This is a genomic window from Leptospira selangorensis (assembly GCF_004769405.1).
Taxonomy (GTDB): Bacteria; Spirochaetota; Leptospiria; order Leptospirales; family Leptospiraceae; genus Leptospira_B; species Leptospira_B selangorensis.
Genome location: NZ_RQES01000024.1, coordinates 1 through 115,343 on the forward strand (window position 1 = coordinate 1; position 115,343 = coordinate 115,343).

Genomic DNA, 115,343 nt, shown 5'->3' on the forward strand with positions numbered 1-115,343 from the left:
AAGGAGATCAAAATCTAAGCTTGCTTAGAACGACGAAAACCCAGTCCTTGCTTGCAAGGGCTGGGGGTGTAACAATTCGGTGAGTCACGCTACTCTATATGTTTTCGAAGAAACTTTCTTCTTCTTCAATTTCCTAACATTCAAATCAAACTTTCTAATCTAAGACACAACTCTTAGCAGGATTTCTGATATTCAAAACTTCACACTCATGTTGGAACTCCTACATGGGAGTGAGGATCGCCCCCACCGACCCATAGGGAGCGAGAAGACGACCGCAAATGCGAGTCGGTGACGAAAGTTAAACGAGTCTAAGTGCAAATTGTTAAGCTGAAATAGATCGAAAGTGGATTTGTAAAAACGGCCCCCGCCCTGGTTCGGGTGGAGGAGGTGGGCTTGTGGGAGAAGCCTTTCCCCCTATATACTATAATTCCTTAAACATCAACCTCAATTTCCACAAGCAATTCATGTTGGAATTCCTACAAAACTACTCTAATAATTTCTCGCTTAATAACTCATGAACTATACCTGCGCCTGCCATTCCGCCGGAAGCCGCAGCTAATAAAACGGAATGTGCACCATTTGAGTTATCTCCACAAGCATAGACTCCATCTACACTAGTCTTTCCTCTTTCACTAACTTTGTAGAAGCCGAATTGGTCTTTTTCACAGCCAAGCGCTTCTCCGATTGTGGATTTTAAGTTAAATGGAAAGGTTGGAAGTGCGTAAAGACCGTCTCTTTCTACACTCTCTGTATTTTCTAAATTAACACTTTTAAGTTTTTCTCCTTCATATACAAAACCCGTGATCTTATCCTCTATAAAGCGGATCTTCTTTTTATCCAATAAGGTTCTCTGCTCTTTTTTGAATTCAGCCTTTCCATTGGTAAAAACTACTAAGTCGGATGCGAGATCGTATATAAGAGGAAGCATATAAAATAAAGTATCTCCGTTCCCGATCAAACCCAGTTTGGAACCTCTCACTTCGAAGCCATGGCAATAGGGACAATGGAAGATTGATTTACCCCATAGTTCCTTATATCCCGGGACCTGTAAATATTTGTCTTCTACTCCGTATGCAAGAATGACTTTTTTGAAATGAAGAAGTTTGTCTGAGGATAACTTGGCAACAAAGCCTGATCCTGATTTTTCTACAGAAAGAACACTTCCTTCGAAAAAGCCGATAGTATTATATTTTTCTAAATCTTTTCTTACTAATTTTCTCCATTCTGCTGGATGGATCCCATCCCGAGTCGGAAAATTATTTAGATGAGAAGATGCCGCGTTTCTAGGACGACTATCGTCACAAACTAGGGCGGTTCTGCTCATTCTTCCTAAAGCTAACGCGGCACTGAGTCCTGCAGGACCTCCGCCTATAATTAATACTTCATGATCGAATTCCATTTTTGTCCTCCTTGAAGAACTGTTGATGATAATAATTATTGAAATTTTACCATGCTATAAACTGTAAATACATTTGGTAGAAATTTGGAATTTTTTGATTTTATTCCGAATTTAGTTGATTTATTGATACCAATTAGGTATCAATGTTGTATGGATTTATCTAAATTAAGATCTTTCATAGTCGTTGCAGAAGAATTGAATTTTAGGAAGAGCGCGGAAATTTTGGGAATGTCCCAACCTCCTCTGACTAGATTGATCTCTTCTTTTGAGGAAGAACTTTCCACTAAATTATTCGAAAGATCTACAAGGCATGTAAAACTTACTGGAGCTGGAGTCCATCTCCTAAAGGAAGGTAGGGAGATCATTGCGAAAGCGGAAAAAATAGAAAAAGAAGTTCGCTCTATTGGTAAACTCAAAGCTGGGGGCTTAAGTATCGGTTTTTCAACAACTAGTTTTATGGCGAGCCTACCTCAGATCATCAACGAATTTCAGGATCGATTTCCACGAATCAAGCTGCAACTTCAGCAGGAAACTCGAAATAGGATCATCAAAGGTTTAAAATCAGCCCAATTCGATATTTGCTTTTTAGAAGGAGAAGTTGCCGATCCTCGTTTGGAAAAACATCCTGTTCATGACGAAGTACTTGGTATCCTTGTTCCGAAAAAACATCCTCTTGCTAAAAGGGAGGAAATCGAATTTAAAGAATTAAAAGACGAAACTATTATATTACATCCTAAAAAAGACTCAGGAAGTTTTTATGATACGATCTCTTCTCTATTTAAACAAAGCGGTATTAAGCCCAAGGTTTATATAAAGAATGAAAGGGAAAGTTGTCCTATCTTGGTGGCTACTGGTAAAGGAGTGTCTTTAACGATCTTAGGTGCACAGAATTTTGCACCTGCGGATACCAAATTTGTCCCGATCAGACAATTATATTTACCGGTTTCTGTTTTTTATGTTCCGGAAAATCAAAATCCTTCCTTAAAAACTTTTTTAAGTTTTGTATCTGAAAGTAGCTTTATCAAAAACAAACACGCGGAATGCCTCATGGATGTAATGAGGCTCTGATATTATTCAGTCCAGGCAACTTGGATTTCTCTTGGTCCAACAAAGGGAAGTCTTCCGTGAGAAACGGAATAATTATCTAAATAAAGAATATCATCTTTCTGCCAGGAGAAAATTTGAATATTCTTCCAGAAGACGCCTATGATTGTTTTGATATCTTTATTAGAAATTTCTGATCCATCTCCGTAAGTTGCATGAACATCCAGATCTTCGGATTTACTGAATAGTTTTTTGATACCGGTTAATAAATTTAGGATCAAATAAACCCCGAGTCCTCTTAAGGTTTTTTGTCTTTTGAAAACATATTTATATTCTAATCTAGGAGAATCTATATGAAATGTTTGGCTATGATTATGCCAAGCTTTTGAACCTGCGATCGGATGTTTTCTGACACCTACTTGAGAATTAATTAATCTTAATTTATTTCCGGGTAACCATTCATGAACGAAATCCTGTTTTTTTATCTCCTTCTCAGCCTCTTTTTTATCTACAGTCTTGAACATTTCATTCCAAGGTTTTGTTTTCCAAAGACTATAACGAGAAGCGCCCGGACCGTCATAATGGCGAATGTACTTGATACCTTGTTTCTCCACCTTGTCGGAAATATGAGAAGGCATTTCTCTCAAAACCGTTCTTAGATCAGTGATAGGTGTTTCTCCGTTTTTAGAAGGAGCTACCTTCGCATAAAAGAAAAGTTTTTTAGGGGGTTTATTTAAGAAGCTCATCTCCGCATGTTGCATGATAGGATAAGCGGAAGGAAGTTCACTCGCAGTATGAACAAACTTAGTCTTTTTATCTCTGGGAGAAGTTCCTAAATATGCTTCCGAAAGATTGGAATCTAAACCTAAAGCGACCTTTTCAAAATTTTCGGAAGAACCTACATTAAAACCTCTGAATAGGATCGCGCCATAGATCAATAGATCTCTTTGGATTTCTTTTTGGTTCTTCTTGATCCAATTCGTTAGATGTTTTAGATCCGCTTTCTCCGGAGAAGAAGGAGAGTATACGATAGGAAGGTTCAGGCCCTTTATTAGATTTTTGGATATTTCTTCCGAAGTTTTAGCTGGCATATAGATTCCCCTTAAAAACCAGTTCAGCGAAACCACAGATCTGCTTCGATTTGTATATCTAATATATTGGAATAAAAATCGTTATTATGGATAATGATTTATACAAATGCGCAGTATATTATACATTTGTTCAAAATTTAGAGGTGGCTTGGAAACAGGATCGACTTAGGGACTTTTCTCACAAAACTTCCTCCAACTTATGAAATTATCCAAATTATTAATAGCAAATCGGGGAGAAGTTTCCATTCGAATTGCAAGAGCCGCCGGAGCCTTAGGAGTTCCTACCGTTTCTATCTATTCAGAAGACGACGTAAATTCCAGACATAGATTGGCGACTGATAGTTCTATTCCTCTAAAAGGGAGCGGGGTGAAATCTTATTTAAATCAGGAAGAGATACTCTCTATCGCAGTACGAGAAGGTTGTGATTCCATCCATCCAGGGTATGGATTTTTAAGCGAGAACCCGGGCTTTGCAAAAAGATGCGAAGATTCAAAAATTAAATTTGTAGGTCCGGATTCCAAGACACTTGAGATCTTGGGAGATAAATTAAAAGCGGTCTTACTCGCAGAATCTTTAGGAGTTCCTACCTTGCCGGGACTTCGCAAGATAATCGATCTGAAAGAAGCAAAAGAATTCCATTCTAAAAATGGAATATTCTTATTGAAGGCGATCGCCGGAGGTGGTGGAAGAGGGATCCGGATCATAAACAGTGTCGAGGAATTAGAAACAAAGTTTAAAAGTTGTTCAGAAGAAGCCTTACATTCATTCGGAAATTCCAATTTATACGCCGAAAAATATCTATCTATAGCTAGACATGTAGAAGTCCAGATTTTGGGAGATGGTTCCGGTAAGATCATCCATTTTTGGGACAGGGATTGTTCTCTACAAAGAAAAAACCAGAAGTTACTTGAGATTGCACCTTCTCCTTTTTTAGATCCTAAGATCAGGGAAAAGATCATCTCTTATTCATTGCAGATGTCTTCTCATCTTTTGTATAGAAGTTTAGGCACTTTTGAATTTTTGATCAGCCCAGAATCAAAGATTTATTTTATAGAATCCAATCCTAGATTACAGGTAGAACATACGATCACTGAGGAAATCACCGGAGTAGATCTTGTAGAAGCACAATTGGAAATTGCTTCCGGAAAGTCCTTACAGGAAATAGGTTTGGAACAAAAGAATCTGGAATTTCCTAAAGGTTATGCAATCCAGATCCGGATCAATTCGGAGACGTGGGACCAAAAAGGAGAGATCATTCCTTCTTCCGGGAAAATAAAAGTATTCGAGCCGAGTTCCGGTCCTGGGATCAGAGTGGATAGCTCCGCTTATTCAGGTTATGAGGTCGGTCCTAATTTTGATTCCTTACTTGCAAAATTAATCGTTCATTCTAAACATTCCGAATTTTCCAAACTAATTCATTCTGCGTATCGTGCATTATCCGAATTTAGGATAGAAGGTATCAAAACGAACCTTCCTCTTCTTTTAAATGTGTTTAAAAGAAAAGAATTGGGAACATATTCTATTTGGACAAAGTTTATAGAAGAGAGAATTTCTGAACTTCTCACTTCTTCACAAACAGAACATAAAAAGTATAATTTCGATACAGCTGCGGAAGATAAATTAGAAAATTATAAAATGAAAGAAGACATTCCGGAAGGAATGATTTCTTTCCATTCTCCAATGGCTGGAAGTCTTATGGAAATTTATTCTAAAGAAGGAGAGCCTATTCGTAAAGGAGAGAAAATTGCACTTCTTTCTTCCATGAAGATGGAACATCTTCTACACTCCGAAATTACTGGAATTATAGAAAGAATTTTGATCGAGCCCGGAAAGGTTGTTTCGGAAGGAGAAACACTTGTTTGGATCCGACCGGAAGATTTAGAACATTCTTCTTTATCTCATTTTGAAGAGATAGATCCGAACAAAATTCGTCCGGACTTAAAAGAAGTTTTAGATCGTTTACTTTTGAATGAAGATGTATCTAGATCACAAGCAGTTTCCAAACGGCATAAAAGAGGCCAAAGGACAGCGAGAGAGAATGTGGCGGATCTTTGTGATCCGGGAAGTTTTGTGGAATACGGAAGCCTTGCAATTGCTGCCCAGAGAAGAAGAAGGTCCTTAGAAGAATTGATCAAACTTAGTCCTGCAGATGGGCTTATCGCAGGTCTTGGCACTGTGAATGGTGAGTTATTCGATGCTCATCTCGCAAGAGTTTCAGTACTCGCTTATGATTATACGGTTTTTATGGGAACCCAAGGTGCGATGAATCATAAAAAGACGGATCGGTTTTTGGAAATGGTGGAAAGCCAAAAACTTCCACTCGTGTTTTTTACGGAAGGAGGGGGAGGTCGCCCCGGAGAAGTGGATGTTCCTGCAGTCGCAGGTTTGGATCTACATACTTTTCGTAAATATGCGGGCTTAAAAGGAAAAAGTCTTAGGATAGCAATTGCTGCAGGTAGATGTTTTGCGGGGAACGCAGCGTTATTTGGCGCAAGCGATATTAGGATCGCAACAGAAGATTCTAATATCGGAATGGGAGGTCCCGTGATGGTAAAAGGTGGAGGCCTCGGGAATTTTTCCGCGGAGGAAATCGGTCCTGCGGAAGTCCAAACCAAAAACGGAGTCATTGATATATTGGTAAAAAATGAAGAAGAGGCCGTCTTCACCGCAAAAAAGGCTCTTTCTTATTTCCAGGGGAATATCAAAAAAATTGAATATAAGGATCAGAAAATCCTAAGGACTTTAATTCCGGAAAATCGTCTCAGGTCGTATGAGATTCGTTCTATTATTTCTTCTTTGGCAGATACCGATTCGGTTTTGGAATTCAGAAAGGATTTTGCGAAAGGGATCGTAACTTCTCTGATCCGTATAGAAGGACGCGCACTGGGGCTGATCGCGAATAATCCCGCTCATTTAGGTGGAGCAATCGATGCAGAAGGAGCAGAGAAGGCTTCCGAGTTCGCTGAATTTTGCGATCTGAACAAACTTCCTATATTATTTCTTTGTGATACGCCCGGTTTTATGGTAGGGCCTGAAGTGGAAAAGAAAGGACTAGTTCGTAAAGCTGCAAAACTTTTCGAAGCAGGAGCTTCTTTACAAGTCCCTGTGTTTACTATCGTTCTCAGGAAAGGATACGGTTTGGGAGCAATGGCTATGGCCGCAGGTAGTTTTCATTCTCCTGTATTCACAATCTCTTGGCCGACCGGAGAATTCGGCGCAATGGGAATAGAAGGAGAAATTAGGACAGGATACCAAAAGGAACTCGCAGAAATAAAAGATTGGAAAGAAAGACAAATTTTATTCGAACGATTGGTCTCTGAGGCTTATGAAAGAGGTAAAGCGATCAATATGGCTTCCTATTTGGAAATAGATGCTGTAATAGACCCTGCGGAATCCAGAAAATGGATCTTGAGGGGTTATGATTCTTGCATTTAGAGAGATTCCAGTTGGAAATAAATGTTTTCTGAGCTCCCATAAAGATCTTGATTAGATCCTGATCTGTGTTTTTATTTTGCCCTCACCGGAGGTATTCATGTTTAGAAGTCCTAAAGCTAAAATTATAGCTTTATTTACCGTGATCGCTTTGACCGTTTCTTTCTCATATTTGAGCGCTCAATCTTTGAACGTTTATGGAACCTATAAAGTGACAGGCACAAATCCAGATGGAAGTAAATATAGAGGAAGTGTTACAGTCACTTTAAACGAGGATGGGTCTTACAATTTCCAATGGTCCGTGGGAAATAGTTTCTCCGGAACAGGGTCTTTGAGTGGAAATACTTTAACTGTGGATTGGGGCGATACTTATCCAGTGATCTATACGGTTAAAAGTGGTGGAAGTAGATTAGAAGGTACTTGGGGGAATGGAACAGGCACTGAGATCCTAACCAAATAAGATCTATTGATACAAAAAATCCCCGTGAATGCGGGGATTTTCTTTATTACTCTTTTCTAATCCTTCCAGATTAGATCGAAAAATCTTCCATATATTCCACATATACTTTTGCTTTTTTGATCCTAAGATAAACCGTTTCACCGGGAAGTAGATTTAATTCCTTAAAACTAGATTGGTCTAATAAGGATTCGATCAAAGTTCCGGAATCCAAACGTTTTAATTCAATCCTTACATTTCTACCCGTAGAATGAATGTATTGGATCTCTGCAGGTATTCCCTGGGTAGAAGTTCTGGAAATTTCCACATCATAAGGTCTAACGTAGGCAACTCCTTCTTTGTCCACCACGTCCGAATGTTCAGGTGTTGCGACATCTATATCGCCTATTTTTGCGGTTCCTTCGTGGATCCTTCCGTGGAAAAGGTTTACATCTCCTAAGAAATGGAAAACGAAAGGTGTTTTAGGTTTATTATATACTTCGTCGGGAGTGCCGATCTGTTCTATTTTACCGGATCTTAAAATGACTATGGAATCACTTACTTCTAATGCTTCTTCTTGATCATGAGTTACGAATACACTTGTGATATGGATCTCGTCATGAAGTCTTCTGAGCCAGGTGCGTAATTCTTTTCGTACTTTTGCATCCAATGCTCCAAAAGGTTCATCTAAAAGTAAAAACTTAGGTTCTATTGCCAAAGCCCTTGCCAATGCTACCCTTTGTCTTTGTCCTCCCGATAGTTCGAAAGGAAATCTTGCGTGGAAATTTTCCAACTGAACTAATTTCAAAAGTTGGAATACTTTCTCCTGAATTTCTTCTTTAGAAGGCCTTGTGGATCTTGGACGGACTTTCAGACCGAATGCGATATTTTCAAAAATCGTCATATGGCGGAAAAGTGCATAATGTTGGAATACGAATCCTACTCCTCTGTCCTTAGAACTTTTGGATTTGGATCTTTCTCCATTGAATAATACTTCTCCTTCATCCGGAGTGTCTAACCCTGCGATGATCCTAAGAAGTGTTGTTTTTCCACTTCCGGAAGGTCCTAATAGTGCGACTAGATTTCCATCCGGGATTGTCAGGTCCACTTGGTCCAAGGCCTGGAATTTTCCGAATCGTTTGCTTACATTTCGAATTTCAATAGACATTCTATTCTCCTAGGATTTGGAAACCTGAACATTTGTATTTTTTTCTTTTCCGAGACCGGTTGTTTCTGGGATCTCTATTTCTTCTCTGCGATGAAGATTTCTTTCTAAGATTGTTTTTAGAAGAAGGGTGAGTAGAGAAAGAAATACGAGTACGGATGCAGCGGAAAATGCCCCTACCGAGTTGTACTCATTATATAACATTTCTATCTGTAAGGGGAGTGTATTCGTCTTTCCTCGGATATGCCCGGATAATACTGAAACCGCTCCGAATTCTCCCATAGCTCTCGCATTACAAAGTATAAGTCCGTATAAAAGTCCCCATTTGATATTCGGGATAATAATTTTGATAAATGTTTGGTAGAGGGAAGCACCTAATAAAATACCCGCTTCCTCTTCTTCTTTTCCCTGGCTTTGCATAAGTGGAATTAGTTCTCTTGCAACAAATGGAAGTGTGATAAATACGGTGGCGATCACAAGTCCAGGAGTATTGAATACGATCTTAATATTCCATTCTTCTAATATGTCTCCCATCCATCCCTGTTTTCCGAATAACAATAGGAAGATCAAACCGGAGATTACCGGCGAAACCGCGAAAGGAGAATCTATGATCGTAAGCAGAATATTTTTGCCGGGAAATTCAAATCTGGTCAAAAGAAATGCAGCTGTTAATCCGAATGCCGTGTTCAAAGGAACTGCGATTCCCGCTACCTTCAATGTCATTAACATCGCAGCGATTGTATCACTGTCTTGTAATCCTTGTAGATAGGCTTCCCAACCTTGGGCGAATGCTTCTAAAAAAACTACAGTGATCGGTAAGATTAGAATGATAAATGCGAGGACTAGAACGGAAAAGATCAAAGCCAAGCGGATCCAAACGGATTCTGTTTCTTTCATCCAAGTCTCCTAGAGGCTCTGTTTTGCAGATAGTTTATTCCGAACATAATCGTAAATGAAAGGACCAACATCAAAACCGCAATTCCGGTCGCCTTTGCATATTCGTACTGTTCTAATTTGGTAACTATGAGTAATGGAAGAATTTCAGTTTTACCGGGAAGGTTTCCTGAGATAAAAACAACCGATCCGTATTCTCCAATCCCTCTCGCAAATGCCATACTGGTTCCTGCAAGTAGAGAAGGAATTAACTCAGGCAAGATCACTTTAGTAAATGTTTGGAACCTACTTGCTCCTAAACAATAAGCGCTTTCTTCCAATTCTTTAGGAAGATCTTCTAAGATAGGTTGGACAGTTCTAACTACGAAAGGGAATCCAATAAAGACTAAAGCGATCACAATCCCGATCGGAGTGTATGCTATTTTGATCCCATAAGGTGTTAGATATTTTCCGATAAAACCATTTGGTGCATAGATCGTGGTTAGCGCAATTCCTGCAACAGCTGTAGGAAGGGTAAATGGAAGATCTACCAATGAATCTAAGATCTTTTTACCTGGAAAATCGTAACGAACCAAAACCCAGGCGAATAAAAATCCTACGAATAAATTGATGATAGCTGCAACTCCGCCGGCTCCAAAGCTTAAATACAGAGCCTGCTTGATCCTCTCCTCTGAAAAAACTTCCCAGAGTCCGGAAACACCTAAGGTCGCAGATTTAAAAAATAATGCGGATAATGGAATAATAACAAGAAGGCTAAGGTAGAAGACTGTAAGTCCTAAGGACAGACCAAAGCTTGTTTTAGAATAAGGACGAAAAATTAGCTTCAAACAGGAAACCCTTTCAGTCGATTCTTGAGAAACGCCCTATTTCGTCAAACCAAGAGCCGCGCCTTGTGCGGCTCTCTTTTAGTAAGTGTACAATTCGAGTTTCTACTTACTTCTTCGCTTCGCCGTAGATGGAGTCAAAAAGACCACCGTCAGCAAAATGTTTTTTATGTGCAGCCGCCCAAGAACCTTCAATAGATCTTACATCGAATAATTGAAGTTTAGGGAATTTTGCAACATTCGCTTTTAGGATAGCCGCATCGTTCGGACGGAAAAAATGTTTCGCGATGATCTCTTGGCCTTCTTTTGTGTATAAAAATTCCAAGTAAGCTTTTGCTATATCAGTAGTTCCTTTTTTAGCAGCCACTTTTTCAACGATTGCTACAGGAGTTTCAGCAAGAATACTGGTGCTTGGATAAACCACTTCGAATTGAGCCACTCCTCCGTTTGCTTTTCTGGACTCGGATAGAGCAAGTTCTGCCTCATTTTCCCAAGCAAGAAGAACATCACCGATTCCTCTTTGAACGAAAGTAGTAGTGGATCCTCTGGCACCCGTATCTAGAACGGAAGTGTTCTTGTAGAGATTTCTAACGAACTCGATCGCCTTTTCTTCCGTTTTGTATTGTTTTTTAGCGAATCCCCAAGCTGCCAAATAATTCCAACGAGCTCCGCCGGAAGTTTTAGGATTTGGTGTGATCACTCCGATCCCCGGTTTTACAACATCATCCCAATCTTTGATTGCTTTAGGATTTCCTTTTCTAACTAAGAAAACGATGGTAGAGTAGTATGGAGTAGAATGATTCGGGAATGCTTTCTCCCAATCTTTAGAAACGGATCCACCGTTTGTAACGATACTATCGATATCATAAGCAAGTGCAAGAGTTACTACATCTGCTTCTAATCCGTCGATAACCGCTCTCGCTTGTTTTCCGGATCCACCATGGGATTGTTGGATAGTAAGGTCTTTGCCGGACTTCTTCTTCCAAGAATCAACGAACTTCTTATTAATTTCTTCGTAAAGCTCCCGAGTTGGGTCAAAAGAAACGTTTAATAGGGTGTCATTCGCATAAGCGGAGAAGGAGAAGATACCGGTTAAGGCCAGAGCGCCGATTCCTTTGGCGATTGACCTGAGTATAGTATTATTAGATTTTGCTTTCATAAGGTTCACTTTTACGTCCCTTCCGACGATAACTCGGAATTTTTATCCAATAAATTGGATATTTATCTGTTATAGTCGGAATGCCTTTCTTTTTGTCAAGAAGGGTTTTATATTTTAGAACATTTTTTTCCTATTTTGAACGCTTTTTTGATTCGATCCCTCAGACTTCGGTTTAAAGCGGATTTCTCCAAAAATGAAAAAGGCCCTGTATCTCTTAATTCTGGTATTTCTCCCATTATTCTTTTCCGGATGTTCTGAATCTTTTACGAACCAAGAACATCCTGCAATTGTTCAGGGAACACTCGAGTTAAAGGATTATGATCTCGAAGAACAAGGTCCCATTCTACTTTCCGGGCTCTGGAAATTCAGGTGGTTGTATTGGAAAAGTTCCGGATTAGAAAGCCAAAACTCCTACGAAGTAGTCAGTGTACCTTCTTCCTGGAATGGAAAGAACGGATCTAGATTGGGAGAAGGTTACGGAACCTACGAACTTAACCTAAAATTAAATCGAAATTACGGAGAACTTGCATTTATCTTACAAGAGCAAAGTTCTTCCTACTTTTTATATGTGAACGGCAAACTTTTAGCCTCTTGCGGAGAAGTGGAATTTCCTTCTTCTTCGGATATCACCATTTTCGAAGTTAAACCTGCCTGGTGTAATAAACTTGTGAAGTTCACTCCGGATGCAGAAGAGCTGAAGATCGATATGCAGATCGCAAATCGGGATCATAGGTTGGGAGGTTTTTGGGCGCCCATCAGATTCGGAACCGCCTCTACTGTGGAAAAGACCTGGAATGCGGAAAGATTTTTGGATCTATTCTTAGCGGGTGGGCTTTTCTGCATTGGACTACTTCATCTAATCTATGCGGTTGTCAGAAGGGGAGAAGCCGCCTCCATGTATTTCGGCACCTACTGTGTGATCATGGCAGCGAGAGGTCTATTTTCAGGCACGAGGATTATTTCAGAATATCTTGATTTTCTAAAATACAATCACTATGTTAGGATAGAATACGTTACATTCTACCTTGCAATCCCCGTTTTTTTAAGTTATATACTTTCCGTTTTCCCAAGAGAATTAAAACGAATTCTGGTGGATCTGGTATGGTGGATCGCAATTGGGGCGTGTATCGTGGTTCTTGTATTCCCTGTCCGAATATTCACATTCACAATTACGATCTATTATCTGGTCGCGTTTCTTGCAGGAACACTGGGATTATTTTCTCTCACTAAGGCAGCCTTAAGAAGAAGAAAAGGTGCACTCATTATCCTTGCCGGTTTCGTATTCGTATATGCCGCAATGATCCACGATATCTTATACGCGACTTTCTATTTGGATACCGGATATTTTACCAATATCGGAGCATTCGTATTTATAGTGGCTCAGTCCGTATTCTTATCCATTAGAAGTTCCGAAAGTTTAGATAGACTTTTGGATCTTTCCAGAAATTTGGAAAGAAGGGTGGAAGAAAGGACCAAACAGCTCAGGAATGCACTTCGTCTTATCCAAAACGATCTGAATATCGCAAGAGAGATCCAAAAGGGACTCTTAAATTTGGAAGATGCGGCCGAAAAGAAGATAGGACAAATCAAATTCGGGATCCTCCATAAACCTCTAGCGGAAGTAGGCGGCGATCTTTACGATATCGCTGAACTTCCAAGCGGAAAGATCCGCATCTTTTTAGCGGATGCAACCGGTCATGGGATACAAGCGGCACTCATTACTATCCTGATCCGAAGTGTTTACGAAGACTTAAGATTAAAGGAAGATAGTCCTGGAAAATTACTCTCGGCGATAGGCTCTCAGTTCCATGGCAAGTATGGGAATGTGTCTACATTCTTCTCCGCATCCATTTTAGAAATTTCTCCCGACGGAAAAACCCTTACTCTCTCTTTGGCGGGATCTCCTCCAGTTTTAGTTCAGACAAAAGACGAAGAACATATAATAGAATGTGAAAACCCGTTAGTGGGTCTTTTAGAAAATTTCCATTTCGAGGATAAGGAGATCCAACTCACTCCAGGATTTAGGATACTTTGTTTTACGGACGGACTTACTGAATCTGCAAGGTTGCCTGGAGACTTTTACGGAATAGAAAGAGTATTGGCCTCTCTCCGAACTGGAGACACTCAAAGTTTAGAGGAATTATTAAGCGGCATCCAAGAGGATCTATTCAGATTTTTAGGAACTTCTGAACCAAAGGACGATATACTAGTCTTGGGAATAGAAGACCAACGTTCCTAAACTAGTAAAACATTTATTCTTTCCGGAATATTGGATCGTTTTCTAGTTTTATTGTATTGAACCCCGAAAATCATGGTTAGAGAGAAGGTGAACGGGTCCATACTTTTAAGAGTGGATCCCGAAATCGTTACCTTGTAGAGGACCCTATGGCATTCAAGCTCGACGGGGCAAAATTCCCCACCTTGGAAGAGTTAATTACGGCTCTGTATCCATTGTATGCGGATAAGATGAGCGAAGCTGAATTTAGAAAGTACGTTCAGGAGAATGTAAAAGAGGAATAGTCTTCCTCTTTTTGCCCCGAGCTCTCGGGGCGAATCCTTCCCGTAATATCCTCTTTTGCTTGTCAATTCCAGGGGTTTTCCTTACCCTCTCGGCATGCCTTTTTTTCAGAAAAAATGGAGACTTGCTCCGGCTTGGCGAAGGCCCTTATTACTTCTCGCCTCATTCCTAGTTCTTATTATCAAATTTAGATTTTTATTTAGTGAGGATACTCTTTCAGGTTGGAGCCTTCATGCGCAAACCCATCTGGCGGAGATCTACGATTCATTTTTGAATAATGGCCAGTCTTTGGGTTACGATAGCCGCTGGTTTTCCGGAATGCCTGTCTTCTACTTTCAGCCTCCATTCTTTTATTTTCTGGTAGCCGTCCTTCATAAAACTGTCTTCTTCTGGTCTTCACTTTCACTTTCTTTTAATATAGGGATACTTCTTTCTATATTACTTTTTACGTATGCATTTATTAAATTCAGTCTTTTGCTCTTAAGCGAGACGAATCATAGAGCGAATACCGTAATGCTCGCAATGTCGGGACTTTTGTTCTTCTTCTTATGCGCCGGAGAAGAGCCGTTCGGACTTTCTCTAGTTGGGTTATTCAGCGGTTCAGTGACCGGATTTTTCGGACTCAGTTGGAGTTTATTAGGTTTTTATTATTTAGAAAAATATAGGACCACCGGGAAATTATCCTCACTTTCTAAATATTTGGTAGTAAGCGCCTGCGTTTATTATTCCGATCTTGCTTCTTCCTTATTCTATTTAGTTTCTCTTTTGATCTATTTCTTATTTTTGGGAGAAGAGCTCGGAAAGAGGGCATTCTCCATTGCATTCTTTATTCCACTGATCGTAGCGACGCCTGTTTGGTGGAATTTTTTGAAATATTCTTCGTACCGTGCGGAAACTTTCCCGATGGATACTACTCCGGGACTCATTTCTATTTTGGGTTCGGAGGCTTTGAGACCGATTTGGGAAGGAAGCGGAGTCATCGCTTTTTTATGGAATTTTATCATAGGGCTTCATTGGACACAGGTGGTATTCCCTGCTTTGTTTTTATTAGGAATTCGTTCTATTCTAAAGCGTAAAATTTTTCCTCCTGCATCCAGATTCGTATTCTTCGCAAGTTTGATCTTTTATTGGATCGGGGTGGATACTTCTCTTTCTAAGTTTTTTCCAGGTTTGGGATTTCCTTGGTATAGAGCATTGGATCTTTCCCTTCTATTCTTAACTTTATCCGGTTTGGAAACTGCGGTTCATTTATTAAAAAATAAAACTTCTTCCTTAACCGCACAATATTCGGTCGGGGCACTTTTATTCTTCGCATTAGTAAGATTTTTCTTATGGCATCCTGAGTTGGAATGGAAGGAGAATACTACATTCTTAAAAGACAGTTTTTCCGCCATGGAAATGAAAGATGTAGAAGTTGCACTTTCGGAACTTCCTAAAGATTCCAAAATTTTTCCGGAAATTGACTCTCATAGAAAATGGGGAGACAGCCCTTTTACTTTAGGACTATTGATCAGAAGAGCAGGTCATAGGAATCTGCTTGGAATGGAAGCGGATGCTTCTTTGACTTCTCTTGCGCTTCAACCTTATTTGAGTCGTTATCTTCCTTGGACTGCTTGGAAAAAAAATCCAGGCTACGAAGAGGAGCTTTCTTTAGAAGATGCAGGTATAGGATTACATCGTTTTCTACAAGCGAACGGAACTTCTTATATTATCGGTTCTACCGAAAAACTTTATAAAATCCTAAAATTGAACCCGACTCGTTTTGAATTATTAAAAGGTTGGGTAAATAGGGAAGGCCTACGCACGAATGATTCTCCTTCCGAAACGTACGAAAAAGAATTGGAGAATAAATCTTTCTTATTCCTATTCAAGGTAAAAAATCCTGGATCGGATATTGCGGTCCTGACGGAAAAACCTTGGGGAGTCGCCGATTATAAGGAGCTAAGCGGAGGAAAATCACTTCGCCCTAAAAGATTCTTATATAATACGAACGAAGCTATCTTGCATGAAGGATTAGATGCAGGGATTGCATTTGCTCGTGTCGGCAGAAAAGAAATAGAGGTGATCGGTCCAAATTATAATAAATGGTTCCAAGGTTTACTGGTTTTAAATGTTCCGAAAGAAGATAATACTTGGAAGGACGAATTCAGATCCAAATACGGAGACCTGTCCTTCTCTGATAGAAACGAATTTTTAGGCAGGTTTTTTCCCGTAAAAGAAAAACCTAAGGAGCCAGTATTACTTCCCGAACTTCCGATCCTACCTCGTATTTTTTCGGATGAAGAAGTTTTTGCTGGTCCTGAAATTTCTTCCATGGAAAAACCGGAACAATCTGCATTAGAAAATCATAATTGTAAATTGATCCGAAGATCCTTTTTTCCTAGTTGGGAAGATGCAGAAGGAGGAATATTATTCCAAACCCAGAGGAATGAAATTTTGGTCTGTTCGGGGAAGCAGACTTCCGATCTGAAATTTTCAAAAGGGAATTCAGTCTTCTTGACCATCATTCTTTTCCTTCTGCCGATCTTTTTCATATTCTCCTCCTTTGTGAAAGGAAGGTGGTTTTTCCGTTGAGGAATCCGTACGGCAATAAACCGTACTCTAAACTTCAATTCGTTTCGAATTCACTTTTGGTGTTATTCGGAAGTATTCTTCTTATTGGGCTCTGGCAAAAATGGAGTCTTTTTATTTGGGGAAATATTTTCATTCATGGTTTAGAGGGTGGACTGGTCGGAGCGATTTGTGATTGGTTTGCAGTCTGGAAAACGTATAAGGCAGTAGAATCGGAAAGTGAAACAATCGCAGAAGAAATCGGCAGTTGGGTATCTTCGGACCTGATCAGCGAACATAAATTAAAATCCTATTTAGACGGTATCTTGGATGAACCTGAAAATATACAGGCGATCCGAGAACTTTTGGATACACATCTAAAAGGAGAAAAAGAAGTTCGAGAATTCCTGAATCTGATCTGGGATAAGATAGAAGAAGATGTAGTATTATATGTTTCTAATTTTAAATTTTCGGGTGCAGATAAACAGATATTACATGAATTGAATAGTCGCAAGGAAATACTCTCTACTGTTCGATTCTTAGTGGGAGAAACCTTGATGAAGGTTTCCGATCACCAGGACTTTGGAGAAAGGGTCCAAAGGATCACTAAGGGGCTTTCATTTCTTGCAAAACCTTTGATCTGGCTTATCGATCCTCAAAAAAGGATCAAAGAATTCGGAGAAGGCCTGAAAGAAGGAAAAGATTTCGAAACAGAAGAGGAAGAAGTTCTATTCGAATTATATTCCATATTCTCGGAATGTGTGGAATTATATATAGGCTCCTGGAACGAATTACCGGTTGAAAGAAGGGAAGAAGCGGTCCGTGCCTTAGCGGATTTCGGAAGAGAACAATTGAATCGATTGATCAGCGAAGTCGTTCTAACACATAAGGAAGAAATTTCCAGATTGGAAAATCTGAGAGAATACGGACCGATCCGCTCCTTCTTGGAATTTTTAAGTTCTAAAACGAATGAATCCGTTTCGGAATATGTGGGAGAACAGATCTCTAAAGGGCTGAAATTATTGGAGCCCAAACAATTCAGGGAAAATTTAGAACTCAAAACTAGAAGGGTCCTGGAGAAGATCAGGATCAACGGAAGTTTATTAGGTTTTTTAGTTGGATCTGCAATAGGATGTATCGTCTTATTATTCGAAGGGAAATTAGGATTATAATCTCTTGCATAATTTGCAGGTTATTGTTTAGTATTCAAGATCATGGAACTGAAGCGGATTTATATTTTTCTACTCTGTGTAGTATTTAGCGGATGTTATTCGAAGACAATCTTCTTCTTCCAAAATATCCGAATGAGACCTCTTCCTCCTCAGGTGGAGCAAAGTTTATATAAACAGAATGAAAAGGGATGTAACGAGAATATCCGAAATATCCTAAAAAGAATTCCTGAAAAAAATCCTACTGCCACTCATATCAGAGATCTGGAGATCTTCCAATATGACCAAGGAATGTTCGATACATGTTATCGACTCTATTACGGTTTGGAGATCTCTCAATGAAAGTTTTACATGGGGTCTTCTTCCTTTTCTTATTTATATTCTCCTCTTATTGTAGTGGCGCTGAAACACTGATCTATCGTGTGGAAAGAGTTGTGCCGGCAAAAGAAAGACCGGTCTTCTCTCCTAAAAGAGTAGAAGGAGAAGATTGTGTAGTACAAATTTTTCCTTTCATGTTCGCTAGATACGTTCCGGATCTACAAAGTGCATACAACCATGCGATGGACAAGTCTCCTCCGGGAACCCAATCAATTGCGAACGGAGAAGTTTATACAAAAGGTTTGTATCTTCCTCCTATCTTTTTATTTCGCTGTATCGTAGTCTCAGGGACTCCTAGTTTCGATTAAGGTTCGAAAATTATTTCTATCCATCTTGGTTTTAAATTTTCCTAAATACTTTAAATTTGAACTATCTAGGATGTGCTCGGTCTAAAAGGTATTCGCCCCGAAAGAGGGGAAAGGAGATAAAAATGGAAGCGGTAGTTCATAAGGCAAACACGAGAGGAAAAGTGGATTTCGGTTGGTTGAAATCAAATCACACATTTTCCTTCGGAAGCTATATGAATCCGGAAAGGATCAGATTTGGTTCTTTGCGTGTATTGAACGACGATATCGTTGCCCCGGGCAGAGGTTTCGATCCGCATCCTCACCAAGATATGGAAATCATCTCTATACCGATCAAAGGTGCTTTGGAACATCAAGACAGTATCGGAACTTCTGGAGTTATCACATCCGGAGAAGTCCAGGTGATGTCTGCTGGAACAGGGATCGTTCACTCGGAGTATAATCATTCTGAAACGGATCCTGTGAACTTTTTGCAGATTTGGGTGATACCTGATAAAAGGGGAGCCCAACCTAGATACGACCAGAAAAAATTTCTTCCGGAAGATAGGAAGAATAGGTTCCAACTGGTTGTGTCTCCTAAAGAATCTGCAGAAGGTCTTTGGATCAATCAAAATGCATGGTTCTCTTTGGGGAATGCGGAAGCAGGAAAAGAGCTGCAATACGAATCTCGAAATAAGAGCGGTGGAGTTTATGCTTTTCTAATATCTGGAAAAGTGAATATTAACGGTACCGAGCTTTCGACTCGAGACGGTGCAGGTTTTCCAAGAACGGACCTTCTGAAGGTAAACGCTTTGGAAGATTCCGAACTTCTTCTGATGGATGTTCCTGAGATCCAATAAAATGTCCACGGCGCAGTGTGAGATCGACGCTGCGTCTTTTACTTCAGTTCGCCTGGTTCGATGAAAAAACTTCTGATAGAACCGTCTCTCAATAATCGAATTCCCAATTTTCTTCCAATCGAAGTCTCATCCAATATTTTATGAAGATCATCTATAGTGTGGATCTCTTTATCATCCAGATTTATGATCAGATCTCCATTTCGTATCCCTGCTCGATCCGCAGGAGAGCCGGGTTCTAACGATAAAACCAAGATCCCTGAATCGGAACCTAACTTATTTAGAGTTTTGGTGAATGTAGGGATCTTTTGGTTTTGGCCAGCGATCCCTAAATATCCTCTTTTGACTGCACCGTTTGTGATTAAACGAGTGATCACATATTCTGCGGTGTTTGAGGCTACTGCGAAACAGATACCTTGGGCAGGTAAAATGATCGCGGTGTTAATTCCTACTACTCTTCCCTGAAAGTCTACTAATGGTCCTCCGGAATTTCCAGGGTTTAGGGCGGCGTCCGTTTGGATCACATTATCTATCAAACGTCCATTACGAGATCTTAATGTTCTTCCAAGTGCGCTCACAACTCCTGCAGTAACGGTAGATTCGAAACCGTAAGGATTTCCGATAGCGACTACCAATTGTCCAACCTTTAGTTTTTTCGAGTCTGTAAAGCCGGAATGAGGAAATAATCCTCCATGCACTTTAAGGACTGCAACGTCAGTATGAGGATCGTTTCCTACCAGTTCCGCTTCTTTGCTGGAGCCGTCCGAAAGGTTGGCCTTAATTTTAACCGCACCATCAACCACATGGCTATTAGTTGCTATAAATCCGTCGGGTGTAAGAAAGAATCCGGAACCGCTTCCACCTTCTCCTTTTTTGTTAGTAACTTGTAGGTGAACTACACTCGGGCCTACCGAGTCCACTGCTTGTATTACGGATTTGGAGTAGGCGTCTAAAATTTCCGCCTCGTCCAATTCTTCATTCGAATTTATATCGTTCTTCTTTTCGAAAGAAGAGAGAAAGTCCGCACTTGTATTCGTAAATAATACCATAATCTTTTTGACTCCGGCTTCTATTAGAAAGTCCCTAAAAGATAGACATCGCTCATTTCAAAATCGGAAAATACTTCTGTTTTGCACTTGCAGTTGGACTCGATTCTTGTAAAAACATGGTCTTTTTGAATCAGGAGATATATGTGAGTAAGGAAAAATTCGAAGTTTAGAAAAAAATAATGGTTCAATCGACAAACAAATTATTGTACACCGAGTCCAAATTTAATCTTATATTCTAATTATTTTTTCCAATCTTCAGGCTTTGGAGACACTGGTTTATAATAAACAGTAGTAGTTCCTTGGGAGAACATCTCAGGCACGGTCCTTCTCCAATTCACGAAATGAGGGGTTTCCAGATGAGACTTACGTTTGGATTCGCTTTCGTAAGCTTCTATGATCAAAAATCTGCCTTCGTCTCCATCGTTTTGAAGCAAATCGAATCTAAGAACACCGTTCTCTTTGAGAGATTCTTTGGATAGTTCACTGCTAATTTCCTGAAATTCTTGGATCCTTTCCGGAAGTATTTTGTAAGAAGAGACTGTAACGATCATAGTCCCCAGTTTCAATATCCGATTTTCTTCTGCCAGAAAAAAAAGATAGATGGAATCCGATTAGAATGAAAGCTTTCCTCTTATGAAAATAAAAACTCCCGTAACGGAGATGCTTGGAATCGATCTGCCCATTATCGGGGCTCCCATGTTTCTCGTTTCATACCCTGATCTAGTTGTTGCAGTTTCCGAAGCCGGAGGCCTTGGAACATTCCCCTCTCAGAACTACCGGACCATAGAAGAATTAAGAAGAGGTTTGGAAGATATCCGATCCAGGACTAAAAAACCGATCGGCGTTAACTTAATTTTACATAAAGCTCATAACCCTAACTGGGCAAAACACTTAGAAATACTTTTAGAATTCAAAGTAGAGTTGATCATCACTAGCTTAGGAAGTCCTCGTTCTATTATCAATGAGGCAAAATCAGTGGGCACAAAAGTTTTCTGCGACGTAACTACATTAAGACATGCGAATTTAGTTGCTAAGTCTGGAGCGGACGCTTTGGTCGCAGTTGCTCAAGGTGCCGGTGGACATGCCGGAAATATTTCTCCTTTCAGTTTATTCCCTTATCTGAAAAAAGAGATCGGTCTTCCTGTTCTTGCAGCCGGTGCGATCAGTGGTGGAGCACAAATGGCCGCTGCAATGTCTTTAGGAGCAGATGCAGTTTATATCGGAACAAGATTAATCGCTACCAAAGAGGCTGCTGCTTCTCAAGAATATAAAGAGATGATCGTTGAGTCCGCGCCGGAAGAGATCGTTTATACCGAAAAAATTTCAGGAATCCCTGCAAACTGGTTAAAACGTTCCGTAGAAAAAGCGGGAGATAATTTCCATAACGAAGGTAGTACGGATATCGACCAGGAATTCAAACGTTGGAGAGATATTTGGTCTGCAGGTCACGGAGTGGCTCAGATCGATTCCATTATTCCTGCGGGAGATGTTATAAAAGGAATGGCTGCGGAGTACGCTGATATCGTAAATAAGCTGCCTAAACTAGTTTGATATTTTAGAATATTCTAAACCCCCGGTTCCGGGGGTTTTTTGTAACTTATTTCTTATCTGAAAAGCTTACAGGAATTAGGTGGAATACACCGAATACAAAAACCTGAGCTGCATCTGCGATTTTAAATCCGCCTCTATCTCCTGCACGAAAGGTATAGATCCCAACTTCCAAAACGTGGATACCTAAGATCACCCAACCTAGAGTGAGAACGATTCCGTCTAAACTTGGATGTAAATTTGTGAGTTGTACGATTCCACTCAATACTCCCAACCATAAAAGCCAAAATGCGGCAGTGGAAGCCTTGGATATATTATTTACTAAATTCATTCTTTTCCTCTCGAAAAATCGATTCCGAGTATAGCAATCGATACAGAGGATTTGGTCAAGAAGAAGTTTATCTCACGCATAGACGCAAAGTCGCGGAGTTTGGGTTTCAGTATTTAAAAGACTCTGTGTCTTCGCGCCTCTATTAGCTCTGCGGCTAAGAACCGGATTCTACTTCTATCTTTTCGTCTTGTTCCGATTCGTTTAAGACCGGGCTTGCGATCTTATCCAAAAGAGACTTTAGGATATCGTAATATGGAAGCACTTTAGGTCCGACTGATTTTCCGAATTTGTTCTCGTAACTTGTCCTAAGTGTAGCCTCTTCATCTCCTCCCATAAAGTAAGAAGAAGAAGCATTTCCTTCCCAAAGAATCTCTTTCGTATCACATTTTTGGATCTGCGCTTGGATAGAAATTTTGATCCCATCTGAAGAAGGTCCGAATGTTGCTGGGCTTAACCAAACTAAAAAGGATGGTGTGGATCCTTTCAGAATTTCTTCCAATTTAAGAGTGAGAACTCCTTGGGATTTCCCCACAGGAGATTTGCAGTTTTGGTTTTTGCTCGAAGGGTCGGGATAAACTATAAATTCCTTATGATGGGCAAGTTCTTGTTCCGCCATGGATTTTACGAGTGTCGCCTCTACTTGATTCACTTTGGAACTGGAATCGATTGCTACAGTTAATCTTTTAAATCTGTCCAGAGAGGATTCGAAATTGGGCGCGATCCTGATCTGTTTTACCGCACAATTTGTAAATGAAGTAGAAATTAAAAATAGAAGTATTAGTTTAGATCTCATTTTTTCTTTCCAGTCTTCTTTTTAGGAGCTGCCTTTTTTTTGACGGCTTTTTTGGCCTTTGGTTTTGGAGAAGTTTCTTCTATTACAAATTTGGAAACTGGTTCAGGAGCTTCTTCATCCTCGGGGCCTAAGCCTAAAGGTACTGCTTCGTCTTCTTCTTGTTTGCGACTTCTGTATGCTAACTCCAAAATCGCAGGGAGTAGGGTAAGGGCGATCAACAAACAAGCCGCAATACCGATAGTTGCTATTTTCCCGATAGAATGTAGGCCTCTTTGGTTTGCAAGAAGTAACGCGCTCCATCCTACTAAAGTGGTCAATGTGGATGCGATTACCGCAGGGCCGACCATAGCCATTGCTTTTACTATATCATGATCTTCTCTAAATCTATAATAGATATAGATACCGTTCTGTATTCCGTATCCTATGATGACCGGGAATACTAAAACATTCATAAAATTTAATTTAAGATCTATTATTGCCATAACTCCTACGGTTACCAATAGCCCCAATAAAAGTGGGATCAAGGAAAGTAGTGCAGGCAAAAACGCTCGATAGAATAGTATCAGAACTATGATCACAAGGCCCAAAGTGATAAAGAATGCGGCAACTCCTTCTCTTTTTACGATCATGATGAGCTGTGCAAAGAGCATCAAACTTCCTGCAGTATCCGTTTGGAATGTGTAAGATCTTGCTTGGGCAATATCCTTATAAGGCCTATGCTCCAAGATCGTATCTACCGTCCCTGGGAGGATTTTTATGGAGAGAAGTTTTTCTTTAGAGTAAGTATTCAGTGCGTTTAATAGAATTTTATTTTCCGCAGCAGAATAATTTTCTTTAACCGGATCTATTTCGGATTCTTTTTGAGTTCCTGTGGAATATAGGATCGCATTTAGGGTCCTTCTGGAAATTTTAGGAACTTCTAATCTACCGATTGCAGCAAAGAACTCTAATAATTTTCCTCCATGCCATAAGGCTACCTTAGGATACAGGAATAATAGATGTCCTTTTTCTTTGGAACTTGCAACTTCCTTGAACTGAGAGGAAAAATAATCCGGAACCGCTGTGTAATCGTAAGGTTTAATGGATAAGAATAATTTTGCCTTAGGCAGATATTTTCTCTGCTCTGGTTTTAAGAAGGAAGCTTTTACCGGCTTCATATCTTTCGCAAGTTGATCTAAAACTTTACGGTTTTCTAATTGTTGAGAATAAGGAGGAACAAAGTTCCAAAGAGAAACGACTTGGTCCACGGAACCGGCAATCGATTCAGGAACCGGATTCAAATAATCGAATACTGCTTCGGATTCTTCTAAACTTTTTACTACGATTGCTTGAGGATCCGAAGAAATATCAAAACGATCCGCAATCTCGTCGTATAAGTTTACGGATTCCAAATTTTCAACCAATAGGTTTCTTCCGTTTACGTCGAATTGGACCTTTGGAGCGAATACCCCAAAGAGCAGTACAAGAACTAAGACGCTTGCAGATAGAATTCCTGGTCTAGAATAAAATTTTCTTAATAAACCGGAAGGTGTTTGTTGTTCCTCGTTTAATAGGAAAGCTTTAGAAAGGGAAGGGAACCATTTCAAAAGAAGAGCTATCTGTAATGCAGTTACACCATACATTGCAATTGCGATCAGAATGATTCCGTAAGTTGCGATAATTCCGAACTCGCTGAATCCTCTAAATTCAGAGAAAGATAGAACTACGAATGCGGAAGTAGTAGTTAATGCTGAACTAAAAGAAGCAATTCCTGTATGATAGATCGTATCCTTGATGGCTCTTACGATATCTTGTTTTTTGGTGAATTCTTCCCTGAATCTATATAAAAATTGGATCCCATAGTCTATACCGAGACCCATTAGAATGGAGCCGATAATACTTGTGATACTATTCAATTGTCCTATGACGAGCCCGGTTAAACCGAATGTCATGAGTAGTCCACTGAGTAGAGAGAACAGTAGGATGATTATAAAAAGTGGATTACGGAAAAATAATAAAAGTAGAAGTCCTATTCCTAAAAAAGAGGCAATTCCGATCGGCTTTAATGCTTTGACCAAGGTTTCATAATCGTCTTGGTTAAGCTTATAAGCTCCGGTGTAACCTGCGTAAATTCCGTCTTCTTCTATCCCTAAACTTTTTACTATACCTTGGACTTTCGTGTCTATTTTTTCCAAGAACTCAATGTCCACAAAAGAGCCGGTCGGTTTGATCAGGACGATAAGCATTCCTTTTTCAGGAGAAATATTATATTCGTCGAATATATCTCTTTTGGCGAGTTTTTGGTATTTGGAAATAATATCCGTGAAGTCGGGATTATATTCTTCGTTAGTAAGTTTGATGAAGAATGGATTTGCTTTTTCTATTTCATCATCTATCTTACGTTTTACTCTTTTTCGGATCTCTTTTAGATCTTCCGTTTTTAAGAATAAAGGAAGTCTATCCTGTAAAAAGGAAACATTATATCTATAAGAAACATAACGAACTAATTCTTTGTCTTTTAAAACTTCCGTAGCAAGTTTGTCGGAGGCCTTCTTGAGTGCGATCTCTCTAGCTTTATAATAAGCGATATTCTTACGTTTTGCTTCGTCGGCTAATTCTAATTCTTTCTTTTGGGTTTCAGGATCACCGTTACGTTTGGCTTGGAATGCCTTAGTAAGATGTTCCGTCATTCCCTTGTCATCTTGGAATTTGAGAGCTACAGTGTAGAATCCACTACCGCCGATCATTTCAATCACGCGTTTTGTTTGAACAACGGATGGGTTATCGGAAGGAAGAAGTTGTAGGTTATCGCTGTTAATGGAAAGTCTGGTGGCTAAAAGCGCGGAGATCACCAGGAAGATAAATAGGATTGCGGAAGAAGCGGCCGGTTTGGTTAACACCAACTCGGTCGCTTTAGAAAGAAGTTTTCTCATCAGTTCTTAGCTGCTTTTTGTATTAGGGAGATTGTCCCCTTGATTCCGTTTTTCTTAATAGACGGCTCTATGTTTTTAGTGCGGTTGATCTCTGTAGCGAGTTTACCTTCTGTTTCGAAATCGCTGATGTACCAAGCTCCATCTGATTCGGAAAGTATCCAAGCAAACTTGATCTGATCGGAACCCTTATAAAGAATAGAAGAACCGATCCTGGCTTGTTTACCATTTACGCTAGGTTTATCGTAAGTGATGTCGATTTTATCAAAATATTTGAATGCGATTGGAAATGCTTTGTTTATAATATATTCGGAGATCGCTTCTTCGAATTCTTTTCTTTCCGCAGCGGAAATTTTATGATCTCCAATGAGTTTTTCGGAGAATTTTCCCACATGGATCAAAGCTATGGCCTTGTCGTTTTTCTTATAACGGATAAAGCCGATCAATTTTTTAACGGCGGATAACGTCTGCTCTTCTGCCGAAACTTCGGGAGAAGTGGTTTGGGTTTCGTTGGTAGTTTGGGAATCCTGGGCGAAAAGAAAACCCGAGGAAAGTAAACAAAACAATAAAATTTGAAATAGTTTCACAGATATTACCTAAGGAAGGATCGATCCGGAAATTTTACAATCAGGTAAAAACAGACTGCATACTGGCCGGACAAATTTACAGTAATGTACGGGGAAGGCTTAAGTCAACGGAAATTAGACTTAATTCGGGCGTAGAAAATCATAGGCTTGGCTTCCACAAGAAAATGATAAAGCTTTCGGTGTTAGGCAAGTTAAGATAAGAGGATGTTTCGCCTTGTACTGCTCCACTAAAATTTGAACGGTATGTTCCTTTGCCAGGTCTGCAGCCCAATCATGATAACTGATCGGTATCCCTGGATGAACAGTTTTGAGACTTCTATGACTGTCGGCGCCATCCTTGTTCAGACATGCATGGGTTGCAAAGGTATAATTACCATGTAGACCTTCTTCTGCATCGAAACAATTTCCAACTTCTTCCGTATGTTCTAAGATCGGAAGAAGATTAAAATAACCTGTTTGGATCTCTTTCATACTTAAAAAAATCCAAGGATGTTCAATCGGAGCGAGAATGCTCACCATAGGATAATTCTCCGCCCAATTCGAATGAGAATAAAAATCCTGAGCGATATGTAGAGCCATTCCTAATTTCATTAGCCCGGTAAGATGATTTGTTTCTCTGTAAGAATCATCCTTTAAGGTCCTGAAACGATCCGCACATCCCAGAATATTATCATTATCGCAATGATATGCGTCATTATTCATGAAGGCTGCATCCGCTCTCAGATTACCTTGGACGATCAACTCCATACAGTCGATTTTCAGATCCCAACCGGTTTTATCAGCAAATTCGAGAAACGCTTCTTTTGTGACACTCGTATGAGTATGTGGGCCCTTCTTCCCGAAAGCTCTTAAAGGAGAAAGGGAAGCCAGAAAATAAACGAAAAATACAAACACCAAAAATTTAAGAAAAATAAAGTTAGTTTTACTGCTCATATATGTAATCAAGCAATTACATATATGAGACCCGGAATTTTTCCTAAGTAATCAAATAATTACATAATGAAGAAGAAAAAATGATATTCTTCTTCGGACATGAGTCGAGACCGAAGTTTATAGACTATATTCTATTTTTATAATATTAAGGGGATGCGGTGTTTCGTGTGACTTGAGGATCAGGAGCCGTTCTTTTTCCAGTCCAGGATCCCTTTGGATTCGAAATATTCCAAATCTTGGACATCATCTAAATCGGATAATACGGGAAGAAGTCCTACTTGTTTTCTGGCCCATTGTAGTTTTTCCAAACTTCTGGCAAAAACGGTTTCAGTGCTCCATTCTATTCCATGAAAAAGTTCAGGAGTGTCCGACTTGAGTCCTACCAGATAATAACCCCCGTCTTTCGCAGGCCCTAAGACCACATCCTTATGATCCAAAATATGAAATGCTTCTTTCAGATGTAGCAGGTCCAACTCAGGACAATCACTTCCGATTAATATCGCAGGGCCGGAACCGTTCTGGAAACAATACAAGAATGCGTTTCTCATCTTCTCTCCTAGATCCTTTCCTTCTTGTTTGCGAATGAGTAATGGAGAATGTCCCCAACTTCCAAGATCGGATGGATTCGGAAGATATGAATCGAACCAAAGTACCTTAGGAACATCTAAGTCTTTGCAGGCATCTCTGGTTTTCTCGACCAGTGCCTGATATACTTCCAGTGCAGCTTCTTCTCCTACGTCCTTGGCTAAACGTGTCTTCACTTTTCCCGGGACTGGATTTTTCAGAAATATATTCAAGATTGGACCTTTCATTTTTGTCTCCGGGATGTTATGATCTTAAGGCATCTATTCCTTGGGGGACGTTTTTTCCAAGGATTTAGCGAAATAAAGCTATCTTTTGATACGATGGATTAATATTTAGAACAAGCTCTTTAATTTCAAAGCAATATGAAAAAAATAAAGTCCCAATTGTTCATTATTCTATAAGAGCCTGTCCCAAAAGGTCCAGGCTCTTGAAGCCCGAGATTGATACTTGTCCATAACCTAAGTTTTGGGACGGACTATAAGGAGATACTTATGATCTTAAATCTAAAAAGAGGAATCCTACTTATTAGCTTAGGGATCATCCTGACTGGGTTAGTCGGGACTGCCTGTTCACCGGGAGGAAAGGATCCATTCATTCCTCTATTCAACCTAGGTTACCAATTGGAAAAAAGTAAAACGGGATTTTTTATCATCGTTCCAAAAGGAATTGCACAGTGAAGCATGTATTTAAAAAGATTGGGCTGATCTTAGTTATATTTTTCGGGTTAAGCATAGGCTTTCGTTCCGATCGAGGACGAACTAGCAGCTTTCCTATATCATTAAAATTTAAACTTCTTCAAGAACCGCTGCATGCAACTGCAGACGACTGGGGATTTGTTCGTCAATCCGCCACTTGGGCGAGAGGGAATTCCCTCTTTATGGATGATATCATAGCCGGTATCCAAGCAAATCAACTGCTTACCGCTCTTGCCCATACTCAAATTGTGTCGGCAACTAATATTCCGATGGGTGATGAGGGCGGAGTTTTTGATATTAAATTACGTTTGAAAGATAATACGAGCCCTGCTCCTTTTACTGTCCTTTCCTCTTCGGTTTTTGCCTCACCAAAAGATTTTGATAATTGTTTTCAGCTGAAAGTAGCAGGAACAAACACTATAGCGCTTCAATTTTTCTGGGATAATGATCCAAGAGATCCCAATCAAGACGGAGCTATCTTGTTTTATAATTTAAGCCTTCTTGCTCCAAATAAATGGACTGCTACTGCTATAATCGAAAGTTATGTGTATAGTCCGGATACTACAGATCCAAAATACGATCCAAACATTATTCTTGTAGATCAAGGGTTAGTGCAAACTTACTCTTGGGCAGGGCCTTTGGGTACCGACACATTAGCCCAATCAGTAAAGTCAGGAAGAGTAATTTTAGAAGAAATGGATGGAGGCGCAGTATTTTGCTTTAAAACTGTTGTAAGCGTTAACGGAACCGCAGACTTTTCTTCCTTAAGTCCTCTGTTGCCAGCAAATAAAGCTTTCTGTAATACGGGAAATGCGGACGAGTATTATAAGCTGGCGTATAGTCAGGAACTCACAGGTAATTTAGAAGTAATCGCTAAATCGGGTTGGGAAGAAGGAGGAGTTACTTCAGTTGCCCCAGCCGCAGATGATCAGATATGTAGTTACGGATCTATAAATTACGGAATCTTTGATGTGAATGGATTTGTGAAAGATAAGATCGCATTAGTAAGTGTTCCTTCTTACGATCATATTAATGCTACACGAGTTTCCAAATTATACCAAAGGATCGGGACAACCGGAAAATCCGGAAGTGGTGATTTGCAAGGGGTAAAATGGGATGATTTAACGCAAGCGACGATCCAAGGATTGACCTCATCTGTCACTTTTAAAGATCTTTCAGGTTACGGATTTTAATTTATTTTATCGTTTCAATCACTTTCAAAAACCCCCGATTTTCGGGGGTTTTTTATTGCCTAGGGACAATTTATATCTTATCTTACTTTTATAAACTTCGCCTAACTTAATTGAGGGGGCGTGAGAGGATTTGAAAAATGAAACAGGGATCCGATATCAAATTTATTTATACTACATATATAGCAGCGAGTCCTGAAAAAGTTTGGGAGGCATTGACCAGCTCAGAATATTCCCAAAAGTATTGGTTCGGAAGTAAGATTGAAGGGGATTGGAAGGTAGGAGGAGGGTTCCGATTTCTCGACCCTAACGGTGAACTTTTAGTAGTAGGTAAGATCCTAAAATGTGAAAGACCGTTTTTACTTTCTTATACCTGGGAACTTCCTCCAGGTTTTAAATCCTTTCCGCCTGAAATAAAGGCAAGGTTGGAAAAATCAAAAGAGCCGACTCGTGTGACTTATTCTTTAAAACAAATGAAAGATCTTACAAGGCTTACACTTTTACATGAAGATCTTTTGCCGGAAGATTTTATAGAAAATCCGGACACCTTTGTGGGATTGAATAATGGTTGGCCCGCTATTCTTTCCTCACTCAAAAGTTTACTTGAGACTGGAAAGGCACTGCAGTTTTAAAAATTTCAATCTTCTGATTGTTCGAAAATTTCAGGGTTTTCCAATTTGGAAAGAATAGACTCATCCGGAAATTGCCGGAACATTTTTGAATTGGATTTTTTGTCCGGAAAATTCGTATAAAGAATATCTAATGAATGTCTGTTTTGACCGTAGATTCCTCTATGAATCAGATGAGCGGAGAATACTAACAGATCTCCCGGATTCTGAGAAACTAAAACCGAGCCGGGTAGGTCTTCGTAATTTTTATGACCGTTTTTTTCTAAGCGGACATCGTATTCTTCTTCGCTGTCCCATCTTGTATGAGAACCTGGGATAAATTCTAAGCCTGGATCGGAATAGAATGGGATCCTAAAATGGAATACTTTTGTGGACTTCAGGATATTTTTCTGCTCTTCTTCCGGAACTCCTAAGTATTGAAGATCCCTATGCCAATAGTTCCTTTTGTCGGGCGACTTTGGATTAAAGAATAACTGAGTGTTTAGAAAATAAGTCCTTTCTTGTATTATACTTTTTGCAAATTCTACAAGTTTACCTTCTGAAATGAAGCGGAAAAGTGAAAGTCTATCCGAATTGTCCGTGCAGAACTCGGGACTAGTCAAGTAGGCGCTGTTAACGGAGGATTCGTCGGGGAATCTGGTCTTCCATTTTGAATTTGCATCCAGCAGAATTTTCCGGACGTTCTCCAGTTCTTCTGGGCTAAAAAAATTCGGATAAAGAAAATAACCGTTTTCTGTGAGAGATTCGTTTCCGAAGGAAACGGTTTTGTTGGGATCCATATTCGCAAAACTTCTCCGCTAGAAATGATTTATATCCAAGCGGAGAAGTGGAAGATATGCCGATTAAGCGGCTTTGCTACGGATTTCTTTTACCGGATCTATATCCTTCCATTCTGCAAATAAATGTCTCTGAGACAAGAACCATGCGAGAGAAAGTGCTCCGAATCCAGCTGCGATAAATGCAGTCCCTGAGGAAACTCCCAAAAGGAAAGCAGTTCCTACCAAGAAAGCGATGCGGATCGGTTCCAGGTATAATGTCCAACGTTTCAGATCTAAAATACCTCCTACAGTTGTTAAGGAGAATATACTGAAGAAGAAGATCAGATAGAGTAATCCTGTCGGAATAGAATTCACTTTTACGAGCATTGAGAATGTTCCGACCAATGTAAGAACAAACCAGGTTACTGCGTATGCGGTTAAACTTTTAGAAAGAGATACATCATATTTTTTGAATGTTTTCTCATCCACTTCGGGAATAGGATATTGTCCTCCTAATTCCTGAGGTCTCCATCCTGGCATTGCTAAGAATGCTTTTATCTTATCAATAAAACGAGGGCTTTGTTTTGCTTGTTCCCACATTTCTATCCAATAATGAATATTTGCCCATAATGGATTAAAACTGCGGAGAGGTTTGACTGTTCCATAAACAGGAGTTTCTTCTTCTGCTTGGAAAGTTCCGAACCATCTGTCAAAAACGATCAGTGTTCCACCATGGTTTCTGTCGATATATTTAGGATTGATACCGTGGTGAACTCTATGGTGAGAAGGCGTATTGAATATTGCCTCGAACCATTTAGGGAATTTATCTATCGCTTTTGTATGGATCCAGAATTGATAGATCAAATTTAATTGTCCGTTCAGCACCATTACGATAGGAGAAAATCCTAATATTGCCAAAGGAATATAGAAGATCCAAGTGAATAATCCATGAAAGCTTGCCTGACGTAATGCAACAGTGAGATTATATTCTTCACTTTGGTGATGAACCACATGTCCAGCCCAAAGAAAATTAACCTCATGACTCAATCTATGCAACCAATAGTAAGCTAGATCATAAAGTACGAAACAACTGATCCAAACCGCTATTACGATTGTCCAAGCCCAAGTAGAAGCGGAAAGTCCTAATACTTCGGAAGAAGGCATCCAAGAAACTGGTTCACTTGGCCAAGAAGGAAGATTGAATATTCTCCAATTCTCATATACCCAAAGATATGCGAAGAATGTGATCGTCTTAAAAATGATCCCGAAAATTTGACTGGAAATACCAGTACTCAGATCGTTGATGGAATCGTTCAGACGATAAAGTTTTCTTTTATGATACCAGGAGAATGCGAGCTCTAACCCGATCAGCAAAAAGAAGAATGGAATTGCGATTGTGATAAGATTTATTTTTTCCATAATACAAGCCGGTAACCTCTATCATTCCTCGTTGAGTAACTAGGTCAATCCAAAACTAAAGCAGACTCCAAATCGAAAATTCTTTACCTATCAATTGTGTGAAAAAAACTAACTCGTTCGTGGTATGCAGGTTGACTAAATCGGAATCGATGTCGTAGTTCCTACCTTATGGCAGTTTCAAAATGGATGATTTATGGAGCGAACGGTTACACAGGAGAACTCATCGCAAGAAGAGCAGTGTCTCGAGGATTAAAACCTGTACTCGCAGGAAGAAGTAGAGACAAAATAGAAGAGCTCGCAAACGAACTGCGTTTAGAATATAAAATTTTCGACTTAAACAATCCGAACGAGGTCGGTTCGAATATCCAAGGATTCCAACTCGTACTTCATTGCGCAGGACCGTTCATCCAAACTTCTGTGCCAATGGCAAAGGCATGTATTTCTAAAAAGGTCCATTATCTGGATATCACCGGAGAAATTCCAGTGTATGAATCTTTACAATCTTTAGGAGAAGAAGCGGAGAAGGCAGGAGTTCTTCTTTTGCCCGGGGTCGGTTTTGATATTGTTCCAACCGATTGTTTAGCCGCTTCTTTGAAAGAGTCACTTTCTAAACCTAAGTTTTTGGAACTTGCATTTGTGGGATTGAGTGAAGTTTCACCAGGTACTATGAAAAGTGCACTCGCTCAATTGCCTTACGGCTCCAAGATTAGAAGGGACGGTGAGATGGTTGGAGTTCCACATCTGAGTAGATCAAGGGAAGTTGCTGCCGGTGGGAAAACATATAAGGTATATGGAATTCCTTGGGGAGATGTATTTACCGCTTATATTTCTACCGGTATTCCAAATATAGATGTGTATACCGATATTCCTTCGGGACAAGTAAACGCGTTACGCTATTTTAAACCGATCATTTCTTTATTAAAAATTCCTTTTGTATTAAAAGGAGTCCAGGCATTGGTAGGAAAAACGATCAAAGGCCCGGGAGAAAGAACGAGAACCTTAGTCAAAACAACCGTATGGGGAGAAGTTCGATCGGAAGAAGGAAAAAGATCCACCAAAGTTTTAGAATGTAAAGAAGGTTATGAATTCACGGTGGAGTCATCTCTCGCCGCAGTTGCTAAGGTGCTTTCAGGAAAAGGGGGAAAAGGATTTAAGACCCCGAGCCTTGCATTTGGTTCCGAATTCGTTTTAGAAATTCCGGGATCTAAATGGAAAGATATTTCAAATTGAATAGAAGTCTTCATATTTCGATTTAGAATTTATTCTTTACAATCTTCTTCCTACTTTTAGGTTATAAAGCTGCCGATCATGTCTTATTTTCGTTCGTCCGTATTTTCGTTTTTTATAATATTTCTTTCTACTTGCACTTCTATCAAGGTGCATATTCCCAAAACTCTTTCAGGTGCTCACGAGATCCAAGAACATTGGATGGAGGTGAGGTCTGGGGCTCCGGATTACGATTCCAAGGATCCGGATTTCGAGGTCGAATTTCCGGACGAAGATCCTTCTTGTTTTGTATATTATCAGGATGGATTCACTTCTTGGACAGGATGGGGAAAAAATTACGAGAATTTATACGGACCAATTTCCAAACTGATCCGAAAGGAATTGAGCGATCATAAAGAAGAATATCCGGGAAAACATAAAATCATAATCCAAAAGTTCAGATTAGAATCGATAGATTATTGGGCTTACAATCAAGTGAATGTGGAAATGGAGGCTGATATTATTTCTTCCGGAAAAAGTTGGCATTACCAATTCAAAGACGGGATAGAATCCAGCGCCACAGATATGATGGCGGCCATTGCAACGGCTCCTCTTTTACTTGGATGGATCATTCATCTTCCTTACTTAGGACATAGAGGAAATAGAGAAGATCAACTAAACCAAATGGGCAGAGTGGCTCTTTTGGATTTTATGGATGAGATCAAAAAACATTCTATTACTGCTAAGCGGCTCCCGAACAAAAAAGGAAACAAGTAAGATGAAACAGAAAATTCTAATATTCTTACTTGCTTGTTCGACTTTTCAATCCTGTTATTATTCTACTGAAAAAAGATACACTGTTGCCCAGCCGTTTCAACCGAATGATGAAATGTATTTTGATGAGGAAAATCCTCAGTTCGAAGAGGGAAAACCTTATTCAGTTATAGATTTTATAGGAAGTTGGATCTGGATCGAAAGTTTAATCGGAAAAGTGATGATCTGGGACCGAAGGATGCAAAATCACCAGCTATCTTTCGAAACCAAAAAGTATCTGATGGATTATATCCGAGATAATAATCTGAAAGATGTTAAAGTCCGTTTTAATCAGTATTCTCCTGGAAATGATTTCAGAAGACTTTGGGATTCTAAAACGGTAAATCCGATTCTAAAATGGACCATAGGCTTGTTCGCCTACGTGATGAATGATGTACTTTTAGTGGGTCGTATTTTCGGTGGGGACCATTATAATCCATATTCAAATACAATCCATGTGTATTCGGATATTCCTGCAGTCGTAATACATGAAGGCGGACACTCCAAAGACTTTGCTCAAAGAGAATATCGTTCTTTGTATGCGTTAGGATATGCGGTTCCTATACTTGGGGCCTTCTACCCTGAGGCTAGAGCCTCGGATGATGCGATTAGATACTTCAGATATCGTTGTGACAAAACGGAAGAAATGACAGCATATCGCACATTATATCCGGCTTACGGCTCTTATGTGGGGGGCGGGATCTCCGACTTACTTCCAACTTCTCCTTATACAGTTTTATTTACTTACTCACTTATTGCAACCGCGGCCGCCACGGGTCATGTGGTAGGTTATGTTCGACAAAAACAAGTGGAGAAGGAATGGATTCCGAAAGAATGCCAGATCGCGGCAGAGTTAGAGAAGAAGAAGTAGGGGATGGCGCGGAGATTATCATGCAACCGCGCAATCGAAAACTGCTAATACGTTAAATTGAATAATTTTGCACTTTCTAATTTAAAATTTCCCAGAAGCTCTCGCCCGGATTCCTCTAATTCAAAATATAAAACTCCATTATCACCGATTAACTTAAGTTGAAGTGAGTGGGAATTATAAATTAAGCTGAATAAGTCTTTGTCTGCTTTCAATGACATTCGCTCGGTAATTCTACCGGATCTTGCGTAGCCATGATACCTTGTGCTTTTATCCAAAACTAGTAATTCCTTTTCAACTCCGTCTATGAGAATGACCAATCTTTTGCCAATGATTAAGTTTTGACCTTCATAGAGGAAATTAAATTTAAACATATGGTCTTGATCTTTTTTAAGGATCGCTAAATTTAGTTCTGCTCCATCTGTTAAGTTAATATCAACATCCAATTTATTTGACTGAGGGAAATACTCGATTTTATTAATATATTTATTCTGGATTGCTAAACAATTTAGCAATGGAAGGATGAGGAGGATTAGGAGTTTTATTTTGACAGGTTTCATATGTTAGTAACACCCTAGCGATTATATATTGCTAGCCAATCTGCTTGATCATCCGATTTGAACGGTAATTCGTCACCATGATATAATGATGGGAAAGTAAATGCGATTTTTGGTATACATTTTATCAATCCGCTAAATATCCAACCATCGGAAACTTTTACCCAGTTTCCTGAGATTAAATTGTTTCTTATTTCTACCTTAGATATTTCAGACGTATTGTAATCCTCTATGTAAATTAAAGAGGACTGTTCTATTTTGCGAACTATCTTTCCATTTTGACTCGGAATAGATCTGACTAATACATTTGGATAAATAGTAAAACAAGAATCTTTTGTTTCTAAACTTAGAAGATCTTCAGTAAATAAGAATGTTAGGCAAAATAGAAGGAAGAGATTCTTCATTTTTTGAATTTTCATAAGTCTTTTTATCTTATTTCTTGGTGAAAGCCGAGAGCTTTAAGCTCGCTATTAAAGCCTTACATAGTATATCGAATAAAAGCGTATGGCAGACAAATTTTTGGAAACTGGGGGGTTGAGCGCGGGTGGGGAAATCTCAGAGCGACGTGGAGGCTCCGATAGTTTGGCGCAGTAACAACATAGTACATTTAAAGCTTTGATACTACAAAGACGCCAGAAATGAATTTATTTCGCGTGTGAGAATCAATTTGAATTAAACTTGATAAATCATAAGGATTCGGATCGAATAAGGCTTCTTTTGTTAGTAGAAATACAGGAATATTTAATGAAATTGAATTCAATTCCTCGACAAATTTTACTAACTCATTATTATCATCCGATAATAATGAAGCAAAGACAATAAACCGGACTCCCAATTTAGAACTTAGACTAATAAGTTTTTTTGCTTGCTTATAATCAAATATCCTATCAGATTTTATTTCGCAAATGCCTAGATTTTTTCCTAAGAAGACTAATAAGTCAATATCCGTCATTTCTGCGTTGCTGCCATTTTCATATACATTCAATGCAAAACCAAATCTAGAAATATAATACTTTTGTCTTTTAAGAAAGGCAACAACCAATGCTGTTGTAAATTGGCCTTGATCGATCGATACTGCCACCAACTCGTTCAACTTAAATGAATCGGAAACAGGACGACCATCAGAAAAGATTGGCAATTGCACAGGCGACTTGCAGCAATAACAGTTTAAATTATTATTCAACTCGGAGATTAAGAACCAAATATTCCTATTACAAGTAGGGCAGTTGAAATTTCGTCCTCTTAACAAAATACCTTTTTGCCATAATAGTTCTATATATGAACTGAATAGGCTTCTCTCTTCAGCTTTTACATTGCAAATTTCGAACATCCTATCTAGTGTCGCATAAATATCAGAAGTAAGAGTTACAAGCGAATTCAGTGATTCCTGAATTGATGCAATTATATTTTCAGTTTTGCCTACTTCAGCTATATTCCTATATAATTCGGATATCAAACGGCTCAGACGCTTCGGGGTAAGCTTCACTAGCAAATTAAAAGTTTTATAGTTTCGGATTAACTCTAACCCGCTTGAGTCAGCAACAAGTTCTAAGAGCCTTTCAATAATAATTGACTTTTCTGATTTTTTTATAATTAGATCTGGAGTAAATTGCTCTAAAAAAGAGTCCATCTGTGCTGACTCAGTGGGGATATTGATTACAATTTCAATTCCATAATCTCTTTCTGGTTCAAATTGTGTGTGATAAGTCACTAATCCCACTTTAGAGATTCTCGAAAATGATTCCGGGTAAAAATCGGAATGGGTAATAAACAAATTACCCATATTAGAATTAGCAGGATAAATAAAATGAGGAAGCCCTCTAATCTCTAAAGCAATGGCGACATTGTACCCTTTTGCAGAGAATAGTTTTTCGTTTGGGTGAGAAATCGCAAGGCTCAAATCTTCTGTGAAAATAGTTTGGAAACTGAAAAAGTCTTCCCATTCGCTTATGTAATCATCGAAATAATATTTACTAGAGTTTATTATGACCGAATTGTCTAAGTACTCAGAATAATCCAAAATTTCATTATCTCCGACATTTACATAGTGAGTCCAATTATTAAGGATTGATTTATCAGTTTCAATAAATAATTCAGGAATCCACATACATTGATGCATTGGATATAAGGCCCGTGTGTTCCAAAAATAAAGTATCCCTTCAAAATTCGAAAATGAGCCAACGAATAAAGTGCTGTTTTTTTTTCCTGATCTAAAATAAGCCTGTTCGTTGTAATTTATTTCCCAAATGTTAAAGCCTCGCCCATGCGAGCGATAAATAGCGCATGCGTTCAGGAAATTTTGGCTAGGCTGTTTAGCAATCTTCAAAAGGTCTTCAATAGAAGAAATGGAGGACTGATAATAAAGGTTTAAGATCGGAGTTTTTAATTCTTCGTTTGTCGCTATTCCTACATTAATTGAGAAGGAACGAGATAAGTCTGAATTGACCGGATTGCTATTGAAATAGATTGGCCTTGGAGATTGCAATATAGTATGCTTATTTATAAATGGCTCCAGATTATCAAATAAATCTAATGTAGTAGAGATATGATTTAGGTTATATGTAGAGCTATTATCAATAACCTTAAGTTTTAACAATTTTTGGAAACTTGAATTCGAACGTCCAGTAAGGTTAATTGCGATGTCTGGATCAGACGTCTTTATCATTTCCATGGTGTTATTTAACATCAAAGAGTTCTCAGTCAAAATTATATTTTCAATCCCCATAATCTCTCGCGAACACATTTGTATAACCTTCCAAAGCTGTTCGTAATTGTGACTCTCTATAATGAAAATCTTCTTAATCGGTCTGACTTTTGTTGTTACTGAGTAATTTGGCATATTTTGTTGTTATTTCGTCTGACGATCCAAGCGAGGGTTTCGAAGCAATCCCGAAGCGCAGCACGAGAGCAGATAGTTAGACGCTGTGAGAAAAACTCATCTTTCCTTTAATATTTTTGCCTGAATTTTTAAAATTCGGTTTTGGCCTCTCGGTTCAATTGAAGCTAATCTTTTGGTTAGAAGTAATTCTTGAGGAATAGTTACGACTATACCTTCTTCTAATATAAATTTTCGAATGCCTGACTTCTTTTGCATCAAAGGACTAAATTCTTTCTTTATTGGAAATTCCGGAACTTTATTCTTTTGTGCTTCGTTATTAAAATGTTCAAGTAAAGTTGGAGGAACATATTCAGATGCAAAATCTATGAGTTTAATTGTCCTTCGATTGCTAATCAATTCTGCATGCAATCCGGTTAACAAATCTATTGATTCGCCTATCGACAACCTACTTTGGGCAGCAAATTTTCTGACAAAACTAATAAATTGTTTTGTTAATTCCACAGGAGATTCCAAATTCTTTGCTTGGAGAAAGTTAGTTAGCCAAAAAGTTGCAATTTCATCAGAATTAATCTGATCATCCATAGCATAAGATTCTAAAAAGGAATGACCATCAAAAACAAACATGGCAAGCTTAAAGACTTTGGTTTTTTGAGTTAATAGAATATTTTCTAAATCATTCAAATTATATGATTTTCTTTTATCATCAAATTTAGCTTCTGAACCCCTCATTGCTTCTAACTTTAGCAAACAAACATATTCATTTTCATAATCATTCTTTCCCTTAATAATAATTAGAAATCCATCAGATATGTTTTTTCTATTTTGCTTTGAATGCAAAAATTTAGCTATTTCGTGTGAAATTTTTATTATTTGATCAGGCCTTTTCTCACCCTTTAGAAATCTTGCTTTCTCTCCAATAAATCCGGGTTTTCCTCCGATAAATTCAATTGGGGAGAAATTTTTCTTTTCTTGTGCTTCTTCAATCTTCTGTTTCCAGAAATCAGGGTTTATTACTTCAGAAAAACTTTCAGAAAGTTTTATTTCCTGTTTCGAGTCACTCTGTGGAACCCAATGAATTATTACTTTATCAATTAGCATATTTTTTCTTTATGGCGCCTAACGTTACGCATGGGCGCACGTTCGTCAAGCCAGGCGCAACCAATTGCATGTGCGCACATTCGCAAAACCGCCCAGATCCCAAAGCATCGCCGCAATTGCGCCAATCCACAGCCCGAGCTCCCAAAATCCCCTCGCTCTCCCAAAATCCAATTTCCCCCTCTTTCCCCGAAAAATCAGATTCCTTTCCCTACACTTAGATTAATATCTTAATAAAATGCTTAATATTTGAACATTGATAAATAATCGGTATAAAAAATAAGCGCGTAATTTAATTTCTGCTTGTTTATTGAGAGCGAAATTAGTCTCCTTCAGATAGATGGGAGGAGGATTCTATGCTCCTGACTAATTACCAAACGGATTCCTTTTACGACGAAATGTTCTCTGAAGAGGGAGGGATTCGCCAGAGTTATCATATCTTAAAATCCAGGATCGAAGGCATGGATGATAAGGAGCTTTTGAAGCGGAAGGCATCTGCTGAGAAGGCACTTCTTTCCTTGGGCATCACCTTTAATGTGTATGGGGATGAGGAAGAAGAGGAGAGGATCATGCCTTTCGATATCATTCCTCGGATCGTAACTTCTTTCGAATGGAAAAAAATGGAAGAAGGTCTCAAACAAAGGATCCGTGCATTAAATCTTTTCATCCAAGACATTTACGGAGATGAGAAGATCATCAAAGACGGAGTGATCCCTGCTGAGATCGTTTATAGTAGTTCCGGTTATTTAAAAGAATGTAAAGGGATCAAACCTCCTAAAGGAATTTGGATCCATATTACTGGAACGGATCTTGTGCGTGACGGTGACGGTCAGATGTTGGTCTTAGAGGATAATTTGCGTTGTCCTTCCGGCGTTTCTTACGTATTAGAAAATCGTGAAGTAATGAAAAAGACTTTTCCGGAACTTTTTGCAAGCCTGTCTGTTAGGCCTATTTATGATTATCCGATCAGGCTTCGTGGAATGTTGGAACATCTTTCCGACAAGCCGAATCCGAATATCGGAGTCTTAACTCCCGGTATCTATAACTCGGCATATTACGAACATAGTTTTCTTGCATCTCGTATGGGAGTTCCTTTGGTAGAAGGTACGGACCTTACGGTTAGAGATGATAAACTTTATATGAGAACCACCAAAGGTTTGAAACAGGTGGATGTTTTGTATAGAAGGATCGACGATACATTCATGGATCCTAAGGCTTTCCGTAAAGATTCCCTTTTGGGTGTTCCTGGTATTTTCGAGGTATTTAAAAAAGGAAATGTTGCACTTGCGAATGCTCCCGGCACCGGAGTAGCCGATGATAAGGTGATCTATTCTTATGTTCCTGATTTTATTAAGTATTATCTGGGAGAAGATCCGATTATTCCGAATGTTCCCACTTATCTATGTTCCAGGGAGAAGGACCTGAAATATGTTTGTGAGAATATCGGGAACCTGGTTGTAAAAGCGGCTAACGGAGCCGGTGGATATGGAATGATCATCGGCCCTGTTGCGAGTGAAAAAGAAAAAGAGGAATTCGTAGAAAAAGTAAAAGCCGATCCTCGAAATTATATAGCTCAACCTGTTTTGAGTTTATCCAGGATCCCGACGTTGATAGAGGATAAGTTGGAAGGAAGACATGTGGATCTAAGACCTTTTATCTTATATGGAGAAGAGATCTACGTTATGCCAGGTGGTTTAACTCGGGTCGCATTGAGAAGAGGTTCCTTGGTTGTGAATTCTTCCCAAGGTGGTGGCTCTAAAGATACTTGGGTGATGGGTTAATATCAAAAAAAGATCAAGAACTGGCAATCAGGGGAATATCCCAAGCGGAACCGAAAAACATCACAAAACTAGAGAGGTTTCCTAATGCTAAGCCGAGTCGCTGAATCCGTATACTGGATGAATCGTTATATGGAAAGGGCCGAGAATTATTCACGTTTTTTGGATGTGAATTTTCAACTTTCCTTAGATCTAAACGAGGACTCCAACAGACAATGGATGCCTTTGGTGTATACCACCGGAGACAATGAATTATTTTCCAGGAAGTATAATTCTCCAAGCAAAGAGAATGTGATCCATTTTATGAGTTTGGATACTGAAAATCCGAACTCTATCATGAATTGTTTGATTCGTGCCAGAGAAAATGCAAGGACCATCCGAGAAAATATTTCCACTCCGATGTGGGAAGTGATCAACGAATTCTATCTTACGATCAAATCCAAAAAGAAATTTGAAGAATCGGATATGCCCGGAATTGCAGAATTTTTCAAAGCGATCCGGAACCAATGTTTATTATTCTACGGTTGCCAAGAGGCCACCATATCTCATGACGAAGTTTGGCATTTTGCATTACTCGGGAGATTATTGGAAAGAGCAGATAAGACCACTCGTATCCTGGACATGAAATATTTTATACTTCTTCCTGCCAGAGAAGAAGTTGGATCCACATTGGACTTGATCCAATGGCTTTCTCTTCTGAAATCCGCAAGTGCTCATGAGATGTTTAACCGTTTTTATACAAGGATCACTCCTAAGAATATTGCTGAATTTCTTATCTTGGATAAAATTTTTCCAAGAGCGATACGTTCATGTTTGTCCAAGGCATTTGATAGTCTGAAAATTTTAAGCGGAAGCGAGAAGGACAGCTATGGAGATGAAACGGAAAAGAGGGTAGGTGTCCTTCTTTCCGAAATGAACTATGCCTCCATAGATGAGATTTTTTCTTCAGGTATGCATGAATATTTGGACCAATTGCAAGTGAGATTGAATGGGATCGCTGCTCAATTGGACGAAACCTATTTTAGGAATTGATCATGTCCTTACTCGTCTCCCTCACTCACGAAACTTCTTATGAATATGATAGACCTGTTGCATTATCGCCTCATATCATTCGATTGAGACCTGCTCCTCATTCTAGGACCAGAATTGTTTCTTATTCACTTCTCGTAGAACCTTCCGAACAATTTTTAAATTGGCAGCAGGATCCTTTCGGAAATTACCAAGCAAGATTGGTATTTCCTAAGAAGACCGAGAAATTAAAAATACTCGTGGATCTGGTGGCAGAAATCCAAGTCATCAATCCATTCGATTTTTTCTTAGAGCCTGATGCAGAAGAGACCCCATTTATTTATTCGGATGCTTTGAGAAAGGAACTTCTTCCTTACTTGAGTGCTACCGATGGGAGTAACGCACTCGCCAATTATATTTCAGGTTTAAGAAAAGACGGGATCTTAAAATCAAAACGTACCGTAGATTTTTTGGTTGGACTCAATCAAAGAGTATACCAGGACATTTCTTATGTAATCCGAATGGAACCAGGTGTGCAAACCTGCACGCAAACATTGGAAAGAAGATCCGGTTCTTGTAGGGACTCCGCATTTTTACTCGTTCAGATCTTAAGACATATCGGTCTTGCGTCCAGATTTGTTTCCGGATATTTGATCCAGCTGAAACCGGATGAGGTGTCTATTCATGGACCTTCCGGAGCGAAAGAGGATTTTACCGATCTACATGCCTGGGCGGAGGTGTTCCTACCAGGTGCAGGTTGGGTTGGTCTTGATCCTACTTCCGGTTTGTTTGCTGGAGAAGGTCATATTCCTTTAGCGGCTGTTCCAGAACCCGGAAGTGCTTCTCCAGTATTCGGATATTCGGATCCTGCCGAGTCCAAGTTCGGATTCAGGATGGAGGTCAAACGTTTCCAAGAATCTCCTAGAGTTACTAAACCTTATACGGATCTTACTTGGGATAGAGTTTTAAAACTAGGTAAAGATCTAGATACTAGATGCAAAAAAAATGATATTCGAGTTTCTATAGGAGGAGAGCCTACTTTTATTTCGGATACTTCCAGGCAGGATCCTGAGTGGAATACTCTCGCACTCGGAAAAGAAAAGTTAGAGTTAGGAGAAACTCTTCTCACAAAACTTCGTAAAAAGTTTTCACCCGGTTCTTTGGTCCAAGTTACTCAAGGAAAATGGTATCCTGGTGAACCTTTGCCTCGCTGGTCCTTGAATGTTTTTTGGAGAAAGGACGGAGAGTCTTTATGGAAAAACGAAGGATTACTATCTTCTTCCTCTGAAAAAGAAAATGAGGATTTAGATAAGGAATTAATATCATCCGAAAAATTCGGGGAAGAAGTTTGTAGGACTTTAGGAATTTCTCCCAAACATATAGTTCCTTTATATGAGGACGGTTTTTATTATTTATGGAAAGAAGGTCAACTTCCTGAATGGAAAGACCCTAAAAGTGAAGATTTTAACTCAGAAGATTTTTCATTCGAGGCCTTGGAAAGGAAGAAGGTCCTCTCACTCGTAGATAGAGATTTTAAACTTAAAAAAGCGATCGCTATTCCATTACAATTTAATTATGCGAAATCCGAATGGGAAAGTTCCGAGTGGAAATATAAAAGGGAAAGATTATATCTAATCCCTGGAGATAGCCCTGCAGGTTTCAGGCTTCCTTTTTCTTCTATTTCCGAAAATTTCAGACCGAATGCAGTACTTACGGATCTATCTAAGAGCAAAAAATTAAGCTCTCGGAAAGATCTGGATTCAATTTTAGAAAAAAGATCTTCTAAAGAACCTAAGTTTTTTTCAGCTGGAAAAGATCTCCCTATCAGAACTACTTTAGTCATCGAACCGAGACTTGGCTCTATCCATGTGTTTTTACCTCCGGTAGAAGGTTTGGAGCCTTGGTTGGATCTGATCTCCTCTTTGGAATTTGCGGCTGCAAAATCAGGAATACAGATCGTATTAGAAGGTTATGAACCTCCTTCGGATGCGAGGCTCGGCCTATTTCGGATAACTCCGGACCCTGGTGTCTTAGAAGTAAATTTACATCCTTCTTCTAATTTTAAAGAACTGGAAGAAAAGACCCGTATCTTATACGAAGAAGCAAAGGAACTAGGCTTAAGTGCGGAAAAATTCCTAATAGATGGAAGACATACCGGAACAGGAGGTGGAAACCATATCACTGTAGGTGCCATGTCTCCGGAAGACAGTCCATTTTTAAGAAGACCGGACCTTCTACGCAGTTTAGTAAGTTATTGGCAGCATCATCCTTCTCTTTCTTATCTTTTTTCGGGTTTGTTTATAGGCCCAACTTCTCAGGCTCCTCGTTTAGATGAGGGCAGAGACGAAATATTATACGAATATGAATTAGCTTCTTCTCAATTAGATAAAATTAAAGAACCAAATCCATGGTTGGTAGACCGCCTTTTTCGGAATCTACTTGTGGATCTAACTGGGAATACTCATAGAGCCGAAATTTCTATAGATAAACTTTATCCTCCTATGGGTTCTCGATTGGGTCTTGTGGAGCTGAGAGGATTCGAAATGCCTCCTCATTATAAGATGAGTGTGGTACAACAACTTTTAGTTTTATCTTTGATTTGTAGATTTTGGGAAAAACCTTATGTAAAATCTCCGATCCATTGGGGAACAGAACTGCATGATCGGTTTCTTCTTCCTCATTTTGTTTGGACCGATTTTAAAGATGTTCTGAAAGATCTGAAAGAGCACGGGTTTACATTTGGAGAAGAGGAGTTTCTTCCATTTTTCGAATTTCGTTTTCCTGTATATGGCAAGACCCAAAGAGAAGAAGTATTCTTGGAACTTAGAATGGCCTTAGAACCTTGGAATGTCTTAGGAGAAGAGTCTTCTTCTTTCGGAACTTCAAGATCTGTGGATTCTGCATTAGAAAGATTGCAAGTAAAGGTAGAAGGTTGGAGTGATCGTTATCTTCTTAGTTGTAATGGTTACGAAGTTCCACTTCGAGGCACTGGCAGAAAGGGAGAAGCAGTTTCCGGAATTAGATTCAAGGCTTGGAATCCAGTATTTACCTTACATCCGAATCTTCCGGTTCATACTCCTTTGGTGTTTGATGTTTGGGATACTTGGTCTTCTCGTCCTTTAGGCGGTTGTCGTTATTATGTTTCTCATCCTGGTGGAAGAGCTTACGATACATTCCCGGTGAATTCGTATGAGGCTGAGTCTCGTAGGATCTCCAGATTTTTAGCGGATGGTCATTCAGCATTAGATGGTTCCGAGCCTAAACGATTGAAACATACAAATGGTTATACGATGGACCTTCGTTGGATTGAATAATTAGTATTTATCAAACTAAGTTTGTGAGAACAAATCTCAAAAACAGTTGCAACCAGTTCTAGAAAAATAATTCTGATTCTCAAGATAAAGAGCCCAGTTTCGAGGGAACTATGCGACAAAACAATTCTGTTAGAAGCGGACGATTCGGCAGGTTTTTCCGGATTAAAAAGCCGATCCTTACCGCTTGGATCATTCTAAGTATCTTATTACTTTCTATTTTTATTTCTTGTTCTCATAAAAACTCCGCCTCAGGTGCTGCGAATACGAATGGATATCTCTACCAGATGTTCAATTCGTTCGATCCTAGATCCCTTTTACAGAATTTAGGAAATAATATAATTCCTCCTCTTTTTGCGAATTTAGAAACGAGCAGATCCGCGCTTGTAACTGCAACGAACACATTTGCGTCGACTTCTTGTTCGAGTGGAAATCTGAATGCAGCGCAAGCGGCATGGATTGCCCATATCAGAGATCTTAAAAAAGTGGAACCTTTTAGATTTGGAACTACTCTTTCTTCTTTTTCAAAAATGGATCCTTTCCTGATCGATTATCTTGCGGAGGCTCCGCCAAGTTCAGGTGATTTGGATGACTTGGATGCTTTTGATCCTTCCGGAGATTTTTTGGATGCTCAAACGTATATAGTCGGATTTGATAATGATGCCAAAGGAATCGGCGCGATAGAATATCTTCTTTTTAGCCGAGCGGGTGCGAATCGTGGAACTGCTCCCACCTGTTCCGATTTTACAAATGCTCCTAACGGAAGGTCCGCTCTTCTTAGAGCTTTAGTAGCTAATTACAGTGTGCATGCGAAGAATGTTACTGATGCATGGAAAGTGAGTGGAACAAATCCTTTGGGTACACAGCTCGCAACTGCAGGTGATGGAACATCTGCTACATTTCCGACTTCAGGCTCCGCATTAGATGCAGTTTTTACTGGAGCTGTCCAACTACTAACTATCATGAAAGATGGGAAATTGGAAATTCCTGCAGGACTTTCCGGAGGAGGGAATGGTTCTTCTCCTAATACGGATCGTGCAGAGTTCAGATTTTCAGGCCAATCTTTCCAGAGTTTGATTGATAATTTAAGTACTTTTAAAGCGATTTATACAGGCAATGGAACGGGTGTAGGACTTAAGGATTATGTAAAATTCTATAGCCCTACTTTGGCTGGAGAAATAGACGCCGAGATTGCGGAATTGGAAATACATTTAGGAAATATTACTCCTTCAGTTTCACCTTCCGATCCTTCTACCGCGTGGGGAAGTTCCAATACTGCGAATTTTACCGCGATCAAATCGAGTATAACCGACTTAAGTGAATTATTAAAAATTCTGAATACTGAACTCGCTGCTCTTACAGGTTCGAGTCCGATTTCAGGCGGACCAGGAGGGGACGGAGATTGATGTTCCAAAAACGATTCCGTTCTTCTCTTATTTTAAGTATTTTATTTTTTTCTAATTCTTTTCTCTTCTCCCAGCCAAACGGAGCCTCTTCCGAAAACGAGCAAGAAGATGTTTCTAAAAAGGAAACTTCCAAACAAGAGGAAACTCTTGCGGAAAAGAAAAGAAGATTTTTAGAAAGCGGTCAGATCAATGTGATCGGTGCCAAGGATGAAGATATTAAAAAGATCCCCGGTTCTGCGAATGTGATCGGTAAAAAGATCTTAAAAGAAACAAATCCAATCGATTCTATGGAAGCTCTTCGCAGGGTTCCAGGTGCCACAATTCGTTATCAAGATGCAGTGGGTCTTACTCCGAATATCGCATTCAGGGGTGTGAGTAACGAAGAATCTAGGAAAACTTTGATCTTAGAAGATGGTGTTTTCACTTCTTTAAGTCCTTACGGACAACCTGAAAGTTATTTTGTGCCTCATATAGATAGAATGGAAAGAGTAGAGGTCGTAAAAGGTTCAGGCTCTATTCTTTTTGGACCAACCACTCTTGGCGGTATTGTCAACTATGTGACTAGGAAACCTCCTGAAAAACCTACGTTTAGTGCGAAGGTAATCGGAGGAATGAACGGTTATGCTTCCAGTCTGATGCAGTATGGAGGGACCAACCAAACTACGAATACCGGTTATGATATTTCTTATATGCATAACCAAGGAAACGGTTTTAGGGATTACCAAGGTTTTAGAGTAAACGATCTGAACCTGAAGTTGATCCAGAAGCTAGGGGAGAAGGATTCAGTTTTTCTAAAATACCAGTCTTATCAACAAGAGGCGCAATCTACTTATTTGGGATTGACCCAAGGTTTGTATTGGAAAAACCCAAAGATCAATCCTGCCAGATACGACCAAAAGTCCATTGATAGACAGGCTGCGGTGATCGGTCATGATCATACTTTTAATGAAAATTGGAAGATGATCACAAGGGCTTATTGGACCAATGTAGGCTTTTTATTTCGCCAAGAATCTTATTCTCATAATAATCTGACTGAATTTGGTTTTCCTGCAAGACCTCCTGAGAATGCTTTTGGTGTTTATGCTCCGGATGTAATCGGTAACCAGCCGGGAGATGTGATTTATATGTTAAATTCCACTCCGAACAGACATTCTTTCTTTAAGACCGGAGGCCTGGAAACTAAGGTAGAAGGTAAATTTAATACGTTCGGCTTTGATCATGAGATCGCTTTCGGTGCGAGAATGCATTATGAATCGGTAAACGCTGCGAATAATGTATTTCCTTATCCTACTCTTACAAAAGGTATTACAACCCAACAACAGAATCGTAATGCAAGAGCATATGCGCTTTATGTTCAAGATTCAATTAAGTTGACGGATAAGTTCAAGGTAATCCCAGGAGTTCGTTATGAACATATCTTCCAAGGAGTATATACTCATAGAAGACTTGCGACTGCGGACGATGTTAACAAGGGATATGCGAATTCTGTAGGGCAGTCGATGTTGGTAAATGATGCGAATGAAACTTATACAAAAGTAGTTCTACCTGGGATCGGTCTTACTTTTGATATTACTGAGAAGTTTATTTGGTTTGCGGGTGCACATACTGCATTCTCTCCTCCCACATTCTCCACCGTTCAAAACCCTGCATTAGGTTTAGGTTATAAACTCAGCGCAGAAAGATCCAATAATTACGAGACAGGTTTTAGGGGAAATATTACCCGATACTTCTACACTCAGGTCAGTACATACGCATTATACTTTTCGAATCAAATCGTAAATACGAATGAAGCAGGTTCCGGACTCGGAGCGGTTCCGATCAACGCAGGAAGATCCGTGAACAGAGGTGTGGAAAGTAATTTTGTTTTCGACTTCGGAAAATTTGCGGAATCCAGATGGGAAATTCCTTTGGAATTCACTTATTCATATACGAAAGCAATTTCTACCACTTACGTTCCTGTAGGCACAATACAAAATGCCGATGGTACTGTGAGTATCACAAACCAACCTTTATACGCGGTGAATTCCGCCGGAAACCTGATCAAGGTAAACACAAACGGAAATTATCTGCCTTACGTTCCTATGAATGTTTTTATAGGCGCGATCGGAGTTAAAAGCCCGTCCGGATTTTATGCGAGAGTGGAATACCAGTATTTCGATAAACAGTATTCCGATTTGCAGAATACCAAAAACCAAAGTACAGACGGAAGCCAAGGTGTTGTTCCTGCATATGGAATTTGGAATGCCGACTTTGGATACGAGGCTCCAGGCGGAAGATGGTCCATTTTCGTGAACGGAAAAAATTTGGAGGATAGAGTGTATATCTCGGGAAGACTTCCTATAGGGATCCAACAAGGACCATACAGACAAATCAATATCGGGGCTACTTTAAAGCTGGATTAAAATCGGACGGGAGATGAAAATGTCTCTCGGAAGATGAATCAGAGAACTTCCCAAGCAGCAAATCTTCTCTCCGGATATAAACCTGCGCAAGGAGTCTATGACGAGCTATGCCTCCCTGACGGGAAGTCCAGGGATAAATACGAATTTTTACTTCGTTCTTTAAATAATCTTGGCGGAGCCGAATTAAGAAGGCGCAAAGAAGATAGTCTCCGTATCTTAAAAGAAAGCGGAGTAACTTATAATGTTTACGGGGACGAGAGAGAAAGGGCCTGGGGACTGGATCTTTTTCCTCTTCTCATGGACAGCAAAGAATGGGATGGGATCGAAAGAGGTCTCTCTCAAAGATCCGAACTACTTAACGAAATTCTAAAAGACGTTTACGGTCCTAAAAGGTCTTTATACGAAAAAAAGATCCCTCACGAAGTGTTATTCCAGTCCGGCGGATTTTTAAGAGCCTGCGCTCCGGTTTATGATTTTACGAATTTCCGTTTAGCATTCTTAGCAACGGATATCAGCAGGGATAGCCAGGGAAATTTTTATGTGATAGGAGATCGTATTCAGGCGCCTTCCGGTTCCGGATATGCTCTTGAAAATCGGATCGTTCTCTCTCGTATTTTTCCTTCTCTTTACCGAGACTCTCAGGTTCATAGAGTCGCTCTATACTTCAGAGCATTAAGAAGAACATTAAATTCATTTTCTTCTAATAAAGATAGAGAACCCCTTACTATTCTTCTTACTCCCGGACCAGGCAATGAAACTTATTTCGAGCATGCCTATCTTGCGGGATATCTGGGATATATTTTAGCCCAAGCAGAGGACTTGACCGTTAGAGATAATAAGGTCTTTCTAAAAACGATAGAAGGCCTACAACAAGTAGATGTGATCTTTCGTCGGGTGGACGATTGGTACATGGATCCTCTTGAATTAAAGGGAGATTCTCTTTTAGGAGTTCCGGGTATCTTGGGCGCTGTGAGAGCTGGCACGGTAACTGTTGCAAATCCTATAGGTTCCGGATTTTTAGAAAATCGAGCAATTCACACATATCTTCCTAGTTTATGTAAATTTTATTTGGGCGAGGATCTGATCCTTCCGAACGTTCCAACTCTTTGGATGGGGGACGAAAATTCACGCAAAGAAGTATTCTCTAATCCTCATAAATATACGATCAAGCCGGCAATTCGCTCTCCTTTAGATCCTTCCGTATTTCTTTCTACTTTGAAAGAAAATGAAATGTTAGAGTTAAGAGCCAAGGTGGAAACAAGGCCGGAACGTTATGTTGCACAGGAAATACTCGCAGGTTCCACATCTCCTATTTTTTCAGGAGATTCGGAAGAGCTTCTAATCGGTAAGTCGGTCTTAAGAACTTTTACCTGTCTTTCTGAAAACGGATATACCTGTATGCCTGGAGGACTCGTGAGGGTTTCTCCTAAGCAGGATGAACTTATCATTACCAACCAAAGAGGAGCTATTTCCAAAGATCTTTGGATCTTAGCTTCTGAAGAGAAGAAGGAATTCAGTCTTCTCCCCGGCCAGATAGGAAGGATGCCTATCAAAAGAAAAGGTTCAGGTATTCCGAGTAGGGTCGCTGATAATATGTTCTGGATGGGACGTTATGCGGAACGTGCAGAAAATATGTCCAGACTTCTCAGAGAGACCGTGCACAAAATATTAGAAGCGGAAGAGTCCTACGAGAAGGAACAATTCTCTATATTACTTGGGATCTTGGATCAACTTTCAGGATACAGCCTAGGATTTTTCGAAACAAATGGATTAGATTCGTTGGATTCTATCCGGGAGAAGATATTCCAATTAGCGACTTCTCCTTATTCTTCCGGAAGTATCCGCCACGATCTGAATTTTTTTGTGGGAAGTACAAAGGCGGTTCGAGATAGGATCTCAGACGATACACGTTATTTGATCTCCAGATTAGAATCGGAAGCTCCTCGAAATTCAAGTTATGACGAAGTCTTGGAATACCTACAAAAATTGGTGAATCTGTTTGCTTCTCTCTCCGGTCTTGCGAATGAGAGTATGAGCCGTGAGACCGGATACTTCTTCCTGGACATGGGAAAAAGATTAGAGAGAGCGCAATTCATAGCTAGGCTCTTGCTCTCCACAATCGAAAGAACTTCCGTATATAATAAAAGTATGTTCGAAAGTCTTTTGAACGTGAACGATATTCGGATTACTTACAGAAGACGTTATAAATATAGAGTAGAAGCTGAATCAGTCGTGGATATTCTCATCTTCGACGAAAGTAATCCTCGCTCGCTTGCTTTCCAATTAGAAAGATTAAGGGAGAATACTTTATTCTCTTCTTCCGGAAAAGACGAAGAAATTTCGGAAGAGATCCAAAGGCTCACCGATGTTTTAGTTCGATTCAGTGAAGAAGATGCAAAACGACTTTTTGAATATGCGGATCCCGCCGGAGGGCTTCGTAGATGGTTGGAAGATATTCTCTCGCAATTAAAATCCGTTTCCGATGCGGTCGCCACCAAATACTTCCGCTATGTGGAAAACCAAGTTAGATTGGGAGGACCTTATGGCTGAATATTCGGTTCGTCACCTGACCCATTATACTTACGAAAAAGAAGTTTCTCATTGTTTGAATCTGGCTCATCTTTGTCCTACATCTAACGAAAGACAAATTTGTAGAGAGTTCAGGATAGAAATTTTTCCTAAACCTAAATATACTGAATTCAGAACGGATTATTTCGGAAATACAGTATATTCTTTCGCAGTGGAAACTCCTCATAATATTCTTTCTGTTACTGCGGAAGCAAAAGTTTTCACTTCTGAACCGGAGAGAAAAAAGGATCAGACTGAGATCTCTACCTCCGAAATATTAAAAAAACTGAAAACGGTTACGGAAAAAGAAGATCTGGAAGCAATGGAATTCGTAGGAGATTCTTCTTTTGTGACTCGTTCCCTTTCTTATAAGAACTTTTTAGAAAAATATCTGCCAATGGATCGTCCATATCTGGAATCCGTTTTGGAATATGTAAAAAGATTCAGAGAAGATTTTAAGTTCAAGGCTGGAAGCACAAATATCTACACACCTTTGGACGAGGTCCTTGAAAAAAAAGAAGGAGTCTGTCAGGACTTCACTCATCTTTCCTTGGCTGCATTTCGCTCTATGGGTTTGCCTTGCAAATATGTTTCAGGTTATATAGAAACATATCCTCCTCCTGGAAAACCTAAGTTAAGAGGAAGTGATGCAACTCATGCTTGGATTTCCGTTTATTGTCCCGGTCAAGGTTGGTTCGACTTTGATCCTACAAATGGGAAAGCGATCACAGACGAATACATTCATACTTCTGTGGGAAGGGACTTTTCGGATGTTTCTCCTTTGAAAGGAATCCTATTCGGTGGCGGGAAACATAAATTGAAGGTAGAAGTGGATGTTTCTCAGTTAGGGGACCCTAACTCGATTGGAAATCATATTTAAAGTTTTCAGTAATTTGAGATTTGCGATGTAGGAGTTCCAACAGCCGGATGGCGGTGGAATGAAAAAGGCCCTCCCGAAGGAGGGCAATGGATCAGGTACTGGGAATAATATCAGACCGGCGCAAGATCTCCAGAAACGAATCTTTTCCAAGTGTTCAATGCCACTTTGTATTCTGACTCAGCTTCTTTAACTGCTTTTTTGCCTGCTTCTTCTTTCACAGATTTCAAATTGATCATTCTGGCTTGGCTTTCCTGAACGGAATTACGCAAAGCTTCTAATCTTTCTTCAAATCCTTGGTTTAAGGTTTGAGATTTAGATTCTAATTTTTCACGTAGAGCCTTCTCTTCCATTACCATTTTTTTACGCAGGATCTGTTCTTCGGAGATAGTCTTTCTATCACTTGCTAAACCGAAAAATGCGAAAGTATTGATCAACCATTTGGTAGGATCGTAATCGAACCAACGGATACCGTTTCTGTAATCTGCTTGGAACTCATGGTGGAAGTTATGATATCCTTCTCCGAATGTAAACAATGCGATAAGCCAATTATCCTTAGCAGTATGTTTATCGGAGAAAGGTTGATCTCCTTTATAATGAGCCAAAGAATTAATGAAGAATGTCATGTGGTGATTCACAGCAATTCTTAAAGAACCTGCAAGTAACAATCCACCTAAAGCATCTCCCCAAAAAGCACAAAGAAGAGTAGGGAACAAAAATCCCATGAAGATAGCGATCGGATAATAATGATCGTCTTGGAATTTTACCCATTTGTCTTCGTAAAGATCGTTCACGTTAACTGGAGTTCTATGATCTCTATTCTCGAATAACCAAAGAATATGAGCATACCAGAATCCTTTTGTGATCGCATAAGGATCTTCTTCCTTATCTACGAATCTGTGGTGGATCCTATGATCAGAACTCCATTCAATCACTGATTGTTGGAACGCAGCCGCTCCGAAAAGAATATAAAAAAGTTTTACCGGCAAAGACGCTTTATAAGCTCGATGCGAAAACAGACGGTGGTATCCCCCGGTGATCGCAAGCCCGGTTGCTGCGGTCATAAATAGATACACAAGCCATGTGTTTAATGGAATACCTCTGGTAAATAATAAGGCACCCGTCCCGATGACCCCGATGATCGGAGTCGCTATTAAGAAGATTGTGGTCTTCAACGCTAATTTCTTTTTCGTTTGTTCCATGTCGGTTTTTCCCGTCTTGGTTTTTCTGATAAGAGCGGAATCGGGCACCCAGGTTGCGAAAAAATTCGGAAATTTAGAATTTTTCCCCCAAGCTGTAATCCGGCTCAAAAATCTGTTTTTTCCTGGGGAGTTCCTACCATCATGGAATTCCGGGCGATGCCCGAGGGAGATCCGCTTTGAGGGAAGAATTATTTCAACTCATTCAAACCCACGCCTATCGTTTCCGAGAGGAACCGTTCACCCTGGCCAGTGGTAGAAAATCCAGGCATTATTTCAATTGTAAGGAAATCACTCTCCATCCCCAAAGATTAGAATTACTTTGTAAGTATATTGTGGAAAAACATCTCCCGGAATCCGGTCTGGACGGGGAAGAGGCATTCGGTGGTCTCACAATGGGGGCGGATCCTATCTGTTTTGGGATTTCTTTAGAATATAGAAAACATTCCAAGAACGTATTTCCATTGATCGTGAGAAAACAAGCCAAGGACCATGGCACCAAAAATTTGGTAGAAGGTGGAGTAAATGCGGTCAAATCCTGTGTGGTCGTGGATGACGTGATCACTACTGGAGGTTCTACCTTGCAAGCAATCAAAAGTTTGAGAGACGCCGGATTGGAAGTCACTGCCTGTATCTGTATTTTGGATAGAGAAGAAGGCGGAAGAAAAGCGATAGAAGAAGAAGGGATCAAAGTTTTCCCTTTATTTAAAAAATCAGAATTCGGAAGTTTAGACTAATGTCCGTATTCAATTATGATTCTCCGGTTTTCAAAAAAAAGTTACTGGTCCGCACAGGACTTGTGCTTTCAGTTTTCGTAATATTCATAGGTGTCAGTTTTGTTCAGGTAGAATTGGACAAAAGATCCGCATTTCTTTCCATGTATTTGCTCTTGAGCGGGGTTCTGATACTTCTACTTTTAAAAAATTACAGAAGACAGTTAAAAGTATTAGAAGGTGCTAAGGTAGAATTGGACTCTTCTTCTTTAAAACAATGGAACGCGAAAGGCCAATGTATGGAGTTCGAATTCCTTGATCTGGAAAGTATCGAGAAGGATAGATTTCGCGGTTACGAAAGAATTATACTCATCTCCAAACAAGGAACTTATATCCCGATCTTAAATCTGGAAAATATGGATCAGTTCTTAAGCGAGCTGGAGAAGAAGTCCGGTAAAAAGGCGAAAATTTTCGAAGAAGATACAAAAGTACTAAGCTGGAAAACTCTAATCGCGTTTTTACCTTCTCTAGGAGCTGCAATCGCTTTCGGAAGCGGATACTGGAGAGAAAAACAAGACGCACTCTTTATAGTATTCGTGGCGAATGCACTTTTATTCCTGATCTATTTTCCTAAAGATAGAATGGACACCGGGTATTCCGCGAGAAGGCGTTATATCTATATATTAGTGGTTCTTTTGATCGTTTTAGTCGCTCGATATTTCGAGTGGATTAACTTTGGATAGATCCTGAATTGGTGATACCTTTCAGGATATTCATTTTTTTCTGAGCGAGTCTTCTTAACTCGGTCATCTCTTCCGTAAAATTTTGTAAGATGGGATCCAGATGTATATGGTTCTCCATGGTCTGGACACTATCTCTTACATATTTTAGATCATCAAAATTAACTAACTTTCCACCCAGTATAAGTTTCCGCACAGTATCGAATTCATATTTTCTCAAATGGATACGAATTAAAAACTCAGCGGAAAATTTAGAAGTAAGTCTGGACCAAGGACTTTTTGGATTAAAAGAAACTTCATTTGACGCAACTGCATCGGCCGCTCTTTTAAAACCTAAAGGAGAACCTCCTCCTCCGCCCAAAGAAGTGATCTCGTAATCCGGAATGTCTCTTGCAACTGCAACAGGAGTCCCATTTCTTTCCAATAACTCGGATAATAAATTCCTACGTCTATTATCATCGTAATCATTTGGGGCAGAGGTCAGAACTCTTTGGTATTCTTCCAACATCACTGCGATATTGATAAACCTTCCCAAAGGAGTATTATTATGTTCTTTTATCTTAGGAAATAACTCTCTAGTGATCTGGAAGGGAGATTTTCTTTTGTAATAGGTGGACTCGTAGGCCTTCTCCAATTTTTTTTCCGCAAAACCTTTCAGTTCGTTCACGATCTTTAGGTCGGCGTAAATATAAGCGTCCACTCCCTGGTCTTGGTCCCTGGAACTTTTGGACTGTTCCGGAAGAACGATCTTGATGATAAAAATATACTTAGCTTCCCGGAGCATTTCCAGGACTTGGCGGATCTCATGCATGTCCCTGGAAAAGAATGCGATCATATCTTTCAAAAAAGAATCGGAAGAAGGGATCCGATTGTCTTCTTGCTGGTTGATCTTTTTGATCTCTTCCGCAAGTTCCAGGGCGATTTCCAGCTGAGTAGCCATTGAAGGAATAAGATACTTCCGGGCTAGTTAGGAATCAAGATAGTTTTCCTCATTCCGGACTGAGCTGGAAGCTCATTTTTCTCAATAAACGCAAAGGGTATACCGCGGAAATCCAGCCCAAGATAGGTGCAAAAATTAAAATTAGAATCGGGGTTTCCGGCAAAAAGGAGAAGGTGAGTGTCCAGCCGAACGCGTTCTTATTCACTACATAAAGAATAATGGGAGACATTATGAGAGAAGAGATGATCCCGAAGAATGCTCCGAATCCGGTCAGATAAACAGACTCGGTTTTCAGAATAATCCCAAGCTGGTCCTGGGAGGCGCCTAAATATTTGAGAAGTCCCAAGATCCTGCGCTTATCGTATAATGTGTGAACCAGAGAAGAAAGTAGAGAAATAACGGAGATCAGAATTGCAGTTGCTTTGAGAGAATCTAAAACTCTGAATACTTTATTGATCTCATACAGATAAATTTCCCTAAGTTGAGCGGAATCGAGTAGGATCAAGTCTTTGTATTCAGGATCGGACTTCAGAAAATCCATAATTTTCTTTTTAGAATATTCTATTCCGGAAACATCTGAGTATTCTTTTTTTAAGAAAAGTTTAATAGAGTTCAAAGTTTTAAATTCGAAATTTTTTTCATAGGAACGTACATCCATCATCACTGTTCCCTTTTCGGAGAAAAAATGTTCTTTGATTCCTTTGATATGAAAATTCTTTTTGCCGAAAGGAGTTTGAGCGACCAGAATATCTCCCACTTTCAGCTTTTTCAGATGGGCCATATTGGAAGAAATTAAAACATCCGTTTCTTCTTTGACTTCATTTTCTATTCTTTCCGGTTTGTCCCGATATACTGAAAAATCATACGCGTGAATGATAAAATTTCCTTTATCGGTATCGAAGGAAGTATTCACTAAAAATCCGTCCAGATAAGAACTTAGGCCCAATTCTCTGATCTTTTCAGGAAGATCTTTAGGAACTCCACCGTGGATCCCGGAATGGAAAAATCGATCATTGATGATCGTAAAATCGGAAGGATATTCCGAATCCACCCAGTCGTTCAGGGATTTTTTGTAACTATCGGTAAGAATTGTCAAACATAGGACGAGTGAAACCGCAAGCATCACGGTTGCCGCAGTTAAAGTATTCCTTCCCGGATTTTCTTTTAATTCTTCCAAACCAATTCTGAAAAAAGGAAAACTTTTATCACTTCTATCCAGGATTTTAGAAACACCGGAACTGAATAAGGAAAGTAAATATGGAAAAGCGAATGTGATCCCGATTGTCACACCACCCACACCCAATAGACCGGGAAGAGGAAGTTTCCAAGGAGAGGGAAGATTAGAAATTCCTAAAGAAGCAAAAAATATGATCCCACCATAGATCGCAAGTCTTGAGTTCGGGATTTTTCTTTTTTCTTTTTCGGAATCTCTAAGTATAGAAAGGGGCGGGACCTTTCCCGCACGTATCGCAGGATATACCGAAGAAATGACTGAACCCAAGATCCCAAGTCCCGCAGCCAGACCTAAATCAGAAAGAGAAATGGAACTATAGGTAGATAATAAGTTTTTATCCACAAGGCCCGATTCGGGACGGAAAAAATCTAAACCGGAAAAGAATATACCGAATACAATCCCTAAAACGGTTCCTATACTTCCTAGCAGAACTGATTGGCTTAAAAAAAGAAAAATAGAAGATTTTACATCTAATCCTAATGTTCTTAAAATCCCCAGTTCTCTTTCTCTACTCAAATACAAACCTGTCATAGTATTAGAAACCATGAAGAATGCGATCAATAAGGATATAAAAGAAATGATCAGAAGATTTAACTGAAAAGAACGAAGTGCATTTGCGGACTTTTCTTGTATCTCTTCAGAAGTTTCTATTTTGGCATTTGATCCTAAAATCCTTTGTAAACTTTCCTTTGTTTGAGAAAGGTCCGATCCGGAAGATTTTAGAAGAAGATAGTCCGCTCCGTTTATACTATCTAACTTTTCTTGGATCAAAGAAATATCTTCAATGATCAGAAAACCACCTTCCATATCTACCGAGATATAATCCTTAAACTCCCAGTTTTTTCCATTGAGCAAAAGGGAGAAAGGCCGGCCTTTGAATTTTTCAGCCAGTGATTTGGATACATACGTTTTTTCTAATGGACCGGAAGATTCTGAACCTGTGTCTTCCTTCAAAGGGATTCCCAAATATTCTTTGGTCAAATCCATCCCCATATACAAAACTCTTAGATTATCAGAGGAAATTCCTTCCTGTTGTATTCTGGGTCTGACTGCAGAAATATTTCTTAGATCTGGATGAGACTGTATTTTAGAAAGGATCTCCCATTCTAAACTTTGTCCTGGCCTACTCGGAGAAATTTTTAGATTAAAATCCCCCTTTAAATATCCCATGGAAAAATCTATTAGAGACCTTTCCGCCTTGTTTGCATTACTTGTAGTGGATAAAAAAAGGCCCACACCCAAGGAAATTCCTAAAAGTGCGAATATGAATCTGGGAAGATGAGTTTTAAAATATTCGTATAGGAATAGGAAGTATAAATTCATGCTAGACCTAAAGCAGGATTTTGTTCCGGTAAGATGAGCCCATCCTTCATCTTAAGTCGGACTTTTCCTTTTTCTCCGATCTCTCTATCATGAGTTACTATGAATAAGGAAAACTTTTCCTTCTCTTGTAGTTCTAAAAGAAGTTCTAAAATTTTATGAGCGTGGTATGTATCTAAATTTCCTGTAGGTTCATCCGCCAAAACGATACTTGGACGTTTTGCAAGCGCTCTTGCGATCGCAACTCTCTGTTGTTCTCCACCGGAAAGTTCATCCGGTTTATGTTTGAATCTGTGAGTGAGATCAACCTTCTCTAATGCTTCTTTAGCAATCTCTCTTGCCTTTGATTTTCCCAAACCTGAAATATAAAGAGGCAAGGCCACGTTTTCTAAAGCGCTTAAATAAGGAAGAAGATGAAAGAATTGAAAGATGATCCCAGTTTCGTTCCTACGATATTCAGTGAGTTCTTGTTCAGTAAAATTGCTTAGGTTCTTACCGCCGATCCAAACTTCTCCCGAATCCGCTTGGTCAATCCCGGAGAGAATATTCAAAAATGTGGATTTGCCCGAACCGGAAGGACCCATCAAGGTTAGAAAAGTATCTGCAACCTCTAGGTTGATCCCTTTTAGGACTGGAACGTTTTGTTTTCCATTTATATAGGACTTGGTTAGATTTCGGATTAAGATCTTGTTTGTCGGATTCGACATGATCCTATTTTGCATTCTCTAGGAGGGGACGCAAGGAAAAGAAGGGTGTAAGAGATGCAAAGCCACGGAGAGGGAAGTGTGGGTTTGTTAAAAAATATAATAGTTATATAGATTTAAAATAAGTTTGGAGACAAAGTAGTCTCCGGAGAACCCCTCTGCGTCTCCGCGACTCTGCATGACCAAATCTTTGAGTCTTTTTAAACTCTGCGACTTACCTAGTAATCCTAGCGAATTCAATTCCTTGGTAATAATGACGGATGATTTCTGCGTAGGTAAAATTCTGCTTCGCCATACCGAAACTTCCCCATTGGCTTAAGCCCACTCCGTGGCCCGCGCCCATACCCTTGATCAAAAATCCTTCACTTTCTCTTTTGATACCGAAACGAAGGGATTTTACGGAAGTTCCAAGTAAACTGCGGAATTCTTTTCCTTTAATTTTAGAAGTTCCTTGTTTACCAATTACTTCTAAAAGATCCACTCTACCGGAAGGAGTTCTGGAAAGAACTTGGACGGATTGGATAGAACCTACACCTAAAGAAGAAAGAGTTTGGTCCATTTTATCTTGGTTTAAAATTTCCTTCCAAACGAAATTATCACCGGCTTCATCGAATCTGGAGGCGACGGATTCTAAGTAAGGAAGTCTTTTTCCACCCCAAACTTGGTCCGGAGTTTCCGTTCTTCCTCCACTATTGGAATGAAAGAACATATGGATAGGATCATCTTCATAAACTGCAAGAACACCTTCCGTATCACGAACTGCTTGTGTGGTTCTTGGATTTTCTTTCGCCATACCGGAGTAAGCTTGTGAATTTACAGTGGATTCCACATCGTAAGCGGTATCTTTTTTATTTAAGATCTCTCTGATTGCGTAAGTTCTGGAACAGATCGCTTGCGCTTTTAAAGCTTCGGTTGGCCAGCCGGCAGGAACTTCAGAAGGAACAACAGAATACAAATATTCTTCTAACGAAACTCTGTTGATGAGTAGAACGTTTCCATTCTTATCAGGCTGGAGTAAAATTTCTCCCCTGAACTTTCTTCCTTTATATTCTAAACCGGGATTGTCCGCTACGAAACGGATTGGAGCTTTCAATTTTTTAGCATCCAAAGAAATCATATCATATGCACGTTTGATCAGAAGATCATTCACATCATATACGAAAATTACTCCATCCGCTTTGATCATCAGATCGGATTCGGCCTTTCCTAAGAAAACTCTGATCTTTTCGGAAGTTTTGAGAGCATTCGGAGCATTCCAAGGACGGATGATGACGGTATTACAGCCCCAAACCGCCAAAATTAAGAATGATAGAATGATAATAGAAAGTCGTTTCATGGGCACCTGTCGGTTTCGTATACCTTTGGTACTTACTATCGAAAAAAAATCGGATTCCCTTCAGCGATTTTTAGGGGAGAAGATGGATACTGCTTCCAAATGAGGAGTCTGTGGGAATGGATCGCAGAGTAGGAACTCCTCCATTTGGTAGGATTCTTCTAAAATGCGGGCGTCTCTTAAGAGATTTTCAGGATTACAGGAAATATAGATCAGCTGAGAAACAGGGTTAGAATTTAAGAAGGCGCATAATTCGGGAGAAAGACCGCTTCTGGGAGGATCTGCTATCACCACGGAATCCTTCCAAGGAAGATTCGCGGAGTTCATTTTCTCCAGGCCTTTTTTGTGGAATAGGTCAAATGCAAGAAATTCTATCTTTTTGTCCGGAAATACTTCCTGAAGGAACTCCTCGCCTGCTGATACGGAAGAAGATACAATATCGATCCCCAGGATACGAGAGAATTTTTCTCCGAATAGAATGGAGAAAAATCCACTTCCGCAGAAAAGGTCCGCAAGATTTTCCGCGGGTTTGATCTTAGATTTAATAAATTCTAAAATTTTAATGAACTCTCTAGGGTTCGGTTGGAAGAACCCATCAAAAGGGATTTTGAATTTTTTACCCCAAATCTCCTCTATTAGATAAACATTTCCTCTGATAGCAATCGCTTCTCCCGAGGCGGAAATTTCCCCTTTTTTGCGGTTAAAACAGAAGACTATATTTTTAGCGCCCAAAATCTCTTTCGCTTTTTCAGCCACCTGATTCATAAGATCTTCATTCTTGAAATCTTCCGTGAATGTTAGGATACTCATTGAGTCATCATTGAAAACAGATTTGCGAAGAGTGAAATATTTAAGATAACCTGTTTCTTTTTTGCGATCGTATTCTAATTCAGGAAAACATTCCAAAAGTTTTTGGAATAATGGCATTTCAGAATTTGCCCAGTCCGATTGGATAGAACAGTTCCCTATTGGAACAATCCTTCTGAAATTTCCCGACATTCTTAATCCGACGACTCGCCCGGGAAAAACCGCAAAGTCCATACGGTTTCGATAAGAGTAAGAAGACTCAGCAGGAGATGTACCTTTATTAATCGGATTGAAATTTTCTAATCCTTTTAAGATCGGTTCGGATGTTAATTTAAATTGGTCAGGGTAGGGCAGATGTTGACCGGAACAACCGCCACATTCTCCAAAACTAGGGCATTGAGGAGAAGAAGTTCTTTTTTCTAAATGAGTAGGATTCCATTTATAGAAAACTTTTCTTTTCCCGAATTTGTATACTTCGTATACGTCTCCCGGAAGAGAATAAGGGATTTCTATTTTTCTTTTTCCTAATGTACCTTCTCCTCTTAGATTGGGTAGAAGGTTTTCAATTTCTAAAACTCCGAAAGGTTCCTGATCAAACATGAATTAAGGACGAATGTCTATATTCTCCAAGCCTTGGTTGGTAAATATCTCTTCGTATTTGCTGATATAAGGAGCTTCTTTTTCGATCCTTTCTTCGATTGCCATAGAAGCCACACCGGTTTCTCCATACTCTTGGAGAAAATCTCTTCTTGCCATTCTATGGATCAGTTCATCCCAGAATAATTCATTATCGTAATCCGAGATGATATCGAATATATCGGTTTGGTCTTCGAATTTGCGAGTGGGGAAGTAGACATTATCCGCTGCATCGTAGTCCACGAATTCCTGCTTCCCAAAATCTTTTGCAAAGGAAAGTATGTATTGCTCGAGTTCTGCGTAGGAATTTAATTCCTCGTCACCTTCATTAAAAGCATTGATCATCCAACTGGAGATCGCGGTGGATTTTAGTAAGGTTTCGTACTGCTCGGGTGTGAACTCAATTTTCATGAAAAATCCTCGAATTAAGGTCAATTTTAACCGGAGAGCCCAAGGAGCTACCAGATTTTTTCAAGGTATCATCCACTTTAGAACCTTCTTACTTTCGATTTGTCTGGTTTCAGGCTTAACTTTTTGCGCAAGCACTCAAAGGTTCGACCAACTTAAAAAAGTACAAGAAGACAAAGCCCTCTTATATGTGCTTAGACCACAGAGACAGGCGCAGTCTTTTTTCTCCTTTTCTATAGAATTATATAAATATCCGGGAGCTTTTAAAGAAGGCGGTCGCAGTTTATTCCGAAACTTCGGATTGGATTCGGGAGAATATAAAACCTTGGAATTATCTCCGGGAGTTTATTCGCTGAAATGTAGAGACTTCGAAAAAGTATTTTTTGCAAAAGAAGGTAAGATTACCTTCTTATCAATCGATCTTTATAATACCGGGAACTTCTCCTTGCCTGAACTATTCATCCAAGAATCCAATCAAGAAGACGCGTTAAGATCCTTATTAGAAGGTAAAAGAATGTATTGGATCCCTAAAGAAAACTAAGGAGTCCAATGAGAGATCAGTTCTTCCAGAAATTTTAGGAAATTTTTTGCCCCTTTAGACCTTCCCATTTCCATCCAATCTAAGTGACCTCCACCTTTGATTTCCCAGAAAATTTTAGGATCTTTTGCTTTTTTAAAAAGTTCCATCCCATTCGGATACGAAACGATCTGGTCTTCCGTTCCATGAACTACCAAAAGTTTTACCGGAGAAATTTGATCCGCTACTTCTCCAGGACTTAAATGATCAGAGAAGAAGAGCCCAACTAACTGTCCTATCGGAAAGAAAAACACCCTCTCTGCTACTGTTTTAGCGACATGAGAATAGTATGCGAAAGTACCATCACCTACTACAAGTATAAGCCCTTCCTTGTTTTGCATTTCTCCTACCGACCTTATTGCGAGTGCTCCCCCCATACTTTGTCCGTAAACGATCCAAGGAATTCCAAGTTCTTTCGCTCTATTCTGTTGGAATTTTAGGATTTCTTTAGAATCTTCTAATATAGGTTCCTTCTCCGCTTCTCCTTCGGAATCTCCGTAACCTCTATAATCCCAGATCACTAATTCATAACCTTTTTCAACCAACCAAACAAGGCTGATATAGTGGCTGGACATGTTATCCCCATTTCCATGGAACTGAAGGATGCTCGCTTTAGCTTTTACTTTGGAAGGTTTGAAGATCCAAATCTTGATATTTGTTCCGTCCTTCATTTGGAGAGAAATTTTTTCAGGTTGGAATCCCATTTTTTCAGGAGGGATATACATTTCTCTCGTAGGGTAAAATAACATGGAGGAACAGTTGCCCAAGAGCAAGAAAAGAAGAATGGAAAGAATATATTTAAAATTGATACACATAGGAGAAGCTGGCTTCATTATAATTCCTTTGGGCTTTTGCCTCTAATCTCAATTCATGATTGGCATGGATCGCATAACGAAATCCTAATTGTGCCTTATAATCGTCCGGGATTCCGTAGATCGAAAAAGTATAATAATGTAAAGAGAGCACCGCTTTGAAAGAATCAAAGTTAGCGATCCAATATGCGGCGATCTGAGGAGCTACAACCGCATTCGTATCGTATTTTCCGTTATATCTTACTTTTGCTCCTGCCTGCGCGGAGAATAAAAAACGTTTTGGTCCTTCTGAAAATTGATCCTGAAAACTATAACCTAAGGTTGTTTCTATATTTGCATTTGTGACTCTTTCATATTTTTCAGATTTAGAAATATCATCCAATCTATAAAGTGTATACGATAAATCTTCAGGACGAAGGATTGCCTGCCATTCCAAAAGTTTTCTATCTTCTTGGTTCCCTTTGTTTTTATACACGGAAGAATCGGCTCCAGAATCCACAAAATAAGAAATAGAACGACCCAATGAATTATAAGGAGTTAAAGAAAGAAGTCGGATAAGATGAAATTCTTCCAGATGAAGTTTTTTAGAATCCTGGTAATACCTTGCCTTGAAGGAAAAATAATCCACGGAAGAATTCGGAATATAACCTTGGTCAGTATTCAAAAGATCATGGACTGCGGCCCTATAACCGAAACCTACAAAATTCCCTAAGCTAGACGTTCCAAACTCGTTATATAATGCGGAACTTCCATGGCCTACATGAGGGCTTTGTGTGATGGGGGAATATCCGGAATCCTCATAGTCGGTCGGAAGTTTACTCCTAAACAAAAGTAATTGTTTGTAAGTTTGGTCCCATTCTTTAGGAGAATCTCCTTCCGCTTTTTTATAACGAAAAGAATCCAAGATTGTATCCGAAAGAAAAGAAGTCCTGATCTTTGGATCAGGTTCCTTGTTTGTTAAAAAAGAGATATTTCCGTTTTTCATTACGTTTTCGTAAATATCTCTTTCGTCCTCGTTCATCTTCCTGAGCTTTTGTATAATTTTACTATGTAGAGAAGGTCTGTATTTGATATCTTTTACAAGACCTTCCTGTTCTATATATTTTTTAACGGTGTCTCCCGGTATCACAAAAGGAGCCTTATCTCTGAGATGAAGACTTGGTCTTGCTACTTCTATTAAAGAAAATAGATGGTAAGAGCAGTTCTCATCTAAAAAATAATAATCGAATGTGGCAGCTCCCAATTCCCAGAGATGCCTTGTCATTCTTCTAACTTCTTCCTCTTTTAGATCCAGTTCGTATTCCCAAAGATCTCTACTTTCAATATCATTATATTCCGCTATTTTAACATAATATGGATATAAGGAGAATGTTCCCGGATATCCACCGAATAAACCTAAAATGGAATATACGATCGCGTTCGTAGATTCCGGATCTGCATTTGCAGCATAATTCACGGAATATTCTAAAATTTCCTTTCGATGGGGATCTCCTGAATCTATTTTTAATAGAGTATGACCAAAGATAGAAGCAGGAGCATTCATATAATAAGAAGCGAATATGATCTTTGCACCCTTAGGATTCAAAGTTGCGAACCATTTTTCGAACCTTCCACAATCCACTTTTGCAAAGTCTGAATCCGGGATAGAAAGTTTTTCTTGGATCCATCTTTTCCTTTCGGGAAATTTACATACCGGATGCATCCAGTTTTCTTCGCCAGGAGGAGCGGATGTCTCAGTCATAAATGTTTGGATAGAATGGAGTAGCTCTTCTTCCGGATTTTTTCGTCCTTCTCCGGAAAGAAAAAAAGAAGAAGAGTCCGCCTCGCTTACCCAGTTCCCGAATGTGGTTTTAGTATAATGTAATAGGAGGATCCAGTATCTATCTTCCCAAAGTTTTTTGGTCCGGGTCAATTTTTGGTATTCCTGGATCTTTTCAGTGTCTGTCGCATGAGCGGAGCTAAAAGTCCCGAAGATAGAATATAGAATGAATATTATAAAAAGAGAATAGGACTTAACTGGCACTTATAGTTATAGATTGAAAGGAATATTCCCTTCTCCTTTCGGAGAAGGGAATTGGACCTTGTTTAAAAGGTGTGATCAGATTTTGCAACTTCCGACTAAAGCGGAGTTGTTTGCTACTTCGAATCTCATTTTTTCCAAAAAGGAATCCGGAGTGTTTTGGTCGAAAAGTGCGGAAAATTTTTCTTTTCCTACTTTTCCGAAAGTTCCCATATCGGAACAACCCATCAAAGAAGCGAAAGCTTCCATTTTTTCACCGGAACCTTTTGCAAATTCTTGCTCCAAAGATTGGAAGTTCATGTGAACAAAGATCTGTTGCTCAGCTTGCTTTTGAGTAAAGCCGCTGGTCTCACATCCCAAAGTTCCTGTGGAAATTCCGAATGTTTGGTTTCCAAGAGTTCCGTTTACTGTTGCTGCAATCACTTGGTGAACTTTTTTGTTTTCAGTGATTACGATAGAACCAAGACCACATCCTGCAGCGCCGTGTTTAGCGGAAGCTACGTAAAGTGGAGAAGCTACTAAAGCGAAAAATAGAGATACTGCTAATATTCTTTTCATGAGTTATCTCCTTAAATTTTGCAGCTCTTAGAGAGTGCTGCGTCTTTTCTGATCCCGTCTTTTACTGCGCTGAGTAAAGAAGAAGGAGTGGTTTCTTGGGTATACAATACGTCGAAATTGGACTTAGTGTATTCTCCCAATTGTGCGGTTCCGTTTGTGGAGCAGCCTAGAAGTCCTGAAAGTGCTTCTAATTTTTCTCCTTTTCCTTTTGCCATTTCAACTTCCAAAGAATTGAAATTAAGGGAAACGAATACTTCTTGTACTTTTTCTTTATGGACTAATCCATCGGTAGCACATCCCAAAGTTCCAGTAGTGATCCCGAAAGTTTGGTTACCTGAGACAACGCCGTTTGTGGTAGCCGCTAAAAGTTGGTGGCCGCCTTTATTTTCCTTAAAAATCAAAGATCCAAGCCCGCAACCAGCTACACCATAGTCTGCGGCAGTGACTGAAATTCCCGAGGATAAGCAGAGTAAACCGACTAATCCTATCGATAGAAGTTCCTTTTTCATAAATGAACCTCTCCTTCCTTTTTTAATCGGAAAATATAAAATTCCTTCAAATGGGATATGTCAACCAGAATTAAAGAAAACACAAGATTCGCCTTCGTGATAACGGAAAAGTTCTCTCTTTGGAAAGAATTTTTTGCACTGTGGTTTGTTTACTCGCAAAATCGCGGATAATCGGAAAATTTTTTTGAAGTCTTTGTCTGTATTTGCGGAAAGTCCGGATAAAACTTTTTATATGATTTTTGTCTCCCATTTGGAATACTATGTTTGTAGTTTTTTTGTTATTTTTCTTTTTTTAAATCTTGACTCGAATCTTCTCAAAAAGATGATCCTCTCTTGAGTTTTTACCTACTGAAACATTCAGAAGTAGGATGACGTTTCCTTTCTTATGATTTTTATTCTTGCCGAAATATTTTCGGATCTAAACATCACGCAAAACTAAGCGAAAATAAACAAAAAAGTAATATAGCAACACGGAGATAGATTCAATGAGAAAAATCATGTTATTAGCTGCTGCGTTAGTATTGGTTTCCGTAACCAATTGTGTTCCTTTCGTTTACGGATCTCTTTACACTAACGTAACCGACAACGCGACCATCTTCAACAGAGACAACTCTCAAAAAGATGGAATCGGTGAAAAATCAGGAGAAGCTTGTGCATCTTCCGTTTTAATGCTGATCGCAACCGGTGACGCAGGTATTAAAGCTGCTGCTAAAAAAGGTGGGATCAAAGTGGTTAAATCCATCGATTTCAACAGATCTAACGTTCTTGGATCCGTTTACGTTTCCAACTGTACGATAGCTTACGGAGATTGATCATCTCTTAGTTCGTTTTTAACGAACAAATCTATCGAATTGTTTCCGATTTGATCCATTCGGATCTGAAAGGGGAAACGGTTTTTAAGGGTCGCGTAAATTTTAATTTTATGCGGCCTTTTTTCTATTTCCTAAATTTTCTCCCTTCGTATTTTCTTCTTAGATGAAATCCAAAAATATGGTCCGTTGGTGTTCTAAAGTAATCTTATTATTTTTTATATTCGTTCTTTCTAACTTTTGCAGCGGAAGAGCGGACGGGGACTTGAAGGTTTCGGATACAAATCCGGAAATGAAAAAAGTTTCCTGCGATACTCCCGCATATAGAGTTAAAAATCTTTGTGAGGATGAAAAGGCATACCTGGACTGGGCCTCTAAATCCTATCCTGAATTAAACTCATTGGACAAATTAACCGAGGAAAATCTTTTAAAAGTTTCAGAAGAGACTGAAGACATAGATAAGGGTGCTGCAATTTTTTATCAAAGGGTCATTAACGATCCAAAGAATAAAAAGTTCTTAGAATATTTGGATAAGAAGGAGGAAGAGTTTTCCAAAAAACGTCCCGACTTCTCTTCAAAAAAGATCGTACTTGTAATGGTACCGGGAATGTTCTATGCGGACAATCCAAGTGTGGGAGCGGATGGTGCGTCCATTCGTAAGATGGTGGCTTCTGTCGGAATTCGTTCCGATCTGATCCCGATCGGGCAGGTTTCAGATGTGCGTGAAAATGCAAAGATCATCTGTGAATACTTAGAAGTTTCAAATCCGGAAGAAACTGTGATAGTTGCTTCTCCTAGTAAAGGTTCTTCCGATTTTAGGATGGCTATCGAACTATGCGGGAACGAGCCTTATTTTAAAAAAGTCAAGGGTTGGTATAGTATAGGCGGGATCTTAAAAGGTTCTAGAATGATAGAAGGGATCCTCGGCGATTTTTGGACCAAACTAGAAGTTAGAAGTTATTTTTTCTTCAAAGGTTATGATTGGGATGGATTTTTATCCATCCGAAAAGGGCAGGATGCCCCTTTAGATAGGGATTGGAAACTTCCTAACGGCATTAAAATGATCAATTTAGTAGGAGTTCCGCTGTTCCGTCATGTCACGGAAAGAGCCCGTCCATATTATAATTTTTTAATGAATTACGGTCCGAATGATGGGATTATTCTTTTATCGGATTCTGTCCATCCTGGCAGCCTAGTGTATCCTTCCTTTCGGAATGATCATTATTTTACCAGGCCTATGCCTCCGGAAAGGATACTTGCTATGATAGAATATCTTTTAGATCCTAAGGCTCCTACACCTTAAACTATAGTTTAGAAGAGTAAAGATCAGACTCGAACTGATCTATTATCGCCTGATACGCTTCCATTTCGCTAGGGACTATATAATTTACCCAAAGAACCGGCAATGTAAGTATCCAAACAAATGCTTTTCTTGTGAGTTCATATTCAAAGGTTTTTATTACTGCATTATCTTTATATACAGTAAATATAATATTCGCGCCGTCTTTCCCGCTATAAGATGGAACGATCGTGAAAGTAGCATAGGACAAATACAAAAAGATCATTGCACCTAAGGAAGGATCTTTTTGAGAAGATTTCATATCGATATAATATCCTTTTTCAGGAGGATAATTTTCTATTTCTTTCCAACCTTTTGCGGCGAGCGCCTTTCTCACTTCAGGTTCTTGAGTGCTTAAACCGGGAAATCTACTAATTAAAAAATGGATACGATCCTTATTTTTTTGAGGGAAACGATCCAATTCTAATTCTTTCCATCCTCTTTTTAGGAATTCTTTTCTTCTTTCATTCCAATTTTTCGGATCTTCTACACTAAAATAGATCTTTGTATTGGGAGCTTTTTCCTTTTTTGGAAAGTCACTGTAGCTAATGATACATCCGTAAAAGAAATGAAGAAATAATAATAGGAAAGGGAGTTTTTTCATGCAAGTTAGGTGTCTTTTTAAATACAAAAATGATTGAAAATGCACCGGTTAAAGAGGCAAGGATTTTATTAGAGGAACTTATTCCGTTTCCGCGAGAGAATAACCGGTTTCCAAATAGAATTGAAAAGTTTTGTCCAGGCTATAAGGCCCTGCATATCTGGAAAGGTCCTTCTCCAGTTCTGCTGCTTTTAGATTTTTATACATATCTTTCCATTCTTTGGAAACGATGAGTGCGGATTCCTCCGGTTCCGTTTCTGCGACGGATCTGAGCGCGAATGCTAATACTTCCCAACTAAAGGAAGAATGTTTGAGTAGTACATTCCATTCGTCTATGCTTGGGCTTTTTTTTGTGCGGATGATCTCTTCTAAAAGTTCTGTTCCTAAAATTCCTGAATCAGATCCTATTTGAATATAATATCTTCTTAAAGGAAGTAGATAGTCCTTATCAGGAAAAAGATTTTTTCTGAGAGAAAGTAAGAGTGCTCTTCTTGCGAGTGCTGCGGATTCTAAGAACCTTCTTTGGTCCAAATATTCCATACTTAAGATATGATGAAAGATTGGTTCGTCCCTAAAGATATTTGCTCTTTCTAGTAATCCTTCTTCATATAAATTGGAATCTTTGGATTTATATGATATGACACAAAGTCTATGTAAACTTTTGTTTCTAGGAAAGTAGGGCAGGAATCTTTTACATCTTGCGATTGAATCTTCTATTTTTCCCGCCTTTTGGAAACCTGAGATTTCATCTAATAGAGCTTGTTCTTCTGCTAGGTATGGATTGGTAGATTCTAATTCTTTTAAAGTGGCTTTATAATATTCGATGTCTCCGATACGAGAAGACCAAAGTAATGCTTTGTATCTGAGATTTCTATTTTCCGGATCTCTGGATAATATTACCCTAGCAGTGTTCAGTGCCTTGTCCGGAAATCTGAGTGAATCGTATAGATCCGTCATTTCTTCCAATAATTTGCTTTGGTCAGGATTTAATCTAAGGCTTGTTTCGTAACTTTTGAGTGCTTCTAATTCTTCTCCCTTTCCTTTTTGGGATTTTCCTAAAATCCAATAGTAACGGAAGTCTCTGGGTTCTCCGGTTTCGTCAGCGATCTGTAATTTTTCTAACGCTTGTTGGTATCTTCCCCTTAAAGCCTCTTCTGCTGCCTGCTGGATCAGCTCTTCCCAAGAAAAGGTTGAACTCAAGGCCAGGACCGATTTTATAGTGCAAATAACTAAAAAGAACCAAATGGAAAGTGTACGTCTCATCAGTGGCAGCCCTCTGCGGTCTTCTCCTTAACTTTGGCAAACACAGTTCCCATCTTTTTAATCCATCGGAAATTTTAAAAAAAAACAAGAGGTTTCCCTGAATGAATTCGGTAACCATTATTCTGGCTTTTGCCGTCCTGGCTATTTTGACCGCCGTTGTTTACGCATTAAAGGTCACCAGGATCCAAATCGGAACTGAGGGCGGAAAAGACCAAGAATCCAAGAAATTAATCGAAATTTCTTCCGCAATCTCCGAAGGAGCTATGGCTTTTCTCATAAGAGAATACAAGACCATCTCTCTTTTTATCGCCTTTATGGCAGTTCTGATCTTCTTCCTTTTGGACAATCCGGAGACTCCGGATTTTAACGACGGGTTGTTTACTGCGATCGCTTTCGTGTCAGGAGCTCTTATCTCCTGTCTTTCCGGCTTTATCGGAATGAAGATCGCGACCATCGGAAATGTTCGTACTGCTCAGGCAGCTAAAACTTCCATGACTAAGGCATTCAGGGTCGCTTTTGATTCTGGTGCGGTAATGGGATTCGGGCTGGTTGGTCTTGCAGTTTCCGGTATGATCGGGCTTTTCCAACTTTATACTCATTTATTCCAAAACGTAGGAACTCTTTTCCTTATGGAAGCTCTGGCTGGTTTCGGTCTGGGTGGTTCTGCTGTTGCTCTTTTCGGAAGAGTGGGCGGCGGGATTTACACTAAGGCTGCCGACGTTGGTGCTGACCTTGTAGGTAAAGTAGAGAAGGGAATTCCTGAGGATGATCCTCGTAACCCTGCGACCATCGCAGATAACGTGGGAGATAACGTAGGTGACGTTGCAGGTATGGGTGCTGACCTTTTCGGTTCCTGTGCTGAGGCTACTTGTGCCGCTCTTGTGATCGGTGCGACTGCTACTGCTCTTTCCGGAAATACTGACGCTCTTTTATATCCACTTCTGATCTCCGCTTTCGGGATCCCTGCTTCTCTTTTAACTTCCTTTATCGCTTCTGTGAAAGAAGGTGGAAATGTGGAGAAGGTCCTAAAGATCCAACTTTGGGTTTCTACTCTGATCGTTGGTGCGATCATGTATTTTGTAACTGATAAATACATGGTGGATTCTTTCGAGATCGCAGGTAAAACAATCGGTAAATGGAATGTATACATTTCATTGATCGTGGGTCTGTTCTCCGGTATGTTCATCGGTTTGATCACTGAGTATTATACTTCTCATTCTTATAAGCCTGTAAGAGAAGTTGTAGACGCTTCCAAAACTGGAGCTGCTACAAACATCATCTACGGACTTGCATTAGGTTACCAAAGTTCTGTGGTTCCTGTGATCCTACTCGTTATCACAATCGTTACTGCGAATATTTTGGCGGGAATGTACGGGATCGCAATCGCTGCTCTCGGAATGATCTCCACAATCGCTATCGGTTTGACCATCGACGCTTATGGTCCGGTTTCGGATAACGCTGGTGGTATCGCTGAGATGGCGGAGCTCGGAAAAGAAGTTCGTAATCGTACAGATACCTTGGATGCTGCCGGTAATACTACCGCTGCTATCGGAAAAGGTTTTGCGATCGGTTCTGCCGCTCTTACTTCCTTGGCATTATTTGCTGCTTTCATTACCAGAACTAAAACTACCGGTCTGGATATCTTAGACGCAGAAGTTTTTGGTGGATTACTTTTCGGAGCAATGCTTCCATTCGTTTTCACTGCAATGACTATGAAATCAGTAGGTAAAGCTGCTGTAGACATGGTAGAAGAAGTTAGAAAACAATTCCGTGAGATCCCTGGGATCATGGAAGGAAAAGCAAAACCTGATTACAAAAGATGTGTGGATATTTCCACTACTGCGGCTTTAAGAGAAATGATCCTTCCTGGACTTTTAGTTCTTTTAACTCCGATCGTAGTTGGTTACTTATTCGGAATTAAGTCTTTATCCGGTGTTTTAGCTGGAGCATTGGTAGCAGGCGTGGTTCTTGCAATCTCTTCTGCAAACTCCGGTGGTGGCTGGGACAACGCTAAAAAATATATCGAAAAAGCTGCCGGTGGAAAAGGTTCTGATCAACACAAGGCTGCAGTTGTGGGAGATACCGTGGGAGATCCTTTAAAAGATACTTCTGGTCCTTCTATCAATATTTTGATCAAATTGATGGCGATTACAAGCTTAGTGTTTGCTGAATTTTTCGTTCAGCACGGCGGTTTATTGCTTCGTTTGTTCCAATAAGAATTTTTCGTTTTCACGCAGAGGCGCTAAGCCGCAGAGAGATCTGGGGTTCAGCGCCTTTTCTATTTTAAAATATTCTAAACCTTAGCGTCTCTGTGTCTCTGCGTGAGAATTACTCTGGGGCTCTTTTAAACTCTGCGTCTTCAGTCGACTGATTTACGGAATCTCACATAAAAAGGATCGAATCCCATCTTCTTCCAAAATTCTACCGCACCTTCATTCTCTGAAATTGCTCTTAATTCTATTGCTAAAATACCTTTTTCTTTCGCATAACGGAACGTTTCGTCTACGAGAGGTTTCATATAACCTGATTTTCTTTTGCCTTGTTTGGTGATTGCAAGGTCTATGAATAAGTTCTTTTCCTCGATTAGATATGGTTTTTCTTCCACTCTTGCAATTAGGAGTGAGACAAGTTCTTCTTCTATAAATCCGCCGATAAATAATACTTTGTCTGTGGCCCTGAGTTTTAAGTAGATATCCACCATTTTGGCTGCGGCTCTGGGACGGATCTTAAATATTCCATCTAAAGGGAGTTTATTGACCATTCTAAAAAATTGATTTACCAATTCAATTGCAGCCTCCCTATTTTGAGGGAGGATCGGTCTTATCTCCAAAAGTTTGTTAGACATTAAAATAAAACTTTGCAAATGACCGGAGTTTGTGGAGTATTTTTTATAAATGAGAAGAGAAGTTTCTCTTATTTTTTTAAATAAATAAAAAAAGAAACGATTCCGGTTGTTATCAATACGAAGGTAAAATGATCTTTCGAGCACTTATAATTCTATCCTTCTTCTCATTTATCAATTGTGAAAACGGTAAATCGGAATTGCCACCTGCAGTTTTGGGATATATCGCTTTGGATTATCTCATTCTAACCGATCCGGATCGTTCTTCTGTTTATTTTTCTACAGTGAGATCCTTGGACCTTGAAATTGCTTATGAAACGGATGCGGAACCTTATGCTGGGAATTTTACTGTAGGTGGTTCCAGTATTTGGAACGTGACAGATAGTAATTTGCAGGATGTTTTTGCAGATAGATCTTACTCAGTTGCAATCACTGTGCCGAACGACTTATCCGAAATGAACGAGATCCCAAACCAGAATAGATCAACCTGGAGTGTGAATCAACTTTTGGATTTAGTGCCTAGATATAGAAAGAAATTTTCTAATTACCAATCTACTAGCTTCTTCATCGTATATGTTCGAGGACAGTTGGTAGATGCACCTGGTGTGATTGCGGTGACAGTTTCAGGAGTTTTAGGAATTGGACCTCCTGTGATTTTTGTGTTCAAGGATATGATAGAGCAGTTTGGCAGTATTGTTTCGCCTGATAAAGTAAAGAAGGCGGAACAAATGACAGTGACCCATGAGCTTGGACATGCACTGGGACTAGTGAATGCAGGGATTCCTTTATATTCTTCTCACCAAGACAAAGAACATGGAAATCATTGTACTAATTCATCTTGTGGAATGTTCTGGGCCTTAAGCGACACCAAGGTTGACACTTTCAACCCAACTAGTCCTTTGATCTTTGGACAAGAATGTAGAGACGATATTCGAAACTACACTCCTTGATTAAAGTAGCTTATTTGCAAAGTAAGACTTTAGTGAATCGATCGAGACTCTTTCTTGGGACATACTATCTCTTTCTCTTACCGTAACGGATTTATCAGTTAAAGAATCATAATCCACCGTGATACAATAAGGAGTTCCGATCTCGTCCTGTCTGCGGTATCTTTTTCCGATAGCTCCACCTTCGTCATATTCTAAATTCCCTAAAGAAGATAGATTCGCGTAAATCGATTTTGCAAGTTCAGGAAGCCCATCTTTTTTCATGAGCGGAAAAATACCGATCTTAACAGGAGCTACCTGAGGAGCAAAACGAAGGACCGTTCTTGTTTCTCCATCCGCTAGTTTTTCTTCTGCGTAAGCATCCGAAACAACTGCTAAGAATAATCTGTTTAGACCCAAGGCTGGCTCTACTACATAAGGCACATACTTTTTATTAGCTGCCTGGTCTTGGTATTTCAGATCTTCTCCGGAGAATTTTTCATGTTGGGAGAGATCGTAATCGGTTCTAGACGCAATTCCCCAAAGTTCTCCCCATCCGAATCCATACTTGTATTCGATATCGGAAGTAGCTTCACTGTAAAAGGAAAGTTCTTCCTTCTCATGTTCTCTGATCTTGAGGTTTTCTTTTTTCAAACCGAGATGATCTGTTAAAAATTTAACACAATAGTCCACCCAATGAGAGAACCATTCTTTTTGAGTTCCTGGTTCGCAGAAAAATTCCATCTCCATTTGTTCGAATTCTCTGGTACGGAATACGAACTGTCTTGCCATGATCTCATTTCGGAATGATTTACCTATCTGAGCAATCCCGAATGGGATCTTGTTCCTGGTCGTTGAGATGACGTTCTTGAAATTGATAAAAATACCTTGGGCAGTTTCCGGGCGAAGATAAATATCCTGAGAATCTTCTGCGGAAGCTCCATGAGAAGTTTTGAACATTAGGTTGAAGTCTCTTGCTTCTGTGAATGTTCCTCTATTACCACAATTAGGGCAGGCAAAGTTTCCTGCCTTAATGACCTCGTTCATTTTTTCAAGGGTGAGTCCTGTGGCGGCTCCTTCTCCTTTTTGATCTTCTAAAAATTTGTCCGCTCTGATACGAGTTTTACAATTTTTACAATCGATGAGTGGGTCGTTAAAATTAGAAACGTGTCCGGATGCTTCCCACACTTTCGGGTTCAGAAGGATAGAAGAATCTAATCCGACAACGTCCTCTCTTAAGTGGACAAAATGTTTCCACCAGAGTCTTTTTAAGTTATGGAGAAGTTCGGCTCCGTAAGGGCCATAGTCGAAGGTATTGGAAAGTCCTCCGTAAATTTCGGATCCGGGATAAACAAATCCTCTTCTTTTACAAACGGATACAATATCCTTGAGAGAGGAATCTAGGGTTTCTTTTTTCTCCATAGGTCCAAGGATTCTCGAATAGGATTCGTGATAAAGTATTAAATTCGTAGGAATTCCTTCAATTCTTGTTTGCTTCCGGAACAAGCTAGGGTCCAATGGACAAGGATATTCGGAATGAAAAAGGAAATTTCACAGAAGGAAAAACTAGTCTTTTGGGGGATCAATTTTCTCTCTTGGACCTCTCCCATTTCCATGATTGGGTTCGGGATTTTTTTTCCCCTGGGAGTTATCTTCCTATTTCCTAAAGAGGATAGGGTCCTTAGGCCGGCATTCCATTCCGTTTTTCTACAAGTCGTTCTAGGTTTATTTTTATTTTCTCTAGAACTTCTATTTTTAATTTTCCCGAAAGCGGAAGAGATATTTTCATTATTTGTTCTACTCAGTTCGGAAGAACCTAGTTCATCCGGATTCCTTGTCCTAACTCTGATGTTTTTCTTAGGCCTGGCTGTATTTTTTCTACAAGCAAAACATATTCGAAAAAGTTTAAAACCGGAAGATCCAAGACCACTTATCTTAAATCCGGTCATAGTTTTTCTAACTGTAGGCTGTTTAATATTATTCACTCATTATTTAACATATTCGGATCCGTTCAGAACAAAGATGGCAACCTTTGCAGTTTTTTCTGAAAGTGTTTGGATCTTCTTTTTTACCGCAGTCGGACTTGCGGAACTTCTATCGGGCAAAAGACCATTCTTCCTATTTCGGAGACCTTGGGCCTGGTTCGTAAGACAAACTAGAGATTCATTTGCAAAGGAAGAAGGGGATCTGCCTGCTTCTGCCAGAAAACGTAAGAACGCAAAAGTGAGAGATGCGATCTTAGCGGGTTGGGGTCATATCTATACGGGACGTTTGTGGAAAGGATTTCCGATCCTGTTCGTGTATCTGCTTGGCCTATTATTATTTGCTACATTCTTCTTTTCTTGGTGGGAACCGGCTTTAGGGATCCGCTTTCTCGCAAGTTTAGGTTTAAAACCTGGGCTTTCCGATAAAAAGTTTTTTGAAGTGGCCTCTTCTTTTTGGATTTGGTCTGCAATCTTAACCACATTAGTTTTAGTTAATGTGTTTTCAGGATGGTTACTTCGAAGAACCTTCCATTCCAAAGCAGCTCTTTTGGGTTTAAGCCCGGGTTTCGAAAACAACCTTGGACTAAGTGTTCTTGTTCACTTAATAGTAATTTGTTTAATTCTACTTATGCCGACGACTATAGCTTTCCAGAAAGAAAGTAAGTCTCGCCCTACGGATCATTTTACTCCCGAGAATCATGCTGAGTTCTATTTTATAGATCCGAATCTTCCCGACGAGGTGAAAGGACTCAATGGTGGAGTGATCACCGGAACGGATACCCCGAATAGTACGCAGGGAGAAAAAATCCCTGAGGAAAAACCTTCAGACGAGGGTAGAGTAAAAGGTGAAGTTAAGAAGATCAAAGGTAAAAAACTTCCTCCTACTTATTCCAATTATATCTCTGCGAAGATGAGAACTTTCGAATCCTTTATGGATTATTGGAGAAGTGCCCCCAGAAATTATTCATGTGTTGTAGCTTATACGATCACTCCGGATGGAGAAGTTGTGGATGTGGAACTTGTACAAAATTCTCCTTATCCGGAACAGGATCAAAGAACATTGGAACTGATCGAGAACTTATCTCCAATGATGCCTCCTCCTGGGACGAAAGGTTATATCAGGGTCACGGAACTTTTCTGGAACGGACCTTTGGACGCTAAGGCAATGCCGACTCCTTTACAACAAGAGCTGGTGAATATGTTCGACGGTCGTTATATGGAGGAATTATGAGTTTAGAAGTAATTCTTCTTGCGATTGGAAGTATTTTTCCTTGGGGATTTTATCTTATCTATACCCAGCCGAATACAGGCAGAGAGAAACGTTTCTTTTTTATAATATTCTTCGCGTTACTTTTAGGTTGGATCTCCACCGAGTTGGTTCTGAGAGCAAGCGCTTGGATCTGGCCTGAAACAGAGATTAAGGCCAAGGTAGCGAAATCAATTCTTTCTCAAACTGCATTTCTTGCATTCGTAAAAGCTGGAATGATGGAAGAGTTCTGTAAATCTATTCTGATCGTTTCTTTGTCTCTTGTCTTCGCCTATGATTGGAAGAAGAAGGAATTTCTTCCGGAAACATTCTTAGTAGGCGGATTTATCGCATTAGGTTTTGCTGGAATAGAAAATTATCATTATATCTTAACGGCGAAAGAGGATGATAGGATCCATACTTTCATTTTAAGAACATTAAAATCTTCGAATGCACATTTGCTTATCAATCTATGCTTTGCGCTTTGTTTGATTAAAAGTAATAAAAGACAATTCCCGGATAAATACTGGTACATTCTTTCCGGATTTTTATTAGCGGTAGTCCAGCATGGGCTATTCGACTTCTTCGTGATCCCAGTCGGAAGATTCGGGCATTGGGCAGCAACGGCACTCTTCGTAGGGATCTGGGTCTGGATCGTGAAAGACAGAAGAGTGTATATGAAAGAAGAAAAAATTTATAAAATACAAAAAGAAAAACCTCCTGAGGAAGAAATTTCCCGATCGGTTCCAGAGATAATCCGTTGAAATACAAAGAGATCAGAGTTTCCATTCCGAAAGATTTTGCGGAAGAATTTTCCGCATACCTTGACGAATGGCAGGTAGCAGGATATTACGAGATCCTGTTCGACAGAGAAGAGCCGAGAAAACACGGCGAAGAAATTATCTCGGATAATACTCCTATCAGAGTATATCTGGCGGAAGACGATGTTCAGTCGGAAGCTAAAATTTGGATCTATCTACAAACGGTTGCACCTGAAAATTCTTTTGCAGAATCCAGATGGATAGAAACAAAAGAATACGAAGAAGCTTATAAAGAATTTTATAAACCGTTTTCAGTCGGAGTTTTCTGGGTAGTGCCTACCTGGGAAAAAGAAGACTGGGAGAAAAACAAAAAGTCCGAACAAAAAGATTCAGTTCCGGTGTATATCAATCCCGGACTTGCTTTTGGAACTGGGCATCATGAGACCACTCGTTTGGTTTTATCCAGACTAGGCTCCATCGATCTGAAAGGAAAGAAGGTTGCGGATATTGGTGCGGGTTCCGGGATCTTATCCGTCGCTGCGGCAAAATTAGATGCATCTAAAATTATCGCAGTGGATATAGATCCGAATGCAGTACGTTCTTCTACATTTAATAGGGACGAGAATGAGATCTCTCCGGAAGTTTTGGTAGTGGAAGAGGGTGGATTCGATCACCCGCAAGTTTCTACCGAAACATTCGATCTATGCGTGGCAAATATAACATTCGCCGTCTTAAAAGCGAATATGGAAAAGATCGCAGGACTTCATACGGATCATTTTTTATTCAGCGGTGTGATCACTGAAAGAAAAGAAGAATTCCTGGAACTTTTATCTTCCCAAGTAGGAGGTAAATCTTTATATGAAACCTCCTGGAACGGATGGGAACTGATAGAATGGGCCCGCAAATAGCATAACGTTTTACTAATATTTAATATCGGAGAAAAAATGAGACATTACGACGTATTCGGGATAGGGAACGCACTTGTGGATATTTTAATCCCTACCGAAGATTCTTTTTTACAAAAAATGGGCTGGAACAAGGGGATTATGACCCTGGTGGACGCAGAAGTGCAGGGTGGAGTTCTTACCGCTTTAGACGGACATAAAAAAGAATTAAGATCAGGTGGAAGCGCTGCAAATACTATGATCGCACTCGCAAATTCCGGAGGAACCGGAACTTATACAGGAAAGGTAAGTGAGGACACTTACGGAGAATTTTATAAACAGGATATGGAGAAGGCCGGGATATTATTTGAAGTTCCTCCTTCCAAAGAAGGACATACCGGAACTTGCGTAATTCTTACAACTCCTGATGCGGAAAGAACAATGCTCACTCACTTGGGAATTTCTTCCACATTGACCAAACAAGATCTGGATCTGGAAAAACTGAAGGCGTCTTCTTATAGTTATGTAGAAGGATACCTTTGGGACGGACCTTCTACTAAGGAAGCTTGTCTTCTTGCAATGGAAGAATCCAAAAAAGCGGGAGTAAAGGTAGCATTTACTTTTAGTGACCCATTCTGTGTAAACCGCTCCAGAGAGGATTTTTTAAAACTTACTAAAGAATATTGTGATTTAGTTTTTTGTAATGCAGAAGAGGCAAAAGCGCTGGCTGCTACCGAGTCCAAGGAAGACGCTTTAAAATTTATCTCTTCACTATGTAAAAATGTGATGATGACGGATGGCGCTAACGGCGCATTCGTATCCGTAAATGGGACGATTAGTCATGTGGGTGGCTTTCCTGTTCAGGAACTATTAGATACAACCGGAGCAGGGGATAGTTTTGCTGCAGGTGTGCTCTATGGACTTACACACGGATTTTCGCCTGAGAATGCGGCAAGATGGGGAAATTACGTTGCATCCAGGATCGTACAAGAGATCGGACCTAGACTTTCTGTCAGACTTATGGGAAGACAGGAAGAGATATTAGGAAAAGTTTAAGGACAAGAATAAGATAAAGAGATCGTGCTCATATTTCCGTTTTCCGGAACGGAAAATGTGAGCGGAGTTCCTACCATCGTATCCGGGAAGCCGTCCAGGTTTCCGGTATCAGCCAGACAATACAGCTTATGAGTTCCAGGATTGATGTACTTCATCTTGACTGTTCCATTTCTTGCAGGAGTCGCTGCTAATGGAAGTTTTGTAAGAATATCAGTTTCATTCTCTCTAAACACTGCAAAATAATGAGTTAAATTTCCGGATCCACCTGTGATCGCCAAAGAAGAAGCGCCACTTGGATAAATTGTCCTGGACCTGGATAAAATCCCTCCGCCCATATCGGATTGGCCGGCGTGGTTTACTTTCCAATCGCTGATAGAGATTAAGGTAGCAGCAGTACTTCCGTCCGCAGCCTTGATGGAGTGAACCATTAGATTTTCCTTAAGGTTCATTCTAACTTCGAAAATATAAGGTTCGTATCCGGGTTTAAAATCCATATCCGCTTCTCCGGGTTGTATCGAATAGAGAAGAGGAAATACTAATGGATAACCGGATTTGTCAGTAGTCCCTGCGGAATAAGCGAGCCTCGGAACTATATTAAATCCGTATACTCCATAGTTATCAAAGAAAGTTACTTTTGTCAGGTCCACGCCAGGTGCATTTCCCCAGCCGGTAACCAATGAACGGATATAAGTTCCCGTATAATAATACTGGCTCGCAAGTCCTGTACTGGTTCCGGAAGTAGGATCGTTAGAAGGGAATTCTGCTCCTTCTCCGTTTAAGAACTGGATCATTTTGAATTCGCCGTTCAGGGATCGGCAAGTGTTTGCATTCAATGTATAAGGTTGTGTACAATATACTTCTCTGTTCGGGGCAATATTATCCCAGAATGCTTTTGCAGCCGCAACAGTTCTGATCTGAGAAAGATTATTTAAACCGTCTTGGTATTTGGAAGAAATACGTATTTCACCTATATCGATAAAGATAGGAAGATTTGCTGCCTTAGGAAGACCGGCTAGATTAAAAGTAGGATCTCCGGAAGGATCCTCGTAAACATTTCCGGTTCCATTATTATATTCTGAAAATTCTAAGGGACTATCAGTGGCGTAAGTACCTTTCATTAGAAGTAACATTCTATTATTGAAAAGGGTACTAATTACAGGATTATCAGTGGCATTTCCTTCCCAATGTCCTACCTTACAATCCGAAAAGAATGCTAATAAAAAGGAAGAAAGACATAGAAGACGATTCGCTTTGGAAATCATAAGAATACGCTCACCATTAAACCGAAATGGAAAAATTCCGTATCCACTTTATTGTAATAATACGGGTTACTTAACCTGGAATCCACAGTAGGACCCACATAAGGATATTTTGTTTCCGCAGGTGAATTTAAATCTGATTCATAAATTTTATTATAATCCAGTCGAATACCGATCCGTAGCTTTTTCCCCGCCACGAAACTTGCCTCAAATCCTGCGTATAATGTATTGTCCCAGCGGGAAGTGTTTGCAGGTCTTGCAACCACATAGGTTTCTCCGAATCCCGCCTTCACCATAAATGTGATCGGAAGTTCCAAAGGAATTTTATAACAGAGTGCGGAATAGACCGGGATAGTAGTAAGTGCTCTTTCCGATCTGGACAAATAGTTAGAATAGGAAGCACCTATCTCTACATAAAAAATCCAAGGCCAAGGAACTCTGTAGAAGAATCCACCGCCCAAAGTGGTATCCAAATATTTCTGAGCTTCCGATCCAGGGAACGGGTTAGAAGCTCCAACCCAGGCGCCTATTTCCGCTTTTCTATTATCATAGAATGTAGGAAGTTCTTCTTCTAATTCTTCGTCGTCGGTGCCGTCTTTTTTATCAGAGCGAGAAAGTCCGGAAGAAGGTAAATTTCCACCTGCTTGTGCCAGGATCAATTCTCCATTCTTAAAGCTATTCCCTATCTTATTAAAATCCATAGGAGGAGAAACAGGGTTTCCTCCCAGATATTTTACAGTCTTATTATCCAGTTGGTCCGGATAAGAGAACGTTTGTGCCCAAGGAAAAAGTAAAAATGCGATCGGCAGAAGTTTTTTCATCTCGAAACCCCGCCGAATTCTTTTCTGTTTTGGTACATCCGATCTATCTCAGGGAAAGAATCGTAGTACGCTTTTAGAAAATACAATCCGTAAGGGGGGAGGGTAATCCCTGCTATGGTTCTATCTTTGGAAGAAAGTATTTTCAATATATTCGTCTCTTTGCGCTTCTCTATCGCTATTTCAAAAAGTGTTCCGGTCAGGATCCGGACCATATTATGGAGGAAACCGTTCGCCTTGATCCGTAAGCGGAGAAGTCCGGGCTCTTCTTCACTTTCTAAAAGGCTAGCATCATAAATGACCCGAGTCGTGCTCCTGCGGTTCCGCATCGAAGTGGCTTTTGCCAGACTTCTAAAGTCATGCTCTCCCTTTAGTAGTTCCAGTTCTTCTCTTAAGCGGGAAACGTCAATCCGATGTTGGTACCAGAACGCTCTGTTTTTCCAAACCGGTCTTGGGAACCTCGCGTTCACTAAAAGGTATTCGTATTCTCTTGCAGTACAGGAAAACTGAGAATTGAAGTTCAGGGGAACTTCTGTCATCTCGTGAATAGCCAGACCCCGGTCGGTGAGTGCGTTTATTCCAAGTAGGAACTTCGACAGGTTTGGGATAGAGGAATCTGTTTTAAAATTTACGATCATTCCCCTGGCGTGGACTCCTGTGTCTGTTCTTCCCGCGCCCCAGATCCTAGTTTGTTTTTTTAGAAGGACCTCTAAGGCCTTCTCTATTTCTTCCTGAACTGTGGGAGATTGTTTTTGGCTTTGGTATCCGAAAAAACATCCACCATCGAATTCGATTAGTAAGGCATAGTTTCTAGGATCTTCTGTCATAGTTAGGAGCGGAACTTAGAATGAAACAAATAGGAGGAAGAAAAGAGAAACGTCTCTTATTTCTCTCCGCCCATTTCTTCTATGATCTTATTGTATTCATCATAGAGTTCTTTGGCCATATCAATGATCACGGAAGGTTTGGACTTAGACGCCTTACCTGAACCGTATAATCTAGAAAGAGTTCTTTTTGCACGGATTAGAAGGTTCAGTTTAGAAGCAGCATCCGATGCAAGTTCTTCCTTGAACTTCATTGTGAGATAAGCGGAAAGATAAATGACTCCGTCAAATCCCCAGTTTTTGTCAGTATCAGGTCCGAGTAGGTAAGAAGCAGCATCCACCGGCTCAGAACCGGACTGCATGATTTCCATTGTATCCGTGTACCAGCCCGCCGATTTTTGGTAGAGAAGGTCCCGGATCTTATCGTAACCCATACCTGGAAACTCTGTATTTACATCATCGAAGTACCAGGCACCTCGAACCGCGCAGACCGCTTTTTTAGGGGTAGGAGCTACTGTCACTTTTCTAGACTGGTAACATTCAATCGCTAATAAGTAAGATGCTGCTCCCAAGATCAGGTTTCTTTCTTGGTAAAAATCAGTAGGTCCCATAATGGACTCTATGTTTTTACGTCGGACCTCTGCGGATTCTCTCAATTTTGCGAGTTCGTCCGCATCTAGGCTTGACCAGTCCTTAGGAAATGCGGTATAAAGGCAACGTGGGCAAACGTTTAGAACGTAATCGTTCGGGGAAACTCTGCCGAATTTTTTGTTTTTTTCGTATAAGCGACGTAATTCCTGGGTGAGTTTGCCGGCAATTAGCCTTCCTCCCCCTTGGAACATACTTTCCCTTTGGTGGACCTCGCTACAGATAGGGCAGACCGTATCTTCTTTGTTACGAAACGAGATTTTTTTGCCTTGGGCTAATGCAGTTGCTGTCATACGAAGAATTTCCGGAAAAATCGAGCCGGAAGCGTCAATTCTCACCGTATTCTAACCGATAGACTAAGAAGAAAAGCACGATTTTCGGGTTGAACCCGGTCTTCTCAGGAAGATGCTAAGGAAAAGGTCCTCCAATGAAAAAACTTCTCGTTTTCATGATTGCGATGTTAGTCGCCCCAGTTGTTATACACGGTGAAGCCGTTTCTATGAAATCGTATAAGAAGCGGATTGAGCTGTTAACGTATTTAAGAGCGATAGAGCCGGTCGTAAAAAATTATCCTGGAGAGGTAAAATCCTCCGGAACTGGCCAAGCCCAAGCAGATGGGGAAAGACTAGCGAAGTATAAAGAACTTAAAAGATTATACCAAGAAGGTCTTCTGTATTTCTTCGAAGGGAATTTCGTAAATTCTTATCGTAGATTTTTGGAATCCCAGCTTGGAATGGAACTTCTTCTCGAGGAACTTTCACAAGCATATGTGGAAAGAACGGAAGAGATCCTAAAAACTGCGATCGAAAAGAAAAATCCAAACAATCCAATGGATAGAGCACTTGTGGATATTTCCGTGGAATATGGAAAAACAAGTTATATCCGCGCGGACATTAAGGAGAATAGAGAAGCTCCTTATACTCGCAGGATGTACAACCCGAGAGAATTCCATTACGTGGTGAATAAATACACCATCGAAAAAAATATGGAGTTAGGTTATCAATTCTTGGGAGAAGCCAAAGAAGCTAGGAATAACGCACTTAAGATAGAAAAACATTTGGAGAAACACCAAAAACTCCAACCTGAGCATAGAAAACATCGTATCGAAATGTATTTAGGAGCGATCAATCTTTGCAGGGACGCAAGATCCAATGCGATGAATATTTTCAAACTTAAGTATCCTTATGATAATTACTTTCTGCAAAGATCCGACGCTAAGACTGAAGAGACCCGTAATGAGATCGGTGAGATCACTCCGGGCGAAGTTGTTTCAGTAGAAGGAGTTACTTATGACTTCTCAACAAATCCTCTGGTTCGTGCAGATAATAGAATGAGCCCTGTATTCGATAAAAGAATTCCGGACGATTATCGTAGAGACGCTGTGGATATTTTAGGTAGAGTTTATGACGACGAGATCGACAATAAACTGTATCTTCGTTGGGACGCTGAGACTCGTAAAAAACTTCTGGGAGATAAAATTCCTCCAGGAGCTCAAAAAAGAAGACAAGCTGCAGCTGCAAGCCAGCCTAATAAATAAGAACTTTCCATTCTTCTGAAAAAATAAAAAGGCCCGTTTCCTAAAGGAGGTGGGCTTTTTTATTTCTGCAAGTGCATTCTACTTAAAGCGAACATTGTAAGTTATGTCGGAGATGAATTGTTGCATTCGTGTTTCTCCCTTTGACTTATGTTAAGAATTTGCTTTCCTTGTTCAGTGATGTACTAAAGCATAGTTCGCATGAATCCACTCAAGTTTATGGAAAGCCGTTTGGGCAGGTTTTCCCCGAAGTATCGTAAACTGGTATTACGCACCTATGTCGTAACCTTAAGATTGGTACTTACGGTAGCATTTCCGAATATGATCGCTGGGATTTTTTACGCGATCGTAGGTAATAGAGAAAAGCAGTACGTCTCTTTTCTAAAGGGTTCTAAAACTTGGGGAGCCGCAGTCATTAAAATGACCAAAACGGATCTTATGATTAAGAATGAAATGCAGATCCCTGAAAAAGGTCATATGATCTTCTTAAATCATGTAAACGAAATAGATTTTCCTTATGATTGCCTAGTTGTGAATAAACCTTATCTTGCGAACCAAGTGATTAAAAAAACTTTAGTAGCTTATTGGTGGATGAAGGCGATGGGTTCCCAGGTTTTTGAAACTTCTAAAGCAGCCACCATCGCAGTATCCGTTCGTAATTTAATAAAAGGACTTTCAACTACTTCTTATATAGTTTATCCGGAAGGTCATAATTCTTATTCCGAAATTATCCAACCTATGCAAAAAGGGATGGTTAAACTCGCTTATGAGAATAAGATCCCTGTGGTGGTAGTCTTAAAATCAGGGATCACCACTTACCAAACGGAACCTATGTTTGCTAAAGTAGGATATAAATTTATAGGAAGATACGAACCCTGGACTTACGCTAGCTGGGAGAGTTTTAGAGATTTCTTATACGAAACCATGAGCAAGGAAAAGATCGCATTAGACTCCGAGATCGGAACAGTGCGCGAACCTGTCTCTTCTAAATCCAAGTGATTAAAAGATTACTCATCGCAAACAGGGGAGAGATCTCTCTCCGTATCCAAAAAACCTGCAAAAGGTTAGGCATAGAGACTGTAGCCGTATATTCGGATGCGGATAAGGATGCACCTTTTGTAAAAGCCGCTGACTTTTCTTTTTATTTGGGGGAGTCGGAACCTTCTAAATCTTATTTAGTAATTCCTAATATACTCAAGGCTATCAAAGAAACCGGAGCGGATTCTGTTCATCCAGGTTATGGGTTTTTATCCGAGAAGGCCGAATTTGCAAGAGAACTTTCTAAAGCGGGGATTTCTTTTTTAGGACCTAAGCCTGAAACTGTGGATCTAATGGGAGATAAGATCCGTTCTCGTGCAGCCATGGAGAAGGCAGGAGTTCCCGTTGTTCCCGGATATGAAGGGGATTCCCAAGAACATTCCGTTTTGTTAAAAGAAGCGGAGAGGATCGGATTTCCGGTCATGATCAAGGCTAGTGCCGGTGGCGGTGGAAAAGGAATGAAACGTGTCTTTTCCAAAGAAGAATTTTTACCCGCATTAGAATCGGCCCAAAGAGAAGCAGGAAATGCTTTTGGGGACGCGAGAGTATTTTTAGAAAAGTATATTATAAACCCTAGACATATAGAAGTTCAGGTATTCGGTGATACTTCCGGAAAAGTAATCCATCTTTTCGAAAGAGAATGTTCCATCCAAAGAAGACACCAGAAGGTAGTGGAGGAATCTCCCGCACCTAATTTGCCTTCTGAACTGAAACAAAAGATATGTGAAGTAGCCGTTAAGGCCGCTTCTTCCATTGGTTATATCGGTGCTGGAACAGTTGAATTCATTTTAGGAGAAGATGGAGCATTCTACTTCTTAGAAATGAATACAAGACTGCAAGTAGAACATCCAGTTACCGAATCTGTAACCGGATTTGATTTGGTAGAATGGCAGATCAGAATTGCAGAAGGTGTGAGTATCGAAAAACTCACAGGTGGAAAATCTCCATCCCAGAGTGGACATGCGATCGAGGTTCGGTTGTACGCGGAAGATCCTGAGAATGAGTTCCTACCTTCCATCGGTAAAATAGAACTCGCCAGATTCCCGGAGGTCCAAAATTTGAGAGTGGATTCCGGGGTTATTACCGGTTCCGAAGTTTCTCTCTATTACGATCCAATGCTTGCGAAAGTGATCGGGATCGGAAAAACAAGAGAAGAAGCGCGTAAAAATCTGATCGCAGGCCTCGAAGAGACAATCGTATTCGGGCCGATCACAAATCTGAATTATTTAAAAGCAATCTTGGAACATTCCGAGTTCGTAAACGGAAATACCAATACTCATTTTTTAGAAAAACATAAAATAGTTTGGGAAGAATCCGGAGAAGAAAAAGAGGCACTTATGAAAACTGCTTCTTTCCTTGCGAACCGTTCAGTGAAAACTTCCTCCGTATGGGAAGCCGTAGGGCCGAACGGAGTTTGGGGAGAAATATCTTGAACCGTTTGTTCCGACTTCAGTGGAAAGAAAAAGAATATGTATTGGATCTGGGAGATTCTTCCTCCAGATTATTCGGTCCTGAAAAAAAATGGGAGTCACTTCTGACTCATTATTCTTGGACAGAAGGAAAGGACGGTTCTTATTCTTTACCTGACGGGAGTGTCGCATTACTTAGAAGCGGAAAACTTTTCATTCATACGAAAGGAAAAACATTCCAGTTTGCGATCAGAGGAAGGGAATCTTCCGATGCACAGACCGCTTCTTTGGAAATTAAAAGTCCGATGCCGGGAAAGATCATCAAGGTAGAAGTGAAGCCCGGAGACTCTGTTAAGAAAGGACAGACCCTTGCAGTTGTGGAAGCAATGAAGATGGAGCACGCATTGAAGGCCGGGGGAGATGCTAAAGTACAAGAAGTACTCGCTCAACCGAGTGATATAGTTTCCCAAGACCAGTTGCTTATCAAATTAAGCGAATCATAAATTTCTGCTCGAGTTATAAACTGAAATGTTTTCTAAGACTGAAACATTTCAGTATTGTTAAAATTTAAATTCTTATTTCGAACAAACGATATGATAATTTTAGAATACGGTTCGTTTGGAAGCCCATGACCCTAGATCAAAAGAAAAGGTTCCAGGAATAAATTTGACATCGGGTCAGATACTATTATACATTGCGAATTCCATAAAAATTTTCAGGTTACTGCATGAAGCATTTCCTTATTCGCATAGGCATAATTGCTATATTGGCCTTTGTTTCGACTCAAAATATCTCCGCTGATCCGGGCCTTTTGGACGGTTGTGAAAAACCTCCTGAAAGAACGGATCTACCATTCTATATCAGTCCTAAAAGACAACTTTGTAAAAAGGATTTAGAAAAGAAGAAGGAAGGTTGGTTCCCAACCGGATTGCCTCTTTTAAATTCAGATCCGAATACAGGGATCGGTTACGGTATTCGTGTATTTGCATACAATAATGGAAAAAAAGAAGATCCGTTTTTCGAATATACTCCTTACAAATTCAGGATTTACGCTCAGTACTTCAATACCACAAAACAACGCCAGTATCAGGACGTTGCTTTCGATGCGCCTTACGTGTTCGGTACACAATGGCGTTTGAGAGGAGAAGGTGTATATGATGCCAACCCGAATACGTTATTCTTCGGTTTAGGAGAATCTTCTCTCCAAACCTTAAGTTATACGGATAGGAACCAGGATGGAGGGTCTGTTTTTACTAACGCAACTTTTGCAGACCAACAAAGAAACCTGGCTTATACTAGACCTGGTGGTCCTGGAGATCCTGTCGATGTTAACGGTTCCGTATATAACGGATTCCCTGCGCAGAACGGATTTAGAGTGACAGACTCTCAGTATAACCGTTATAATTTGATCTCTCCTACAGCGATGCTGAGTGGAGAAAGATCATATGTCGGAGGAACTGTCCGACTCGTTGCAGGACTTCGTATGTCTCAGAATATCGTAAGGGCGTTTGATGGAACTCTTGCGAATGCTACAGATCCGATCTTAGGTGATTCTCCTTTCAGTGCAGGTGGAAGAGCGATCAGCGGTACTACTAAAATTACCGAAGATTATAACTCAGGAAAGATCTTAGGATATCATGGTGGTATGGTAAACACACTTCGTTTAGGTGTGGTTTACGATACGAGAGATTTGGAACCGGATCCGAACCAAGGTGTGTTTTTAGAAGCAACTTACGAAAGATCTGCAAAAACTTTCGGATCTAATTTCGATTATTCTAAATATTTCACTCAGGCAAAATTCTTCTGGAGCCCATTCCCAAGAGTTTTCGACAAATTGGTTGTCGCAGGCCGTGGAGGTTTCTCTGTTACTGAAGGAGATGCTCCATTCTTCGAATATCGTAATATGTGGGGAACAGAAGGTGTGATCTCCGGACTAGGCGGACGTACTACATTAAGAGGTTATAAACAAGATCGCTTCGTAGGACGTGCGATGGGTTGGGGTAATATCGAACTTCGTTGGAAATTCGGTTCCCTTTCAGTTGCAGGACAACACTTTGCATTCAACTTAGTTCCATTTTTGGACTTTGGGCGAATCTGGGACGACGAACATAAGGTTGGGACTAAGGATTATAAATATTCCCGAGGTCTTGGGCTCAGGATCGCTTGGAACCAAACGACGATCATCATGTTCGACTACGCTGTTTCTAGAGAAGATAAGCAGCTATTCGTAAACTTCAACCACGCGTTCTAAGGAAACAGAAATGAGAAAAGTATATTATATAATAAGATCATTATTCACCTTATTCGCGTTTAGTATGCTCGCGATGGGTTGTGAAGAAAAATTAGATCGTAGTCCTTATGGCTTCAGAGAAGAAGACGATAGTGATTTAATCGCTGGAGCGATCTTCTTCCAAGCTTTTACTACTAATCCAGATGGAACAACAACAGATGCCACAAGCGGTTTGATGTGGAAGACTTGTAGCCAAGGCCAGGTGTTCAGCGGAACTACTACGAATTTCAGTTGTAGAGGAGCTAGTGGCACTTTGGCAAATCCGAGTTCTTTCGGAGCGAAAGAACTACAATATTGTAGTGTTGATCTGAATTCTTGTAATACATTAGGAATTCCTCAAACACTTACAAATGTATCTCCGATCGGGATTCCAGGAAATTCAGAGGCATTAGATTCTTGTGCAAATGATAACACAGGTGGTCATAATGACTGGAGAGTTGCTAGTTTCTTAGAGTTAAAATATTTAAGCTCTAATAGCCGCAACTTCATGCTTTTAAAATTCCCAGATACAATAGAGGCATTCTATTGGAGTTCGACAGCAAATGAACAAGATGTAGGAGGTAAGACAGCTAGAGCGGTATCTTTCACCAGAGATAGATTTGGGGAAGATGAATCTTTTAGCAAGACTACCAGATATTTTGTTCGTTGTGTAAGGTAATTTACAAATTCATAATGCCCTCGTTGCCTAAACGAGGGTTCACTTATATATCCCTTATATCTGGGTCGAAAACGTGTTTTGCTAATGTTTCATATGCTAATTTTTTTATAACCCTTGTGATGAAAGGGAACTTTTGCGTGACGAACGGGGTCAACAAAACTCTAATTCGAAATTTTCAATTGACATAAGTTATTGGAACTTTAATAACTAACGAACTTAAAATCTTAGATCCGGAGTGTACATGAGGATTAAAGAAATTAAATCGTTGGTGCTAACGATTTGTTTTGTAGCAAGTTTCAATATAGACGCCCAAGATTTTATCCCTGAACCGGGATGCGAGAAACCTCCTGCTCGCAAAAATATGCCGTTTCATATGGATACTTCTAAACAGCTTTGTTCAAAAGATTTAGCTGTAAAAAGAGAAGGTTGGTATCCTACCGGACTTCCATTGATTAATTCAGATCCACTCGAGGGCGTTGGGTTTGGTGTTCGTGCGTATGCTTATAATAACGGTTTAAAATCAGATCCGTTATTCGATTATACTCCCTACAGAGTTAGGTTTTTTGCTCAGTATTTTAATACGAGTAAAAACGCTCAGTACCATCAGCTCAGTTTAGATATGCCGTTTATTGCGAATACGCAATGGCGTCTTCGCGCGGATGCGTTTCTGACAATTACTCCTACCACTCTTTACTTTGGAATCGGTGAAGGGTCTCTTAAGACTCTCAGCTATTTTGATCGAAACCAGCCAGGTGGAGATTATGTTAATAACGCTACATTCGCTGACCAAAGCAAAAATTTCGGTTATTATAGACCTGGAGGTCCTCAGGATCCGGTTTCCTTCGGAGGCAATACCTATTACGGGGTTCCAAGCCAACCGGGTTTCGTTGTTACTAACAAAATGTACAACGGATATATCATAGAAACTCCTATGGTCAATTTAAGTACTGAGAGATCTTTCTTTGGTGGAACCGTTCGTTTGGTCGCAGGGATAAAAGCTTCCGAAAATATGATCAGGACCTTTGATGGAAAGAAAGCTCCAGGTTACGATCCCGTTTTAGGTATGGATTATGGAGCAAATGTACCTAACGCTAAAACTCGCCTAACTCAAGATGCAGAAGCAGGTAAAATTTTAGGTTATCACGGTGGATATGTAAACGCAGTACGTCTCGCTTTAGTATATGATACTCGAGACTTCGAACCGGATCCTAATAGTGGAGTTTTCTTAGAAGGAACATTCGAGAAAAATAGCAAGGCATTTGGTTCGGACTTCAATTTCCAAAAATACTTTGCACAAGGAAAATTCTTCTGGAGCCCGTTCCCGAAAGTTTTCGACAAACTCGTTATCGCTTCTCGCTTCGGAGCAGGACTTTCCGAAGGAGATGTTCCATTCTTCGAATATCGTAATATGTGGGGAACGGAAGGTTTGATCGGAGGACTCGGAGGTATTCGTACCATCCGTGGTTATAAACAAGACCGTTTCGTAGGAAGAATGATGGGCTGGGGTAATATCGAGGTAAGATGGAAATTCGGATCCTTACGTGTGGGGGACGAATACTTCGCATTTAACTTAGTTCCATTTATGGACTTCGGACGTGTTTGGGATGACGAGCATAAGGTCGGAACTAAGGATTATAAATATTCACATGGTCTCGGACTTAGGATCGCTTGGAACCAAGCTACGATCATCATGATCGACTGGGCAAAATCAAGAGAAGACGAACAGTTATTCGTAAACTTCAGCCACGCGTTCTAAGGAAACAGAAATGAGAAAAGTATATTATATAATAAGATCATTATTCACCTTATTCGCGTTTAGTATGCTCGCGATGGGTTGCGAAGAGAAATTAGATCGTAGTCCTTATGGCTTCAGAGAAGAAGATGATAGCGATTTAATCGCTGGAGCGATTTTCTTCCAAGCTTTCACGAATAATGGAGATGGAACAACAACGGATGCCACAAGCGGTTTGATGTGGAAGACTTGCAGCCAAGGCCAAGTGTTCAGCGGAGATGCCACTAATTTCAGTTGCAGAGGAGCAAACGGGACGCTAGCGAATCCAAGTTCATTCGGAGCAAAAGAACTACAATATTGTAGTGTTGATCTGAATTCTTGTAATACATTAGGAATTCCTCAAACACTCACAAATGTATCTCCGATTGGTATACCAGGTAATTCAGAGGCATTAGATTCTTGTGCAAATGATAACACAGGGAGTCATAATGACTGGAGAGTGGCGAGTTTCTTAGAGTTAAAATATTTAAGCTCTAATAGCCGCAACTTCATGCTTTTAAAATTCCCAGATACAATAGAGGCATTCTATTGGAGTTCAACGGCAAATGAACAAGATGTAGGAGGTAAGACAGCTAGAGCGGTATCTTTCACCAGAGATAGATTTGGGGAAGATGAATCTTTTAGCAAGACTACCAGATACTTTGTTCGTTGTGTAAGGTAAACTAAAGAGGCGCTTGAAGATCCCCATGCACCAGATCATTGATCAGAATTGTATCATGTCTGGATGGGGATCTGTTCTCCGGATAATCGGTAGAATAATGAAGTCCTCTACTCTCGTGTCTGGCAAGTGCAGAACGAATAATTAATTCAGCCACCAAAACCAAATTACGAAGTTCTAATAGAGGATTTGTGACTATCGTCCTATTATAATAGTCTCTGACTTCCGCATAGATCAAATCCATTCTTCTTTTTGCTCTTTCTAAGCGTAGATTAGAGCGGACAATTCCGACGTAATTGGACATCGTGTTTTTGATCTCCGAAAGATCATGGGAGATCAATACCCATTCTTCCGTATTGACTAAACCTTCTTTGTCCCAAGCAGGGATCTGTTCATGTTCAGGCAAGAAGTCCGGCGGATTTTTGCGGATCTCTTCTGCGATCCGATTGGAGAATACTAGACATTCCAACAAACTATTAGAAGCAAGACGGTTTCCACCGTGGACTCCCGTGCAGGAAGCTTCTCCTGCTGCGAATAAATTTTCTATCCTTGTTTTTCCCCAAAGATCAGTTGCGATCCCTCCGCACATGAAATGGGCCGCAGGAACAACCGGGATAGGATCAGTAGTGATATCTATTCCTAACTCGAGACATTTTGCATAAATAGAAGGGAAAGATTCTTTGATCTCTGCCGCAGGTTTATGTGAGATATCCAACCAAACATGTGGATCTCCCGACTTCTTCATCTCTGCGTCTATGGCTCTTGCGACTATATCTCTTGTGGCAAGATCAGCCATCGGATGGTATTTTTTCATGAACGGTTCTCCGTCCATTCCAAGTAATACCGCACCTTTTCCTCTGACTGCTTCGGAGATCAGAAATGAATCTCCTTTTTCATGATAAAGAGAAGTAGGGTGGAATTGGTAAAATTCCATATTCCGGATCTCTGCACCAGCACGATACGCACAAGCGACTCCATCGCCGGTTGCGATCTTAGGGTTTGTAGTATGGGAATAAACCTGCCCGGACCCTCCACTTGCGATGATCGTTTTTTTCGCGAGAATCGGGATTACTTCTCCGGTTTGGTTGGAAAGAACATAAGCCCCAAAACAAATAAGACCTTTCTTTTTGAGATGGTGCGGAGTGATCAGGTCTACCACAGTATGGTATTCTAATATTCTAATATTTGGGTTTTGTTTTACGATCTGAAGGAGGGTTTTTTCGATCTCGTGACCTGTTCTGTCATGAGCATGGACTATACGATTTGTTCCATGTCCGCCTTCTCTATGAAGATCGAATTCTCCTTCTTGGTTCAGGTTGAATGGGACACCGTATTCTAAAAGTTCTTTGACTAGAGGAGGACCTTCTTCCACCAAAACTCGGACTGCTTCTGGATCGCAGAGTCCAGCTCCGGATTCTAAGGTATCTTTTACGTGATCCTCGAATTTGTCCCCCTGAGCAAAAACGGAGGCAATTCCACCTTGCGCATAATTGGTATTCGACTCGTAATCTGACTTCTTTGTCACGATCACTGTCTGACCTACATTAGAAAGTTTTAATGCTTGGAAAAGACCGGTAATACCGCTCCCAATGACTAGAAAATCGGTTTTAATTCTTGGCATTTATACAGATGATTCGGCGGCTATTATACCGCCGAGATTTGAGAATTACTTACGTTTTGTGCCTGTGTTTAAAAGAGCTTCTACGTAATCTATGGAACGGATCAATTGGAAATCAGGCTTGATCGGATCGTTCTTATGTTCTTGGATGAACTTCTCCGCTTGTCCGTTTGATTTTACCCAGCCATCCAGCTTTTTCACGTCGAAATGGCTTTTTTCCTCAGCGGAAGAAGGTAACTCAGGAAGGTGATTCCACATGTTCTCTTCGCGATAATGGAATGGGAAACTACCGTCTTCTTCGGAAGAAACATCCACATCAGGTTTCACTCCGACTACTTGGATCGTGTTCCCGGAAGGTGCATAATATCTGGACTGAGTAAGTTTGATATAATAAGCTCCGTTTCCTCTTAACTCTTGTAGTTTTTGAACGGTTGCTTTTCCGAAAGATCTCTCTCCCAGGATCAAACCTCTACCATGATGTTTGAGTGCAGAAGCTACAATTTCAGAAGCAGAAGCGGATTTCGCATTGATTAGAACCGCAACCGGCAGATCAGTCAGATCTTTTTTACCTGCGTTCGAATCTTCAGGACTTCTATTCGGACTTTTTACGGAAACGATTAATCCGTTAGTTACGAACATATCCGCAAGATCAATCGCCAGATCCAAATAACCTCCAGGGTTATTTCTTAGATCTAGAACCAATGCTTTCAGTTTGGTTCCTTTAGAAGTAGATTGTTTTTCTAATTCTTTGAAATGTTGTACGAATTCTTTATCAACAGAAGGATCTGATTTTACGAAACCTGTTAGTTTGATATATCCAATATAAGGATGATTATCGATCAACTTGCTTGTGATATTTCGGATCTCGATCGTATCTCGGACCACTTCGATAGCCAATGTCCCCGCCACTCCTTTTCTGCGGATGGTCAGAACTACTTTGGATCCTTTTTTACCTTTGATCCTTTCTACTACCTTGTCGAGTAACATCCCTTTGGTAGATTTTCCGTCGACTGCAAGGATCACATCTCCGGCGCGAACACCTGCAGTAACTGCAGGTCTTCCTTCTAATGGATTTTCTACGATAACTTCTTTATTACCGCCGCCGCTTAAAATTGCCCCGATCCCTTCGAAACTTCCGTCTTCGATTTTTGCCATGGATTCTTCCCAGGCAGCTTTTAGGAATACTTGGCTATGCGGATCTAAAGAGGAAAGATAACCGTTAGCTGCAGCTAGATATACATCCTTGATGCTGAATGGTTCTTTTTCTTTAGGGTCTTCTTCTCCAAACGGATCTTTGAGTGGAGGAGTGGTATAATTTTGTAGATTTTTTTCGAGGTAAGCAAGAACACGATCAAAGTCTTTTTTGGAGAAGTTGGTCTGCTCCCATTTAGCGGTGAGCACTTTTTTGCGAACCTTCTCTCTTTCCACTAACTTAAGCACCTCGTCATTCGAAAGTTTAGGTTTGTTGGACTCTTCTTTCAGTTTTCTGTCTCGGATCTTCTCCACTTCTTTATAATCCGGATCGAATAGAACAAATTTGTCCTCCGGAGAAAGTTTGAAAGATTTGCCAGGGAAAATTTCATCCGACTCTTCGTATTTTTCTCGATCGGTAAAATAACTTTCCGGATACAAATAGAGGCCATGAGGCAAGGATAGAAGTGCAAAAACCGCTGCGTCCTTATAGGCGCGGTTTTTATCTATATTTTTATCTATATAGTTTCCCTCAACAGTCTTGACTACGCTGTCAAAATCTTTGAGAGTGAAATCTGCCGTGGTCTTGGAATTTCCGGAAGAAGGTTGGCAGAAGAAGATGCTCGTACATAAGATAACTGAAAGAAAGGATAAGGAGAGGGATTTCAAGCTTTTCAAATCGGGTCCTCTTTTTGCAAGGTTGATTTTCGATCATTTTCCACCCGGAACAAGCATTGTCAATCTATTCCCCCGAAATCTCTTATTCTATAAAGCTTTCGAAAAGTTCTGTATTCTTAGTTTTTTCTGCTTTGCGGGAACTTTTTACTGCACTTCTGTTTCCGTCCCGGGTGGGGGAAGGTTCGGGTCGGAACTCATACAAGAGCAGGCAATCCTAGATTTTTACGGAACGGAAGAAGAGAGAAAATCCTCTTTAGATTTATTAAAATCTTCCTGCAGATCCCTGAGAAAAGATAGGGGACTCGCTTGTTATAATTTATCCATTTTATACGATTCTTTGGGAGAAAATCAATCCGCTTGGGAATATGCGGTCAGAGCAAAAAATTCCGATCCAAACGATCCTCTTTACCAGGAACTTGCATTCACTTCTTCTTTAAAACTGGAATCCGAAAAGTCTGCACTTGCAGACCAAGAAGAAGTTTTGTATAAAACTGCAATTTCCGCATGCAAAAAAGGGAATATTGCAGAAGCTTCCGAATCCGTTTCCAAACTGATAGAAATTCAGTCCATTTCCAAAGAATCCTTAACGAAGGGAATATTTGCCGAATGTGGGCTGGACAAGGAATTGGTCTCTAAGGCAAAACCGAACACATTCAAACCTTCTTCCGAATATTATAAATTTCTGGAGAAGAACCATCCTTATAAAAAAGTCTGGGACTTGAGTGGGGAATTCGGTCGGACTCCCAAGGATTTAGTTTCGGGGAATAAGGCCACACAATCCTGGAAAGAACTCAAAAAAGCGGTTTCCACAAAGGATCAAGTCTCTGCCAAAAAACATCTTTTAAGTTTTAAATCCAGCCTGGAAGAATTGGCCAAAACAAACTCAGAGGCATCTTTACTTTCCGCAAATCTAAAAAAAGCAGCCTTTTTATTACTCTCGGAAGACTCAAATTATTCTTCTTTTAAGGAACTCGCGAAAGAACTTTCTGATGCCCCTTCCAAGTAAAATGAGCTACGGGTTCACGCGAAGCCGCTAAGGGGAAAAGAGTTCTTTTGGGACTTATAAAGAAACCTTCTTTTCTTCGCGTCTTTGCGTGAGAAAAAAACTCTGTGTCCTCCGTGGCCTCTGTGCGAAACTATTTTAAAGCGGTAAGATATTCTCTCACCGACTGAGCTAACCCGACTTCAAGTGCATAAGACATGAGTCTGTGGCCGATGGACACTTCTTCCAAGCCGGGTAGGCGAGAGAATAATGGAAGATTGAAATGATCCAGATCGTGTCCCGCGTTGATACCGATCTTTTGATTCTGTAGGAACTCCGCGGCTTTTTTGAAGGATTCGAAAACGGATTTGCCTTGTTCCGGAGATTGATCGAAAGCATGGGCATAAGGACCTGTATAAAATTCTACACGATCAGCTCCCGTTTCTTTTACCAATTTAAGATTTTCTAAGTCCGTTTCCATAAAAATGGAAACCCGAATGCCCGCGTTTTGGATCTTTTGGATGTATGTTTTTAGTTCGGAGGAATCTTTTTTCAGGTCGAAACCATGATCAGAAGTGATCTCTCCCGGAGTAACTGGGACTAACGTTGCCTGGTCCGGTTTTGCTTCCAGAACGAGATCTAAAAAACGAGGAGAAGGTTCTCCTTCCATATTATATTCTATCTTCTTCTTTTTATCCCTATTGTATGAGTGCAGGAACTCCCTTAGATCGAATACATCCCTTCTTTTTATATGTCTTTCGTCTTCTCTGGGATGGACAGTAATTCCGTGAGCTCCCGCTTCCAGAATTAGTTTGGATAAATAGATCAGGTCCGGATGATTTCCGCCTCTGGAATTTCTCAGAGTTGCAATTTTGTTTACATTTACGCTCAGATGGACCATAAACCTCGTATTCCGAATCCAATTCTTAGAAAATACAAATTAGCGGAAACTAGATTTCTGACTGCTTTTTCTGCTTGAATCGGAATAAGTGTCTTCCAGCATGGTCAATTCCGATGGCAACAGCTAAGAAAACGGCTAAGAAAAAAGCTGCACCGAAGTCCAAACCTCCGGTGAAAAAAAGTGCTCCTAAGAAAAAAACTCCTCCGGCAAAAAAGAAGGAAGTTGCTAGCACAAGCAAGCCTGCAGGGACTAAAAAGTCTTCTGCATCCAAATCTTCCCTCAATCCTCTGGGTAAAAAGTTCACCTGTCATACTTGTGGAACTAAGTTCTACGATCTAAACAAAGAAGTAAAAATCTGCCCTAAATGCGGAGCCGATCAAAGTAAACGTCCTCCTTCCAAATCCAGGTCCCGTGCGGCCAGAGTGGAAGAAGAAGAGTTTCCAGAAGAAAACTTAGACTACGATTCCGAAGTAGGTTTCGAAGAAGAAGAAGGTGGCATCGTAGAAGAGCCTCTTGAAGATGAGGAAGACGAGGAAGAGGAGGAGGAATAAATTCCCTCTCTCCATTCCATTCTGATCATCACCGCTCCCACCGGGGCCGGAAAAACGGCTCTGGTGAGAGAATTAGATTCTTCCCGTTTTGAAATTATTTCCTTCGACTCTAGACAGATCTACAAAGAGTTAAGTATCGGGACAGCCGCCCCAAGCTCCGAAGACTGCGAAAAAATCCCCCACCATCTGGTTTCATTTCTTTCTCCGTCCGAATCCATAGACGCAGCAAAATTTGTAACAAAGGCAGAAGAAGCACTGGATGATATACTTTCCAGAGGCAAAATCCCAGTTTTAACAGCAGGAACGGGGTTCTATTTGAATGCTTTTTTGTACGGAATGTTTCCTGTTCCGAAAATCAGTGAAGAAATAAAAGTGAAAGTGGAATCCTTGAGTATGGAAGAGCGGATCCAAGAGCTCCAGAAGCTGGACCCTAAAGCTCTCCAAAAAATCTTTCCAAACGATAACTACAGATATGGAAGAGCATTGGAAGTAAACTGGATGGGAACCCTTTGGTCCGAACTAAAAGTAGAAGAGGGGAGCGGCGCCCTAATTTCCAAAAATTTGAATATACTTGGGGCCTTCTTCTTAGATCTGGATCGAAAAGAATTGTATGAAAGGATCGATTCCAGGGCCAGAAAAATGATAGAATCCGGAATGGCTGAAGAAGCAAAAAGGGTCTCAGATAAATACGGGGAAGATTGTCCCGGCCTTCAGTCCTTAGGTTATAATTTCGCGCTTGAAAATATTAAAGGAACGTCCAATCTTGAGACATTCTTTGGGAATTTAAGCCAGTCTCATAGGAATTACGCCAAACGTCAGATTACTTGGTTTCGAAAGCAAAAGATATTGGAACCGATCCATCCGATTGAAGCGTATAAAAAGATAAAAAATATAAACGGATAAAAATCTATGTCTGCTAAAAATAATATACAGGACCAACTGCTCAATACGGCTAGAAAAGAAAAACTAGAATTGACCATCTATCTTCTAAACGGAGTTCCTCTAAAAGGGAAAGTGGTAAGTTTTGATAATTTTACGATAGTCCTTGAGCAGGAAAACAAGCAGAGTTTGGTGTACAAACACGCGATCTCGACGATCATTCCTTCCAAAGTAATCAAACTTTATACAGAAGAAGCAGCAAAAGAAGCTCCTTCCGCCTAAATGTTCCGAAAGATAGGCCGGGCACTTTTCATTCTATTTATATTAGCGGGGATCCTAATGGTATCCTATCCGCTTTTTTTTATAAAAGAAGGAGAAGCCCTGCTTGTCTGGGAACAAGATTCCAAGTTAGTTTCCTTTGTTCGTGGTCCGGGCTTTGCCTATGAACCGGCTGTGATCCAGTTCTGGGATAAGTCCGTTCGTAAAGAATCCTTAAACTCATTGGCTTTGGAGTTAGAGATCCATCACGATCTTTCTTCCGGATTATTCTCTGAAAAATCGGAAGAAGGTAAGATCAGAGCGAAACTGGATCTATCCTTTCATTTAGAGGAAGAAGGATCCAAAAAGTTTTTTCTCTCCGGAGGAAAAACAGACCAAGGAAGAGCAAAATATCTCTCCAATATCTTTCAGTCCAAACTTAGGGCAGGGATAGAGGACGAGAAAAATATCAATTTAAACAAGGATTCTATCTCCGCATTCCTGAGAAACGATATCGTGAGGATTCTCTCGAACGAACTTCCTTGGCTTAAGATAGAATCGGTTCGCATTATCAGTCTGGATATTCCGGATCCGATACTCATCGCGAATATATTCCGTAATCCTAACTATATTTTGGCTAAAAAGTTAGAAAGAATAGAGGCCTTAAAAAAGGCGGAATCTTACTCTATACAAGAAGAAGCAAAACTTGCAGTTTCCAAAAAGAAATGGGAACAATATAAGGATTTTCTGAAGAAGAATCCGGATATGAAAGAGTTTCTACTATATGATAATATCGGAGAGAATGTGGATGTACTACTTCTTCCTTCCGATACGGTTTTTGGAGATCCTAAATCTTTGAGTAAGAAAAAGTCCGCCCCCAAACCTAAAGAGGTGGAATAAATGACACAAGACAAACCCGTAGTACTTATTATGGCGGGGGGAAAAGGAGAAAGATTCTGGCCAAGATCCAGAGTTTCCACTCCGAAACAACTCCAGAAAGTATATTCTAAAAATACTCTTTTAAAAGAGACTTTGAATCGTGCTTATACGATCACAAGTCCTGATAGAGTTTTTATAGGAACAAACGCCACTTTAAAAAAAGCGATCCTTGCTCAGGAAAGAAGTTTCCCAGAGAATAATTTTATCATAGAGCCTGAAGGAAAAAATACAGCACCTATTATTGCTTTAGCTTCTTTATATTTTCAAGAGAAGTTCGGTGATCCGGTTCAGGTTGTACTTTCTGCGGATGCTTGGGTGAATTCGGACAAAGAATTTGCTAAGAGTATCCAAAAAGCTTTAAAAGAAGCGGACGAACATCTTGTACTTCTTGGTATCAAACCGAATCGTCCTGAAGTAGGTTACGGTTATATCGCTTCAGGAAAACCGACCAAACATGGATTCGAAGTAAAATCATTCTTCGAAAAGCCGGATGTAAAAACGGCGATCAAGTATATTAAAAAAGCGAACTTCTATTGGAACCCGGGGATCTTTCTTTGGAAGACAAGTTTGATCTTGGATGAGTTTGAAAAACATTCTCCTAAAATATTAAAACCTCTTAAGGATAGATTTCCATTCAAGAAGATGGGAGATCTGGGAGAAGCATTCAAACTTCTTCCATCCGAGCCGGTTGATATAGCTATCATGGAAAAGAGTGCTCGTATCAGAATGGTAGAAGCAAGTTTCTCTTGGGATGATGTAGGCTCTTGGCTTTCCTTAGAAAGAGTATTACCTGGAGACAACCAGGGTAATCGTCATATCGGTAAAGAAATTCTATTTTATAAATCCGGAAACAACGTCACTCAAACTAGAAAAGAATTCACTGCATTACTCGGAGTACAGGATATCGTTGTAGTTGAAGAGGAAGATGTTCTCTTCATCGCTTCTAAAGAAGGAATAGGTGATATCAAGAATATGGTAGCCGAGATCCGTAAAAATAAAGGTTTACAAAAGTACACCGAATAATTTCCTGGCAGGTTAGGAACAGAATCAGGAGAACCGAATGCCTTCCGGTAAAAAAAGAAAGCGAAGAAAGATCGCGACTCATAAGAGGAAGAAAAAAAGAAGACAGAATCGTCATAAGAAGAAAGGCAAATAAGATATTCTTATAATATCTAAAGACCGGGAAATCGAATCGAAGACCCGGTCTTTTTCGCCCGCCATCCTCATCGGGAACTCTCCCGACTCGAAATTAGCAACTATCAAAGCCTAAAGCAAAATCCGAAATTGGCCGATCATGTTGCTGTATGGCCTCCTTCCAGGACTATTCTCTTTTAAGACGTTGGTGGAAACCTGAGTTTCCTCCAGCCAAAGGATATACAAAATCCTACCAAGCTAAAACTCCGGATGGAGATATTCTCCAAGCCGACTTTCATTTTCATGATCGTAAGATCAGACTTACTTTGGAAGCCGCCGGAGAGAATGGCCGCATTTATGTTTCCACCATCCGTGATGGATCCATTCTAAAAGAGACCGATCTTACCACAGGCAGATCGTATCCTCTTTATTCCAGATTTGCACCTTTTAGAGACTTATTATCTTCTCTTCCAGACAAGGACGCTCTCCAGATTTTGGGCGGGGCGTACGGAGTTTCTCCTGAACCTTTGGGGGGGCCGGAGAGAAGGACTCTTAAACCTTGGGAAATTTCTACCAAGTACGATCATATTTTCGGAATAGATCGAAACCCAAGATCCTGGAAAAGATTTTTCCAAAGAGAGAAAAAAGAGCCCTTATGGACCAGGATCAAAAGAAGGATCTGGGGAGATCTACAGGACTATTCCCTAGGTCTCGCATCCGCGCTGGGGATCTGGTATGCATACATGGATTTTTATTTACTCGGATTTTCACTCGCCGTTTTCGGTTTGCTTTTTGGCGGATTGGACTGGATACTGAGGAAACGCGATCCGCTTTTCTCGAAAGTTGTAATCTTTCTAGGTTCTGGATCGTATTTTTATTACTACGGATTCACCCGTTTCTAAAGGAGGGGGAATGTCCGCCGAAATCGAACACCAGTACATTCTATTTAGCTTGGGAGAGGAAGAATACGCTCTTCCAATCGTTCTCGTGGATGAGATCATCAAGATCCATAACTTGGTAAAGGTTCCCAGATCCAAAAATTACTTCGCCGGTATCATGGATATCCGTGGGAAAGTAGTGAAGATGGTGGACCTAGGTGTGAAACTTAATATTCCCCATTCCCATGAGCAAGGTTATGACCGTGCAATCGTGGTAAAAATCGGCGGAGAATCCGTCGGTATCATAGTTGATAAGGTAGCTAACGTAGCACTTTTTCCTCCTGAAACAATCAATCCTCCTCCTCCTTCTATCAAAGGAATTTCCTCCCGTTATATCACGGGTGTCGGTAAAAAGGACGATAGGTTCATCATCCTGATCGATATCGAAAAAATTCTAGGATCTGAAGAATTAGCGGAGTTGGGTGCCGGAGCGAAATGAAACAAACCCGCCTGATACTGGGCGTGTTACTCTTAATCGTCTTTGGGTTAGGGGTAAACGTCCGAACCGAGGCGGATGAACAGGACCAAAGACTAGATCCTGCAGGTATATATAAACTTCCTCACGAGGTAATCCCTCCAGCCACTCTCCGGACACTAAAGGAAAATTTACTCAATTCTTCCGACGAAACTTCTGATCCGATCACAATGATCCGCCAGGTTTTGGATCCATACTATGCTCAATTCGTAGATCCAAAAAGAACGGAAGAGGAAAGAAGGCTCGGCCGTATCTTCACGGAAAAAACGGATCGAAACACTCTTCGTTTATTGATCTTAAAAATGTTAGGAAAGATCACTGGGGGACAACAACTCCGTGATTCTCCTATTTTATTCGAATTACATTGGTTACTCAGCCAGGAATATTCTAAGAAGAAGCAGAATTTCAAGGCACTAGAAGAGGCCTTAGCTGCGCTCAGATACAGGGATTTTTCTCATACGGAAGAATCATTTCCAAAAGAAGAAAGACTGAGAGAATTATACGATACAAACGAAGTCGATAGGGCCAGACAACATGCAAAGGTCAAAAAAGAATTAGAAAAAGCGACTTTAGATCTGGAAAATGCAAAGGATAGAGTCCATCTTTTAGAAGCTGCTTCCGCAAGGGAGAAGGATCTGATCTTCGAATCTAATCCTCCTAGTAATGCACGTAAAGTTGCTCCAAATGATATAACTCTTGCAAAACAGAATGTAAAAAATGCGGATGATTCACTCAAAAGAGCGGCAAGCGCTTATAAAGATTCATTCGAGAATAATTATTATCCATTTTTCAAAAGGAAATCCAGAGAAGACGCAGACACGGTTTTTGCCTTAGCGAAATTCGTAAAAGATTCGGAGAATGAAAACAAAGAAAGACTGAAAGTAGTGAATAAAACCTCCGTAAGCGGGCAGGGGATCTTCGTTTTATTCGATTATAAAAGAAATACGGACTTCTTCGCGTATGCAGCATTACTCGAGCTTGCATTTCGTTTAGATCCGGAACATTCCCAAGTAGTTTTAGCATTGGCAGAAGAGCTAAAGGCCTCGGGTAAAAAAGCCAAATCTCTAGACTTCTTCTTAAAATTTTTGGCGCTTGCATTAAAAGAGAATAAAACTCCTGCAGAGATTGCCTATGTATATCGTGCGATTGCTTCCTTACATACTGAACTAAAACAATATGTTTTGGCCGCGGAATTTTACGAAAAATATTATCTATCGGAACCTGATCCTAAGAAAAAAGGGATCTATGCATTTGAGCTTGGGAATTTTTTCGAAAGTAAACTAGGCAATTTAGAATCTGGAAAAAAATATTACGAAGACTGGTTGCAGATCAGGGAACAAGAAAAAGCTGCTGCTTCCGATCTGTCTTTTACGGATTCACAAGAAAGGATCCGGATGGAGGTTCTTGCTTATTTAGGGATCTCTAAACTATATAGATACGAGAAAAAACCTCCTAAAGAAAAGGAAGAATTGATCAGATCTATCCAAGCTTATGATAGACTCAGGGAAAATTTAAGATTAGAAGAAGAGAAATATTCCCAGGGTAAAAAAGAATTACTGCAGATCAAAAAAGGTCTCTTGGAAAGAACGAACGACCAGGACATGGCACAATATAGGCTCAAAAGTTTGGAGATGGAAGAATCCAAAGAAAAAATGGATATTATCAGAACTAAACTGGATACTTCTCCCGGGCCGAGAGCGATGCAAAGATTATCCGTATTATATGAATTCGAAAAGGATTATGGACAATCCAAAAAAATGAATGAAGAGATCCTGAAAGTAGGGAATCAAACTGAGATCAATCTTGCTTTGAAAAATATAGAAAGGATCAACAAAATTTTAGAAGATGGAATGCAGAGGGATCCTTATCCAAGGGATCCACTTTCAGGCGATACTTATTGATTTAAAGATTTTTTCGCCTTAGTGTATTTGTCCACATCGTCTCCGGATTCTTTTTCTTCCTCTCTATCTTCCGGTTCTATTACTCTGAATTCCACCTGGTCGATCACTTCTCCTTCATAGGAGACTTTGACCAAATATTTGCCTGCGATCAATTCTTGGAAACGACCTGTAATACTGGAGCTGGAAATTTCCGGTCTTTTACGTTTTACTTCTATCTCGTTGAAGCCTACTTGGAATCTGCTAAGACTCACATAGATCTCCGCTTCCGGGTTTGGGATCCTTGAAAATTTGTAAATATATACAAGAGTTTTGTTTGTAGGGAATATCAGTTTCTCTCTCGTAAGAGTAAACTCTTGGACGGTGGTGAATTTTTTCTCCAGCAAACTTTGTTTGGTTTCATCCATCAAAGCCCAGCCGAATTCTCCGCTCATTCCTAAACAGGAGAAAAAGAAAAAAGAATATAATAGAATTATAAAATAGGAAAATCGGATATTCATTCCTGGAATCATTCTCCCTTTTCTACCACTCTTCCCTTGTCGGAAATGTCTTTTTCTCTGGAAGAATATTCTCTATCAGGATATACAACTCTGAAACCGGAACCTTCATTCCGCCCCGGAAACATGAGTCTTTGCAAGAAACGATACGTTAAATATGCGAATAATATAATTAAAAGGAGTTTCATCTATTTAGTTCGACCCGGTTTGGAATCTCCATCTTAGTCTATACTTACCGGAAAAGTGATTCCGGCAACCCGATTTCCAAAAAACGGACTTGCGGTATTGGGTAATGATATTACCTTTTAGGAATTAACGGGAATACCCGAATGTGAGCCACTTGCCCCCTGGATATAAGTCCAGGCGGGGCATTTTTCTATACAACTCTAAAAGAAAGGTTCGATGATCTGGAGAATCCAGGTCAGAAGGAATAAAAAGGATCAAATAAATCCGGATTCGCTATATATATAATTTTTTAAGTTTTTATTCTCTTCTTCCGTTTTCGCGATTTTAGCTTTCACAGCGTCTCCTATGGAGATGATTCCCACCAATCTATTGCCATCCAGAATCGGCATATGCCGGATCCTTTTTTTTAGCATAATGGAAAGAACATCATCCACTTGGTCGTTCGGTTGCATAGTAGTCAATGTGGTGGACATTAGATCTGCCACCGTCTTATCGAATACTGCTTCCCTGTCTGTGGAGGCAAAATGAAGTAAATCCCTTTCTGTAAATATACCGGCGAGTTTCCCTTCTTTGAGCACTATCACGGAACCTATATCATACTTGGTCATAAATCGGATCGCTTCCCAAACGGTGGTATTGGGTTCCACCGAAAGGATCTTTCGGTCCTTTTTTTCCAAGATATCTTTTACCAGCATGGCTACCTCTAGGCCCAAAGTGTAGTTTCGAGCGAGCTTCGATTCAAGGACTTTTTTTGGAAAAAAGAGGTCGGAACTATGACAAGGTTTTGGTTCTTTTAGTCGAATGAGCGGTAAAATGGGGACTAAAATTGGAAAAAAACAATAAAATAGGACTGTATTCGAATTTGGAAAATTCAGTGATTTATTCCTGGATTTCATAATGCTAAAATAGATCAAAGGAGAAGTTTTGAAAATTTTGCGGAAACAATTATATTCCTAAAAAAGGATTTCCCAATTCACTCCTAACGTGGGAGCATAACGGAAGAGCCGCAGTTTTTACCACCTCAGGAATATGTTAATATCGAACATGAGTTCTTCTTCAGAACAACCGAATATTCTAATCGTCGAGGACGAGTGGCTTCTATCTTTCAACCTTCAAAAGACTCTCCAAAATTTAGGTTATAAGGTGGCAGGTGTCGCTGCGAATGGTCAGGACGCTCAATCTATTTTTAAGGAAACGGATCCGGATCTAGTTCTTATGGATATCTCCATCGAAGGTGATATGGATGGGATCCAGACTGCACAACATATCCAAAGGATCAAAGACGTTCCGATCGTTTTTATGACCGCATATACTGATGACTCTACGTTTATGAGAGCGATGGATGCGGCTTCTACTTATGCTTATATCACTAAACCATTCCAGAATCATCAGCTTAAGTCTTCTATAGAGATCGCACTTCGCCAACAAAAACGATTGGGAATCGTTAAGGAAAGTGGCAAAGAATTTAAGAATGTGATCCAAAGTATTTCAGAAGGTGCAGTCTCTCTGGACGGCGAGGGAAATATTATATTTCTAAATCATTCCGCCGAAGAGCTTACAGGTTGGAGTTTAGAAGAGGCACTCGGAAAACCCGGGGATGTAGTTCTTTCTTTTATACAAACTCAGATCGGTTCCGGAGAACATCCTGATAATTTAGGCCATAATCTTAGATATATCCCTGCTGTCCTTGTTAGAAAGGATGATAGAAAGATCAGAGTAGGGTTCAGAGTTTCTCCTATTAGGGACGAGGCGAATCGGATCGTAGGAAGTATCGTAACCTTCTCCGAATTGGACCTTCTATCCGTATCCGAAAAAAGGATCTCTGAAATGGAGAAGGTAATCCAATCAGAAAAAAGATTGGAGTCCATCCAGAAATTGGCAGCGGGTATCGCTCATGAGATCAATAATCCTCTTATGGGTGTGATCAATTACGGAAATATTATTCGTAATAAAAAGGATCTACCTACTGATATTCGAAATTACGCCAGAGTGATCATAGAACAAGGGGAAAGGATCTCGGGTATTATCCGAAATCTGATCTTATTCTCTCGTTCCGATAATGAAGAGCCAGCTTGGTGTAAGCTGGATGATATTCTCGCCGGGGTAGAGGGGATTATCTCGGAATTATTGAAGTCCAAAAATTTGGAAATTTCAAAGAACATTCCTTCCGATATGCCGGATGTATTCTTAAAGCAGAATCAAATTAAAGAAGTATTATATTATCTTTTGTATTTTTATGCGGACGGTGTAGGTTCCGATCTGAAAGGAAGTACGATCCATTTTAACGCAGGGTTAGAGGATACTAAAACGGATTCAGGACAGTATCTGGACATCCGACTTTCAGGAACATTGAACGGAGAACTGGATCCTGAGAATGCCTTCCAACCTTTTGAAAGAATACAATCGGATGACTCTAGGATAGGGATGGGGCTTTCCGTTTGTTATGGGATCATACAATCCAATCACGGAAAACTGGATGTCCAAAAGTCCAGCTCTGGTACTGATTTCCATATCCGCCTTCCTGTCCAAATAAAATAGAGACCTTACGTCCGCTTGGCCAGAGCTCGGGATTTCTCGCCGAAAATCGATGGAAATTTTGGGCTTCGCCCCAAAACTAGTCACCAGATCGATAAAACCAATAGGTATAACTGGAATGTTAGATAAAATCAAGAGCGCATTAGGTGCGGAAGCGGATTCTCTCTTAAATCATGTCTCTAAAACCATCCCCAAGGAAACCCTGACCATCCCTGGTCCGAATTACATTGACGAAATTTTTGCTAAGACTGACAGAAACAACTCTGTTCTTAAAAATTTCCAATCCATTTATAATACAGGACGTCTTGCCGGAACTGGATATCTTTCCATTCTTCCTGTGGACCAAGGAATTGAGCATAGCGCGGGTGCTTCTTTCGCTAAAAACCCTGCTTATTTCGATCCGGAAAATATCGTAAAACTTGCGATCGAAGGCGGATGTAATGCGGTTGCTTCCACTCTTGGAGTTTTAGGATTAGTATCTCGTCAGTACGCTCACAAAATTCCTTTTGTAGTTAAGATCAATCATAACGAACTTCTAAGCTATCCGAACAAATTCGACCAGATCTTATTTGCAAACGTAGAGCAGGCATTTGATATGGGAGCTGCCGCTGTAGGAGCTACAATCTATTTCGGTTCCGACGAAAGTTCCAGACAGATCCAAGAGATCTCTGAAGCTTTCCACAGAGCTCATGAACTTGGACTAGTAACTATTCTTTGGGCCTATCTCAGAAACGATGGATTCAAAAACGATAAAGCGGATTATCATATCGCTACTGACCTTACCGGACAAGCAAACCATTTGGCTGCTACTATCCAGGCGGATATCGTAAAACAAAAACTACCTGAAACTAATTTAGGTGGATTCAGAGATCTGAAATTCGGTAAAAAAGATGATAAGATGTATACTGATCTTTCTTCCGATCATCCGATCGATATGGCGAGATACCAAGTAGCAAACTGTTATATGGGCAAGATCGGTCTGATCAACTCCGGTGGACCTTCCGGTTCTAATGATTTGGGTGACGCGGTAAAAGCTGCAGTTATCAACAAAAGAGCAGGTGGAATGGGACTTATCTCCGGAAGAAAGGCATTCCAAAAACCGATGAAAGACGGAGTAGCCTTATTAAACGCGATCCAAGACGTATATCTGTCTAAAGACGTAACAATCGCTTAATAGCCGATTTCAAAACATAAACTATTTTTCCGGAACAAAAAACAAAATCGGAAAAATTCGAGGGGGAAAGCGAGTCCATGAGAATGGATTTGCTTTCCTTTTTTTATTTGCACATACGTAAAAATATTATAATAAAGAGGCTCTTATGGAGATCAAAAAAGGTTTTGCAGATGCGATCGGGAACACTCCTCTCATCCGTTTAAATTATTATTCGGACCTAACAGGGTGTGAAATTTTAGGGAAAGCGGAATTCTTAAATCCGGGCGGTTCCGTAAAAGATAGAGCGGCATTATTTATCATAGAAGAAGCAGAGAAGAAGGGACTCTTAAAGCCGGGTGGCACCGTGGTCGAAGGTACTGCCGGTAATACCGGGATCGGACTCGTACATATCTGTAATGCAAAAGGATATAAATGTCTGATCGTAATTCCGGATACACAATCCAAAGAAAAAATAGATTTGCTTAGGACACTTGGCGCGGAAGTAAGAACTGTCCCTGCAGTTCCCTATAAAGATCCTGGAAACTATGTAAAAGTTTCCGCTCGTATTGCGGAAGAAACTCCTAATTCGATCTGGGCCAATCAATTCGATAATGTGGCAAACCGTTTAGCACATTATCATACTACAGGACCTGAGATTTGGAGACAAACAGATGGAAAAGTAGACGCTTGGCTTGCATCTTTAGGAACAGGAGGAACATTCAGCGGGACTGCATTGTTCTTAAAGGAAAAAAATCCTAAGATCAAGACGATCGCTGCAGAGCCTTATGGATCAGCAATTTATAATTTTGTAAAAAAGGGAGAACTTAGTTCTGAAGGAAATTCTTTCACGGAAGGAATAGGTAACGGAAGAATTACCGAAAACATGAAAGATGCTCCTTTTGATGACGCGATCCGAGTCACAGATGAAGAATGTTTAGAGTATATTTATACACTTCTTCGCAAAGATGGATTATTTGTAGGTGGCTCAAGCGGGATCAATGTAGGAGCTGCAGTAAAACTTGCAAAAGAACTAGGACCTGGACATACCATAGTCACTATTCTTGCTGATAGCGGAGCGAGATACCAGTCCAGGTTGTACGACCAGGACTGGTTGAAATCGAAAGGATATTCTATTCCAGAAGTTTAGAAAGTGCTTACATATCTCAGGTCGGTGCGGTATTCCCAAAGATTACTCGCGCCACCTGCTGCGATCGGCATATAATTACTTTTAAAATTGAATCCTTCTTTCACTGCCTCTCCGGAAGGAGTTTGGATGATATTATGAGTAGCCCATTTTTGGCCTAAAAAATAACTCTGAGCCAACTGAACTAAATACAAACCGACACCCATATAAAGTCCTGCTCTGCTGTAATTTTCGTATTGGCCTTCTTTACTTTTGAAGGAGTTATATTCGGAAATACTATCTGATTGCATTTTAGTTACTACAACCGATGCTCCCGTAATTCCTGAACCTTGTATCTGCGCATAAGTAACCGGATCTTCGAATAAAATTTTGCTCAGACGATTCCCAGCCTTATTATGTTGTTCTGTTGCTGCTTGGCTTCCACCGATTGCAACAACGATAGAGAGACCGATCGCTATCTGATAAGCTCTCGCATAATTATCATGTTTCATGGTGGAAAGTCCCCAACCCGGTAGGATTGCGGATTTCCAAACAGGCTCCCAAGGATTTCTGTTTGCGGAAATATATTCTTCCCAACTGGAATCTTGTTCGTCTATATACTTCTCGATCAATGCCAAACGTTTTTGGACCGCTTTATAACTATTCTCTTTGATCATTTGTTCCAGAAGAATGGTGTCCAATTGTTCTTCTTTTTCAGACTTCTTACCGTCTTTATTCAGTTTCTTTTTTTCAGCATCGAATAATTTTGCAAGTTCTGCCTCATCCTTGATTTCTTTGAAGATGATCTTTAAGATCTGAGATTTGGGCAAGGTCTGTCTTTTGGTTTCTTTTAGAATTGTAACTGTGTCTGTGGATTGATCGATTACAGTTCCATAGGTTTTTTCGCCGTTCTTTAAAAGGATCGTTTCCGCCGAGACTTGGCCGAATGCGATCATAAAGAAGATAACGGATATTGATAAGGACTTAGGTCCTGGTAGAATTGAGCGGAGAGTTTTCATTCGAATTCCTATTCGGTCTTTTGAACTTTTCTCTCTTTGTCACCTTCGCAAGCCCGCCGAGTCAACGTAAAAACTTTACTTCACCTTTTGCAGCCGAGGATTTTTCCTTGCCTTGAAAAGTAATACGGAGGATAAAATAGCTATGGTAAATTTCCGAATTTGGATCTTGGCTTTGGTCTTGAGTAGCCTCTATTGGACCGCTAGCTCTGTTTCAGGGGTTTCTCCTGAGCAGCCAAAGGATTCCAAAACTTCGGAACCTTCTCCCAAAAAAGAAAAACCTTCTAAGACCCAAGGGTGTTGTAGGATCAAATACGAGGGCGGAGGGATAGACTATTTCCCTTCCACCGAGGAAGAATGTGTGGCCAAGTCTGGCTTCCAAAGTTTCGAAAAAAATTCAGCGCTTTGCTTCCAGTCTCTCTGGGATTAGAAAATTACTTCTTCTCCAAGTCATCTTCCGATTCGAATTCCTCAGCTTCTTTCTCCGATTTTTTAGAAGAATCCCTCCATTCAGGAAGTTCAAAAGAAATAGAAGTAGTGATCGCATAATCATAAAGTCTGATCTCAGGATCTCGTATTAAGGGAAGTCGACCTGCAATTGTAAGATACGTTCCTTTAGTAAGAGTATAATTAAAACCTAAACTAGCTTCTTTGAATGCTTTCGGGAATTTTTTCTGGGTTTCGGAATCTTCTTCCAAAAGACTTCCACCGCCGATCACGTTCACATACGGAGTTCTGTATAAAAGTCCTCCGAAGACACTGAAATCTTTATTCCAAAAATAAGTAATATATGCAAACCACTGAGTGATCTTTTGGATCTCCGGATGAGTTTCGGTATTTTGGGTTGTGGAAGATTGAGCCCAATAAGGAAGACCGGATTGAGTATCCAAGTTCGCATGATCTTTAGAAAGAGGGAAAATTCCCGAGCCTCTGAGCACAAATAGAAACTGTTTCCAAGTGGTTCCTAATGTAAGATTTGTTATACCGGAATAATAATCTCCACCTGCAAATTTATCCGTATCACCACCGGAAGGAAAACCAAGTCTAGCTTCTAAAATGATGAAGAACGGCCAGCCAGTATCAATCAGAGGATTCCATTTGGCACCTACGAACGCCTTACCGTAACGAGCAGCGTCACTTCTATCCTTCTGCTCATAATAAGTCCAAGGAGCACTGAAGTTCGCCGCGAATTTTCCGCCGGTAAAATTGAATTCACCGAACACAGTAGTGGTATGAAGATTAGAATTATCAATTGTACCTTTTTGAAAATCCTGAGTGATCAAAAGATAATCGGAAGGTTTTTCCCTTTTACCTGTAAAAGGATCCACGAATCGGGTGGATGAGATCATATTCTGTCCTTCTCCCGCATGGTGGGCGAAAATTTCCCCGCCTAAAAAGAGAAAGAATAGAAATGTAAAAAGTTGTATAAAAATTAAAAGAGTTCGTTTTTGAAATATTAGAAACATGAATATAATACTAAGACCTGGCCGCTTGTTTCCAGATTTTCCTGGATTTCGGAGTAAAGAGTTGTATTTTGAAAATCGTTGATTGTGATCTCTGAACCGGAGACTGCAAAGATCCCATCCAATATGGAAAAACTAGATCCCGCTCTTTGAGAGAGTAGGCCATCCGTCCTAAATCCTATAGAGAATGGAACATTCTTTTTATAAGGGATTTCCAAATCGCAGGAAGCTTCTACTTGGAATTCAGCTTCTCTTAATTCTACATGAACCGTTTTTGTTATTGATCCATTAAATATTTGGAATGTAAGAAGAAGGTCTGAAAATTCTCCATAAATATGTTCCAAGGTTCCGTATGGCACTGCTGGAAAAGGGGATAAACTTTGTCTTTTTACAGGTCCGGTTAATGTGTTAAAATCAGAGACC

Annotated in this window: 103 protein-coding genes and 1 pseudogene (1 of these 104 running past the window's edge); 56 read left to right on the forward strand and 48 right to left on the reverse strand. The window is 40.1% G+C overall.

Annotated features, from left to right (window positions below; all coding sequences use genetic code 11):
• Nucleotides 1-484 precede the first annotated feature (484 nt).
• Nucleotides 485-1,399 (reverse strand): NAD(P)/FAD-dependent oxidoreductase, encoded by a 915-nt coding sequence (locus EHO58_RS17955; protein WP_135680838.1) that lies wholly within the window; start codon nt 1,397-1,399, stop codon nt 485-487.
• 150 nt (nt 1,400-1,549) lie between these two features.
• Here EHO58_RS17955 and EHO58_RS17960 point away from each other — a divergent pair, with 150 nt between their 5' ends.
• Nucleotides 1,550-2,467 carry a LysR family transcriptional regulator gene (locus EHO58_RS17960; protein ID WP_135680839.1) on the forward strand — a complete coding sequence of 306 codons (918 nt, stop codon included), beginning with the start codon at nt 1,550-1,552 and terminating at the stop codon, nt 2,465-2,467.
• Nucleotides 2,468-2,469: 2 nt separating this feature from the next.
• Here the strand turns inward: EHO58_RS17960 and EHO58_RS17965 are convergent, their stop codons facing one another.
• On the reverse strand, nt 2,470-3,534 hold the full coding sequence (locus EHO58_RS17965; RefSeq protein WP_244241225.1) for a TauD/TfdA family dioxygenase: 1,065 nt from the start codon (nt 3,532-3,534) through the stop codon (nt 2,470-2,472).
• Nucleotides 3,535-3,733: 199 nt separating this feature from the next.
• Between EHO58_RS17965 and EHO58_RS17970 the strand changes: the two genes are divergently transcribed.
• Nucleotides 3,734-6,970 (forward strand): acetyl-CoA carboxylase family protein, encoded by a 3,237-nt coding sequence (locus EHO58_RS17970; RefSeq protein WP_135680840.1) that lies wholly within the window; start codon nt 3,734-3,736, stop codon nt 6,968-6,970.
• A gap of 97 nt (nt 6,971-7,067) precedes the next feature.
• The gene (gene lfb1 / locus EHO58_RS17975) at nt 7,068-7,427 is read left to right on the forward strand and encodes an LIC10280 family protein (protein WP_100725113.1); all 360 of its coding nucleotides are present in this window, start codon (nt 7,068-7,070) and stop codon (nt 7,425-7,427) included.
• 70 nt (nt 7,428-7,497) lie between these two features.
• Here the strand turns inward: lfb1 and EHO58_RS17980 are convergent, their stop codons facing one another.
• The 4 genes from EHO58_RS17980 to EHO58_RS17995 form a co-directional block, all read right to left on the reverse strand.
• Nucleotides 7,498-8,571 carry a sulfate/molybdate ABC transporter ATP-binding protein gene (locus EHO58_RS17980; RefSeq protein ID WP_100725114.1) on the reverse strand — a complete coding sequence of 358 codons (1,074 nt, stop codon included), beginning with the start codon at nt 8,569-8,571 and terminating at the stop codon, nt 7,498-7,500.
• Nucleotides 8,572-8,580: 9 nt separating this feature from the next.
• On the reverse strand, nt 8,581-9,465 hold the full coding sequence (cysW, locus tag EHO58_RS17985; RefSeq protein ID WP_135627417.1) for a sulfate ABC transporter permease subunit CysW: 885 nt from the start codon (nt 9,463-9,465) through the stop codon (nt 8,581-8,583).
• Entirely contained in the window at nt 9,462-10,289 is an 828-nt protein-coding gene (cysT, locus tag EHO58_RS17990; RefSeq protein WP_100725116.1) for a sulfate ABC transporter permease subunit CysT, read from the reverse strand. Before cysT ends, cysW begins: the two co-directional genes overlap by 4 nt.
• Before the next feature lie 106 nt (nt 10,290-10,395).
• Nucleotides 10,396-11,445 (reverse strand): sulfate ABC transporter substrate-binding protein, encoded by a 1,050-nt coding sequence (locus EHO58_RS17995; RefSeq protein ID WP_135627416.1) that lies wholly within the window; start codon nt 11,443-11,445, stop codon nt 10,396-10,398.
• A 193-nt stretch (nt 11,446-11,638) separates the two neighbouring features.
• Between EHO58_RS17995 and EHO58_RS18000 the strand changes: the two genes are divergently transcribed.
• The 7 genes from EHO58_RS18000 (at nt 11,639) to EHO58_RS18030 (ending at nt 19,204) form a co-directional block, all read left to right on the forward strand.
• On the forward strand, nt 11,639-13,684 hold the full coding sequence (locus EHO58_RS18000) for a PP2C family protein-serine/threonine phosphatase (RefSeq protein WP_244241226.1): 2,046 nt from the start codon (nt 11,639-11,641) through the stop codon (nt 13,682-13,684).
• A gap of 146 nt (nt 13,685-13,830) precedes the next feature.
• Nucleotides 13,831-13,965 (forward strand): hypothetical protein, encoded by a 135-nt coding sequence (locus EHO58_RS19805; RefSeq protein ID WP_008589440.1) that lies wholly within the window; start codon nt 13,831-13,833, stop codon nt 13,963-13,965.
• A 94-nt stretch (nt 13,966-14,059) separates the two neighbouring features.
• Nucleotides 14,060-16,537, forward strand: a complete 2,478-nt coding sequence (locus tag EHO58_RS18010) for a hypothetical protein (protein ID WP_135680841.1) — start codon at nt 14,060-14,062, stop codon at nt 16,535-16,537.
• On the forward strand, nt 16,534-17,685 hold the full coding sequence (locus EHO58_RS18015) for a DUF445 family protein (RefSeq protein WP_135680842.1): 1,152 nt from the start codon (nt 16,534-16,536) through the stop codon (nt 17,683-17,685). Before EHO58_RS18010 ends, EHO58_RS18015 begins: the two co-directional genes overlap by 4 nt.
• A 42-nt stretch (nt 17,686-17,727) precedes the next feature.
• Entirely contained in the window at nt 17,728-18,024 is a 297-nt protein-coding gene (locus EHO58_RS18020) for a hypothetical protein (RefSeq protein WP_135627413.1), read from the forward strand.
• On the forward strand, nt 18,021-18,368 hold the full coding sequence (locus EHO58_RS18025; protein ID WP_135680843.1) for a hypothetical protein: 348 nt from the start codon (nt 18,021-18,023) through the stop codon (nt 18,366-18,368). Before EHO58_RS18020 ends, EHO58_RS18025 begins: the two co-directional genes overlap by 4 nt.
• Nucleotides 18,369-18,490: 122 nt before the next feature.
• Nucleotides 18,491-19,204, forward strand: a complete 714-nt coding sequence (locus tag EHO58_RS18030) for a pirin family protein (RefSeq protein ID WP_135627411.1) — start codon at nt 18,491-18,493, stop codon at nt 19,202-19,204.
• A 38-nt stretch (nt 19,205-19,242) separates the two neighbouring features.
• Here the strand turns inward: EHO58_RS18030 and EHO58_RS18035 are convergent, their stop codons facing one another.
• The gene (locus EHO58_RS18035; protein WP_135680844.1) at nt 19,243-20,250 is read right to left on the reverse strand and encodes a S1C family serine protease; all 1,008 of its coding nucleotides are present in this window, start codon (nt 20,248-20,250) and stop codon (nt 19,243-19,245) included.
• 239 nt (nt 20,251-20,489) lie between these two features.
• Entirely contained in the window at nt 20,490-20,801 is a 312-nt protein-coding gene (locus tag EHO58_RS18040; RefSeq protein ID WP_008597036.1) for a putative quinol monooxygenase, read from the reverse strand.
• An 82-nt stretch (nt 20,802-20,883) separates the two neighbouring features.
• Here EHO58_RS18040 and EHO58_RS18045 point away from each other — a divergent pair, with 82 nt between their 5' ends.
• On the forward strand, nt 20,884-21,801 hold the full coding sequence (locus EHO58_RS18045) for an NAD(P)H-dependent flavin oxidoreductase (RefSeq protein ID WP_135627409.1): 918 nt from the start codon (nt 20,884-20,886) through the stop codon (nt 21,799-21,801).
• Between the two features lie 46 nt (nt 21,802-21,847).
• On the opposite strand, the gene EHO58_RS18050 is transcribed toward EHO58_RS18045, so the two are convergent.
• The 6 genes from EHO58_RS18050 to EHO58_RS18075 all read right to left on the reverse strand — a co-directional run bounded on the left by EHO58_RS18050 (nt 21,848) and on the right by EHO58_RS18075 (nt 28,163).
• Nucleotides 21,848-22,129 (reverse strand): hypothetical protein, encoded by a 282-nt coding sequence (locus EHO58_RS18050; protein WP_135680845.1) that lies wholly within the window; start codon nt 22,127-22,129, stop codon nt 21,848-21,850.
• A gap of 154 nt (nt 22,130-22,283) precedes the next feature.
• Nucleotides 22,284-22,922: an MXAN_6521/LA_1396 family lipoprotein gene (locus EHO58_RS18055; protein ID WP_135680846.1), complete on the reverse strand. Its 639-nt coding sequence runs from the start codon at nt 22,920-22,922 to the stop codon at nt 22,284-22,286.
• Nucleotides 22,919-25,834 (reverse strand): MMPL family transporter, encoded by a 2,916-nt coding sequence (locus EHO58_RS18060; RefSeq protein ID WP_135680847.1) that lies wholly within the window; start codon nt 25,832-25,834, stop codon nt 22,919-22,921. The genes EHO58_RS18055 and EHO58_RS18060 overlap by 4 nt, the downstream gene beginning before the upstream one ends.
• On the reverse strand, nt 25,834-26,418 hold the full coding sequence (locus tag EHO58_RS18065; RefSeq protein ID WP_135680848.1) for an ABC transporter substrate-binding protein: 585 nt from the start codon (nt 26,416-26,418) through the stop codon (nt 25,834-25,836). The genes EHO58_RS18060 and EHO58_RS18065 overlap by 1 nt, the downstream gene beginning before the upstream one ends.
• A 120-nt stretch (nt 26,419-26,538) precedes the next feature.
• Complete coding sequence (locus EHO58_RS18070) at nt 26,539-27,351, reverse strand: hypothetical protein (protein WP_135680849.1); 813 nt, start codon at nt 27,349-27,351, stop codon at nt 26,539-26,541.
• 179 nt (nt 27,352-27,530) lie between these two features.
• Nucleotides 27,531-28,163 carry a TIGR04282 family arsenosugar biosynthesis glycosyltransferase gene (locus tag EHO58_RS18075; protein ID WP_135680850.1) on the reverse strand — a complete coding sequence of 211 codons (633 nt, stop codon included), beginning with the start codon at nt 28,161-28,163 and terminating at the stop codon, nt 27,531-27,533.
• Nucleotides 28,164-28,427: 264 nt separating this feature from the next.
• Between EHO58_RS18075 and EHO58_RS18080 the strand changes: the two genes are divergently transcribed.
• The 3 genes from EHO58_RS18080 to EHO58_RS18090 all read left to right on the forward strand — a co-directional run bounded on the left by EHO58_RS18080 (nt 28,428) and on the right by EHO58_RS18090 (nt 30,453).
• A complete protein-coding gene (locus tag EHO58_RS18080; protein ID WP_135680851.1) occupies nt 28,428-28,613 on the forward strand; it encodes a hypothetical protein in 186 nt (61 codons plus the stop codon).
• On the forward strand, nt 28,610-29,824 hold the full coding sequence (locus EHO58_RS18085; RefSeq protein ID WP_135680852.1) for an LIC_12337 family protein: 1,215 nt from the start codon (nt 28,610-28,612) through the stop codon (nt 29,822-29,824). Before EHO58_RS18080 ends, EHO58_RS18085 begins: the two co-directional genes overlap by 4 nt.
• Before the next feature lie 137 nt (nt 29,825-29,961).
• The gene (locus EHO58_RS18090; protein ID WP_135680853.1) at nt 29,962-30,453 is read left to right on the forward strand and encodes an SRPBCC family protein; all 492 of its coding nucleotides are present in this window, start codon (nt 29,962-29,964) and stop codon (nt 30,451-30,453) included.
• A 5-nt stretch (nt 30,454-30,458) separates the two neighbouring features.
• Here the strand turns inward: EHO58_RS18090 and EHO58_RS18095 are convergent, their stop codons facing one another.
• A complete protein-coding gene (locus EHO58_RS18095) occupies nt 30,459-31,229 on the reverse strand; it encodes a phytanoyl-CoA dioxygenase family protein (RefSeq protein ID WP_135680854.1) in 771 nt (256 codons plus the stop codon).
• A gap of 63 nt (nt 31,230-31,292) precedes the next feature.
• Nucleotides 31,293-32,627 carry a sterol desaturase family protein gene (locus EHO58_RS18100; protein ID WP_135680855.1) on the reverse strand — a complete coding sequence of 445 codons (1,335 nt, stop codon included), beginning with the start codon at nt 32,625-32,627 and terminating at the stop codon, nt 31,293-31,295.
• Nucleotides 32,628-32,795: 168 nt separating this feature from the next.
• On the opposite strand from EHO58_RS18100, the gene EHO58_RS18105 reads away from it, so the two are divergent.
• The 3 genes from EHO58_RS18105 to EHO58_RS18115 all read left to right on the forward strand — a co-directional run bounded on the left by EHO58_RS18105 (nt 32,796) and on the right by EHO58_RS18115 (nt 35,517).
• Nucleotides 32,796-33,857, forward strand: coding sequence for a saccharopine dehydrogenase family protein (locus tag EHO58_RS18105; protein ID WP_135680856.1), 1,062 nt, complete (start codon nt 32,796-32,798; stop codon nt 33,855-33,857).
• A gap of 78 nt (nt 33,858-33,935) precedes the next feature.
• Entirely contained in the window at nt 33,936-34,610 is a 675-nt protein-coding gene (locus tag EHO58_RS18110) for a hypothetical protein (protein WP_244241228.1), read from the forward strand.
• A gap of 1 nt (nt 34,611) precedes the next feature.
• Nucleotides 34,612-35,517, forward strand: coding sequence for a hypothetical protein (locus EHO58_RS18115; protein ID WP_208728861.1), 906 nt, complete (start codon nt 34,612-34,614; stop codon nt 35,515-35,517).
• Between the two features lie 44 nt (nt 35,518-35,561).
• Here EHO58_RS18115 and EHO58_RS18120 read toward each other — a convergent pair whose 3' ends face one another.
• The 4 genes from EHO58_RS18120 to EHO58_RS18135 form a co-directional block, all read right to left on the reverse strand.
• A complete protein-coding gene (locus tag EHO58_RS18120; protein ID WP_135680857.1) occupies nt 35,562-36,074 on the reverse strand; it encodes a hypothetical protein in 513 nt (170 codons plus the stop codon).
• 14 nt (nt 36,075-36,088) lie between these two features.
• Nucleotides 36,089-36,490: a hypothetical protein gene (locus tag EHO58_RS18125; protein WP_135680858.1), complete on the reverse strand. Its 402-nt coding sequence runs from the start codon at nt 36,488-36,490 to the stop codon at nt 36,089-36,091.
• A gap of 188 nt (nt 36,491-36,678) precedes the next feature.
• Nucleotides 36,679-38,796, reverse strand: coding sequence for a hypothetical protein (locus tag EHO58_RS18130; RefSeq protein WP_135680859.1), 2,118 nt, complete (start codon nt 38,794-38,796; stop codon nt 36,679-36,681).
• Nucleotides 38,797-39,006: 210 nt separating this feature from the next.
• Nucleotides 39,007-40,008 (reverse strand): nucleoid-associated protein, encoded by a 1,002-nt coding sequence (locus EHO58_RS18135; protein ID WP_135680860.1) that lies wholly within the window; start codon nt 40,006-40,008, stop codon nt 39,007-39,009.
• Between the two features lie 353 nt (nt 40,009-40,361).
• Between EHO58_RS18135 and EHO58_RS18140 the strand changes: the two genes are divergently transcribed.
• From EHO58_RS18140 to EHO58_RS18170, 7 genes are all read left to right on the forward strand, one after another.
• Complete coding sequence (locus EHO58_RS18140) at nt 40,362-41,786, forward strand: circularly permuted type 2 ATP-grasp protein (RefSeq protein WP_135627395.1); 1,425 nt, start codon at nt 40,362-40,364, stop codon at nt 41,784-41,786.
• Nucleotides 41,787-41,870: 84 nt separating this feature from the next.
• Nucleotides 41,871-42,815 (forward strand): alpha-E domain-containing protein, encoded by a 945-nt coding sequence (locus tag EHO58_RS18145; protein ID WP_135627394.1) that lies wholly within the window; start codon nt 41,871-41,873, stop codon nt 42,813-42,815.
• Between the two features lie 2 nt (nt 42,816-42,817).
• Nucleotides 42,818-46,105, forward strand: coding sequence for a transglutaminase family protein (locus EHO58_RS18150; protein ID WP_135680861.1), 3,288 nt, complete (start codon nt 42,818-42,820; stop codon nt 46,103-46,105).
• A gap of 110 nt (nt 46,106-46,215) precedes the next feature.
• The gene (locus EHO58_RS18155) at nt 46,216-47,508 is read left to right on the forward strand and encodes an imelysin family protein (RefSeq protein ID WP_135680862.1); all 1,293 of its coding nucleotides are present in this window, start codon (nt 46,216-46,218) and stop codon (nt 47,506-47,508) included.
• Entirely contained in the window at nt 47,508-49,910 is a 2,403-nt protein-coding gene (locus EHO58_RS18160) for a TonB-dependent receptor family protein (protein WP_135680863.1), read from the forward strand. Before EHO58_RS18155 ends, EHO58_RS18160 begins: the two co-directional genes overlap by 1 nt.
• A gap of 33 nt (nt 49,911-49,943) precedes the next feature.
• Nucleotides 49,944-52,460 carry a circularly permuted type 2 ATP-grasp protein gene (locus tag EHO58_RS18165; RefSeq protein ID WP_135680864.1) on the forward strand — a complete coding sequence of 839 codons (2,517 nt, stop codon included), beginning with the start codon at nt 49,944-49,946 and terminating at the stop codon, nt 52,458-52,460.
• Nucleotides 52,453-53,358 (forward strand): transglutaminase family protein, encoded by a 906-nt coding sequence (locus EHO58_RS18170; protein ID WP_135680865.1) that lies wholly within the window; start codon nt 52,453-52,455, stop codon nt 53,356-53,358. The genes EHO58_RS18165 and EHO58_RS18170 overlap by 8 nt, the downstream gene beginning before the upstream one ends.
• Before the next feature lie 110 nt (nt 53,359-53,468).
• Here EHO58_RS18170 and EHO58_RS18175 read toward each other — a convergent pair whose 3' ends face one another.
• On the reverse strand, nt 53,469-54,557 hold the full coding sequence (locus EHO58_RS18175) for an acyl-CoA desaturase (RefSeq protein ID WP_135680866.1): 1,089 nt from the start codon (nt 54,555-54,557) through the stop codon (nt 53,469-53,471).
• A 176-nt stretch (nt 54,558-54,733) separates the two neighbouring features.
• Between EHO58_RS18175 and pyrE the strand changes: the two genes are divergently transcribed.
• Both pyrE and EHO58_RS18185 read left to right on the forward strand, forming a co-directional pair.
• Nucleotides 54,734-55,291, forward strand: coding sequence for an orotate phosphoribosyltransferase (gene pyrE, locus EHO58_RS18180; RefSeq protein WP_135627387.1), 558 nt, complete (start codon nt 54,734-54,736; stop codon nt 55,289-55,291).
• Complete coding sequence (locus EHO58_RS18185) at nt 55,291-56,010, forward strand: hypothetical protein (RefSeq protein ID WP_135680867.1); 720 nt, start codon at nt 55,291-55,293, stop codon at nt 56,008-56,010. The genes pyrE and EHO58_RS18185 overlap by 1 nt, the downstream gene beginning before the upstream one ends.
• Here EHO58_RS18185 and EHO58_RS18190 read toward each other — a convergent pair.
• The 6 genes from EHO58_RS18190 to EHO58_RS18215 all read right to left on the reverse strand — a co-directional run bounded on the left by EHO58_RS18190 (nt 55,997) and on the right by EHO58_RS18215 (nt 63,392).
• Nucleotides 55,997-56,947, reverse strand: coding sequence for a hypothetical protein (locus tag EHO58_RS18190; protein WP_135680868.1), 951 nt, complete (start codon nt 56,945-56,947; stop codon nt 55,997-55,999). The genes EHO58_RS18185 and EHO58_RS18190 overlap by 14 nt on opposite strands.
• 49 nt (nt 56,948-56,996) lie before the next feature.
• Nucleotides 56,997-59,504, reverse strand: a complete 2,508-nt coding sequence (locus EHO58_RS18195) for an ABC transporter permease (RefSeq protein WP_135680869.1) — start codon at nt 59,502-59,504, stop codon at nt 56,997-56,999.
• A complete protein-coding gene (locus EHO58_RS18200) occupies nt 59,501-60,208 on the reverse strand; it encodes an ABC transporter ATP-binding protein (protein WP_135680870.1) in 708 nt (235 codons plus the stop codon). Before EHO58_RS18200 ends, EHO58_RS18195 begins: the two co-directional genes overlap by 4 nt.
• A gap of 211 nt (nt 60,209-60,419) precedes the next feature.
• Nucleotides 60,420-61,541 carry a SpoIID/LytB domain-containing protein gene (locus tag EHO58_RS18205; protein WP_135627382.1) on the reverse strand — a complete coding sequence of 374 codons (1,122 nt, stop codon included), beginning with the start codon at nt 61,539-61,541 and terminating at the stop codon, nt 60,420-60,422.
• Nucleotides 61,542-61,601: 60 nt separating this feature from the next.
• Entirely contained in the window at nt 61,602-62,945 is a 1,344-nt protein-coding gene (locus tag EHO58_RS18210) for a class I SAM-dependent RNA methyltransferase (protein ID WP_135680871.1), read from the reverse strand.
• Nucleotides 62,946-62,948: 3 nt separating this feature from the next.
• Nucleotides 62,949-63,392 carry a hypothetical protein gene (locus EHO58_RS18215; protein WP_100725275.1) on the reverse strand — a complete coding sequence of 148 codons (444 nt, stop codon included), beginning with the start codon at nt 63,390-63,392 and terminating at the stop codon, nt 62,949-62,951.
• On the opposite strand from EHO58_RS18215, the gene EHO58_RS18220 reads away from it, so the two are divergent.
• Entirely contained in the window at nt 63,391-63,930 is a 540-nt protein-coding gene (locus tag EHO58_RS18220; RefSeq protein WP_135680872.1) for a hypothetical protein, read from the forward strand. The genes EHO58_RS18215 and EHO58_RS18220 overlap by 2 nt on opposite strands.
• Here EHO58_RS18220 and EHO58_RS18225 read toward each other — a convergent pair.
• The 4 genes from EHO58_RS18225 to EHO58_RS18240 form a co-directional block, all read right to left on the reverse strand.
• Nucleotides 63,927-64,799 carry an alpha/beta hydrolase gene (locus tag EHO58_RS18225; RefSeq protein ID WP_135680873.1) on the reverse strand — a complete coding sequence of 291 codons (873 nt, stop codon included), beginning with the start codon at nt 64,797-64,799 and terminating at the stop codon, nt 63,927-63,929. The genes EHO58_RS18220 and EHO58_RS18225 overlap by 4 nt on opposite strands.
• On the reverse strand, nt 64,765-66,801 hold the full coding sequence (locus EHO58_RS18230) for an Lnb N-terminal periplasmic domain-containing protein (RefSeq protein ID WP_135680874.1): 2,037 nt from the start codon (nt 66,799-66,801) through the stop codon (nt 64,765-64,767). The genes EHO58_RS18225 and EHO58_RS18230 overlap by 35 nt, the downstream gene beginning before the upstream one ends.
• A 75-nt stretch (nt 66,802-66,876) precedes the next feature.
• Entirely contained in the window at nt 66,877-67,356 is a 480-nt protein-coding gene (locus EHO58_RS18235; RefSeq protein ID WP_100725271.1) for a DUF3015 family protein, read from the reverse strand.
• 11 nt (nt 67,357-67,367) lie between these two features.
• A complete protein-coding gene (locus EHO58_RS18240; RefSeq protein WP_135627377.1) occupies nt 67,368-67,865 on the reverse strand; it encodes a DUF3015 family protein in 498 nt (165 codons plus the stop codon).
• 485 nt (nt 67,866-68,350) lie between these two features.
• Here EHO58_RS18240 and EHO58_RS18250 point away from each other — a divergent pair, with 485 nt between their 5' ends.
• Together EHO58_RS18250 and EHO58_RS18255 are read left to right on the forward strand one after the other, a co-directional pair.
• Nucleotides 68,351-68,677 (forward strand): TRL domain-containing protein, encoded by a 327-nt coding sequence (locus EHO58_RS18250; RefSeq protein WP_100725268.1) that lies wholly within the window; start codon nt 68,351-68,353, stop codon nt 68,675-68,677.
• A 163-nt stretch (nt 68,678-68,840) separates the two neighbouring features.
• Nucleotides 68,841-69,977, forward strand: coding sequence for a hypothetical protein (locus tag EHO58_RS18255; RefSeq protein ID WP_208728863.1), 1,137 nt, complete (start codon nt 68,841-68,843; stop codon nt 69,975-69,977).
• Between the two features lies 1 nt (nt 69,978).
• Here EHO58_RS18255 and EHO58_RS18260 read toward each other — a convergent pair whose 3' ends face one another.
• Nucleotides 69,979-70,617 carry a hypothetical protein gene (locus EHO58_RS18260; protein ID WP_135680876.1) on the reverse strand — a complete coding sequence of 213 codons (639 nt, stop codon included), beginning with the start codon at nt 70,615-70,617 and terminating at the stop codon, nt 69,979-69,981.
• Between the two features lie 78 nt (nt 70,618-70,695).
• Nucleotides 70,696-71,877, reverse strand: coding sequence for a hypothetical protein (locus EHO58_RS18265; RefSeq protein WP_135680877.1), 1,182 nt, complete (start codon nt 71,875-71,877; stop codon nt 70,696-70,698).
• Between the two features lie 101 nt (nt 71,878-71,978).
• On the opposite strand from EHO58_RS18265, the gene EHO58_RS18270 reads away from it, so the two are divergent.
• Nucleotides 71,979-74,093 (forward strand): sodium-translocating pyrophosphatase, encoded by a 2,115-nt coding sequence (locus EHO58_RS18270; RefSeq protein WP_086449276.1) that lies wholly within the window; start codon nt 71,979-71,981, stop codon nt 74,091-74,093.
• 143 nt (nt 74,094-74,236) lie between these two features.
• On the opposite strand, the gene EHO58_RS18275 is transcribed toward EHO58_RS18270, so the two are convergent.
• Nucleotides 74,237-74,722: a GNAT family N-acetyltransferase gene (locus EHO58_RS18275; protein WP_167483238.1), complete on the reverse strand. Its 486-nt coding sequence runs from the start codon at nt 74,720-74,722 to the stop codon at nt 74,237-74,239.
• Nucleotides 74,723-74,850: 128 nt separating this feature from the next.
• Here EHO58_RS18275 and EHO58_RS18280 point away from each other — a divergent pair, with 128 nt between their 5' ends.
• Entirely contained in the window at nt 74,851-75,669 is an 819-nt protein-coding gene (locus tag EHO58_RS18280; RefSeq protein ID WP_135680878.1) for a zinc metalloprotease, read from the forward strand.
• Here EHO58_RS18280 and EHO58_RS18285 read toward each other — a convergent pair whose 3' ends face one another.
• The gene (locus tag EHO58_RS18285; RefSeq protein WP_135627372.1) at nt 75,670-77,067 is read right to left on the reverse strand and encodes a glycine--tRNA ligase; all 1,398 of its coding nucleotides are present in this window, start codon (nt 77,065-77,067) and stop codon (nt 75,670-75,672) included.
• 114 nt (nt 77,068-77,181) lie between these two features.
• Between EHO58_RS18285 and EHO58_RS18290 the strand changes: the two genes are divergently transcribed.
• Genes EHO58_RS18290 through EHO58_RS18305 form a run of 4 tightly spaced genes read left to right on the forward strand, consistent with a single transcriptional unit; the run spans nt 77,182 to nt 81,577 of the window.
• Entirely contained in the window at nt 77,182-78,861 is a 1,680-nt protein-coding gene (locus EHO58_RS18290) for a TonB C-terminal domain-containing protein (RefSeq protein ID WP_135680879.1), read from the forward strand.
• Nucleotides 78,858-79,640 (forward strand): PrsW family glutamic-type intramembrane protease, encoded by a 783-nt coding sequence (locus tag EHO58_RS18295; RefSeq protein WP_135680880.1) that lies wholly within the window; start codon nt 78,858-78,860, stop codon nt 79,638-79,640. Before EHO58_RS18290 ends, EHO58_RS18295 begins: the two co-directional genes overlap by 4 nt.
• Complete coding sequence (locus tag EHO58_RS18300) at nt 79,637-80,545, forward strand: 50S ribosomal protein L11 methyltransferase (protein WP_135680881.1); 909 nt, start codon at nt 79,637-79,639, stop codon at nt 80,543-80,545. The genes EHO58_RS18295 and EHO58_RS18300 overlap by 4 nt, the downstream gene beginning before the upstream one ends.
• Before the next feature lie 36 nt (nt 80,546-80,581).
• Complete coding sequence (locus EHO58_RS18305) at nt 80,582-81,577, forward strand: adenosine kinase (protein WP_135627368.1); 996 nt, start codon at nt 80,582-80,584, stop codon at nt 81,575-81,577.
• Here EHO58_RS18305 and EHO58_RS18310 read toward each other — a convergent pair.
• The 4 genes and pseudogenes from EHO58_RS18310 to EHO58_RS18325 form a co-directional block, all read right to left on the reverse strand.
• On the reverse strand, nt 81,574-82,839 hold the full coding sequence (locus EHO58_RS18310; protein WP_135680882.1) for an LIC11270 family surface protein: 1,266 nt from the start codon (nt 82,837-82,839) through the stop codon (nt 81,574-81,576). The two genes, EHO58_RS18305 and EHO58_RS18310, sit on opposite strands and share 4 nt — an antisense overlap.
• Nucleotides 82,836-83,474: pseudogene (locus EHO58_RS18315) on the reverse strand (hypothetical protein); the annotation flags it as partial. The gene EHO58_RS18310 and the pseudogene EHO58_RS18315, both read right to left, overlap by 4 nt.
• A gap of 179 nt (nt 83,475-83,653) precedes the next feature.
• Complete coding sequence (truA, locus tag EHO58_RS18320; RefSeq protein ID WP_135680883.1) at nt 83,654-84,481, reverse strand: tRNA pseudouridine(38-40) synthase TruA; 828 nt, start codon at nt 84,479-84,481, stop codon at nt 83,654-83,656.
• Nucleotides 84,482-84,537: 56 nt separating this feature from the next.
• Nucleotides 84,538-85,419 (reverse strand): DUF2225 domain-containing protein, encoded by an 882-nt coding sequence (locus EHO58_RS18325; RefSeq protein ID WP_135627364.1) that lies wholly within the window; start codon nt 85,417-85,419, stop codon nt 84,538-84,540.
• 134 nt (nt 85,420-85,553) lie between these two features.
• Between EHO58_RS18325 and EHO58_RS18330 the strand changes: the two genes are divergently transcribed.
• The 8 genes from EHO58_RS18330 to lsa25 (EHO58_RS18365) all read left to right on the forward strand — a co-directional run bounded on the left by EHO58_RS18330 (nt 85,554) and on the right by lsa25 (EHO58_RS18365) (nt 94,508).
• Nucleotides 85,554-86,663 (forward strand): LIC11274 family protein, encoded by a 1,110-nt coding sequence (locus EHO58_RS18330; RefSeq protein ID WP_135627363.1) that lies wholly within the window; start codon nt 85,554-85,556, stop codon nt 86,661-86,663.
• A 198-nt stretch (nt 86,664-86,861) separates the two neighbouring features.
• On the forward strand, nt 86,862-87,659 hold the full coding sequence (locus EHO58_RS18335) for a lysophospholipid acyltransferase family protein (protein ID WP_135627362.1): 798 nt from the start codon (nt 86,862-86,864) through the stop codon (nt 87,657-87,659).
• Nucleotides 87,656-89,131 carry an acetyl-CoA carboxylase biotin carboxylase subunit gene (locus EHO58_RS18340; protein WP_135680884.1) on the forward strand — a complete coding sequence of 492 codons (1,476 nt, stop codon included), beginning with the start codon at nt 87,656-87,658 and terminating at the stop codon, nt 89,129-89,131. The genes EHO58_RS18335 and EHO58_RS18340 overlap by 4 nt, the downstream gene beginning before the upstream one ends.
• On the forward strand, nt 89,128-89,610 hold the full coding sequence (locus tag EHO58_RS18345; protein WP_135680885.1) for an acyl-CoA carboxylase biotin carboxyl carrier protein subunit: 483 nt from the start codon (nt 89,128-89,130) through the stop codon (nt 89,608-89,610). The genes EHO58_RS18340 and EHO58_RS18345 overlap by 4 nt, the downstream gene beginning before the upstream one ends.
• A gap of 224 nt (nt 89,611-89,834) precedes the next feature.
• On the forward strand, nt 89,835-91,358 hold the full coding sequence (gene omp85, locus EHO58_RS18350; RefSeq protein ID WP_135627359.1) for an Omp85 family outer membrane protein: 1,524 nt from the start codon (nt 89,835-89,837) through the stop codon (nt 91,356-91,358).
• 10 nt (nt 91,359-91,368) lie between these two features.
• Entirely contained in the window at nt 91,369-92,055 is a 687-nt protein-coding gene (lsa25, locus tag EHO58_RS18355) for a surface adhesin Lsa25 (protein WP_135680886.1), read from the forward strand.
• Nucleotides 92,056-92,296: 241 nt separating this feature from the next.
• Nucleotides 92,297-93,811, forward strand: coding sequence for an Omp85 family outer membrane protein (omp85, locus tag EHO58_RS18360; protein ID WP_135680887.1), 1,515 nt, complete (start codon nt 92,297-92,299; stop codon nt 93,809-93,811).
• A 10-nt stretch (nt 93,812-93,821) separates the two neighbouring features.
• Nucleotides 93,822-94,508: a surface adhesin Lsa25 gene (lsa25, locus tag EHO58_RS18365; RefSeq protein ID WP_135680888.1), complete on the forward strand. Its 687-nt coding sequence runs from the start codon at nt 93,822-93,824 to the stop codon at nt 94,506-94,508.
• 1 nt (nt 94,509) lies between these two features.
• Here the strand turns inward: lsa25 (EHO58_RS18365) and nadB are convergent, their stop codons facing one another.
• Both nadB and EHO58_RS18375 read right to left on the reverse strand, forming a co-directional pair.
• Nucleotides 94,510-96,126, reverse strand: a complete 1,617-nt coding sequence (gene nadB / locus EHO58_RS18370) for an L-aspartate oxidase (RefSeq protein WP_135627356.1) — start codon at nt 96,124-96,126, stop codon at nt 94,510-94,512.
• A 45-nt stretch (nt 96,127-96,171) separates the two neighbouring features.
• Entirely contained in the window at nt 96,172-97,992 is a 1,821-nt protein-coding gene (locus EHO58_RS18375) for a S41 family peptidase (protein WP_135680889.1), read from the reverse strand.
• Between the two features lie 112 nt (nt 97,993-98,104).
• On the opposite strand from EHO58_RS18375, the gene EHO58_RS18380 reads away from it, so the two are divergent.
• Nucleotides 98,105-98,998: a hypothetical protein gene (locus EHO58_RS18380; RefSeq protein WP_135680975.1), complete on the forward strand. Its 894-nt coding sequence runs from the start codon at nt 98,105-98,107 to the stop codon at nt 98,996-98,998.
• Nucleotides 98,999-99,128: 130 nt separating this feature from the next.
• Here EHO58_RS18380 and EHO58_RS18385 read toward each other — a convergent pair whose 3' ends face one another.
• The gene (locus EHO58_RS18385) at nt 99,129-99,875 is read right to left on the reverse strand and encodes a pyridoxine 5'-phosphate synthase (protein WP_135680890.1); all 747 of its coding nucleotides are present in this window, start codon (nt 99,873-99,875) and stop codon (nt 99,129-99,131) included.
• A gap of 113 nt (nt 99,876-99,988) precedes the next feature.
• On the opposite strand from EHO58_RS18385, the gene EHO58_RS18390 reads away from it, so the two are divergent.
• From EHO58_RS18390 to EHO58_RS18425, 8 genes are all read left to right on the forward strand, one after another.
• Nucleotides 99,989-100,426, forward strand: coding sequence for a TIGR02300 family protein (locus tag EHO58_RS18390; RefSeq protein WP_135627353.1), 438 nt, complete (start codon nt 99,989-99,991; stop codon nt 100,424-100,426).
• A 21-nt stretch (nt 100,427-100,447) separates the two neighbouring features.
• Nucleotides 100,448-101,329: a tRNA (adenosine(37)-N6)-dimethylallyltransferase MiaA gene (gene miaA / locus EHO58_RS18395; protein WP_167483240.1), complete on the forward strand. Its 882-nt coding sequence runs from the start codon at nt 100,448-100,450 to the stop codon at nt 101,327-101,329.
• 6 nt (nt 101,330-101,335) lie between these two features.
• Nucleotides 101,336-101,587: an RNA chaperone Hfq gene (hfq, locus tag EHO58_RS18400; RefSeq protein ID WP_008592014.1), complete on the forward strand. Its 252-nt coding sequence runs from the start codon at nt 101,336-101,338 to the stop codon at nt 101,585-101,587.
• 57 nt (nt 101,588-101,644) lie between these two features.
• Nucleotides 101,645-102,463 carry a hypothetical protein gene (locus tag EHO58_RS18405; protein ID WP_244241230.1) on the forward strand — a complete coding sequence of 273 codons (819 nt, stop codon included), beginning with the start codon at nt 101,645-101,647 and terminating at the stop codon, nt 102,461-102,463.
• Nucleotides 102,464-103,525 (forward strand): mannose-1-phosphate guanylyltransferase, encoded by a 1,062-nt coding sequence (locus EHO58_RS18410; protein ID WP_135627350.1) that lies wholly within the window; start codon nt 102,464-102,466, stop codon nt 103,523-103,525.
• Between the two features lie 281 nt (nt 103,526-103,806).
• Nucleotides 103,807-104,538 carry a hypothetical protein gene (locus EHO58_RS18415; protein WP_135627349.1) on the forward strand — a complete coding sequence of 244 codons (732 nt, stop codon included), beginning with the start codon at nt 103,807-103,809 and terminating at the stop codon, nt 104,536-104,538.
• 10 nt (nt 104,539-104,548) lie between these two features.
• Entirely contained in the window at nt 104,549-105,013 is a 465-nt protein-coding gene (locus EHO58_RS18420; protein ID WP_008591961.1) for a chemotaxis protein CheW, read from the forward strand.
• On the forward strand, nt 105,010-106,950 hold the full coding sequence (locus tag EHO58_RS18425; RefSeq protein ID WP_135627348.1) for a tetratricopeptide repeat protein: 1,941 nt from the start codon (nt 105,010-105,012) through the stop codon (nt 106,948-106,950). Before EHO58_RS18420 ends, EHO58_RS18425 begins: the two co-directional genes overlap by 4 nt.
• Here the strand turns inward: EHO58_RS18425 and EHO58_RS18430 are convergent.
• From EHO58_RS18430 to EHO58_RS18435, 3 genes are all read right to left on the reverse strand, one after another.
• On the reverse strand, nt 106,944-107,447 hold the full coding sequence (locus EHO58_RS18430) for an LIC_12238 family plasminogen-binding lipoprotein (protein ID WP_244241231.1): 504 nt from the start codon (nt 107,445-107,447) through the stop codon (nt 106,944-106,946). The two genes, EHO58_RS18425 and EHO58_RS18430, sit on opposite strands and share 7 nt — an antisense overlap.
• 8 nt (nt 107,448-107,455) lie before the next feature.
• Nucleotides 107,456-107,632, reverse strand: a complete 177-nt coding sequence (locus tag EHO58_RS19605; protein ID WP_165780489.1) for a hypothetical protein — start codon at nt 107,630-107,632, stop codon at nt 107,456-107,458.
• A 252-nt stretch (nt 107,633-107,884) separates the two neighbouring features.
• Nucleotides 107,885-108,325 (reverse strand): CBS domain-containing protein, encoded by a 441-nt coding sequence (locus EHO58_RS18435; protein ID WP_135627346.1) that lies wholly within the window; start codon nt 108,323-108,325, stop codon nt 107,885-107,887.
• A 349-nt stretch (nt 108,326-108,674) separates the two neighbouring features.
• On the opposite strand from EHO58_RS18435, the gene EHO58_RS18440 reads away from it, so the two are divergent.
• The 3 genes from EHO58_RS18440 to EHO58_RS18450 all read left to right on the forward strand — a co-directional run bounded on the left by EHO58_RS18440 (nt 108,675) and on the right by EHO58_RS18450 (nt 112,465).
• Nucleotides 108,675-110,168 (forward strand): ATP-binding response regulator, encoded by a 1,494-nt coding sequence (locus tag EHO58_RS18440; protein WP_135680976.1) that lies wholly within the window; start codon nt 108,675-108,677, stop codon nt 110,166-110,168.
• 115 nt (nt 110,169-110,283) lie between these two features.
• Nucleotides 110,284-111,339: a class I fructose-bisphosphate aldolase gene (locus tag EHO58_RS18445; protein WP_100711501.1), complete on the forward strand. Its 1,056-nt coding sequence runs from the start codon at nt 110,284-110,286 to the stop codon at nt 111,337-111,339.
• 145 nt (nt 111,340-111,484) lie between these two features.
• Nucleotides 111,485-112,465: a cysteine synthase A gene (locus EHO58_RS18450; RefSeq protein WP_135627344.1), complete on the forward strand. Its 981-nt coding sequence runs from the start codon at nt 111,485-111,487 to the stop codon at nt 112,463-112,465.
• Here the strand turns inward: EHO58_RS18450 and EHO58_RS18455 are convergent.
• Nucleotides 112,462-113,460 carry an LA_0442/LA_0875 N-terminal domain-containing protein gene (locus EHO58_RS18455; RefSeq protein WP_135680892.1) on the reverse strand — a complete coding sequence of 333 codons (999 nt, stop codon included), beginning with the start codon at nt 113,458-113,460 and terminating at the stop codon, nt 112,462-112,464. The genes EHO58_RS18450 and EHO58_RS18455 overlap by 4 nt on opposite strands.
• A gap of 142 nt (nt 113,461-113,602) precedes the next feature.
• On the opposite strand from EHO58_RS18455, the gene EHO58_RS18460 reads away from it, so the two are divergent.
• Nucleotides 113,603-113,887: an LIC_11321 family protein gene (locus EHO58_RS18460; protein ID WP_135680893.1), complete on the forward strand. Its 285-nt coding sequence runs from the start codon at nt 113,603-113,605 to the stop codon at nt 113,885-113,887.
• A gap of 4 nt (nt 113,888-113,891) precedes the next feature.
• Here the strand turns inward: EHO58_RS18460 and EHO58_RS18465 are convergent, their stop codons facing one another.
• Nucleotides 113,892-114,923, reverse strand: a complete 1,032-nt coding sequence (locus EHO58_RS18465) for an LIC11086 family outer membrane transporter (protein ID WP_135680894.1) — start codon at nt 114,921-114,923, stop codon at nt 113,892-113,894.
• Nucleotides 114,914-115,343, reverse strand: partial view of a hypothetical protein gene (locus EHO58_RS18470; protein WP_244241232.1) — the 3' portion only. 440 nt of this gene lie beyond the right edge of the window; only the last 430 of its 870 coding nucleotides appear in the window; its start codon lies beyond the right edge, outside the window — the gene reads right to left on this strand; its stop codon occupies nt 114,914-114,916. Before EHO58_RS18470 ends, EHO58_RS18465 begins: the two co-directional genes overlap by 10 nt.

Coding starts and splice junctions, on each gene's coding strand:
- EHO58_RS18415 (WP_135627349.1), top strand. CDS start 103,807: ATGGCCTCCTTCCAGGACTATTCTCTTTTAAGACGTTGGTGGAAACCT.
- EHO58_RS18420 (WP_008591961.1), top strand. CDS start 104,549: ATGTCCGCCGAAATCGAACACCAGTACATTCTATTTAGCTTGGGAGAG.
- EHO58_RS18190 (WP_135680868.1), bottom strand. CDS start 56,947: ATGGCTACTCAGCTGGAAATCGCCCTGGAACTTGCGGAAGAGATCAAA.
- EHO58_RS18265 (WP_135680877.1), bottom strand. CDS start 71,877: ATGAGACGTACACTTTCCATTTGGTTCTTTTTAGTTATTTGCACTATA.
- EHO58_RS18390 (WP_135627353.1), top strand. CDS start 99,989: ATGGCAACAGCTAAGAAAACGGCTAAGAAAAAAGCTGCACCGAAGTCC.
- EHO58_RS18090 (WP_135680853.1), top strand. CDS start 29,962: ATGAAACAGGGATCCGATATCAAATTTATTTATACTACATATATAGCA.
- EHO58_RS18455 (WP_135680892.1), bottom strand. CDS start 113,460: ATGAAAACTCTCCGCTCAATTCTACCAGGACCTAAGTCCTTATCAATA.
- EHO58_RS18205 (WP_135627382.1), bottom strand. CDS start 61,541: ATGAAACGACTTTCTATTATCATTCTATCATTCTTAATTTTGGCGGTT.
- EHO58_RS18095 (WP_135680854.1), bottom strand. CDS start 31,229: ATGGATCCCAACAAAACCGTTTCCTTCGGAAACGAATCTCTCACAGAA.
- EHO58_RS19805 (WP_008589440.1), top strand. CDS start 13,831: ATGGCATTCAAGCTCGACGGGGCAAAATTCCCCACCTTGGAAGAGTTA.
- EHO58_RS18140 (WP_135627395.1), top strand. CDS start 40,362: ATGCTCCTGACTAATTACCAAACGGATTCCTTTTACGACGAAATGTTC.
- EHO58_RS17955 (WP_135680838.1), bottom strand. CDS start 1,399: ATGGAATTCGATCATGAAGTATTAATTATAGGCGGAGGTCCTGCAGGA.
- EHO58_RS17980 (WP_100725114.1), bottom strand. CDS start 8,571: ATGTCTATTGAAATTCGAAATGTAAGCAAACGATTCGGAAAATTCCAG.
- EHO58_RS18325 (WP_135627364.1), bottom strand. CDS start 85,419: ATGACAGCAACTGCATTAGCCCAAGGCAAAAAAATCTCGTTTCGTAAC.
- nadB (WP_135627356.1), bottom strand. CDS start 96,126: ATGCCAAGAATTAAAACCGATTTTCTAGTCATTGGGAGCGGTATTACC.
- EHO58_RS18260 (WP_135680876.1), bottom strand. CDS start 70,617: ATGAAAAAACTCCCTTTCCTATTATTATTTCTTCATTTCTTTTACGGA.
- EHO58_RS18410 (WP_135627350.1), top strand. CDS start 102,464: ATGACACAAGACAAACCCGTAGTACTTATTATGGCGGGGGGAAAAGGA.
- EHO58_RS17970 (WP_135680840.1), top strand. CDS start 3,734: ATGAAATTATCCAAATTATTAATAGCAAATCGGGGAGAAGTTTCCATT.
- EHO58_RS18030 (WP_135627411.1), top strand. CDS start 18,491: ATGGAAGCGGTAGTTCATAAGGCAAACACGAGAGGAAAAGTGGATTTC.
- EHO58_RS18035 (WP_135680844.1), bottom strand. CDS start 20,250: ATGGTATTATTTACGAATACAAGTGCGGACTTTCTCTCTTCTTTCGAA.
- EHO58_RS18115 (WP_208728861.1), top strand. CDS start 34,612: ATGAAACAGAAAATTCTAATATTCTTACTTGCTTGTTCGACTTTTCAA.
- EHO58_RS18145 (WP_135627394.1), top strand. CDS start 41,871: ATGCTAAGCCGAGTCGCTGAATCCGTATACTGGATGAATCGTTATATG.
- EHO58_RS18255 (WP_208728863.1), top strand. CDS start 68,841: ATGAAATCCAAAAATATGGTCCGTTGGTGTTCTAAAGTAATCTTATTA.
- EHO58_RS18120 (WP_135680857.1), bottom strand. CDS start 36,074: ATGAAACCTGTCAAAATAAAACTCCTAATCCTCCTCATCCTTCCATTG.
- EHO58_RS18330 (WP_135627363.1), top strand. CDS start 85,554: ATGAAAAAACTTCTCGTTTTCATGATTGCGATGTTAGTCGCCCCAGTT.
- EHO58_RS18425 (WP_135627348.1), top strand. CDS start 105,010: ATGAAACAAACCCGCCTGATACTGGGCGTGTTACTCTTAATCGTCTTT.
- truA (WP_135680883.1), bottom strand. CDS start 84,481: ATGACAGAAGATCCTAGAAACTATGCCTTACTAATCGAATTCGATGGT.
- EHO58_RS18235 (WP_100725271.1), bottom strand. CDS start 67,356: ATGAAAAGAATATTAGCAGTATCTCTATTTTTCGCTTTAGTAGCTTCT.
- EHO58_RS18125 (WP_135680858.1), bottom strand. CDS start 36,490: ATGAAAATTCAAAAAATGAAGAATCTCTTCCTTCTATTTTGCCTAACA.
- EHO58_RS17995 (WP_135627416.1), bottom strand. CDS start 11,445: ATGAAAGCAAAATCTAATAATACTATACTCAGGTCAATCGCCAAAGGA.
- EHO58_RS18225 (WP_135680873.1), bottom strand. CDS start 64,799: ATGAAGCCAGCTTCTCCTATGTGTATCAATTTTAAATATATTCTTTCC.
- EHO58_RS18335 (WP_135627362.1), top strand. CDS start 86,862: ATGAATCCACTCAAGTTTATGGAAAGCCGTTTGGGCAGGTTTTCCCCG.
- omp85 (WP_135680887.1), top strand. CDS start 92,297: ATGAGGATTAAAGAAATTAAATCGTTGGTGCTAACGATTTGTTTTGTA.
- EHO58_RS18270 (WP_086449276.1), top strand. CDS start 71,979: ATGAATTCGGTAACCATTATTCTGGCTTTTGCCGTCCTGGCTATTTTG.
- EHO58_RS18155 (WP_135680862.1), top strand. CDS start 46,216: ATGCGACAAAACAATTCTGTTAGAAGCGGACGATTCGGCAGGTTTTTC.
- EHO58_RS18045 (WP_135627409.1), top strand. CDS start 20,884: ATGAAAATAAAAACTCCCGTAACGGAGATGCTTGGAATCGATCTGCCC.
- EHO58_RS19605 (WP_165780489.1), bottom strand. CDS start 107,632: ATGAAACTCCTTTTAATTATATTATTCGCATATTTAACGTATCGTTTC.
- hfq (WP_008592014.1), top strand. CDS start 101,336: ATGTCTGCTAAAAATAATATACAGGACCAACTGCTCAATACGGCTAGA.
- EHO58_RS18100 (WP_135680855.1), bottom strand. CDS start 32,627: ATGGAAAAAATAAATCTTATCACAATCGCAATTCCATTCTTCTTTTTG.
- EHO58_RS18290 (WP_135680879.1), top strand. CDS start 77,182: ATGAAAAAGGAAATTTCACAGAAGGAAAAACTAGTCTTTTGGGGGATC.
- EHO58_RS18110 (WP_244241228.1), top strand. CDS start 33,936: ATGTCTTATTTTCGTTCGTCCGTATTTTCGTTTTTTATAATATTTCTT.
- EHO58_RS18460 (WP_135680893.1), top strand. CDS start 113,603: ATGGTAAATTTCCGAATTTGGATCTTGGCTTTGGTCTTGAGTAGCCTC.
- EHO58_RS18310 (WP_135680882.1), bottom strand. CDS start 82,839: ATGATTTCCAAAGCGAATCGTCTTCTATGTCTTTCTTCCTTTTTATTA.
- EHO58_RS18240 (WP_135627377.1), bottom strand. CDS start 67,865: ATGAAAAAGGAACTTCTATCGATAGGATTAGTCGGTTTACTCTGCTTA.
- EHO58_RS18000 (WP_244241226.1), top strand. CDS start 11,639: ATGAAAAAGGCCCTGTATCTCTTAATTCTGGTATTTCTCCCATTATTC.
- EHO58_RS18080 (WP_135680851.1), top strand. CDS start 28,428: ATGATCTTAAATCTAAAAAGAGGAATCCTACTTATTAGCTTAGGGATC.
- EHO58_RS18165 (WP_135680864.1), top strand. CDS start 49,944: ATGAATCAGAGAACTTCCCAAGCAGCAAATCTTCTCTCCGGATATAAA.
- EHO58_RS18185 (WP_135680867.1), top strand. CDS start 55,291: ATGTCCGTATTCAATTATGATTCTCCGGTTTTCAAAAAAAAGTTACTG.
- EHO58_RS18050 (WP_135680845.1), bottom strand. CDS start 22,129: ATGAATTTAGTAAATAATATATCCAAGGCTTCCACTGCCGCATTTTGG.
- EHO58_RS18305 (WP_135627368.1), top strand. CDS start 80,582: ATGAGACATTACGACGTATTCGGGATAGGGAACGCACTTGTGGATATT.
- EHO58_RS18135 (WP_135680860.1), bottom strand. CDS start 40,008: ATGCTAATTGATAAAGTAATAATTCATTGGGTTCCACAGAGTGACTCG.
- EHO58_RS18435 (WP_135627346.1), bottom strand. CDS start 108,325: ATGCTGGTAAAAGATATCTTGGAAAAAAAGGACCGAAAGATCCTTTCG.
- EHO58_RS18105 (WP_135680856.1), top strand. CDS start 32,796: ATGGCAGTTTCAAAATGGATGATTTATGGAGCGAACGGTTACACAGGA.
- EHO58_RS18020 (WP_135627413.1), top strand. CDS start 17,728: ATGGAACTGAAGCGGATTTATATTTTTCTACTCTGTGTAGTATTTAGC.
- EHO58_RS18070 (WP_135680849.1), bottom strand. CDS start 27,351: ATGAGCAGTAAAACTAACTTTATTTTTCTTAAATTTTTGGTGTTTGTA.
- EHO58_RS18280 (WP_135680878.1), top strand. CDS start 74,851: ATGATCTTTCGAGCACTTATAATTCTATCCTTCTTCTCATTTATCAAT.
- EHO58_RS18130 (WP_135680859.1), bottom strand. CDS start 38,796: ATGGGGATTGAAAATATAATTTTGACTGAGAACTCTTTGATGTTAAAT.
- EHO58_RS18450 (WP_135627344.1), top strand. CDS start 111,485: ATGGAGATCAAAAAAGGTTTTGCAGATGCGATCGGGAACACTCCTCTC.
- EHO58_RS18275 (WP_167483238.1), bottom strand. CDS start 74,722: ATGTCTAACAAACTTTTGGAGATAAGACCGATCCTCCCTCAAAATAGG.
- EHO58_RS18025 (WP_135680843.1), top strand. CDS start 18,021: ATGAAAGTTTTACATGGGGTCTTCTTCCTTTTCTTATTTATATTCTCC.
- EHO58_RS18430 (WP_244241231.1), bottom strand. CDS start 107,447: ATGAATATCCGATTTTCCTATTTTATAATTCTATTATATTCTTTTTTC.
- EHO58_RS18210 (WP_135680871.1), bottom strand. CDS start 62,945: ATGTTTGATCAGGAACCTTTCGGAGTTTTAGAAATTGAAAACCTTCTA.
- EHO58_RS18170 (WP_135680865.1), top strand. CDS start 52,453: ATGGCTGAATATTCGGTTCGTCACCTGACCCATTATACTTACGAAAAA.
- lsa25 (WP_135680888.1), top strand. CDS start 93,822: ATGAGAAAAGTATATTATATAATAAGATCATTATTCACCTTATTCGCG.
- EHO58_RS17965 (WP_244241225.1), bottom strand. CDS start 3,534: ATGCCAGCTAAAACTTCGGAAGAAATATCCAAAAATCTAATAAAGGGC.
- EHO58_RS18215 (WP_100725275.1), bottom strand. CDS start 63,392: ATGAAAATTGAGTTCACACCCGAGCAGTACGAAACCTTACTAAAATCC.
- EHO58_RS18160 (WP_135680863.1), top strand. CDS start 47,508: ATGTTCCAAAAACGATTCCGTTCTTCTCTTATTTTAAGTATTTTATTT.
- EHO58_RS18175 (WP_135680866.1), bottom strand. CDS start 54,557: ATGGAACAAACGAAAAAGAAATTAGCGTTGAAGACCACAATCTTCTTA.
- EHO58_RS17960 (WP_135680839.1), top strand. CDS start 1,550: ATGGATTTATCTAAATTAAGATCTTTCATAGTCGTTGCAGAAGAATTG.
- EHO58_RS18040 (WP_008597036.1), bottom strand. CDS start 20,801: ATGATCGTTACAGTCTCTTCTTACAAAATACTTCCGGAAAGGATCCAA.
- lfb1 (WP_100725113.1), top strand. CDS start 7,068: ATGTTTAGAAGTCCTAAAGCTAAAATTATAGCTTTATTTACCGTGATC.
- EHO58_RS18150 (WP_135680861.1), top strand. CDS start 42,818: ATGTCCTTACTCGTCTCCCTCACTCACGAAACTTCTTATGAATATGAT.
- EHO58_RS18220 (WP_135680872.1), top strand. CDS start 63,391: ATGAAAAATCCTCGAATTAAGGTCAATTTTAACCGGAGAGCCCAAGGA.
- EHO58_RS18060 (WP_135680847.1), bottom strand. CDS start 25,834: ATGAGAAAACTTCTTTCTAAAGCGACCGAGTTGGTGTTAACCAAACCG.
- EHO58_RS18195 (WP_135680869.1), bottom strand. CDS start 59,504: ATGAATTTATACTTCCTATTCCTATACGAATATTTTAAAACTCATCTT.
- EHO58_RS18055 (WP_135680846.1), bottom strand. CDS start 22,922: ATGAGATCTAAACTAATACTTCTATTTTTAATTTCTACTTCATTTACA.
- cysW (WP_135627417.1), bottom strand. CDS start 9,465: ATGAAAGAAACAGAATCCGTTTGGATCCGCTTGGCTTTGATCTTTTCC.
- EHO58_RS18465 (WP_135680894.1), bottom strand. CDS start 114,923: ATGTTTCTAATATTTCAAAAACGAACTCTTTTAATTTTTATACAACTT.
- lsa25 (WP_135680886.1), top strand. CDS start 91,369: ATGAGAAAAGTATATTATATAATAAGATCATTATTCACCTTATTCGCG.
- EHO58_RS18010 (WP_135680841.1), top strand. CDS start 14,060: ATGCCTTTTTTTCAGAAAAAATGGAGACTTGCTCCGGCTTGGCGAAGG.
- EHO58_RS18295 (WP_135680880.1), top strand. CDS start 78,858: ATGAGTTTAGAAGTAATTCTTCTTGCGATTGGAAGTATTTTTCCTTGG.
- EHO58_RS18285 (WP_135627372.1), bottom strand. CDS start 77,067: ATGGAGAAAAAAGAAACCCTAGATTCCTCTCTCAAGGATATTGTATCC.
- omp85 (WP_135627359.1), top strand. CDS start 89,835: ATGAAGCATTTCCTTATTCGCATAGGCATAATTGCTATATTGGCCTTT.
- EHO58_RS18075 (WP_135680850.1), bottom strand. CDS start 28,163: ATGAAAGGTCCAATCTTGAATATATTTCTGAAAAATCCAGTCCCGGGA.
- EHO58_RS18440 (WP_135680976.1), top strand. CDS start 108,675: ATGAGTTCTTCTTCAGAACAACCGAATATTCTAATCGTCGAGGACGAG.
- EHO58_RS18250 (WP_100725268.1), top strand. CDS start 68,351: ATGAGAAAAATCATGTTATTAGCTGCTGCGTTAGTATTGGTTTCCGTA.
- EHO58_RS18445 (WP_100711501.1), top strand. CDS start 110,284: ATGTTAGATAAAATCAAGAGCGCATTAGGTGCGGAAGCGGATTCTCTC.
- EHO58_RS18385 (WP_135680890.1), bottom strand. CDS start 99,875: ATGGTCCATCTGAGCGTAAATGTAAACAAAATTGCAACTCTGAGAAAT.
- EHO58_RS18405 (WP_244241230.1), top strand. CDS start 101,645: ATGGTATCCTATCCGCTTTTTTTTATAAAAGAAGGAGAAGCCCTGCTT.
- EHO58_RS18200 (WP_135680870.1), bottom strand. CDS start 60,208: ATGTCGAATCCGACAAACAAGATCTTAATCCGAAATCTAACCAAGTCC.